This window comes from Spirosoma profusum (genome assembly GCF_014699005.1).
GTDB lineage: Bacteria > Bacteroidota > Bacteroidia > Cytophagales > Spirosomataceae > Spirosoma > Spirosoma profusum.
Genome location: NZ_JACWZY010000023.1, coordinates 1 through 115,343, shown reverse-complemented (window position 1 = coordinate 115,343; position 115,343 = coordinate 1). Strand labels below are relative to the sequence as shown.

Here is a 115,343-nt window from a genome sequence, read left to right as displayed (position 1 = left end):
AACCGGCGTCACCGGAAATAACTACCTCTTAACAGGTCTACAGGCTGGAGCAACGTATGAGTGGCGCGTGCGAAGTCAGTGTTCGGATACTGAGTATTCCAATTTCCTGATGGCTCAACCTTATACGTTATATTGCCTTGCGCCTGGCTCTCTTCGTACGGAGAACGCGACAAGAACAGCCATTGATCTTGTTTGGGATTCGCAGGGAGGTGCAACAACGTATGAAGTCCAGTGGCGATCTGTTGGAGCGGCTGGCTGGTTGAGCAGCACGGTTACTACAACCCGTTATAAGTTGACAGAATTGCAACTGGGTACAACTTATGAGTGGCGGGTTCGAAGTGCTTGTTCGAGTACTGCGCTGTCTGATTTTACGTCTTCCCGGACGTTCTCCTTACAATGCGCTAATCCATCCCATCTATACGTTGGTGCTGTAGATATTTCGTCGGCTTTAGTTAGTTGGGATGGGTTTGGAAGTCGCCCTCCTTATGAGCTACAGTATCGTATACAGGGGGCAACTGACTGGACATCGGTAACCAGTTTGACGGCAACAATCTTTTCCCTGACCGGACTGGCGTTTAACACGACGTATGAGTGGCGGGTAGGCTCCGGCTGCTCCATAGACTTCTCGTCTGTACAGATATTTAAAACGCAATGCGCTACGCCAGTAGATCCTGTTGTTTCGACTATCAATTTCAATGCTGTAAGGCTGACGTGGCAAAGCAGCAAAAACAATCTGACTGAGATTCAGTATCGTGAAACAGGCGCTGCTACTTGGATTAGTGTCGTTACAAAAGGTAATGAACCAATTTTTGAAGACGGTAGCTGGTCTTCGAACCAAAGCTATTCGCTTTATAATCTACCAATTGGCAAAACGTATGAATGGCGGATCAGGACGCAGTGTACTACGTCGATTTATTCAGATTTTGTGAATGGACAGCCCTTCAGCTCTGACTGCCCTGCGCCAGTGCCTTTAAACGCTGTTCAGCAATCGACTACATCGCTAAGGATCTTTTGGTATGCGTCTGCCTTACCTACCGAATATGATTTGCAATGGCGTTCTGTCGGAAGCCCCGTCTGGAACGAAGTGAATGGAATTACAGGTAGTAGCTATGACCTGACAAATCTGACTAACGGCCTAAATTATCAATACCGACTTCGGCAGGCGTGTTCAGCGGGTGTAGTTTCCGATTATTCATCGACTTTCACGGCTACGTTAGGTTGTATTGCGCACTACGTACCTGACCAAACTTTATTGCCTAACACAGCTGTACAGTTGAATTTTGACTGGTCGAACAGTGTCTATAATGCTGACCTTGTGAATGAATTGCAATACAGAAATAACACTTCTGGTGCATGGACTACGATTTCTGGAATTACAGGTACTACGTACTCGCTCACCGGTTTAACACCAAACACGACGTATGAGTGGCGGGTAAGAAAACAGTGTTCGCCCACTGTTTTCTCTGATTTCTCGGTTTCGTCGTCGTTTGTCTGGACATGTTCCCCCCCTCAACCAACAGGCTCCTCGGTGAATGCCAATTCTGCTACGTTACGGTGGCGAAATTATTCACCATACATGCCTTCGTACGTAGTACAATGGCGGGTAGTAGGTGCAACGAACTGGTCGAGCGTAACGGTGCCGGGCGATAGGCTTGAAATGGTATACTCTTTAACCGGGCTAGCAAACAATACTGTATACGAGTGGCGGGTGGCCACTGACTGTGGCAATGGTAATTTGTCTGATTTTTCAGCCCCGGTATCGTTTCAAACCGCCTGTCCAGCGGTCACATATATAGGTTATTCTTATCCGGGGTACAACACTGCGCAGCTTAACTGGCCGACTGTGAACCTGTCAGTAGGCCAAACCTATACCGTTCAATACCGGATTGCTGGCCGTGTAATCTGGTCGGAGCTGACGGGTATTACGTCGGGAAATGCCCTGATAACCGGTTTAGCTGGTAACACAAATTATGAATGGCGTATAAAAACCTATTGTGGAGAAAGTGGAGCCGCGCTGTTTTCACAAACTGGTACGTTTACAACGCAATGCCAAAATCCGGCGAATGTCAACGTCTCCGATCTTACGTCCCGCTCATTCTTAATAAGCTGGACGAATAGAGCTGATAATACGGCCGTAAATTTATTAGTGCGCTCTCTGGCAGAAAATGGCTCCTGGGTTAACACCATTTCTGTCAATGGACTCACTAGTTCTGCGTATTTAGTGACAAACCTCACCCCTGGTGCTACCTACGATTTCCAGGTTCGGGGCGTTTGTGATGTCAACACATTGGCTGATAATTCGGGGTATTCAAATCCTATAACTACTCCTGGTAGTCAATCTGCTCTCAATATAGGAGTGGATAGTATGTCCTATCAGACAGCCCGACTTAACTGGTCGGATGGGCCTGAATCTACTAACTACGTCCTGCAATGGCGTACACGTAACGGAAGCTGGAACACAACCGGCTCCCTGTCGACGAAGCGATACTTACTGATGGGTTTAACGCCAAACACGACCTATGACGTTCGAGTTAGCTATGTTGATAACGCAGGTGTAGCGCATGAAGCAAGTACCAGTTTTGTTACTACGTGTTTGTACCCGTCCAATCTATCAACCACTCAAATTCGGTCGAACTCGGCTCAGTTAAGCTGGGTTACCCTCGGTTGGCCAGTTACGATACAATGGCGGGTGGCTGGCGTTTCTAACTGGCAATCAGTAACAGGTATAACTAGTAATACCTATTCATTAACTGGTCTGACCAATTATACCATCTATGAATGGCGGGTAGTAACCAGGTGCTCAGACAACGTAATGAGTCCTTCGTCAACGGCCCTATTCAGAACAATTTGCCAGATGCCAACTTCCACCGAAACACGTAACGAGGCCACCCAGTCTGCCCAACTTAGCTGGATTGGTTCGGGCTCAATCTACTCGATTCGGTATCGGGTTATCGGCGAAACTACCTGGACAACGCTTTCCGGAATAACGAGTACTACGTATTCACTCACCGGCTTAATGAACAATACAGATTATGAATGGGCTGTCACGACTGTTTGTGAGCCTACTACATCATCACTATACACCAGTCCAACACGCTTCAAAACACAATGTAAACCCCCGACTAATTTGCGCAGTGCCGGTGGAAAACCCAATCGGACTTATTTGAAATGGGACGGGGGCGAATCAACGTATCAGATCGATTGGAGACCGGTGGGTAGTAGTTCCTGGACGACGATACCGGATGCTACGTCCCCTTACTTATTGACAGGGCTTACGAACGATACGTCTTATGAGTGGCGGGTGCGTGGGGTCTGCGCAGGTAGCCTTAGCGCTCCTGCTGAGTTTCTGGTACATTGCTATTATGATGGTTATGAATATAAATATCAGCCAGACGTAACAGCTAATTCGGCTCAACTCAATTGGAGTTCCGATAATTACCCTCTCTATGACCTGCGCTGGCGAAAGCTGGGTGATTCAAACTGGACGAACGTAGCAGGCATTACTACGTTGCCTTATAAGTTGACTAGCTTGGCGAATAATACAGTTTATGAATGGCAGATACGTAGTGATTGCCAGACTGACTTCGGTACGTCAGCATTTTTCCTGACGCGCTGTGGTTCGACCAATCGGTTATGGACAGAGAATCTAAGTACGACATCCATTCTGTTCCGCTGGAATGAGTCGGGTGACGGAGTTGGGTATCAGCTACGATGGCGGGCCGTTGGCAGCTCCGACTGGAACACAATTTCCAATATTAATGAAACTCGTTTTCTGCTCACTAATCTGACGAACAATACGTCGTATGAATGGCAGGTTAGCTCTCAGTGTGGCGATGAAACCAATTTTCAGCTAACGGCTTTCTTTAAAACCCTGAACAACTGCCCTTTCGGTTTACACACGCTACGTGACGGCTCGTGGGATGACCCCACAGTCTGGTCATGTAATCGAGTACCTGATTTCGCGGATTTGGTGGAGGTTAACCACGTGGTTAATGTGCCCGCTAATCAGACGGCTAAAGCCTTAACGATACGTTACGGAGAAGCCGCCCGAATCACTTTTGGTAGCGGTGCTACGTTGCGATTGAAGCCCTGAACTTACGTATGCCATTAATCCAAGTAATGGCATACGTGATACTACTAATTATTGACTATTGATTCAACCGCTACGTTCGTTTGCTTGATAGCTGCCATGCCGCCTTCTACGTTCACTACGTTCTGGAAACCGCGCGCTTTCAGAATAGAGTTGGCTACCATAGACCGATAGCCACCCGCACAGTGAACGTATACGGGTTCGTTACGTTGAATCTCGGTCATGTGGTCGTTTAACGTATCGAGAGGCATGTTTGCGGCCCCTGCTACGTGTTCGTCGGAAAACTCAATGGGTTTCCGTACATCGACTACTGCTACGTTATTATGTGGCTGCCAGCGGGTGGCGAATTCTTCTGCTGAAATGGACTCAATGGTATCCACTTCTTTTCCTGCCTGCTGCCAGCTCGTAAATCCACCATCTAGGAAACCGATGCAGTTATCGTAGCCGACTCGGGCTAAACGTAACACGGTTTCTTCTTCCTGACCTGCGGGCGTAACGAGCGCAATCGGCTGTGTTACGTCGGGAATAAGCGAACCGACCCAGGGCGCAAATTGCCCATTCAGGCCAATGTTGATAGCATTGGGAATAAATCCTTTCGCGAAATCGACGGCGTTACGTACGTCCAATACCAAAGCCCCTGTTTCGTTAACGGCGGCTTCGAACGCATCAGGTGAGAGGGACTGGCTACCGCGTTGCATCACTTGGTCAATGGGTTCGTAGCCTTCTTTGTTCAGGCGGGCGTTTTCGGCAAAATAGGCAGGGGCCGCCGTGAGTCCATCCAGCACTTTTTCGATAAACTCTGACTTCGATTTTGCCTGAAGCGCGTAGTTAAATCGTTTCTGGTTGCCCAACGTATCCGTAGTTTCCTTACTCATGTTTTTGCCACAGGCCGAACCCGCACCATGTGCCGGATACACGATTACATTGTCGGCCAATGGTATGATCTTCTCATGAAGGCTGTCGTAGAGCATGCCCGCCAGATCTCGTTCTGTCAACTCACCTTTAATAGCCAGATCGGGGCGGCCAACGTCGCCGATGAACAACGTATCACCGGTGAAGATGGCGTAATCGTTTCCAGATTCGTCGATGAGCAGGTACGTGGTGGATTCGAGCGTGTGACCGGGCGTGTGAAGAACTTTTATCGTTACGTTACCCAGCGCAAATGTTTCGCCATCCTGAGCCAGATAAACTGAATAGTTTGTGTTGGCATTGGGCCCGTACACAATCGTAGCACCTGTTTTCTGGGCTAAATCCAGGTGTCCTGAAACAAAGTCGGCGTGGAAGTGAGTTTCAAAAACGTATTTAATGGTAGCTCCAGCTTTTTGGGCTTTCCGAGTGTAAGGCGTCGTTTCGCGAAGTGGGTCGATGATGGCCGCTTCGCCGTTGCTTTCGATATAATAAGCTCCCTGCGCCAGGCAACCCGTATACAATTGTTCGATAATCATACGTAACGCGAACCTCTGGTCCGCAGTCAATGTCAGTTTAGTAGTGCGGACCAGAGGCTGGGAAGTCAGTCCGACTGCGTTACAGAATTTCTCTCAGAATCATGTAGGTTGCTACCAGCAGCACAAACCAGCCGAAGCCTTTCTTGAGTTTTTCGGGAGCCACAAAGCGGGCGAAATACATCCCAACGAAAATACCGATGATAGATAAACCCGTAAACGGTAGCAGAAAATTCCAGTTCAGTTCGGTGTGGTGAATATCGCCCAGAAAACCAACGAATGAATTGATAGCGATAATCAACACCGACGTAGCAACCGCCCGCTGAATGGGCAATCCTGCCAGCAAAACCAGCATAGGTACGATAAGAAAGCCGCCACCAGCACCAATAGTACCCGTGAGTACTCCAACGGCTAGACCATCAAGGGCCAGATTTCGATAGCGCGGGCGACCATCGGCGGCTTCACCCTCTTCGGGCCGGTCGCTACGTATCATGGCGCGTGCCGCCAAAATCATTACAATGGCAAAGAAGTAAAGAATAGCATCACTTTTCGATAAGACAAACTTCCCCAACTGAAACATGGGGTCGGGGAGGGCAGGTACCAGAAATCGGCGGCTCAGATAAACCGAAACAAACGAAGGTAGAGCAAACGCCAACGTAACACGCAGATTGACCCGTTTTCCCCAGATGTGATTCAGTGAACCGACGAACGACGTAGTACCGACAACGAACAGTGAATACGTAGTGGCTAGTATAGTCGGGATATGAAAAACGTAAATGAAAATAGGTACCGTCAGAATAGACCCTCCACCCCCCGCCAGACCAATAACCAGTCCGACGACAATTGCTGATGCATATCCAAATAATTCCTGTATACTCATGCAGTGACAAAACTACTGATAACTTTTTGTCATGCTGAGGAACGAAGCATGACAAATCCGCTCATTTAGGTTTCGTTCATAGCCCTACAATGAAAAACCCCTCGACGTAGTACCGAGGGGTTTTTCAGTATGATGATCAGGAAAGAAAATTATTCCTGCGGTTTGTTCAGATTGCTGTGATGACGGCTATAAGCGAAGTAAACAATCAGTCCAAGAATACCCCATACTACGAACGTGATTTTTGTATCGGTACGTAGATTCCACATCAGGTACAGGTTAGCCAGAATACCTAACGTAGCAATGACCGGGAGGGCTGGCGTACGATACGGACGCTCCAGATTGGGTTCGCGGACACGTAGCAGCCAAACCGCGCCACAAATCATGGCAAAAGCAAACAACGTACCCGAACTGGTAAGCTGCGATACCTTATCGATAGGCGTGAGCGCTGCGACAATCGACACAATAGTACCCACGAAAATGGTGCTTTTCCAGGGCGTTTTGAAGGTCGGGTGAATAGACGCAAACAGGTTCTTTGGCAGAAGACCATCTTTCGCCATCCCCAGGAAAACCCGCGTCTGGCCGAGCATCATCACAAGCATTACGGACGTAAGACCGGCAATGGCTGCAATGGTAATCAGGTAAACCGCCCAGGTTAAACCGGCATCGGCAAAAGCCTGTGCCACAGGAGCTTTAAGGTCTAACGTATCGTATTTCACCATACCCGTCAGCACGAGTGAAACCAGGATGTATAGAGCGGTACAGATAAGCAGGGAGGCAATAATAGCAAACGGTACGTCCTTCTTGGGGTTGATGGCTTCGCCAGCCTGTGTCGAAACGGCGTCGAAGCCGATATACGCGAAGAACACAATCCCGGCGGCTGTGACAATTCCCGGCCAGCCATAGTGCGTTTGACCCGTTTCATCAACTACGGCAGGGGGTATAAACGGTGTCCAGTTTGCAGTATCGACGAAAAAATAGCCAGCTATAATGACAAAAATGACGGTTGCCACTTTTACGATCACAATCAGGTTGTTCGTACTGGCGGCTTCTTTAATTCCTTTTACCAGAATATACGTAACAACGATTACGATCAGGAAGGCAGGCAAATTCATGGCAAACGTGAAATCAGGTACGGCGGTCCCGGCGGCACGTAACGCATCAGCCTTTTCATGCGCTGTTACCGGGTCATTCATTAGCCATATGGGCGGTTCTATGTGGAATAGATGGAGAAATTTCTCGAAATACCCCGACCAGCTTACGGCCACCGTCGTAGCACCCATCATGTATTCCAGAATGAGGTTCCAGCCAATCAGCCACGCAAACAATTCCCCAACCGTACCGTACGAATAAGCGTAAGCCGAACCTTCAACTGGCAGAATGGAAGCGAATTCAGCGTAGCACAGGGCCGCAAACGTACAGGCTACCCCCGCGATGATAAAGGCCAGGGCCAGCGCAGGGCCTGCCCACTCACGAGCGGCAATACCAGTCAATACGAAAATACCTCCCCCGATAACGGCACCAATACCTAATGAGGTTAGCCCCCAGCGGGTTAGTACGCGTTTAAGTTCACTTTTTTGAGCATCAGCCGCATAAGCTGAAAGCGGCTTTTTGCGCATAACGCTCGTATTAACTGGTCTTAGTTTAGTTTCCATGCAGAAGGAGTATTCGTTTGGTGATTGTGTCTTTTTGAAAAAGATTGTTGGGTGAAACGTTCGGGAAAGATACAAAAAATAAAGAGTGAAAGAACGAAAGAGTGAAAGTGCGAGAAAAAATTGCCGGATGGCTCTCGCACTTTCACTCTTTCGTTCTTTCACTCTTTAAATTACGATTGTGAAGGACGTATCAGCGGCTTTTTGTCTTTCTTCTCTTTCTTGGCCGTAAACTCTTCGGGCGTAGCTGGAGCAGCCGTGGTGAAGTCGGCTGGTATCGCATCGAAACCGGTTTTCTTCTCCAGTTTGGCTGGTAAAGCATCTTCTTTATCCTGATCGCGGCTCAGCGCGTCAACCACAATCGGCGTAGCAACGAACAGCGACGAATACGTACCAACGATTACACCAATCAGCATGGCGAACGAGAAGCCTCGAATGGTTTCGCCACCGAAAATAAACAGAACCAACAGAACCAGAATGGTCGAGAAACCCGTTACGGCTGTCCGACTTAACGTACTGTTCAGGGCGTTGTTGATAATCGTCGGAATGCTTTCTTTCTTACCCCGGTTTTCGGCCAGGTATTCCCGTACGCGGTCAAAAACGACGACTGTATCGTTCATCGAATAACCCATAATCGTGAGCAACGCGCCGACAAACGCCTGATCGACGTCAAGCGAGAACGGTAGAAGTCCGTTGAAAATCGAGAAGATAGCCAGGATAATCAAGACGTCGTGGAACATGGCCACAACCGCACCATAGCCGAACGCCAGCCGTTTGAAACGAATCAGAATGTAAGCGAATACAACGGCCACAGCCAACAGAATCGACCATAAAGCTGAAGTCAGAATGTCGTAAGCGATGGTTGGACCAACTTTTTGCGAGCTTTCTATTTTGGCCGGGTTGCCTTTTAAGCTGCTCAAACCCTGATAGATAGCCGCTTCGGCCTTTTTGTCAGCTCCCTGCGAATTATCGTCAATCAAATAAGGCGTCGTTACTTTCACCTGATTTGCGCCGATACCAGTTCCACCATAGGTTTTTACTTCTGGCGATGCGCCTAGTACGCCTTCCAATGAGTGCCGAACGTCATCAGTGCTTACCGATTTTTCAAAGCGTACTACGTATGAACGACCACCTTTGAAATCGACACCCAGGCCAAACCCTTTGATAAGCACCGAAATGATACCAGCCGCAATAATGACTGACGATACGGTGTAGTACAGTTTCCGGCGTGAAACGAAATCGAAGTTGGAATCGGCAAACAGATTCTTGGCCCACGATGACGTAAACGTGAGCGTTTGTCCGTTACGTATGTAATATTCCAGAATGAGCCGTGTAATAAAGATCGCGGCAAACAACGAGGTCAGAATACCGATGATCAACGTAGTGGCAAAGCCCAGAATCAGACCCGTTCCGAAGATGAACAGGACGATACCAGTCAGGAAGGTCGTTACGTTCGAGTCGATGATCGACGACATGGCGTTCTTAAAACCATCAGCCACCGCAATCTTAAACCCTTTTCCTTCGGCCAGTTCTTCTTTGATACGTTCGAAAATCAGTACGTTGGCGTCAACGGCCATACCAATCGACAATACAATACCGGCAATACCTGGCATGGTCAGTACGGCACCCAGCGACGCCATTACGCCCAACAGGAAGAACAGGTTGACAATCAGTGCTACGTCGGCAATTAGACCGGCGCGGTTGTAATAGAACACCACAAAACCCAGTACCAGCAAAATACCCACCAGCGACGAAAGTACGCCAGCACTAACAGCCTCTGAACCTAACGTAGCACCGACAACGCTTTCTTCCACGATATTCGTTGGAGCAGGCAACTTACCGGCTTTCAGTACGTTGGCCATGTCTTTGGTTTCCTCTACGGTGAAGTTTCCCGAGATGCTCGAACGTCCATTTGGAATTTCGTTCTGTACGTTTGGCGCGGTGTAAACCAAATTATCAAGCAGAATAGCTACCGGACGATTTACGTTAGCAGCTGTCAGATTCCGCCATTTACGGGCACCTTCCGCGTTCATGTTCATCGTTACTTCCGGACGGCCACGGTCGTCGTAGTCATTTGTAGCATCCGTAATAACATCACCTTCAAGCGGAGCACGACCGCCGAGTTTTTTCAGGAAATAAAGCGGCAGAATTTCTTTGCCATCGGTCGCTTTGAACGTCTTACGATCCCACGCAAAAACGGCATCAGCTGGGAACAAGCCCCGTACTTCAGAAGCATTCAAAACAGCGTTGGCACGGGCGGTGTCTTTCAGATAAACGCCCAATTGATCCTGGCCAACTGGCAGGAATAATTGCGTAAGGGCCGTTCCCTGAGCGGCAGCAGCTGCCGTATCGTTTTTCGCTTTACCCGTCGAATCAGTTTTGCTACCCTGCGCGAGCTGAGTTTCCAGGCTTGACGCACCTTTAGCGGCTGTACCTGCGGCTGGCGTAGTGGTTTTCAAAGCGGCTTTCCGGGCAGTTTCTTCACGTAGCAGATACGCGCCAATACCTTCAATGGCTGGAGCCAGTTCATTCAGGCGGTAAACTTCGGTAAATTCAAGTTTAGCAGCGCCCGTCAGCAGGCGACGGATACGCTCAGGATTATCAACACCTGGCAATTCGATCTGAATACGACCTGAACCGGGTAAACGCTGTATGTTTGGGTTAGCTACGCCGAATTTATCGACCCGCGCCTGAATGATCTGGTACGCCCGTGTGATAGCACCATTTACTTCATCATTTAACAGTTTCCGTACTTCGGTGTCCGACGACTGGAAATTGATTTTGCTACGGTTGGCGCTGGTTGCGAAAACACTAGCCAGACGAGTATCAGGAGCCAGTTTTTTGAAATTGTTGGCAAATAAATCTACGAAGTTGGTGTTGCTCGTTTTTTGGTCTTCAAGTGCCTGTTTCAGTGCCTGACTAAATTTGGGGTCACGGTTGTTGCCCGACAGGCTGCGTAGAATGTCAGCAGGAGAAACCTCGAGTACTACGTGCATACCACCCTGAAGGTCAAGACCCAGACCTAACTCGCGTTCGGTAACTTCCTGCAACGTACTACCTAAAAAAACAGGCTCTTTCCAAAGCGAATCGAGATAATGTTGCTTTTTATTGCGATCAACAATACCTTGTTTATTAGTTGCGTAAGCCTCGGCATCAGCTTTGATATTTCGCGAGACGAACGTAAACGACAGGAAGTAGATGCAAATAGCTGCAATAACCCCTGTCAGAATGAGAATTCCGGTTTTGTTTTGCATGATTTATAACAAGCAGATAGCTTGTTAGGAAAAGATAAATTAGTAGAAAATGAGAGAAATAATTTGACTACCAGGCTCAAAACCTGGTGCTACCACTAGGGCGCATTAGTGGCAATGTGGTGGCCGAAGACGTGCCGGAAATAAGAGAAATAAAAATGCGGAAGCGTAAAATGCCGAAGCAGCGGAACGCTTAGCAGCAGCAGGATAATTAACGTAGGAGCCGGCAACAGGAAGGCTGTTTGCCCTGAATCACCCAGTTGAATCGCTGGTGTTACAACCGCTTCAAATTGGGCCGAACTCAGTTGGGCGTCGTTGGTGTGATCAGCAGTTTTACCCGATTTGCTTTGCTCGGCAACCGCTTTTTTCGCTGAAAGAGCTTTTTCGGATGCGGAATGCTGACTCCATACTGCCGTGAAAAGCAGCAGAGTGGCGAGCAGAAGGCTGGAAAGACGTTGTATGACGCGCGGTTGCTTCATAAATTTCCTTAGCGGATGACAAATTTCGTACCATTTTCATTAGAATCCAATAGGCTGACCAACCGATTTTGAAAACCGGTCGAAGCTGGCAGGGTTTATAGGAAATAATGTACCTTGCGCCTATGAATCTGCAGGAATTTATTCAATTAGCCCTGGCCGAAGACATTGGCGACGGCGATCATACTTCCCTTTCTACTATTCCGGCCGACGCCCAGAAACGGGCCCGTTTATTAGTCAAAGAAACGGGTATTCTGGCTGGCGTGTACGTAGCAAAAGCCATTTTTGCCGAAGTCGATCCCAACTTTGTTGTCGACGTACTGATACAAGATGGAGCTTCTATCAAACCCGGCGACATTGTACTGACGGTGAGCGGAAATGCACGTAACATCCTCACCGCCGAGCGCCTGGTGCTCAACTGCATGCAGCGGATGAGCGGCATCGCCACGCACACCCGCGAACTGGTGAATCTGCTGGAAGGTACGCGGGCGAAGCTATTGGACACCCGCAAAACCACGCCTAATTTCCGGATTTGTGAGAAAATGGCCACCAAAATCGGCGGGGCAGTAAATCATCGCTTCGGATTGTATGACATGATCCTGATTAAAGACAACCACGTCGATTATGCGGGAGGTATTGAAGCGGCCATCACCAAATCAGTAGTTTATCTGAAAGAAACGGGTCGTCAGCTACGTATTGAAGTAGAAACCCGCAACCGGGCCGAAGTAGAAGAAGTGCTACGTGTCGGGCAAATCGATATTATTCTCCTTGACAATTTCTCACCCGAAGGCATTCGCGAAATGGTACGTCTTATCGATGGCCGTTTTATCACAGAAGCATCGGGCGGCATCGACGAAACAAACCTACGGGCCTACGCCGAAACGGGCGTCGATTTCATTTCATCGGGAGCACTTACGCATCAGGTTAAAAGCCTGGATTTAAGCTTGAAAGCGTACTGAAAAGGCCCCGACAGCCAGAGCCTGTCGGGGCCTCCTCACTTTGCTGGATTCTCATCAATGCCTAGCCGGGGTAGGGGCGGATTCAATAATCGTGGGATTACTTTGACACGGAAAACTTTCGTGCCTGCTACGTCAAAATCGCAACTGTAGAACTGTCGTTGTTTCACGCCCCGATATACCGCCGTATAATTCACTTTGGGTGGCCAGTTGTTTAGAGCTAACTCAGCCGTTAGTGCATCTACTGCTTTCCGGAGATTTGAAAAGAACGTAACGGTAGGCTCGCGATGACGTAGCGTCGTCAACGAGCCTACATATTGGACCGTAACTTCATAAATCACCCTGCTTCCTAGGCGAAGTCTTGAGTCTTTTTGAGCTGTGTCGACTAAATCTTGCATAATCGAAAATAATACGAAAAACTATGCCACTATTTTTCAGTGTGTAAACTTTTCTGCTAAGTCAGGAGTTTCACTTTCAATTCCCGCAAACTAAACGCCCGACTGTTTCCGCAGCCGGGCGTTTTTGTAAACAACAAGCGTCGACCAATTGGTCGACGCTTGTTGTTTGGTATGTGAATGATTAACGATTAATCATTTTACAATATTCATTTATTTCTTGTACATCACCGTATCAACAGCCTGCAAGGTGCGCTTTACGTTGGGGAGAATCGCTTCAATCAACGTAGGCGCGTAGGGGAGTGGTAAATCCATGCTATTGACACGTACCACCGGCGCATCCAGATAATCGAACGCATTACGTTGGATATTGTAGGTCAGTTCCGATGAAATAGCTGCCAGCGGCCAGGCTTCTTCTACAATCACGCAACGATTGGTTTTCTTCACCGAATTGATAATTGTCGCGTAATCAATCGGACGGACCGAACGAAGGTCAATCACTTCGGCCGAAACGCCGTTTTTCGCCAGTTCTTCAGCAGCCGCAAGAGCAACTTTCATAATTTTGCCGAACGAAACAATCGTTACGTCGTTTCCTTCGCGTACTATGTTGGCCTGGCCAATTGGAATTAAATATTCTTCTTCAGGCACCTGGCCTTTGTCGCCGTACATCAATTCCGACTCCATGAAAATAACGGGGTCGTTATCGCGAATGCAGGATTTCAATAAACCTTTGGCGTCATAAGGGTTCGAAGGAACCACTACTTTCAGCCCCGACGTATTGGCAAACCAGTTTTCGAAGTTCTGCGAGTGCTGCGATGACAACATACCGGCATTACCCGTCGGGCCCCGAAATACAATCGGACACGAGTATTGTCCGCCCGACATCGACATTACTTTAGCCGCCGAGTTAATGACCTGATCGATAGCGACCAGCGAGAAATTGAATGTCATAAACTCGATAATGGGCCGCAGTCCGTTTATTGCCGAACCAACGCCAATACCGGCAAAACCTAATTCGGCAATGGGCGTATCGATAACGCGTTCCGGGCCGAATTCGTCGAGCATGCCCTGACTGACTTTATAAGCACCATTGTATTCGGCAACTTCTTCGCCCATCAGGTAAACAAGTGGGTCCCGGCGCATTTCTTCCTGCATGGCCTCGCGTAGGGCTTCGCGGAATTGTATTTCTCTCATAATGAGCTTATTGATTCGTGTTAGTAGCTACCTCAGTACGTCTGCGTTCAGGGTGAGGTGGCCAAACGTCGGTCAAAATTAGGCAAAATGCCCTGATTCATCAAATTAGACGGGTGGTTTGGTAATCATCTCTTTTACGAAATTCTAACCCATAAAAAAGAAGAGTAGTAATCTTACTTTATTTGACTGCTCACTAACGTAACGCTGGCAAGTGATAACCACTCAACCGGCCGCTACGTTGGTATGAATAGAATGAATACGCTGCCTCATTGATCTAAGGAGTTAGTTGCAACGGGCGTTCAGATTATAGTGTAATTGCCTGCCAAGGTTCGGATAAACAGGCTGTGGAAACCCGCTGCTCGCTAGTTAGCGGAACTGTAAATTCCAGGAAGGTTGTTGCAGGAGTAATGCTAACCGACGTAGTACTGTTATAGCCAGCAAATGCGCCAATATCGGTTCTGCCCGTGGCTGCTCCCTGAGCAATTGACCCCGGCGCTAAGCGGAAATTGATATCGACCTGCGGATTACCCGATGCAAAAATTGTTCCCCAGTTCGCCCCATTTATGTTACCATTTCCAATAGGAAGGTATGACATACAATTTATGTCGTAACAGAAGGTTGTCGCTACGTTGTCGGTTTTATACGTATTGATTATTGTGTTGGTAACCGTACTATTTGCCAGATTGGCGTTTTGGATGACGTGGTAACAAGACATCTAAGTTTTCTTATTATCAGTACATAGTCAATCAACGCTTAACTAAACCCTTAATTCTCTTTCTGAAATCGGCGGTTTTCTCAATGAACTATAGCAGATGCTACGCTCCATCTGAAACGCTTATGGCTGATACGTAAACATAGCTTATGAATCTGGTGTTGAAATTTCGGTAAGGGGCGAATCAAAGGCCACACTTTTTCGTTGATAACCTTGCGAATTATTCTTCTTGCAAAGCCCGATTTTCGGGGCCAAATTCGCGCCTGTTTTTCAGAATTTCGAACTAAAAGAGGTACACTACGTAGGACTATCCATTTTCATGCGCCGAATCCAGGGATGAAGACATACTATGACCTGATTGATCAGACATTTGAATTCCCGACGCGGGAGTTCAACGTTGAAAACAATGAGCTGATGTTCAATAATGTTCCGTTGATGGACATTATCAAGGAGTACGGTACGCCCTTAAAACTGACGTACTTACCCAAAATTACCGAGCATATTGAACACGCAAAAATCCTGTTCAAAAACGCGATGAAGCGGTACAACTACAAAGGCAGCTATACGTACTGCTATTGTACAAAGTCGTCGCATTTTCGGTTTGTGCTGGAAGAGGCCCTCAAGAATAATATCCATCTCGAAACATCGTCGGCTTACGATATTCCCATTATTCGGGAGTTATATAAGATGGATAAGGTTTCCAAGAGTACATATATTATCTGTAACGGCTACAAACGACCGTTATACACGCAATACATCAGCGAACTGATTAATGAAGGATTCTCGAACTGTATTCCTGTTCTTGATAATCTGAAGGAAATTGAGGCCTATGAAAATTCGATAACGGCTGAAACAGTGAATTTCGGAATACGTATCGCTACCGACGAGGAACCGAATTTTGCGTTTTATACGTCCCGGCTGGGCATTCGCTATAGCGATGTGAATGAATTGTACCGAAACAAGATTCAGCCGAATGAGCGGTTTAAGCTCAAAATGCTGCATTTCTTTATCAACACAGGAATTAAAGACAGCGCTTATTACTGGAGTGAGTTGAGCCGGTTCATGTATAAATATTGCGAACTGCGCAAAATCTGCCCCGACCTCGATTCGATTGATATTGGTGGCGGGATGCCGATTCAGACGTCGTTTCAGTTTACGTACGATTATCAGGCCATGATCGACCAGATTGTGGAAAGTATTCAGTGGATTTGCAATAAAAACAACGTACCAGTACCGCATATTTTCACCGAATTTGGTTCATACACGGTTGGCGAAAGCGGGGCGGTTATTTACCGGGTAATCGATCAGAAGTTGCAGAACGACAAAGAGTTGTGGTACATGATCGACGGCTCTTTTATAACGCAACTACCCGACTCGTGGGGGTTGGGTCAGAAATACATCATGCTATCGGTCAATAACTGGGAAAATCCGTATCAGAAAGTGAACCTGGGCGGCCTGACCTGCGATTCGCACGATTTCTATAATACAGAAGCCCACAGCGCCGACTTATACCTGCCTATTTTCGATCAGGATGCTGAGGAACAGTACGTTGGCTTGTTTCACACAGGTGCTTATCAGGAATCACTCGGTGGTTATGGGGGTATTCAGCATTGTCTGATTCCGGCTCCGCAACACGTTATTGTCGATAAAGACGAGAACGGCAATTTGCGCACACGCCTTTTTGCGCCTGAACAGAACAGCGAAGTAATGCTGAAAATTCTGGGTTATGGAGGAGCCGAACCCGGCATGACCGAACTGGAAGCAACCGAAGCTGCCGAAGAGCGCGAGGAAGAGTTAATCAAGGAAGAAAATTGATACGTTGTTTGTCATGCTGACGCAGCCGTTTTGAATTTATTCGCAACTGTTAAGGGAAGAAGCGACCGTTGGTACAAAATAATGACGATCTGTACAATTTTTGGCATTATATTCGTTTCAAAATCTGAAGATTAAGCGTAAATAAGGACGATTATATTCATGAAAAAATTACTGATTTTGGGGGCTGTGCTGGCGACATTGTCGCTTGGGTCGTGTGCACGGAAAGCAAACTGCCCGGCTTATGGCAGTGTACAGAAGCCTGCTTCAGCGCAGGTTCGGGTTTAACGAAACGATTTTGAGCGAAAAAGCCACCCTTTTTTACGGAAAAGGGTGGCTTTTTCGTTATTAATTATAGTCTTGAAGGGCTGTATAAGTACGTAGTATTCGCACAAGGCTTTCTATCAAAAAGTTTAGAGGTTGTTGCTTAGTTGCTGAAAGGCAACCCGGTAGCTCACAATTTTCTACTATAGTAGCATTCTGCTGACGTATTGCCATAGGTGTATTTACCCTTTTTTCATGTCAATTGTTAGTAAAATACATCTTACCTGAAACCTAAAGTGACTTTCTAATGAAGTTATAGTCTGATAGAGAATAGATACTTGAAATAATATGAAGGTAGTTAATATGGAGAAAGATGAAAAAGTAAGACGGAACCGGGTAAAGACCACCCAACGTATCGTTGAAGCCCTGGAAGAAGTTATCGCTGAACGAGGGCTGGAAGGTGTTGGGGTAAACCGGGTAGCCGAAAAAGCCAATGTAAGTAAAGTGTTGATTTACCGGTACTTCGGCGGCATGGAAGGCCTGCTGGAGTATTATGTAAAAATGGGTAAATTATTTCCAGTATTCACAACCACCGTGCTTGATCAGATTCGCCCACTGCACGAATCGGACGTAGCACGCATCTGGTATCGCCAGGTGATTCAAACGTATCGATACTTCCGTACGTTTAAAGCAGCCCGCGAAATCATCAAGGCCAGTGTTATTGAAAATGATTCGATTGCTGAAACAACCGCCCGCGCTCAGGACGAAGAAATGACTCGTCTTGTCAGTCAGCTATCTTTTGTGAAAGGTGCCGATATCCAGGCCATTTCAGCAGTTGTCATTGGTGCAATGAATTATCTCACCATCATGGCACAAAATGACCGGACCATGATCAGCATCGACCTGCGAAGTGAGGAAGGTTGGCAACGAATTGAGAGTGCTGTTAAAACTATCTACATCGCACTGAATAAACTGGCAATCAGCTCAAAAGAAGTTGAATTAGAGCTTCAGTCTGCGCACCTGCCAATTGCTCAGTGGTAGATTGCTACAGTTATTTCGAGATTCACTTAGTGGTCAACATATTGTACATTCTTTGCTGAATAACAGGCATATAGAATGCTTGTCGGCTTAGCTGTCGCCAGCGTGAATCACTATCATTAATTTTTTTTGTTTCGATATTCCTCTTTCACCATATACTATAAGAGCTAAACAAGTCATTGTTTAGCTCTTTTTTATTAACTGTAACTTTATACACAGAAAAATCTATCGAACAGCAACGTCCGATTTTCGGGCCTTGATTTTTTCAATTACCCATTTGCCGACTTTTTCGCCTTCTGCCTGCCCATTCACCAGGGCCGAACGGTAGTGAATACCACCATACATCCGACTAATGGAAGCTTCATCCGCTGCATGTCGGAAAGACGTGAATGAGCGCACACCATGACCGTATTTAAACTCTGTTGAGTCTGTAAAATTAATGTTATTGCCTATAAGCTGAGTGAGCACCGTAGCCGCTGCCGTCGAAATCACGCTGTGTCCGCTGGGGTATTCGGGGAATGGGGGCGTTTGTAGAAAGGGCGTCCACTTGGCGTCGATATATTTATTAATAACTGTTTCAGGGCGAACGGTTTTGGTTCTGTATTTCTCGTCCCAGCATGAAATAAATCCGTCGCTCAGCGCAAACGAAGTCAGCGCGTAGGCTTCAACAGTACGTATCATATTCATTTTTTTCAGACGGGTTACCGTTTGGGCAATGGCAAGCCAGTGACCACCTGGTGTCATTTTTTTGCTGGCATATGTTACGTGCCCTGCTACGTTCATAACAAAGGCGTTGTCGTCCCAGAAATAGGCAATATCTTGTTTTTGTTTATCAAGATTTTTCCCGGTCTGATACACCTCATCCAGCTCTTTTTCGTAGGGGCTGCCTTTTGTCAAACTGTAGGCCGATGGGCGAGGTGGCATGAACTGATTGCACGTATCCATTGCCCAACAGCGAATTTTATTCCATTGAGGCTCAGCCGCATCCATATAGGCTGGTGGCGTGGGTACCCAGGTTCCTTCTTCGTTCGTAACGGTATGTTTAAAGCCGCGTGTTTGTTTGTAGTTGTCTTTGGCCGCATAATCTAGAATATGCTTAGCAACTGCCTCTCCGTAAGCCATCGAGCGTTCATACACCTCATCTGGTACGCCGTCTTTCTTATACTGCTCATAGAATGATTTCTCGAACTCATCGTAAAAAGGGACTGAAAACGTCAGTGCCCGTGCCACTGTAAGAAAAGCTCTTGTACTGGCCAATGGAAAACAGTATTCTTTGCCAGGCTCTGGTTTCGGACCCGATTGAAACCGCTTCAACTTGCCACCTAACGATTCATATTGCGCATCGAAAGGCACGAGCGCTTCATAGCCTGCCAGATTGGCGTATGAATAAATCCGACTGGCTACTGGCGGAGAGAAAATATCGTGAATAATAACGTCTGTCAGCTTGTTCAGGGCTGCGTTATAATATTCAGGATTGGCGGCTTTGGCGTTATATTCGGCTGGAGTTGACTTTTTGCAACCGACAAACCCGACTAGGAAAAGTATAAACAGACAACTAAATCGAACGAAAGCTTTCATAAGGGTTAATACAAGTTAAAACCTGAACAGGCCAGACTGCGGGCTGTTCCAGTTTCACAAAATTAACGGAAATTATTGGACAAGTCGTGGGCAGGCTTTAGTTTGCCGAAGCTGCCATAGGTTTAAAAATTTGAATACCAGCGTTATTTCTGGCTACCATAATCAACAGACCCTGGCTGGTTATAATAGGACGAATATCACGAATTTCCCCATTCAACAGGAAGCCACTGTCAATCGGTGACAGAGCCGTGAAATTTTCTTTGCCGTCGTTACGTAGCACCAGGCCATAACTAGCGTCGTAGCGGCCCTGATACGTACTGACACCGTAGAAGTTGCCTCCGCCTACTACGTCCAGATCGCCATCTTGGTCGATGTCGATGGCCTGCAAGGCAAACAGTTTCGACACCTGCGCCATCATGGGTAGTTCGTGTAATACAAACTTACCCCCCTGATTTTCCAGATAGATTGATGCAAACTGGTTAACGCTACGTTCTTCAGCCTCTTTTAGTTCATCGTCTTTTAGCACATCGTCCAGTGTTTTTCCAGCAAATGATACGTAGTCGGTGAAGCGTTTGTTGATGATGCCGGGCAATTGTTTTCCCAGCTCGTCTTTAAACGCCAGCGGATACCAGTTTTTTCCCCGATTGTAGGCAATAATTTGCTCGATACTCTGGTTGTTATCGACATCCTTCACCCACATACGTAGCTGTGAATCAGGTGTTTTCCGGAATTTGGTATTGGTGCCCAAATTCCCAGCCATCAGGTCAATATCACCATCTTTATCAAAATCAGCCGCGATGATACGTTGGTAGAAGCCATTCAACGGCGTTTCATCGGTAGTGATTGAGCGGATTTCTTCAAAAGCCCCTTTGTTATTCGCGAAAATACGGATGGGCATCCAATCGCCTGCCAGAACCAAATCGGTGTCTTTATCTCCGTCGTAGTCAGCCCAGACGGCATCCGTTATCATGCCCGCTTTCCGTAAATCCTTGGCCAATTTATCAGTCTGGTCGGTAAATTTCCCTTTACCGTCGTTGATCAGCAGGTACGAATTGGGTAATTTTCCATAGCCAAAACCGACAACGCGACCACCTATAAACAAATCCAGATCACCATCTTGATCGATATCAAAGGGACGTACGCAACTTTTGTTGTCATACATGGGTGGCAGCGCGTTGGTTTCTCGACTGAAATTTCCTTTTCCGTCATTCAGGTACAATCGATCAAATTGTTCAGGCATTTGGCCGTAAAACTCATTGCCGCCCGACACTACGTATAAATCCAGATCCTTATCGCCGTCAGCGTCGAAAAAAGCGGCATCGACATCTTCATAAGTTGAATCACGAACAAAGGCTGGCTGAGAACTAGGCGCGAACGTACCGTTACGTTGCTGAAGCAATAAACTACCCGGAACCCATTTGGCGCCACCCGCATACATATCGGCCAATCCATCGCCGTTGACGTCACCAACGGCCAGATGCGGGCCTTCGGTCGATACCTGAAAAGGCATAAGTGGTTCCCGCACATAATCGAAATAATTCAGGTTTTCCCGATGACGATACGGAATCGAATCCGTAGTCGTCAAATCAGCAAAGAGAGGCTTAGCTTTTGGTGCTGTAAATTGATACGTAGTGGCGTCTCGGTGGGCATCGGTTTGTTTCAAAACCAGCGTTTGATTTGTCGTAACGTTCGTCCGTATTTCCATCCGCTGATTGGGCCAAATCACAATTAACGTATCAACAGTTGCCCGTTTCCCGACGCCAAAAAGTAATTCCGGAGCTACAGACGACTCAAACCCCCGTGTAGGAATGAGTTGCTGCACTTGAATCGTATCGGCATACTTCAGAATAACTTTAGCCCCGACACCGAATGCGTTTGGTGAATCGCCTTTTAGTCTGAAAGTCAGGTGCTTGTTGTCGGGGAAAATTTCGTTGGCATCGTTCCGGTAAATGCTTGCCGGATCGTCGATGTTGTTGGTAACCAGGTCCAGATCGCCGTCGTTGTCGAGGTCGGCATACGTAGCGCCGTTGGCATAGTTGGGCGTCTCGAACCCCCAGGCCTTCGACTTATCATCGAACCGCAACGGCGTAGTACCCCGAAATAAATAGTTGTGCGCTTTTCCATCGGGCATGAGTTTAACGGCCCGCACATCGAGCGACTTTGACGTTTCCATCGCATAACGTAGCGAATCATCGGCCGCAAATTTTACATAATCGAGGTTGTTGGGCCGGTGAACGATACCGTTGGAAATGAACAGGTCTTTTATACCATCGTTATCATAATCCGCCAGTAATGGCGACCAGCTCCAGTCGGTTGCAGCTATACCCGCCATTGCGCCAATTTCCGCGAATTTCTTTCCCGACATGTTGAGTTGAAGGCAGTTGCGGCTGTACTGATTCATGTAGCCGTACGACATCTTGTAGAGATAAATATCGAGCGGGTCTTCGCCCAGCGAGGATTTTTCTACGGTTTCATCTTCGGGATACATATCGAGCGTCACTACGTCGGCAAAACCATCGTTATTGACGTCTGCTACGTCGTTTCCCATCGAAAAACGGCTCACGTGCTGAAACGCTTTTTTTACGCTTTCAGTGAACGTACCGTTTCGGTTATTGATGTAATAGTAATCGTCTTCGTGGAAATCGTTGGAAATGTACAGGTCTTCCCAACCGTCGTTGTTCATATCGGCCACCGAAATGCCTAGCCCGTAGCCCATCGCGGCACCAAAAATCCCGGCCTCCTCGCTCACGTTTACGAAACGGGTAACTTTTTCAGCGGGTGCTTTACCGGCTTTCGTGATGAGTTGATTTTCGTACAGATAATCGCCGGATTCGTTGTGGCGAAAATTACGGGCACTTACGCGGTCGTAACTACGCGACGTATGTACGGCATGGTTGAGCAGATAGCAGTCTAAATCGCCATCATGATCGTAATCAAAGAATGCAGCCTGCGTCGAAAAACCAGTGAAATCCAGCCCGTAATCGGCGGCTTTCTCGGTGAACGTACCATCACCGTTATTAATGTACAATTCATTGGAACCTTCCAGCCCCCGAAAATTCCCGACAGCACACACGTAAATATCCAGAAAACCATCGCCGTTAATATCGACCATAGTGGAACCCGTTTGCCAGTCTGAAAAGCCTTCCACGCCCGCCTTCGCTGTTAAGTCCTCGAACTTGAGATTGCCTTTATTCAGGTATAATTTGTTTTTGCCCTGATTAGAAACGAAATACAAGTCGATTAAGCCGTCATTATTGATGTCTCCCGACGAAACCCCGGCGCCATTGTAGAAATACAGGTAATCGAGAATATTAATTTTGTCGTTCGGAACCAGCTTATTGACAAAGCCAATTCCTGTTTGCGTCGAATCGAGCGTTTGAAAAAGCTGTTTTTCAGAATTGAACGAACCACACCCCGACAGGGTGAGCCCGACAACTGCCAGAAAGAAACCAATACGTATCATAGGTAAAAAAAAGCGCAGGCAGTGCTACGTAGCGAGATTGGTTCGTCTGCCACTTCTCACTACGTAACACTACTTCATTAAAAAAATTTGTGCACGGTCGTTGTTTTTAGCGAGAATAAGCTGGCCCTGCGCCAACCGCGCCATCCGGCGAACCTGCCCACGAACGAAAAAGCCCGACTGAGCCGGATTAATGGACGCATACGTAACGGTGCCGTTAGCCGCCTTCCCCATGTTACGTAGCACAACGCCGTAACTGGCATCGTAACGACCAATTTCGGGTAATACGTCCAGAAAATTCCCCGTCAGAATGAGGTCAGTACGTCCGTCGTGATCATAATCCGAGAAAACAGCTCCACAAACGGGTGAGTATTGAGCTTCGGCGGGTAGCACCTGTGCGGTCATTTTGCCTTTTCCGTCGTTAAGCAAAAGCCAGGTTTCAGCAGTATAAGCCTGACGAACGACAGCTTGTTTTAGCTGCGTTTCGTCCAGTATGTCGGTCATCTTTTTACCGGCGTAATCACTGAATTTCACGTACTTCTTTTTGATGCTGGGCATTTCTTTCTGCAAATCGTTTTTCAGCACCATTGGGTATAATTCACCCGTTTCATCGGCGCAGTTGATAATTTGCTCGATAGTACCGCTCTGGTCAAAATCGCCAATGTAGAGTTCCGCAGGTTTTGTCTGCGTAGCGCGAATCCGTGAATTAAGCCCCAGATTGCCTACTACTAAATCCAGATCACCGTCGCCATCGGCATCACCTGCTTTGATGCAGTTCCACCAGCCGTTTGTTTTTAAAACCTCGCCCGTTGGCGACGTAATAGTCATCGCTGGATTCTGAGCCAGACGGCCGCGTTTATTCTCGAAAACGGTTATCGGCATCCAGTCACCCGCCACAATCAGTTCGGGATATTGGTCGCCGTTGAGATCGGCCCACGTAGCGCTCGTGACCATACCTAACTGGTCGGCTTCGGGGAGAAAGCGTTTGGTGTAATTCTTGAAATTCCCGGTGCCGTCGTTGCTGAGCAGAAAACTTGGCGGACTGTAGCCGTACTGACTCGGAATCAGCCGCGAACCCACAAATAAATCGATGTCGCCGTCGCGGTCAAAATCGGCAGCTGCCACACAGGAACCACTGGCTTTCAGGGCAGGCAAACCACTTCCCGAGCGTGAAAAATTACCTTTCCCATCGTTTATGTAAAATCGGTCGAGCAATTCGTCAGCTTCTGCTGTGAACTCATTACTCCCTGACACTACGTATAAATCGAGATCTTTATCATTGTCAGCGTCGAACAGAACCGCATCGACGGCTTCATACGTAGTGTCCTGACGCATAGCAGCGGGCGTTCGGTCGATGAATTTTCCGTTTGTCTGCTGCACAAATAAGCGATGCGGCTGCCCGCTCGCTCCCCCTAAAAATACGTCCTCCAGACCGTCACCGTTGACGTCGCCTGTAGCTAAAGCTGGTCCCTGCGTAGAAAGCTGTTGTTTCAGCAGTGCATCGCGGTTGTAATCCACAAAATTGCTTTCTGTGTGAACGTAGTTTAAGCTCGAATTGGACGTATTATCCACGAAAAGCGGTTTGGCCTGATTTGCTGACGGTTTCCACGTCTGATTAGCATCCTGCCAACGTAGCGTCAGGAGTTGGTTGGCCTTCGGCTGACGTAGCGTCTGCATGCGGTCGTCGGGCCAGACAACCACTACGGAGTCAATTGCCGGTTTATCACCTAACCCGAAAAGTAAATTCAGGTCTACGGATGACTCGAAGCCTCGATTTGGCATTTGCTCCAAAACCTGCGTTTGAGTCGGTTGGTGGAGGAAAACACGAGCACCGATGGCGTTTCGATTGAGGTTTTTTCCTTCCAGTTTTATTTTAAAATAATTGGTTTTGTCTTTATTAACAGACTGATTCTGGTAGACAGCTACCGGAGCATTCATGTTATTTATCACCAAATCTAAATCGCCGTCGTTGTCGAGGTCGCCATAAGCGGCCCCGTTCGAAAAATCGGGTTCAGATAAGCCCCATTCAACGGCTTTATTAGAAAACTGAAGGTTGCCATCGTTGTGAAAAGCGTAGTTTGGAATTGCTTCGGAAGGGGCCTTATCCAGAAACTCCTTAAAGTTGAATTTCCGCTGACGGGCAATTTGTGCCATATTTTCGCGGTCGGCCAGAAAATTCACAAAATCCTGATCCGTTACGTCCTTAGCGATACCATTCGCCACGAAGATGTCTTTGCGGCCATCGTTATCCATATCGAAAATCAACGCGCCCCAACTCCAATCCGTAGCCTGAACACCTGCAAAACGGGCAATTTCGCTGAAAACGGGTAGGCCGCCATTGCCCGACTGACTTCCCTGATTCAGGTGCAGCATATTCTGCATATGCTGATAATGAAAATCGCGATCATGCTTGATCACTTCGAGGTCGTGCCCTTCATACGTAGAGTTTTTTTTCAGCCGTACGTCATTGCCGGGCAGCATATCCGTAATGAAAATATCCAGTCGACCGTCGTTGTTGACATCGGCAATATCGGCCCCCATCGATGAAAGGCTGGTGTGGGGCATGGCTTCTTTTATCGACTCTCTAAACGTGCCATCGTGGTTGTTGATGTATAAATAATCGCGTTCATAGAAGTCGTTGGAGATGTAGATATCGGGCCAGTTATCGTCGTTAACATCACCAATGGTAATGCCCAGACCAAAGCCAATCAGACTGCCGTAAATCCCCGCCTTTTCTGATACGTCGACAAATTGGGTCGAAGGTTTCTCCTTAGGTGCCCCCATCTTACTAAGTTCGACGGCCATATTCTGAAACAACTTATGGCCACCCAGCGAATCCCGTTGCGCACGAAGATTCGCATACGCCAACCGACCTACCGGCAGGAAGCTATTATTCAGCAGATACATATCGAGGTCGCCGTCGCGGTCGTAATCGAAAAAAGCTGCGTGGGTTGAGAAGCCACGATCATTCAGGCCATATTCAGCCGCTCGTTCGGTAAACGTAGGGACTCCGTTGGCGTCGTTTCCGTTATTGATAAACAGTTCGTTAGCCCGGTCGTCGCCATCGCGAATGCCCGCGTTGCAGATGTAGATATCCAGTCGGCCATCACCATCGACGTCGGCGAACGTAGCACCAGTACTCCAGGCTCGTTTACCGCCCACCCCGGCTTTGGTCGTTACGTCCTCAAACTGCATGGGAGCACTCCCTTTTTTGCCTTTGTTGAGGTAAAGTTTGTTATCGCCCATGTTGGCAATGAGCAATACGTCCGAAAAACCATCGTTGTTGATGTCGCCAATGGCTACGCCACCGCCGTTGTAGAAATTGCGATAATTGAAAATGTTAAAGTCTTTATCGTCAGTTACTACGTTGGCGAAATTAATATTTGTTACGTCGGCTGGTAGTTTCTGAAAGAGTGGGTCAGTCGGCGTCTGTTGACCCGAACGGCAACCAACTAACAAGCCAATTACCAGAATAAACAAACTAATGCGCATTAGCACAGATTAAGAATAAATCGAATGTCAGAAGAGCGTTGAGGTAAAGAGTATAACTAGTTTAAGAAAAAGGATTGTAAAAATAATAAATGACGTGGAGTATTCCCCCTTTTTACCGGGAGAGTCTAAGTAAGAATGCCCATATAAATGGTAATTTAATGAGTTTACATTGCCCGTCTTAAAGAGAAAAGGGATACCCGCATAACAGGTATCCCTTTTTGTATTTATAAACCGATTTAGTTGTTACTACTTGGTTCCTTTTTCTTTTGCTACTACGTCATCAGCGATGCTCTGTGGCACAACCTCGTAGTGCGAGAACGTCAGGTTAGCCGTTGCACGACCGGAAGACATCGTCCGAAGGTCCGTTACGTAACCGAACAGTTCCGATAGTGGTACGTCAGCTTTGATAACCTGCGAACCAGCTTTCGAGTCCATCCCTTTCATCACACCCCGACGACGGTTCAGGTCACCTGTGATCGGACCGGTGTATTCTTCGGGTGTCAGTACTTCAACCGCCATGATTGGTTCGAGCAGTTTTGGGCCTGCCTGACGGGCAGCCTCACGGAAGCCCAGACGAGCTGCCATCTCAAACGATAGCGAATCGGAGTCAACGTCGTGATATGAACCGTGGAACAGCCGAACTTTCATACTTTCCAGCGGGAAGCCTGCCAATGGACCATTCTTCAGCGATTCATCAAAACCCTTCTGAACAGGCTGGATAAATTCTTTTGGAATAACCCCACCAACGATACCGTTCACAAACTGTAAGCCAGCCGGCGTAACACCGTTTTCGTCGGCGTCACGTGGTCCGAGTTCGAACACGATGTCAGCAAACTTACCACGACCACCCGTTTGTTTTTTGTATACTTCACGGTGTTCAACGTTTTTGGTAAGCTTCTCTTTGTAAGCAACCTGCGGAGCACCCTGATTCACTTCTACTTTGAACTCCCGACGCATCCGGTCGATGATGATTTCAAGGTGAAGCTCACCCATACCACGGATAATGGTCTGGCCAGTCTCATCATTCGACTCAACTTTCAGCGTTGGATCTTCTTCGATCAGCTTACCAATCGCTTTCGAGAAATTGTCCTGATCGGCGGTTTTCTTCGGTTCGATAGCGTAACCAATAACCGGGTCGGGGAATACCATCGACTCCAGAACGATTGGGTGTTTCTCGTCTGACAACGTATCGCCGGTTTTGATATCTTTAAAACCTACTACGGCACCGATGTCACCCGCTTCCAGACGCTCGATCTGGTTCTGCTTGTTGGCGTGCATCTGGAAAATCCGCGAAATCCGCTCTTTGTTGCCCGACCGGTTGTTCAGAATGTATGAACCCGACTCAAGTACACCCGAATACGAACGTACGAAACACAGACGACCAACGTAAGGGTCAGTAGCAATCTTAAACGCCAGCGCCGAGAAAGGCTCGCTTACCGATGGCTTCCGCGCAATTTCTTCGCCCGTGTCAGGGTTCGTTCCTTTAATGCTTTCCTTGTCCATCGGCGATGGCAACAGGGCCATTACGTAGTCGAGCATGGTTTGCACGCCTTTGTTTTTGAACGACGAGCCGCAAAGCATAGGCACAATCTTCATGGCAATCGTTGCCTTGCGAAGAGCGGACAGCATTTCGTCTTCCGTAATCGACTCAGGATCTTCGAAATACTTCTCCATGAGATGATCGTCGAATTCGGCTACGGCTTCGAGCAATTTCTCGCGCCATTCAGTAGCTTCTTCGAGCATATCGTCAGGGATGGGAACCACCTCGAACGTCATGCCTTTATCGGTTTCATTCCAGACGATACCCCGGAAGTTAACCAGATCAACCACGCCTTTGAAGTTATCTTCTTCGCCAATCGGCAACTGAAGAGGCACGGCGTAGCTACCCAGCATTTCTTTTACCTGTTTGCACACATTCAGGAAGTCAGCTCCCGAACGGTCCATTTTGTTCACGAAGCCCAGACGTGCTACGTTGTAGTTATTCGCCAAACGCCAGTTGGTTTCTGACTGAGGCTCAACGCCATCAACGGCGCTGAACAGGAACACCAGCCCGTCGAGTACACGTAGCGAACGGTTAACTTCAACCGTAAAGTCAACGTGGCCAGGGGTATCGATGATGTTGATGTGGTATTTTTTGTCGCGGTAGGTCCAGTCAACAGTGGTAGCGGCCGAAGTAATCGTAATACCGCGCTCCTGTTCCTGCTCCATCCAGTCCATGGTGGCAGCACCGTCGTGCACTTCACCAATTTTGTGACTTACCCCGGCGTAATAGAGAATCCGCTCGGTGGTGGTCGTCTTACCCGCATCGATGTGGGCAGCGATACCGATGTTTCTCGTAAATGCTAAATCGCGAGCCATTAGCTTGTTATACTGATAGTTATGTTTTTCTAAATTGAATAAGAAGAGGGTTGCTGTTTGTAACAGAGGCTTTTCTTCAAAATTAGGTCGCAAAATTACTGAAATTCAATCAGAAAAGCAACTGATACGTAAAGAATATAAGGGAAACTATTCTTCTTTTTTGTCCATTTAAAGAGTGATTAGGTCTCAAAAAATGGGACTATCCTTAGAATCATGCAAAATCCGTACATTGCCTTACTTCGCACGGCCTGGACATATGCCCGCCACGAAAAACGGAAATATGTGCTGGTTTACGTGCTGTTTATTCTGGCCAACGTAGTAGCGGCACTACGGCCGTTACTCTTTGGTTGGTTTGTGGGACAATTCCAGCAACCCAATGTAGAGATCCTGCGATTGGCATGGCTTTACGCTGGCGGTTATTTGGGACTGGAAATGCTTGAATGGGTATTTCACGGACCAGCCCGGATTATGGAACGGCGACTGGCATTTAACCTGAGCCGCAATTTTCTGGACGAATTATTTCACCAGACGCTGCATCTGCCCGTTGGCTGGCACAAAAACCATCACAGTGGCGTAACTATTAACCGTATCCGAAAAGCTTACGACGCGCTGAAATCCTTTTTTCAGGATGGCTTCATCTATCTTCAGGCACTGGCGAAGTTCGTCTTTTCGTTCGGGGCCATGCTGTATTTTTCACCCCTGTTCGGACTGATTGGCGTAGCGCTAGGTGTAGTGACCATCTGGGTAATACTACGTTTCGACCGACCGTTCATAAAGGCCCTTGACGAAACCAACGAGCGGGAACACATAGTTTCTGCTACGTTGTTCGATAGTTTGTCTAATATCATTACGGTCATTACGCTACGTCTGGAAGCACGCATTCAGGCAAGTTTGGGATTGAAAATCGTAGATGTTTTTCCACCGTTTATGCGGCAGGTAAAGATAAACGAGTGGAAATGGTTTGCCGCCAGTCTGCTCGTCGGCCTAATCTACGTAGTAATGGCTGCAGGTTATGTGTATCAGAACTACACGCCGGGGCAGGTGTTTCTGGTGGGCGGGCTCGTTACGTTGCTAGGCTACGTGAACCAGTTTACCAGCGTGTTTCATGACGTAGCCTGGCAGTACACGGAAATCGTGAAATACAACACCGATGTGCAGACGGCACGTAGCATCAGCGAAGCTTACGCAAGTTATGAACATCCTGAGTCAGAGCAGTTACCTGATAATTGGCGCACGATTGACATTGCACAACTCAACTTCTCGCACGGACGTAACGTAACAGGTGAATCACGCAAAATCGCGAATTTGAGTAATGTGCGATTAAGCATCAGCCGAGGGAAACGTGTAGCATTTATTGGCGAAAGTGGCTCTGGGAAAAGTACGTTACTGACATTGCTACGTGGTTTATACCAGCCTGAATCGGGTGTATCAGTTTCGGTAAGTGGCAAACTATTTTCTGACCTGAACGCTGTGGCCAATACCGTTACGTTGTTTCCGCAGGAACCCGAAATTTTTGAGAACACAATTGCTTACAACATTACGTTAGGGTTGCCTTTCGGCGAGGATGAGATACGTGAAGTATGCCGGATAGCGCGTTTCGAGGACGTAGTGAAGCAACTACCAAACGGCCTCGAAACGAACATTCAGGAAAAAGGTGTGAATCTGTCGGGTGGACAACGGCAACGACTGGCATTGGCCCGTGGCGTATTAGCAGCCCGCACCAGCGACATCGTTTTACTGGATGAGCCCACGAGCAGCGTCGACCCAAAAACCGAGCTGGAAATTTACCGGGCACTACTACGTGAATTTGCAGATAAAGCCGTCGCTTCTACGCTCCACCGGCTTCATCTACTGCCTCTGTTCGACTACATTTATATTATGCAGGATGGACGTATCGTAGATGAAGGCACTTTCTCGACCCTTCGCCAACGTAGCGCCATTTTTCAGGATATGTGGGCGCACCAGAAAGACGTACTGGAGCAGGCGGAATTGGTCAGGTAGTCAGTAGTCGATAGTTTAATAATTCCTGACAACTATCGACTATTGACTGACGACTTTTGACTTAAAGTCTCTATTCTACCGGCGCTTCTACGATGGAGACGATTTTCCAGATGCCGCGAATGTCCTTGAGAGAAACCGTTACGTTGCCGCCGTTTGGATTGTCGGAGTGAAGCGTGAGGTATTTGCGGGTTAAAAGCTCGTTGTCAATGATACGTTTCACGACAAAATAATCGCGATACATCACCGCATACACGCCACCTGACTGATATTCCCAGTTAGTTTCGCTAACGGGTACGGCCAGCACTTTGGCACCGTGGGCCAGTTGTGGGCTCATGCTATTCCCCGAAATCTCCAGCACAACCGCCTGTTTATGCCCTTTCATAACCGCCTTACGTACCCGGAACATCTCGGTATCAGCGCCATAAGACCCATCAGCATAGCTCTCTACGAAACTGGCGTAGAACTTAACCGGAACAAAGGGAACTTCCAGGGAATCTTCGTCAGCAGAAACCATGCGGGCGTTTGCTTCCGGCGAGTTTAAGATCGGTAGTTTACCCCGAATCAGATAATCGGAACTGATTTGCGGATAGCAGGCCAGCAAACTCATGATGGTGTCATACGATGGTTTTGCCCGACCGTTCAAAATATTGTAGAATTTTGAAGGGTTCTCGCCTAACTCCTTCGCAATCTGATAGATAGTTATGCCTAGAGCGTCAAAGACGTGCTTTAATCGGTCCTGGATAGTCACAGCACTAGTGGTTTTTGGGAAACTTTACGGGTACTCCTGCCTGAGAAGTTGGCAACTTCAAGAATAATAAAGTGTACTACACTTGTATTACAGCAAATATACTGCAAATATAAATATGTGGCCTTCGTAGATGGGTCTTTCTTACATAAACGTTGAATAAATTTACCTATAGGTAGAATTATGTGCCTATCAATGTCAAATTGCTGGGCAGATAACTAAAAAGCGACCAATCAGCGCAGAGGCCAATTGGTCGCTTTTATAATTGATTTAAAAACTACAGGCTCTGTGTCTTATTGCCTGGGCCATACAGCTTTTTACGAATCTCTTCAGCTTTTGCATCCAGAGCCGGGTTTGCCGTGTATTTGTATCGCGACTGTACGGCTACGGAATCTTTTCCGAGACCATACACTTCTGGATCGCCAGCCCGATACGTCGGACTGAAATCCCGTGCCCGGTAATCATTTTGACGTATTGAATTGTATTTCTGGTAGTCGCAGGAAGCTAATGACAATACTACTGCTGCCAGCAAACTTATATGGAATACGCGCTTCATAGCTCTTTGGTTACGAATTGATTCGGCAAAAATAAGAAAGAGTCGTTAGTCGACAGTCGTTCGTCAATAGTTTTTTTCGCTACGTCGGTTTTGTCATGCTTCCGCTCAGGCGGCCCGGCTGCGTCAGCATGACAAAAATCGCTGGCAAAATTCTACCGACTCAGCTTCTGAATTTCTTCCCACACAAACTGCATCAGTTCCTGAATATGGTCGCGGGAAAAATCGAACGGTACGTTGGCGGCTGCGTAAATTTCACGTATCGGCGCTTTGTAGCCCAGACGTAGTGCGTTTTTGTAGCCCTCCAATCCGGCTTTCGGATCTTTCCGATAATTACGCCAGACACCAATGGCACCCAATTGCGCAATGCCGTATTCGATGTAATAAAATGGCACCTCATACAGGTGTAACTGCCGCTGCCAGATGTATTCTTTGTAATACGCAAACCCGTCCCAGTTAGTCACTGAATCCGTAAACTGTTCATAGATTCTCAGCCAATTCTCCCGTCGCTCTACGTCGGTATGGGTTGGGTTTTCGTAAATCCAGTGCTGAAACTTGTCGATGGTAGCCACCCAGGGCAAGGTTTCGATGATGGATTCCAGATGCTGAAGTTTCGCCCGGCGCAGTTCTTCCGGATTATCGAAAAACACATCCCAGTGATCCATCGAGAGCAGTTCCATACTCATCGAAGCCAGTTCGGCGACTTCCATCGGCGGATTTCGGAACGCTTTTAAGGGTAAATCGCGGGTTAGGAACGAGTGAACGGCGTGACCACCTTCGTGTACCATCGTCACCAGATCGCGCAGACTCGACGTAGCATTCATAAAAATAAACGGTACGCCGATTTCTTCCAGCGGGTAATTGTAGCCGCCGGGAGCTTTGCCTTTCCGCGATTCCAGGTCGAGGTGGCCCATTGCCCGCATGATACGCAGGTCGTCGCCTAGCTCTTTGTCCAGCCGGTCGAAACACGTAATGGCTTTTTCGAGCAATTCGTTTCCGGTGGCAAACGGTTTCAACGGGGCCCGTCCTTCCACATCGACTTTGGCATCCCACGGACGTAGCGTATTTACCGCCAGCTTGTTCTTACGTTCCTGGGCCAGTTCGTTCAATAAAGGCACTACGGCTTCAGCTACCGATTCATGGAAATTGAAGCAATCCTGCGAGGTGTAATCAAACCGGCCCAGTGCGGCAAACATGTAATCGCGGAAGTTTTCGAAACCGGCGTTCACGGCAATCTGGTGACGTAGCGTGCGCAACCGGTCGAACAACTGGTCGAGGGTTTCGTGGTCGGCGTAGCGACGCTCCCAGATTTTGCGCCATGCTTCTTCACGTACCGCCCGGTCAGTCGACTGAAGTAGGTCGCTGGCTGCGGGCAGGGTTATTTCGCGCCCATCAATCGTAACCGTCATGGATCCAACAATGGCCCCGTATTTACGTTCTTCGGTCTGAAGCTCAGTCTGGAGCGGAATGTTTTCGTCCCGGAAAATTTCAATGGCCTTCTTCATGCTACGTACCATGATGTCGTAGCCTTCGTCGGTCAACTGACTCAGGTAGGGGCTATCAAGGGCTTTCAGGTCGAGGTCGTTACCGAAAGCGGTCATCGGCGGCTGAATTTCTGAGATGAAAAAATTCAATTGATTCACCAGGTCTTCATTGGCCGTATCGCATGTCATTTTGATGTAACGCCAGGCGAAATCTTCGGAAAGATAAGACTCCAGTTCACTCCGATCAACCAGCCATTGGCGCAGGTCGTCAGCGGTTTGAATGGTACGTTGGCGGAGGTTTTCGTATAAAGGCTTTACGTCGTCCCAGCTTTTCAAGGCTAAATCTTCGCCAATAAACGGGCGTTTCGGACGGGTTGGAATACGTAGCGATTCGTTTGCGGTCATTAGTAACTGAGTTGAAAATCGTTGGGCTGCAAAAATAATATAATCGTCTAACTAGGCTTGGTTGTGCTGTCTGGAATATATGGGCCTCCTGTTTCTCCCCAACCCCATTTCGGCATTGGCTCAGTTTCAGCGATTGGTAGCTCAGGCAACTGCGAATTAATAACAGCTAATCGTGTTCCCCATTCAATATAGCCGACAAAAGCAGACCGAAATTCTGGATCACTTTTCAGTCCAACTTCATCGGCGGTCTGTAACAAAAGCTGTACCCAGCGCTGCCGTTTTTCTTCGGTCAACATCTTGCCGATATGCTTTCCGATCATTTGCGCATGGCTGCCATTATCCTGAGTTGTATATAACTTTTCTCCACCAAAAACTTCGGCCACAAAATGAGCTACGTGGGCTCTATGGTCGGGAGACATATTTTTGAATACATCGACTAGCAATTCGTCCTTCAGGACTTTGTCGTAAAACCTATCAAACAACGTTTCAAAGGTTTTCATGTCACCAGCCCATTCGTATAGCGTTGGTATTGGATTCGTCATTTTGATAGCATTTAGAACTTGATATGAAGCCATTTTAACAGAATATACGGCTAGTACGTTCGCTAGGTTATGTATTCCTATCTGGCTAAATAAAGGATTTTAACAATTTTTTTGTTTAGAAATTTGCATCTACGAAATTGTTCGTATATGTTTGGTACGAAATTATTCGTAGCTAAATAATGAAACCAACCGACAGCGAACTGGAAATCCTGCACGTGCTCTGGGCGAATGGCCCCAGCACCGTACGACAGGTACACGAAACGTTGAGTCAAAGCCGCGATATTGGCTATACAACCGCGCTGAAACTCATGCAGATCATGTATGAAAAAGGCTTGCTGACCCGCGAAGAAGATGCTCGTTCGCATACCTACACAGCGGCTGTGAGCGAGGAAGATACACAACGAAATCTGGTCGACCGATTTGTAGAAACGGCGTTTCGTGGATCGGCGTCCAAGCTAGTGATGCAGGTGCTGGGTCAGCATAAAGCATCGCGCGAGGAGCTGGATGAGATTAAGAAGTTACTGAATAATCTGAACCAGGACGCCGGCCGCCGGGATTGAGCTGATTTTTGGATTGGCTGAATTTTATTAGTCGCCTTTACATTGAAAAACTGATTTTTCCTGAAAACAACATATTCCTTTAACTCATGAACGCTTTCAATTTTTTACCGAGTTCGGTTGTGGATGCGCTGGGCTGGACGTTGCTGCATGCTGTCTGGCAGGGGTTTGCGCTGGTACTGCCTGTGGCTGTTTTACTTCATCTGCTACGTAATCAATCAAGTAATCTGCGGTATCAGATCAGCGTATTTACCCTGCTGGCGCAACTGCTGGCTTCGACTGCTACGTTCTTCTGGTATTATAAACCGGACATAGCAACAACACCGCTTCTGTCGGGGCAATTATCGCAGCAACTTTTAGTGATGCGCCTGCAAGTGGCTTCGCAGAACGTATCGTGGACGTATCAATTTCAGCAGTTTCTTCAGGCTCATCTGAGCGAATTTGTATTGATCTACCTGGTTGGTGTGGCGCTGTTTGGGCTGCGACTCGCTGGTGGCTGGGTTTATCTGCAACGACTGACTAAAACGGCTACGGCTCCTACTTCTGTTGCCTGTAAGCAATTGGTGAGTCAGCTACGTTCTTCGTTAGCAATTCGGTCGGTAGTGCGGGTGCTGGAATCCGCCCATATTGCCGTACCGATGGTGGTTGGCATGTTGAAACCTGTCGTGCTGATGCCTATCGGGCTGGCCACTCAGCTGACACCCCGCGAAGTAGAAGCTGTTTTGGCGCATGAATTGGCACATATCAAACGGCACGATTACGCCGTCAATCTCCTGCAATCGGTAGTTGAAGTGCTTTATTTCTTTCACCCGGCGTTGTGGTGGCTTTCAGCGCGTGTTCGCGAAGAACGTGAACACTGCTGCGACGATCTGGCTGTAGCCGTTTGCGGGGGCGATGGACACGTGCTGGCGCAGGCACTGGCTCATGTGGAAGAGCTACGCCTGATGCAACTGGAACAAACGCCTATCCTTGGTATGGCTCTGGCATCGAACCGGCAACATTTGCTGTATCGGGTCCGGCGGATGCTGGGCGTCGCAAATCGCCCGTTTGTGTCGAATAGTAGTCTGGCTGGACTTACGCTCGCTACGTTGCTGCTCATGAGCGTATCGGTGTATGCGGTGCAGAAACAGGACAAACCAGTACGTAAAACCACTCAGCCAAAACCTACTCGCAAACACAAAATCGACCGCAATTCAGAGTACGGTATGGCCAACGGCGATAAGGTTAGCTACATTATCTGGAAGGGACAAAAGCTGTCGTCGGCCCGCGTTGCTACGTTGCAGCGAGAGATGGACGATGTGATGGGCGGAAAATTATCGCTCGATAACGTACCGAAATCCGACCGCGATATCCTGTTGACGATCATCGAAAAAAACGCGGCATTCGATGGCGGCATGGCGGCCCTGGCGGAGGGGATATCGCACATCGACTACGACAACATTGTTGCATCTGCCACTAACAACGTATCGGTTCAAACGGACGTAGCGCTTGAGAAACTGACGGAGCTTAAAGAGTTGGCAAACGTGAATTACAATGCTATTGTGAACGATGCTTTGAGTTCATTGGCCACCCTGCAACCGTCCAACGATTCGCTCAATCGATTGCGCGCTGTTCAGCAACGCCGGGTGGATAGTCTCAGCCAAATTATGGCAGAACGGTCGAAGCAGATGGAAACGCTACATTCCCAAATGGAAAGATTACGCTTCCCAATTGAAGCTTCGGAACGGAGTCAGCAGGTTCTTGAGTGGAAAAAACAAAAGCTGGAACAACAGCGTCAGGCTCTTATTGAGAAGCACCAACAGTTGCTGTATAATGAGGGAAAGCAAAAACTGAGTCAGGTAGAAATTGAAAAACAATTATCTGCCATTGAACCTGATATTAAAACACAGGAAACGGGTATTGAAGAGTTGAATAAACAACTCGATGCGGCTCGGCAGAAAATAGAAGAAGCTCGTTTGCCCATAGAAAAACTCGAACGGGAGTCCATGCAGCTACAGGAACAGTTGGGCCGATTATCTGACCAGCTGGATCGCCAGCATCGCTATAGGGATCAGGAATGGCAACGGGCGATAGAACTGAATTCGGATTTAAACATGAATTTGAACTCTGATTTAAATATGGATTTGAATGTAGATACGCACCTGAACCGAACTCGGTGGAAACGTATTGAGCGTGATAAATCCGTTCCACGTTCTGCTCGTACGCCCCGGCCAGTAATAGCGCCCCGGGTAAGAGTTTTTCCAGGTTCACCCACGCCTGCTTTAGCGCCAGTACCACCAGCCGCAGCAGATGCACCTGATGCTGCTCCCATTCCAAACGTACGAATTGTAACTCCTCCTGCAAAAGTTGCTAGACCTCGCTATAAACCGAAGCCAGCAGCGGCACCCAAGCCTGAGTAAAGACCTATATAAATATTGTGGTAATTACTTTTTGTCATCCTGACGCAGGAAGGATCTTAAAGTTTCCTCATCAAACTACTTGGAAACCTTAAGATCCTTCCTGCGTCAGGATGACAAAAAGTAGTTACCCATATCCGCGTTACTCAATCTCAATTACTACGTTCGGGCCGACGGGGTGGGCTACGCAGGTCAGTACGTATCCCGCTTTGAGTTCTGATTCGGAAAGACCATCTTCTTCATCAAGCTTCACTTTGCCTGATGTGCAACGGCCCATGCAGGCCGTACACATCCCCGCCTGACAGGAATAAGGGAGGTCAATATCCAAATCCAAGGCAGCTTCCAGAATGGTCTGATGGGGTGCTACGGCGAATTTATACTCGCTACCTTCATACAGCACCGTAACTTCGGGTGTACCCGAATCAGCCGCCGTCATAGGTTCTTCAACCACATCGCCAGCCGGTACGGGTGCGTGGGCAAAACTTTCTTTATGAACCCGTTCGGTTAAAACACCCACCAGCGACAGAGCTGACCGAGCTTCGGCCATCATCCCATCTGGGCCACAGAGATAAAAACTGGCGTTCTGGCGTTCGGAGACTGGAAGTTGTTCTAGTATTTTAATCAGCGAATGTTGATTCAAACGACCTTCGGTACCTGACCAGCCAAACGAAGGCTGGCTCAATACGTGCGTCACCTGAAACCTTGAACGACCATACGCTTGTTCCATCGCGTCCAGATGGGCTTTGTAGATAATGGAGTTTTGATTCCGGTTCCCGTAAATAAGCCACACGCGACTGTTCGGCTCTACGTGCAGAGCCGATTTCGCCATCGAAAATAAAGGCGTGATACCACTACCAGCTCCAATAAGTACCAGTAATCGCCGGTTTTGCGGGTCAAGTTTGGGAACGAACGTACCCATCGGTTCCAGAGTCTCCAGAATATCGCCGGGGCGGATACGGTCGCAGAGGTAATTCGACGCAATACCCCCTGGAACCCTTTTCACCGAAACCGATAGTGATACATCGACGTGTGGAGACGATGCCATTGAGTAAGACCGGCGAATTTTCTGACCGTTCACATTAAGTAAAAACGTCAAAAACTGACCGGGCTGGTAACGTACTTCTTCGTTTATGGGATGCCAGAAACTGATGGTGACGGCGTCGGCTGTTTCCCGAACGACCTCTTTCACCTTCAAAAAATATCGATTTGCCATTATTATTCAGGTTGTAAACAGAGTAAGTTGTAAGGTTGTATGGTTATAAAGTTTTACGATCCAACTGCATCAGCAGTCCGGTGAACCTACAATCCTTCAACTTTACAGCTCTATAACTCTATAACACAACTTTTCAACTACCAATCACAAAGTTACGTCTGAACCGTTGGAACTTACCCATTTTTATGAAATTCGACCAAGCGGGTTGCGGGAGCTTTCAGGATTTGTCCCATGATTAACCCCGTTTTTGTGACGGCCTGTTCCAGCAACGTAGCAAAATAATAGGCAATGGACCCCACGAAATGAACCGTCCACTGGCTGGCTTCCGGAAACCGCCGAACATACGTAGTGAGGAATAAAACAAACGTATCAGTAACCAGATCGTTGATGTACGGATGCGCCAGATGCTCCGATAAAAAAGGCGTAAACGACGCGAAATAACGGTTTGGGTATGGTTTTTGGTAGGCGTTTTCAAGTAGCGTCGGGCGGTCGAGCGCGTATCGGGACTGGAAAGCGCTACGTAATTCGTCAGGGAGTCGTTCCTGAAAAAAGTCACGTACCAGCGTTTTCCCCAGATAACCACCGCTTCCTTCATCACCCAGCCAGAATCCCAGCGACTGAATTCCGCGAATAATCTGCTTGCCGTCGTAGCAGCAGGCATTTGAGCCGGTACCCAGAATACAGACGATACCCGGTACGTGTCCGGCCGCACCACGAGCCGCCCCCAGCATATCGCTATTGACCGAAACAGTCGTTACGTTGGGTAACACGGCATGTAACGCGTTGGCTACAATGTAGTTGACCGTTTCGCCTGTACAGCCCGTTCCGTAGAAAAAAACGTCAGTAACGGTACCTTTTTTGAGCTGTGGCACTAATTGTGCTTGTAACGTAGCAACCATTTCATCGGTTGTCTGATAATATGGATTGAATCCATCCGTTTGAATAGCAGCAGCCTGACCTTGCGGGCCGACCAGCCGCCAGTCTGTTTTGGTTGAACCGCTATCAGCGATGAGTAGCATAGGGCAGAGGGGTATGGGTTGGATGACGTAGCAATCTAGACTTTGAGCGTTAAATGAGTTTGCCTACGACTGGGAAACGCCCGAAAACGCTGTCGTTGTGAGGAGCATCGGGGAGTTCGTCGGTTAAGTCCTGACCCGCCCAGTGTTCGTAATGATGGCCGTTTCGCCAGAGCCTGGAACTGGATACGTCGTAGATTATTCCGTGGTAGGCGCACCAGATTTCGTCGCGGTCCTGCCCATTGCGAAGGGCGAGTTGTGAACGGGTGAATTCAGCGGAATGGGCAGGCAACATGTTAGCCGTAAAGTCAATTGAACGAATTATTAATAGCTGCGTTTTGCACAGAACAACAAAATTAGCGTAACTTTAGCCACTACAGTTTTACGAATAGATTGATTATGAAAAAGATTCATTTTGTAGCTTTTATCGCGCTGGCAATGTTGGTGAGTGTGTTTACAGGTTGTAAGAGCAAAACTCCTGCGCCCGTTTCGGAACGTATTGCTAAGGTGTGGACGGCCAGTAAAGTGGATGAAAACAGTTCAACGGTATTTACGCGCGGAGCCACCACCAACGTCCGTAACTACGCCAGCTATAAACTCGATTTAAGTGCAGCACCCACCGTTAAATACACCGAGTTTGACGGAAATACATTTACAGGACAGTATACGGTACCATCTGATACGCGGCTTGTGCTTAGTAATCTAAACCCACAGCCTACCGGTACCAACGGCACCATCGAATTCAATATTGAGTTGGTTGATGATAACAATCTGAAACTCACACGTACGACCGCCAGCCAAAAAACCGGCAATACCACAAACGTGTATACACTGACGAATCCGTAAATCTTCGCAAACCAATTTGCCCGAAAAGCCGTTCCGTAAATCAACCGGAACGGCTTTTTTAATGCATAATGGTTAATGAAAAATGCATAGTGGCACTTTTGCCAACTGCTGAATCATTATCAATTATTCATTAACCATTTTCATTTACTATGACAGACCTTAATACGCTGGGCGAAATTGGCCTGATTGACCGCATACGTAACGCAACGCCAGCACCGACTCATTCTGAAACAGTACGTGGTATTGGCGATGATGCTGCTGTGTTTGACTGGGGCGAGGATTATGGCTTGCTGGCTACGGATATGCTGGTAGAAGGTATTCATTTCGACTTAACCTACGTACCACTCAAACACTTAGGTTATAAGGCCGTTACGTTCGGCGTATCGGATATTGCCGCTATGAACGGATTGCCTCTGCAACTAACCGTAAGTATTGGCCTGAGCAGCCGTTTTCCTGTTGAAGCGATTGATGAATTATACGACGGAATCCGGGCCGCCTGCGAAGCGTACAACGTCGATCTGGTCGGGGGCGATACTACGTCCTCGCGCTCGGGACTGATTATATCCGTATCGGTGCTGGGTAAAGTGCCAAAGTCGCAGATAACGTATCGGAACACCGCTCAGCCTGATGACGTAGTGTGCGTAACCGGCGATTTAGGAGCTGCGTATTTAGGGCTCCAACTGCTGGAGCGCGAAAAACAGGTGTTTATGGCCGATCCTAATATGCAGCCCGGCTTATCGGAAGAACGTGCGTATCTGATTCAGCGTCAGCTACGTCCTGATGCCCGCACCGACATTGTTCACGAACTTCGCGATTTGGATATTCGTCCCACAGCGATGATTGATGTTTCGGACGGGCTGGCGTCGGAACTACTTCATTTGTGTCGCCAGTCAGGAAAGGGAGCTGTGATTTTCGACGAAAACATTCCGATTGATGACCAGGCTTATCTGGCCGCTGATGAGTTTAAAATCAGCCCGGTAACAGCCGCATTGAATGGGGGAGAAGATTACGAACTGCTGTTTACGGTACGTCCGCAAGTTTTCGAGAAACTGGCCAATAATGCACGCATCACGGCCATCGGTTATCTAACCAACAATCCGGAACAGATTGTACTAGCCACCAAAGCGGGGCAGCAAACGCCAATTCGCGCACAAGGCTGGACGTAGTAACGACGAATGCCATTATTCCAATTAATGGCATTCGTAATACGTTTCGAATACTATTTTCTCAGCGTACCCGAATGAATTTGGAATAACAGCGCTGTTCGCACTGGGGCTGCAACACCAATGTGTCTTTCCGAAAAGCTAACCCTTGACGAAATGGTACGTTGGCCCGGTTGGTATAAATGAAGAAATCGATTGACAGACTGTCTGGAAACGTTTTGTCGATACGATAATATTTTATGGGATTGTAATACGTCATTTCTGGTCCACTAGCGCTCAATTGCCCACTCGCGTCGAACGTAAGGGTCTGTGGCTGACTCGTCGGGTAACGGCGCGTTGTATAATAGGACGTATCACGCCGGACGTAGAGCGTATCACGCCGGGTGTAGGTTGTAACCCCGTTTGTAACAACTGTATCCCATTTGACTGTCGTACCGCTACCGCCAATCACTTTCACCGTTGTATCCGCCGGAGAGCGGGTTATTGTGTTGATGGTCTGGAACGAATACGTAGAATCTTTGGAAAAACGGCGTTCGATTAGTTGCCAGGTGCCTGTGATACGTGGGTCACTTTCGCCGGGCGAAAATACCGGTGCCGTCTCTTTACACGAAGCAAGCAATGTGACGATAAACAGCGTCAGGCTCAGGTAAAAAACTTTCTTCACAAGTCAATTAACAGTTCGTAAGGCTAACGAACAAATAAAGTATCTCATTGCCTTTTTTTGATACGTTGGCGCTTCCCGAATCCAAAAGACGCAGGAAGCGCTACGTTACCTAAACAAACTCCGTGCCCCGTTCTTTGGCGTCGGCCACAAAGTTTTTTACTTTTTGCTCTTCTTCTTTCCGGCAGATCATCAGTACGTTGTCATATTCCGCCACGATGAAGCCGTCTAATCCATTCACAACTACCAGCCTATCTTTCGGCGTTTTGATGATGCAGTTGCGAGTGTCATAGAGTATGATATGTCCGTCGATTACGTTGAAATCTTCGTTTTTGTCGGATACTTCATACAGCGATTTCCACGTACCCAGGTCCGACCAGCCAAAATCGCTAAGCACAACGTACACATTTTTAGCCTTTTCCATCACGCCATTATCAATGGAAATGCTTCTGGTAAGTGAATACGCTTTGTCGATGAAGGCTTCTTCCTGATCCGTATAGTACGTATCGTTACCTTCGGCAAAAATTTCGGCTACCTCAGGCAGATGTGTTTCGAACGCACGAATAATGGCCTGCGCATTCCAGACAAAAATGCCGGCATTCCAGACGAATTCGCCACTATCGAGAAATTGCTGAGCCAGTTCAAGGTGCGGTTTTTCGGTGAACGTTTTCACTTTTTTGACCTGCTCTCCCGATTCAGAATCCCCATCTGGAATATACTGTATATAGCCATAACCCGTATCCGGTCGGCTGGGCTGAATGCCTAACGTAACGAGAATGTCGTTGTTCTGGGTTGCCTTTAATGCCGTCTGAATGGTCCGCTGAAATTCTTCCTCCTTCAGAATAATATGGTCGGCTGGAGCAACGACGATGTTGGCCTGTGGGTCGCGTTGGGCGATTTTGTAGCAGGCATAGGCGATGCAGGGCGCCGTGTTACGTGCAATTGGCTCACACAATATCTGATCGTCGCTCAACTGCGGAAGCTGCTGCTGACAAAGGTCTTTGTAAAGCGAACTGGTGACGATGAAAATTTGCTCGTGAGGGCATATTCCTTTAAAGCGGTCGGCCGTTTGCTGAAGAAGTGTTCGGCCTGTGCCGAGAACATCGTGAAATTGTTTGGGGTAACTGGTTCGGCTGAACGGCCAGAATCGTGTTCCGACACCTCCCGCCATGATAACCACGTATGTATTGTTCATTTAAACTTCGATAATTTCCACAAAGGTAACGGATTTGCGAAGCATGAGTTTTGAATTACGATTTAATGGATTCGAGTTAACCGAAGGTTAGAAGTAGTTTGGGGTGGTAAACCAGCACAAACATTCTCCAGAAAATTGTCCCGATCAATACTCTCCCCCCACAGCACGTAGCAGCGCCACCGAAAACTGCGCTTCCTGACTACGTAGCTGAACCAATTGCTGCTCGGCGGTAAGTATGGTACGTTGGGCATCAAGTACTTCCAGATACGTAGCAAGTCCCCGGACGTAGAGTTCCCGGTTATACTGTTCGGTACGTCGGGCGAGGGTCAGCGTTTGGCCTTGTAAATCAATTTGTTGACGTAGCAACGTGAGGTTATCCAGTGCCGTTTCGGCTTCACGCTGAGCGAGTTGCATTGCCTGCTGATACGTCTGCTGACTGGTTTGGGCCAATTGTTTCGACAGGGCAATGTTCTGGCGGGCGCGATGACCTTCGTATAAAGGTACCGACGCATTTATGCCGAGCAGATACGTAGCACTAGCGGGTGTAAACCAGTTGCCGATACGTCCCGACAAAATACCTCCCGAGCCAACCAGATTGATACGTGGCTGAGTACTAGCTTGTTGAAGTGTGATCTGCGCCGTTGCAATCTGATTCTGGCGACTAAACTGGAGTAAATCGGGGCGTTGTTGTAGTTGTTCCGCAGGAACACTGGTATATGAGTAGACGGGCATTTGAGTCGGTAAAGCGCCATTTGGAATCGAAAATTGAACAAAATCCTGTGCGCAAAGCTGGGCCAGACTGTTGACCAGTTCGGTACGTGCCCGTTCGAGCCCTTTGAGCGTGACCTGTAAGCCTGCATAATCAGTTTCAGCCCGTTGTACGTCGATCTGGTTGATCAACCCAACCCGGAACCGTTCGCGTAGAATCGACAACGTAGTATCGCGCGACTGAATGTTCCGACGGAAAACGGCCTGCTCGCTGTCGTTACCCCGAATCAGCAGATACGTCCGGGCGATGTCGGCTGCGAGCGTAAGCCGGAACGCCTGATAATCAGCCTGAGTGGCCTGAGCCTGCAAATCGGCTACGACAATATTACTCCGAATCCGTTTGAACAGATCGACTTCGTAACTCGCATCAATAGGTAGAAATTGAAACGTATTAAGTTGAAAACGAGGTAATTCGTCGGGCGCATTCGGAATGGTCAGCGGCCGATGTTCGGATAGGCTCTGGGTCGTAATCAGCGCAGAACTACGTAATGATGGCGACAAAAACGACTGTGCTACTCTAACTCGAATCCGGGCTTCTTCCAACCGACTTAAAGCCGCTTTTATATTCGGACTATTTTCCAGCCCCAACTGAATGAGCGATTCGAGCAAGGGATCGCCAAACCGACGAAAGCCGCTCAAACTTAAGGTCGGGACTAAATTACCAGTCGTAACCGTCGACCCTGGAGACTGTGGCTGAACCGTGGCTTGTGCAGGGTTGGCATTTTGAGGCTGAATACTCCCCGGCGATACGGGTGAACTGGCTCCCGGCTGAACGGTAACTGATCCGGCAGACGGATTAATTGGTGTAGTTTGAGCCTGTGCTACGTATCCAAACCAGCTAAGTCCCAAACTATAAACTAAATATTTCATCATTGACGTGCTACTGTTTTTTCGGCCACGGGTTTCCGCAGCCTTACTTTCTGACCATCGCGTAGGCGATCATTGGGGTTTGTTACTACGTATTCCTGACCCGTCAGTCCGCTCGACGCTTCTAACGTAGTACCATAATCGCGGCCTAACGTAATAGCCACAAATCGAACCCGTTGGTCGTTATCGACAACCACAACACGAGGCCCCTGGGGCGTGATTTGCAATGCATTAGCCGGAATCAGAACAGGCGATTTACTCGCAATCATATCGAATTTCACCTGACTATACAGCCCCGACGGTAGCGCCTGTTTCGGATTCGGAATTACTACTTCGGTTAGAAGTGTTCGCGTTTCGTTACGTAGCGCACCAGAGGTACGTACCACTTTCCCTCTGAATGTCTGGTTTTTTAATTCTGGCACGATGACCGTAGCAGGCAATCCCACTTTAACGTAGCGAAAATACGTCTGCGGTACGTCGACAAATACACGTAGCGTACCTAATTCCGAAATCGTAAACAAAGGCTGACCCGCGCCGGGCGACACCAGCGTACCGTTTTCGACGGTTCGGCTGGTAATTACGCCACTGAACGGTGCCCGAATCTGCTGCAAATCTTTTAGGGCTACCAATCGATTCAGATTGGCCTTTGCCACCGCCACGCCCGATTCGCGGGTATCGACATCCTGTTTGGCAATAGCCCCCGGCAACTGCACACTTTTGAGCCGGTCGAGGTTGGTTTGAGCGAGTTGCTGATCCGCTTTGGCGCGGGCAATATCCTGATCCAGTTCAGGCGCATCGATAGTTGCTAGAAGTTGCCCCTGCTTCACCTGTGCGCCAATATCAACGTACCAACGGCGTAAGAATCCCTGTGTTCTGGCGTACAAAGGCGTCTGTCGATACGGCTGAATTTGTCCTGGCAACACCAAACCGGTAGTGTCGGAAGCGTTTTTCAGCGGAACGGCGTTGACAATCGGCTCCCGATTCTTTTCCAATTCAGCCGACTTTTGTAATTCCTGCTTGTTGCGAAGTCGCGGCATAACGCCGAAAAAGACAAATAAGCCAATCAGCACCAGCAGCGGAATAACAATACGTAATAGTTTCATAAAGGTCTAATTCAAGGCTTCAATCCGAACGATTGCATCTTTATTGAGCGGCCCGTACAAATGGGGAAACAACTCATTGTTGGTAGACGGTTCGTATTTCAGCGGATGCGTTAGTTTAGTCGTGTCTACATGCAGTAACAACAAATTCGGTACGTCCTGATAATATCGACTCAATGTTTGCGCAACCTGCTCCTTCTGCGACAGATGAATAAATCCCTCCGTCTGCAAACTGGCCGCTTCATAATTAGGCTGATCTTCAAAAGCCAACCAGTTAGCACTTAGAACAATATGGTAAATAAGAGACATGCGTCAATAATGAATAATTTAAAATGAGTAATGAAGGCCGACGCGTTTTTGTCATGCTGACGCAGGAAGCATCTTAAGGATTCCTTATTCTCAGGTTTGGACACTTTAAGATGCTTCGTTCCTCAGCATGACAAAAACGAGTATGCACATTACTCAACATTGATTGATTTTTTATCATCCATTTTCCATTATGCATTACTCTTCCGTACCAAATAACTAAACACAACAGGCACAAACAACAACGTAGTGAACGTCGCCATGAGCAACCCGCCAATGACTGCCCGACCCAGCGGAGCATTCTGTTCACCTCCTTCGCCCAATCCCAGCGACATAGGCAACATCCCGATAATCATGGCAATGGCCGTCATCAAAATTGGTCGAAGGCGAGTGCGTCCGGCTTCGAGGGCGGCTTCGTAAGCGTTCCCTTTTACGGCGGGCAAATGGTCTTTGGCGAAACTAACCAGCAGAATACTATTAGCCGTGGCTACGCCCACACTCATGATCGCGCCCATAAGCGAAGGAATGCTGAACGTAGTACCCGTCAGGAAAAGCATCCAGACCATCCCGCACAACGCACCAGGTAACGCCGTTATGATAATGAACGGATACCGAAACGACTGGAAATTGACTACCATCAGCAGATACACGAACAAAGCCGCGAACACAATCCCTAAACCGAGCCGGTTAAACGCGCTTTCCATACTTTCAACCTGCCCCCGAACCGAAACAGTGTTGCCGGGCTTCAGCTGCGTTTTATATTCCGCAGCGAGTTTATTCAGGGCTTCCGCCACCGACCCCAAATCTGTTTTCTCGACGGACGCATAAATATCATAGGTTGGCTGCGTATTGACCCGGTTGATAATAACCGGTGCCGTTGTTCGCCGGACGGTTGTGATGTTGCTTAATAACTGTGGTGTGGCTTGCTGACCGGGGCTAACTGGCGTTCTAAGCAGTTTGTCGTATGTATCTAGCTGATACGGTGGTGTTTGTACGGCAATGATGTACGGAAAACCGGTATTCGGATCGGGCCAGAAGTTGGGGCGCGTTTGACCGGTACCACTCAGCGAAATATTCAGGTTGGTAGCTACACGTTGTTCCGTTAGTCCGAACTGACTAGCCCGTTCGCGGTCAACATCCAGAAAGATTTCGGGCGCATCCAGCACCTGATGAAGACGTACATCGACCAGGCCGGGAATCTGCGTCATTTTGTCCTGCATTTCATGTACCAGCTTCAGGTTATTGACCCGGTCGAAACCAGAAACCTGTATATCGATGGTCGAGGTCAGGCCGAAGTTCAGAATCTGACTGACAATGTCGGCGGGCAGAAAGAAATACGTAACGTCGGGCATTTCTTCGCGAAGTCGTTCACGTAGCGCGCGTACATACGTATCAGTTGCGCCCTCGCGTTCCTCACTGAGCGAGATGAGCAATTCGGCATCGGCCGAACTGGCCGTCGCGTTATCGGAGAAAAAGAAATTATAGCGTTCTGATGTCAGCCCAATGTTGCTAATGACTGAGCCAATTTCTTCTTCGGGAATCACTTCGCGCACAATTTCAGCCGTTTTCGCCGAAATCTGTTCAGTAGCTTCGAGTCGGGTGCCTGCCGGAGCGCGTAGGTGTAAACGTATCTGCCCTGCATCGACCTGTGGGAAAAAATCACGACCTACAAATGGTAGCAGCACGAACGTAAAGGCCACTACGGCCACAAAAATGACCAGTACCGTCCGACGATGATTGAGTACCCATTCCAGCGAACGCATATAGCGGGCCTGAAAACGCTCGAAACGGGCATTAAAGCGTTCATGCAAACCGGCAGGGCGTGTGTGGGGGGGGGCCTGTTTAGCAAAGCGTGGCGCTATAGGAAACGAATGGTTTTCTGTTTCTATTGGTGTTACCGGCTGAGCTTTGCCGTCCGATTTGTGGGCGTGTTCGTTACGTAGCATCAGATCGGCCAGCGCGGGTACCAGCGTTCGCGACAGTACGTAGGACGCCAGCATGGCAAAAACAACTGCTTCAGCCAACGGCCCGAATAAGAACCGAGCGGGACCTTCCAGAAAAAGCACGGAGGTAAATACGATGCAAATTGTCAACGTAGAGACGAGGGTTGGCGTCGCAATTTGCTGGGCACCTTCGAGAATCGCCTGACGTAAGGGCATCCCCAATTCTTCGTTCCGATGGATATTCTCGATAGTTACTGTCGCATCATCGACCAGAATCCCGATTGCCAGCGCGAGACCGCCCAGCGTTTCGATGTTCAGCGTTTCGCCCAGCAAATACAGGATAATCAGCGACGTAAGAATGGACAGCGGAATCGAAATGGCTACGATGAGCGTACTCCGCCAACTGCCCAGAAACAGGAGAATCAGCGCAGCCGTCAATAAGGCTGCAATCAGTCCTTCTACCAAAACACCTTTGATAGACGCTCGCACAAATAACGATTGATCGAACAGCGCTTCTATGCGCAAATTGGCCGGTGCAGCCGCCCGTATGGTCGGCAGAATTTGATTTTTGATCTTATCGACAATTTCAGTGGTCGATGCGTTTCCGGTTTTCACAATACGCATCAGCGCGCCTTTGCTGCCGTCCTGTTTTACGATATTGGTCTGTACGGCGGCTCCATCGTGTACGTTCGCTACGTCGCGCATGTGAACCGTTACGCCATTCACAACTTTAATCGGAATGTCGTTCAACGTAGTGATTACGTCGGGCTTGGAGTTGAGCCGGACGTTGTATTCACGGTCTTCGATACGTAGCGAACCACCGGGAAGTGTCAGATTCTGAGCCGCTACGGCGTTCAGCACTTCTTCGGGCGTTACGTTGTAGGCAATCAATTGTTCTGGCTCCAGATCGACAGCAATTTGTCGACTTTTACCGCCGAATGCCTGCGATAATCGGCTACCCTGCACCGTCGAAATCTGTGGGCGAACCCGTGTCGTTGCGTAGTCCGTAATCTGCGGATCGGTCAGGCTATCCGATGATAGGCCCAACTGAAGCACTGGTACGTCGGTGGCGTTGTATCGGACAATCAGAGGAGGCTGTGTACCGGGTGGCATTCTGACCAGAATTGTTTGTGAAATAGCCGTTACCTGCGCAATGGCTTCTTCAATTTTAACAGTCGGTTGAAAGAAGATTTTCAGGACAGCCGTGCCATTATAAGTCTGTGATTCAACCCGTTGAATGTCGCTTACGTTGTTGATGATCGACGTTTCGGAGAAGTTCGTGATCATCTTCTCCATCTCGTTGGTCGACAGCCCGCTATACCCCCAAATAACCGACACCACCGGGATGTTGATACGTGGAAAAATATCGGTCGGCATTTGCGTAACGGCCAGCCCACCCATAATCATGATGAGAAGGGCCATTACGGCAATCGTATATTTTTTTTCAAGCGCTAAGCGGACAATCCACATGGTAGAGAGCGGAGAAAAATAGAGATAACGGAAACTGCGGAGGTACTACTACTCAGGAAGCCGTGATTGTCTAAGTATAATTGCACAAAAACAAGCGACGAGATACCAACTTTTCTCATTACCTACTTACGGTCAGGCAATTTAGTCCAATTTTTTCGAAAATCTGGTGTGAATAATTGGCTTATTCCAAGAATTTCTTGCTTGTTAAGTTTTAGCCAGTCTTGAGTAATCGAATTGACAGCTTCTGTTACGTACCCATTCCCGGAATTCTGTCGTAAATTTGTCCTTACAACAAAATTAGATTTTGCTATGCCAAAGGCACAAATGAATACCGACAAAGGGACGATGCTAATCGAATTTTTTGAGAAAGATGCACCCAAAGCGGTCAATAATTTTATTACGCTTGCCAAAAAGGGATTCTATGATGGCGTTAAATTCCACCGTGTTATTCCCGATTTTATGATTCAGGGGGGCGACCCAACAGGCACGGGTGCCGGTGGACCCGGCTACACCATCGATTGTGAACTAACCGGCGAAAATCAATACCATGATCGGGGTGTCCTTTCAATGGCGCATCGGGGACGTAACACGGGTGGTTCTCAGTTTTTTATCTGTCACAACCGTCAGAACACCGCCCACCTCGACCGGAATCACACCGTTTTCGGGAAAGTTGTTGAAGGGCTGGACGTAATCGATCAGATTCGTCAGGGCGACAAAATCAACAGCATTACTGTTGTTGAAGAATAGACGTAGTGGTGGCGTGACTGAGTCATTCTACATTCTCGGCCCACTCATTGCAAGGTTTTATGAATATGTTAAAAATGAGCCGTTTTCGTCATGCTGATGCAGGAAGCATCTTAAGATTTCCTTACTCTCAAATTGGGACACTTTAAGATGCTTCCTGCGTCAGCATGACGAAAACGGCTCATTTTTAACTTGTTACCAGATAGTATACTACGTAGTAAATCGACTACTCCATTTCATTCTGAACCAGAATCTTCTGCCCGACCACATCATCTTTCCGCACGAATGGACGAATGATGATCCGAGTGCCGCGCTGATACGTAAATAAGCGATACATCCAGTTACTGAACACAATCAGTTTACTTCGGAAACCGACCAGATACCAGATGTGTACGAACAGCCACGCCATCCAGGCGATGAAACCGCCTAAGTGAACGTTACCCGGCAAATCGGCAACGGCGCGGCTTCGACCAACAATGGCCAACGAACCTTTGTCGAAATATTCAAACGGTTCGGTCGATTCGTTTTTGAGGATGTGGCGCAGGTTTTTGGCTAAATGTTTCCCTTGCTGAATGGCCGGTTGCGCTACGCCTGGATGACCTTTGGGATAATCTTCCAGCTTCATGAACGCAATATCGCCGATAGCAAATACGTCGTTCAGACCCTGCACCCGGTTGATGGGATCGACCAGAATCCGGCCTTTTTCAATTGCTTCTGTCGGAATTCCCGCGATAAGTGCTCCCGTTACACCGGCTCCCCAGACCAGCGTCTGCGTCCTGATTTTTTCGCCCCCTTTGAACGTAACAGTCTCACCATCATACGCTTCAACCAACGTATTAAGCTTAATGATCACACCCAAATCTTCCAGGTATTTTTGTGATTTTTTGCCCGCTTCATCCGACATTGGTGGTAAGACTTTACCTAACCCTTCCACTACGTAGATTTTCATCTGACTGAAATCCAGGCCCGGATAATCGTTGGGTAATACGTGTTTCCGCATTTCGGCCAGCGAGCCCGCCATTTCAACACCCGTTGGCCCTGCACCTGCAATCACGAACGTAAGCAGACTCTCACGCTCGGCGGGATCGGTCGTGACGCTGGCCTGTTCGAAACACTGCAAAAACTGACTGCGTACGTTGAGCGCTTCGGGAATGGTTTTCAGCGGAAAGGCATACTTTTGAATATCAGCGTTCCCAAAGAAATTTGACTTAGAGCCAGCGGCAATCACCAGATAATCATAGTGTAACTCGCCAATGAGCGTAGTGACGGTTTTAGCTGACGTATCAATCTTGTTGACCCGCACCATGCGGTAGTGAAAATCTTCATAGCCATCGAACATCTTCCGGAACGGTTCAGCAATGGCATCCGGCTCCAGACCGGCGGTGGCTACCTGATACAGCAGCGGCCAGAATCCGTTGTAATTCTGTTTGTCGAACAGAACGATCTGCACATCCGTATTGCGCAGACTTTTGGCCAGGTTCATACCCCCAAAACCGCCCCCGATAATGACGACGCGTGGCTTGGCTGTATCTGGTATATTGAGCGAGAGTTTATCGAATTGAAGCATAATCAGTCTTTGGTTTCCGTAGACAGGAACTTCCTGCTGTAAGTACTTTACAATACTCTCTTTTGTTTGAAAAACAGCCTTTTGCCCATCTGTCGTTCCCGTTTATATACGATTTTACTAGCTGATCGTTTTTAGTTTGTCATGCTGACGAAGGAAGCATCTTAAAATATCCTTACTAGCTTATTTGGATACTTTAAGATGCTTCCTTCGTCAGCATGACAAAATACGTAACCACCGGTAACTTCTTACGTTTCTTCATGCCATTACGTTTCCTGTATCCAGTACTTTTATTGTTCTTTCCTTATCTGCTACGTGCCCAGACAGGTTCCCGCTTCACGGTGAGTGGGTACGTTCGTGAAACGGGCAGTCAGGAGGCTTTGATTGGTGTAAACGTTTATCTCCCCGGTACCACGACTGGCACTACTACTAATACGTACGGCTTTTACTCGCTTACGTTACCCGCTCAGGACAGCGTTCGATTGGCGTATTCGTTCGTGGGCTATGAGAGCATTACACGTACCATTTCACTACGTAACAACCGTACGCAGAACGTATTGCTCACACCCGGTCAGGCACTGGCTGAAGTGTCCGTGACGGCGGGAACACTCGTTGAAAAGGTGAGCGAAACGCCCCAGATGAGCGCGATTGACGTACCGATAGCGCAAATCAAGAAAATACCGGCGTTTCTGGGCGAAAAGGACGTATTGAAGGTGTTGCAACTGATGCCTGGCGTACAGAAAGGCTCTGAGGGACAAACAGGTATCTACGTCAGGGGTGGTGGCCCCGACCAGAATCTGATCATTCTGGACGATGCAGTGGTCTATAATGCCAACCACTTATTCGGCTTCTTTTCGGTTTTCAACGGCGATGCCATCAAAAGTGTCGAACTCATCAAAGGTGGTTTTCCAGCTCGCTACGGTGGTCGTCTTTCTTCGGTTATCGACCTGAATATGAAAGATGGTAATCGCGATAAACTGCACGGCGAAGGTGGTATTGGTTTGATTGCCAGTCGACTGATGCTCGAAGGCCCGTTGACGAAGAACCATAAAGGTTCGTTTCTGATATCGGCTCGCCGGACGTATCTGGATATCGTAGCCGCTCCGATCATCAAAGCTCAGACGCAGGGACAGACCGAAGCTGGTTATTATTTCTACGACCTCAACGCCAAAGCAAATTACGATTTCAGTCCGAAAGACAAACTGTATTTGAGCGCCTACTTTGGCCGTGACCGTTTCTACGCCACCGACAAGACCAGTAATACTGATACTGGCTTAAATTGGGGCAATACCACCGCCACGTTACGTTGGAATCACCTGTTCAATCAGAAGCTTTTTTCGAATCTTTCCCTGATTTTCAGTGATTACAAGTTCCAGATTTCGGCCGTCGAACGTAGTGCTCAGGATACCGAAGTGTATTCGCTTTACTATAATTCCGGGATTCGGGATTTTGGTCTGAAATATGACTTTGATTTTTATCCGGCTCCTCAACATTCAATTCGGATGGGTCTTCAGAGCACGTATCACCGCTTCACGCCCAGTGCGGTGGTGTTGCAGAATGCGGGCATCAACCAATCCATCGACAATATCAATACTATCGACGTACTGGAATCCGGCCTTTACGTCGAAGATACGTGGCGGCCTTCCAGCAAGTTGCGCGTGAACGGTGGCTTCCGGCTCAGTTATTTTCAGGGGACGGGTGTTGGCTACGTCCGGCCCGAACCCCGGATTTCGGCGGCACTTACCATCAAGCCCGATTTGTCGGTGAAAGCGTCGTACGCACTCATGAATCAATACGTTCACCTGCTTTCTAACACTGGCATCGGCCTGCCCACTGACCTTTGGGTCCCCACCACCGACCGGGTGAAACCCCAACAGTCGCAGCAGGTAGCGGTTGGCATCGCTAAAGACTATACCGATAAAGGCCTGGCACTGACTGTCGAAGGGTATTACAAGCAGATGAATAACATCATCAATTATAAAGAAGGAGCCAGTTTTCTGCTTATCAACGATCCGACTGGAGCCAATCGGGTACGTTGGGAAGACAACGTAACGGCGGGTCGGGGCTGGAGTTATGGCGGTGAGTTTTTGCTCCAAAAGAAAATTGGTCGGCTTTCGGGATGGGTTGGCTACACGCTTTCCTGGACGCAGTGGCAATTTGACGAATTGAATGGCGGAAAGCCATTTTTCCCGCGTTACGACCGGCGACATGACGTATCGGTTGTTGGCATTTACGAACTGAACAAACGTATTACGTTGTCTGCTACGTGGGTGTATGGTACGGGTAATGCGCTTACTGTGCCTGTTGGTCGTTACGATACGTATCGCCCTGGCAATGCAGTGGTTACGGGCGGTATGCCAAATTCGGCTGTTGTTCAGGGCCTTTTCCAGAATACACGTACTGTCGACGATTATGGTACGCAGAAAAATACGTTTCGCGCCGAAGCCTATCATCGATTCGACTTCAGTATTCAGTTTCACAAGCAGAAACGAACGCATGAACGTACCTGGGAAATCAGTTTTTACAACCTGTACAACCGGCGCAATCCGTTCTTTTACCGGCTTGAGTCAGTTCCTGCTACGGCTACGACAAACGCCCGCACGGCGCTGTTTCGTTATTCTGTTTTCCCGATTGTTCCGGCGGTTAGTTATAATTTCAAATTCTGATGCAGTTATTCGTTCAAAATCGTCGGGCTATTGCTACGTTGCTGGCTTTTCTGGCCGGTTTTATTGGGTTGAATAGCTGTTCCAGCCTTCGGAATGAAGTGTCGCCGAGTCTGCTGGGTGCTACGTCGACAAAGTTGGTGGTTACCTGCTACCTTTCCCCGCAGGATACGATTTTGGCTGTAAAAGTCACACGGTCGAATACGGTTGTGGGCGATAGTATTAGTTTATTGCAAACCGGTAACAACGTAACAGATGCCACAGTTACGTTATCAGATGGAAGTCGAACCGTTGTTTTAACGTATAATCGAATCGTAGCCGGCGACACAGTAAAAAGTCGCCCTTATTATAGCGCCGACATCCGCTCGTTACCTATTGTTGTGGATGGTACGTATACTCTGCACGTGACTACACCTAACGGTCAAATTGCTACCAGCCGCTGTACCATACCAGCGGCTGTTCCTCTGAAAGAAGTGAAACTCGATTCGATCAACCAGCGCTACTATCTTCAGGCAAACTGGCAGGATCCCGCCAACCAGGTCAATTATTACCAAGTATCAGGCTCATTGCGCTACATCTTAACCAGTTGTGTATCGTGTAAGACAGAAAGTGCCAGCGGTCTTTCGTTTGAGGATGACAATCGGGGCTTGTTCAGCGACTCGGGTGTCGATGGAACCGTGATACCTTCTGGGCGGGCTTATCTAAATATCAATCCATCTGTTAAGTTCCACAACCAATTTAGAAAAGCCAGAGTTATTCTTAACCTGCTCAGCGTCGATCAATCTTACTTCCTTTTTCAGGACGCCATTAACCGACAGCGACGATCACGTAACAATCCCTTTGCCGAACCTGTCTTGATTCCCAGTAATATAGACGGAGGATTAGGCTGTTTTGCCGGATACAACACCACCAGTAAGACCTTGACTATCAAATAGGCTAATCAGTCTGAATTTCAGAAGCTTTTTTTGTCATGCTGAGGAACGAAGCATCTTAACGTATCCTTACTCACTTGTTTGGATGGTTCAAGATGCTTCGTTTCTCAGCATGACAAAAAAACGGCTTTTTGAAAAAGTTTAAACAGATTCTATATTTGACGGTCATCCCGCGCTACGTAGCTTATTGTCACGAGTCTATCGGTTTTATCGCTACCTTTGTGCTGTTTTTCTGACCTACTTCTATGAATGCAACCTACGTTCCGGCCGATTACCTTCCGGTGCTTATCCAACTTGGTTTAGCTTTGGGCTTCATCGTGACAACGATGATTGTTACCCACAATATTGGCCCCAAAAGGAACAGCCAGAAGAAAGACGACCCATTCGAGTGCGGTATCCCCGTACAAGGAGACGCTCGAACCCCAATTTCTATCAAGTATTTTCTGATTGCCATCCTGTTCGTCCTGTTCGACGTAGAGGTTATCTTTTTGTATCCCTGGGCAGTAAATTTTAAAGGCTTGGGAATGACGGGCTTTATCGAGATGATCCTGTTTATGGGACTGCTTCTGGCGGGATTTTACTACATCATCCGCAAGGGGGTTTTGAAGTGGGAATAAGTCCTGATAAATGAATTTTTGAGCATACTTATTCGTTGTTTTAGTAGGTAACTACAACGTATTCATGGCAACTGATATTAAGCTGGCTGAAGCCCCCGCGAGTTATGACGGTCCCGGTTTTTCAGCTACATCTTTCGATAAAATAATAGGGCTGGCCCGGGCAAACTCGCTCTGGCCATTGCCATTTGCTACGTCCTGCTGCGGAATTGAGTTCATGTCGACAATGGCCTCGACGTTTGACCTGGCCCGGTTTGGGTCCGAACGCCCCAGTTTCTCGCCCCGTCAGGCCGATATGCTGCTGGTAGCGGGTACCATTGCAAAAAAAATGGGGCCTGTTGTGAAGCAGGTTTACCTGCAAATGGCTGAACCTCGGTGGGTTATTGCTATCGGTGCCTGCGCGTCGAGCGGTGGTATTTTCGATACGTATAGCGTACTGCAGGGCATCGACCGCATTATTCCGGTTGATGTTTACGTACCGGGTTGCCCACCTCGTCCAGAGCAAATTCTGGACGGTGTGATGCAGGTGCAGGAATTAGCCAAAAACGAATCGCTACGTCGACGTAACACTGAAGAGTATCAGAAGCTTCTGAATTCGTATAATATTCAATAAAAGAATGCGTGATTGTTTTTTTAGCGCGAAATGCCCTGTTAAGTCATTCGCTCAATCACGCATTCACTCATTCACTCATTGACAATGCTGACCAACGAAGAAGTTGCGCAGACCATAATCAATCAGTTTGGCGAGGCCGTCACCGACTTCGATGACCCATATAATTTGCTCACGTTCTCGACCAGCCGTGAACAGATTATTCCACTCGTAGCTTTCCTGCAAAATCATCCGACATTACAGGTTGGTTTCCTGACCGATATAACGGCCGTACATTACCCGGATTCGAAGGGGAAAGAATTCTGTGTTGTCTATCACCTGCACAGCCTGACCAATAATTTTCGATTGCGCATCAAGGTCTATCTGACCGCCGATGATGTACACATACCAACGATGACACCTTTGTTTGCCAGTGCCAATTGGATGGAACGCGAAACATTCGACCTGTTTGGTATTATCTTCGATGGTCATCCCGATTTGCGCCGGATTCTGAACATGGAAGAAATGGATTATTACCCGATGCGTAAGGAATATCCGCTTGAGGACGGTACGCGAGAAGACAAAATTGACGCATTGTTTGGACGGTAACTAATTGTGAATGAGCGAATGAGTGAATTAGCGAATACGTTCTGTAGCTGGTTTATTCACTCATTCACTCATTCACTCATTCACTCATTGAATTATGCTTGACGAACTTGATATAGCCAAAAAAAACCTGCCTGCCGAACAGGGGCCGGTTCAGTACGTTAACGAACTGACCACGCTTAACCTGGGACCAACGCACCCGGCCACGCACGGCATTTTTCAGAACATCCTGCAAATGGATGGCGAGAAAATCGTGTCGGGCGAGCAGACCATCGGCTATATCCACCGGGCTTTTGAAAAAATTGCCGAACGTCGGCCTTTTTACCAAATCACAACCCTCACTGACCGGATGAATTACTGTTCGTCGCCCATCAACAACATGGGCTGGTGGATGACGGTCGAGAAGTTGCTAGGCGTCGAAGTTCCCAAGCGGGCGCAGTATATACGGGTGATTATGATGGAGTTGGCTCGTCTGGCCGACCACCTCATCTGTAACGGAATTCTGGGTGTAGACACGGGTGCATTTACGGGCTTCCTGTACATCTATCAGGAGCGCGAACAGATATACGAAATCTACGAGGAAATTTGCGGAGCCCGTCTGACGACCAACATGGGACGTATCGGCGGCATGGAGCGCGACCTTTCGCCCACGGCGATACGTAAGATTAAAGAGCTGTTGGTACGTTTCCCGAAAGTGCTGACTGAGTTTGAAAATCTCTTCAACCGCAACCGCATTTTCATGGACCGCGTGATTGGTGTGGGAGGGATTTCGGCAGAGCGGGCGTTAAGTTACGGCTTCACAGGGCCAAATCTTCGCGCTGCGGGTGTAGATTATGACGTGCGCGTCATGAATCCGTATTCCTCCTATGAGGACTTCGAGTTCGACATCCCGGTTGGACAAAGTGGTGATACGTATGACCGCTTTATGGTACGTAACGAGGAAATGCGGCAGAGCCTACGGATTATTCAGCAGGCTATGGACAACCTACCTGAAGGCCCTTACTACGCTGATGCTCCGCAATATTACCTGCCGCCCAAACAGGAAGTTTACAAAAACATGGAAGCCCTCATTTATCATTTCAAAATTGTGATGGGCGAAATCGACGCTCCTGTTGGCGAGGTGTATCACGCTGTTGAGGGCGGAAATGGTGAGCTAGGTTTCTATCTGATTAGCGACGGCGGTCGCGCACCGTATCGACTTCATTTCCGGCGTCCCTGTTTCATATATTATCAGGCTTACCCGGAAATGTGCAAAGGTTTGACCCTGTCCGACGCCATTGTGATTATGAGTAGCATGAACGTAATTGCTGGTGAGTTGGACGCGTAAACGCTTCCGTTATGAAAAACTGGCCTGAATTAGTATTTAACTCGCATTACTTAACTGCCATTGAAGTGAAGAAATCGCTTGAAGCCGGAGAAGTCATGGACGCTGAGGAAGGTATAGAGCAGTTAATTGAAGCAATGGTACGAGCGGACCGACGAGCTGTTAAAAGTCAGCTTGTTCGATTGATGAAGCATATTCTTAAGTGGAAAATACAACCGAGTAGGCGTTCAACAAGTTGGATTCGGTCGATTCACAATGCGCGGATTGAGATACGGGATACGCAGGAAGAAACGCCCTCGATTACCAACGATGTAATTGCAACACTGTGGGACCGAGCTTTTGAAATGGCACTTGGAGAAGCAGAAGATGAAATTGGTCAGCCACTCGGTTCTGTGCCCCCACTCACCTGGGATGAAGTTTTTGAGGATGAATACCTGCTGTAAACGATGACGACAGAGACGAATAATTCCGCTGTAGAATTTACGCCGGAACGATTGACAAAGGCTAAGGAAATTATTGCACGCTACCCCGAAGGTCGGCAAAAATCGGCGTTGTTACCGCTTCTGCATTTGTTGCAGGAGCAGGAGGGTTGGACCAGTCCCGAAGGTATGGACTACGTAGCACGCATGCTTGATATCCAGCCGATTGAAGTGTACGAAGTTGCTACGTTCTACACGATGTATCACCTCGATCCGGTTGGCAAACACGTCATCGAATATTGCCGTACGGGTCCCTGCTGCCTGATGGGGGGCGAAGAAGTCTACGCGCACCTGAAAAACCGGTTGGGTATTGATGCCGGACAAACTACGGTAGACGGGCGATTTACGCTGAAGGAAGTGGAGTGTCTGGCGGCCTGCGGCATGGGGCCAGTTTTCCAGATTCGGGAAAAATACTACATGCACCTGACCAACGATCGAGTAGACGAAATCATTGACGAGTTATCGAAATAGTATATGTCAACGATAACGGAAATAGAATCAGCGGTGTCGCAACTTTCAGCGAAAGAACTAACCGAATTTCGGAACTGGTTCAATGAATTTGACGCGCTAGCTTGGGATAAGAAATTTGAAGAGGATGTGAAAGGCGGTAAACTTGACACATTAGCCAGTAAAGCAATAAGTGATTTTAAAGCGGGTCGATTCCGGGAATTGTGAGACATTTTACAGCGCCTGATTTCTGGAGCCGTTATGACTAATTACCAACAGCGATTCAGAAATTAGCGGATAAAAATTATGCCTTGCTGAAACAGAATCCTAAACACCCTTCTCTACATTTTAAACAGGTCAATCAGTACTGGTCTGTTCGAGTTGGCGAACAGTTCCGAGCAGTCGGCATTGAAATTGAAGAAGGGTTATTATGGTTTTGGATTGGTACGCATACCGAGTATGATAAATTGATTGGTTAACGCGCAGATGGGTATTAAGATATTAACCGAACATATTGACGTTCCTGGCATCGAGACATTCGATGTTTATCGGAAACAAGGTGGCTACACGGCTGTCGAGAAAGCGCTCAAAACGATGACGCCCGACGCTATTGTAGAAGAAGTAAAAAAAGCAGGCGTTCGTGGACGGGGTGGAGCCGGTTTCCCGATGGGTATGAAGTGGAGCTTTCTGGCTAAACCCGAGGGCGTTCCCCGTTACTTGGTTTGTAATGCTGATGAGTCGGAACCAGGTACGTTCAAAGATCATTATCTGATGAAAATGATCCCTCACTTACTCATTGAGGGTATGATTATTTCATCGTTCGCGCTAGGAGCCAATAAGTCGTTTATCTATGTGCGGGGCGAGCTGATGTACGTAATACACATCCTCGAAAAAGCCATCGCCGAAGCTACAGCCAAAGGATTCCTTGGTAAAAATATCCTCGGTAGTGGCTACGACCTTGAACTAGTCGTGCAACCCGGTGGTGGTGCTTACATCTGTGGTGAAGAAACCGCCCTGCTCGAATCGCTGGAAGGCAAGCGGGGCAATCCACGTAACAAACCGCCATTTCCGGCTGTAAAAGGGCTTTATCAGTGCCCTACGGTAGTTAATAATGTAGAGTCGATTGCTACAACGGCCTGGATTGTCAATAATGGTGGTGATGCATATGCTGCAATTGGCATCGGACGTAGCACAGGAACGAAATTGATTTCAGCTTCGGGGCATATCAATAAACCGGGCGTTTATGAAATTGAACTGGGGGTTCCGGTCGAAGATTTTATTTACGCTGACGAGTGGTGCGGTGGTATTCGTCCGGGTCATAAATTCAAGGCACTAGTCGCTGGTGGCTCGTCAGTTCCCATTCTGCCTGCCAATTTAGCCCTTACATTAGCCAATGGAGAAAAGCGGCTAATGTCGTATGAATCGCTATCGGATGGAGGCTTCGCAACGGGTACGATGTTAGGTTCGGGTGGATTTATAGTATTCGACGAAACATCCTGTATTGTACGTAACACCTGGAACTTCTGCCGCTTTTACCATCACGAATCCTGTGGCCAATGCAGCCCTTGCCGCGAAGGAACAGGTTGGATGGAGAAAGTTCTTCACCGCATTGAGTACGGACACGGTCATCAGCAGGACATTGACTTGCTGGTCGACGTAGCGAAAAAAATAGAAGGAAACACCATTTGCCCGCTTGGCGATGCAGCCGCCTGGCCCGTAGCCAGCGCGATCCGCCATTTCCGGGATGAGTTCCAATGGCACATTGATAACCCGTCGGAAGCTACCCAACCGGGAGCTGTTTATCGGGGGGAAATGGCATTGGTGTAAGTAACGCGGCTGGAAAGCCGCTTAATAAGCTAACTGAGTCGCGGCTCCCCAGCCGCGTTACGATATATGGAAGACGTAAAGCCGCAATTATTGAAAGTCACTATTGACGGAATTGAAGTCGAAGTTGAGCCGGGCACAACTATTTTGCAGGCTGCCCGCAAAATTGGTCCGTCGGTAGCTCCGCCGGCCATGTGTTATTACCAGCCGTTGAAAGGCAGTGGTGGTAAATGCCGGGCCTGTCTGGTTCGGGTAGCGGCTGGTTCGGCCAAAGACCCACGACCTATGCCTAAACTGGTGGCTTCTTGTTTGACCGCCGTGCAGGACGGCATGATTGTCGAGAACGAAACCAGTCCACAGGTTATCGATGCCCGTAATGGTGTAGTTGAGTTTCTTCTCTTAAACCACCCACTCGATTGCCCGGTTTGCGATCAGGCGGGCGAGTGTGATCTTCAAAATTTCGCCTTCGACCACGGCAAAGCGACAACCCGTTACGAAGAAGAGCGTCGGACGTTCGAGAAAAAAGATATTGGTCCGTACGTACAATTGCACATGACCCGCTGCATTCTCTGCTACCGTTGCGTATATACCGCCGACCAAATCACCAACAAACGTGTACACGGCGTATTAGGCCGGGGTGACGCATCCGAAATCAGTACGTATATTGAGAAAGCTATCGACAACGATTTTTCGGGGAATGTCATCGACGTTTGTCCTGTTGGGGCTTTAACGGATAAGACGTATCGCTTCAAAAATCGGGTGTGGTTTACCAAACCGGTCGATGCCCATCGCGACTGTCCCACCTGTTCAGGCAACGTAACACTTTGGTATCGGGGCGATGAAGTGATACGTGTTACGGCCCGGAAGAACGAGTGGAGCGAAGTAACGGAGTTTATCTGCAATACGTGCCGCTTCGAAACCAAGAAAACCAGCGACTGGACCATTGAAGGACCGACGAAAATTTCGCGTAGCTCGGTGATTTCGGCCAACAAATATCGAGCCGATACCATCAAACCAAGTTTTGGTCAGCGACTGGCGGCTGCAGAATATAAAGCCATTCACGATGAGCGTGATACGTCGCAACTGGCGATTCAGCAGTTGCCACCCGAACGCTTTGCCAAAACACTGCCATCAGCCATAGAACCAGAACCTTAAAAAGTTGTAAGGTTGTAGAGTTATATAGTTGTAAAGTTTGCCGCTACGTAACACTACAACCCTACAACCTTAGAACTTTATAACTCATTAAAATGGACGTAACCGTATTAATCGTTAAAGGAATTATTATCCTGGTCATTTTTGGGATAACACTTCTGATTGCGACCTACTCTACCTACGCCGAGCGGAAAGTAGCAGCATTTCTACAGGATCGCATCGGCCCGAACCGGGCGGGTCCCTGGGGATTGCTTCAGCCGATTGCCGATGCCGGTAAAATGTTCTTTAAAGAAGATTTCATCCCGTCGCAAGCCAGCAAATGGCTGTTTATTCTTGGCCCTTGCCTGGCCATGTTAACTGCGCTGATGTCGAGTGCTGTTATCCCGTTCGGCGATAGTATTCGATTCGCGTGGAATAAAGTAAATTACGACGTAGCGGTACAGGGTATTGAGATCAATATCGGTGTACTGTACATCTTTGGCGTTGTTTCGCTGGGTGTTTATGGCGTTATGGTTGGTGGCTGGGCTTCGAACAACAAGTTTTCGCTGCTGGGCGCAATTCGGGCGGCTTCGCAAAATATCAGTTATGAAATTGCCCTGGGTCTGTCGCTGATTGCCATCCTGATGATGACGGGCTCACTTTCAGTACGTTCCATTGTGAATGAACAGGCCAGCTTTTTCGAATGGAACATTTTCACGCAGCCACTTGGCTTTATCATCTTTCTGACCTGCTCCTTTGCCGAATGCAATCGTACCCCCTTCGACCTGCCCGAGTGCGAAACTGAGCTCGTTGGTGGTTACCATACCGAATATAGTTCGATGAAACTCGGCTTTTATCTTTTCGCCGAATACATCAATATGTTTGTTTCTTCAGCCTTCATTTCAGCCCTTTATTTTGGCGGTTTTCATTATCCGTTCATGAACGAGGTAAGTGGTTTGCTCGAAAAATCGCTGGGAGTTGTGGCTGGTCATAACGTAGCAACGGCACTTACTGTTGTCGTTTTCTTCGCGAAGATTTTCTTCTTCATTTTCTTTTTTATGTGGGTTCGGTGGACGCTTCCGCGCTTCCGCTACGACCAACTGATGAATCTGGGCTGGAAAACGTTTATCCCGTTAGCCATTCTGAACGTAGTAGTTACCGGAGCTGGATTGCTCTATAACTTTAAATATTCAAGCTGGCTGATTGCTATTGTGATGATCGTGCTGGCCGTTACGTCGATAGCTCGTACGCCAAAACGGGAGCCGATCCCACAAAAAATATAAAGAGTCATTAGTCGTCAGTCAATAGTCTTATGTGTTTTACGGATGACTATCAACTGACGACTAGGGACTGACGACTGGAACCTATGCAACTAACAAATCGCTCCAAACAGGTCAGCAATAAGGAAATGACGCTGGCGGAAAAGATGTACCTGCCTGCCGTAATAAGTGGGTTAGCGATTACGATACGTCACTTTTTTCGCAAAAAACCGACGATTCAGTACCCAGAGGTGAAAAAATATCTCGGCCCCATTTATCGCGGTCACCACGTATTAAAGCGTGATGAACAAGGACGTGAACGATGTACGGCTTGTGGTCTATGCGCTGTTGCCTGCCCCGCCGAAGCGATCTCGATGATTGCTGCCGAACGGAAAAAAGGCGAGGAAAATCTATATCGCGAAGAGAAGTATGCGGCTGTGTATGAGATTAATATGCTACGTTGCATTTTCTGCGGCCTTTGCGAAGAAGCCTGCCCCAAACAGGCCGTTTACCTCCGCCACGACCGAATGGTGCCCGTTTTCCAGGAGCGCGATGAGGTGGTTTACGGTAAAGACAAGCTCGTTGAAAAACTGGACGACCGCTACGTTCGCGTAAACAACTCTGAAGTAAAAACAACACCTACCGAACCCAGCTTAACGCGGGCGGCAACGTAGTAAATCGTCAATCTGAACGGCGAATCTTTATTAATCTATGACTGAGACACTTAATTTTTTTAAAACTTTAACTGGCACCGGCTACCTGTTTCTAGGACTGACCACTGTTACGTTATTCTGCGCCATTGGTGTGGTGACAGCGCGCAACCCGATTTACAGCGTTCTGGCACTGATTGCTACGTTCTTTTGCTTATCAGGCCACTACATTTTGCTGAATGCCCAGTTTCTGGCAGCTGTAAATATCATCGTGTATGCAGGTGCCATCATGGTTCTTTTTCTCTTCACTATCATGTTTCTGAATTTGCGGAAGGAGGATGAAGAGTCAAAGACGAACCTGACTAAAATGGCTTCTGTAGTCGTTGGGGGTTTGCTGATGGTGATGCTGATCACTATTTTCCGGGCTAAGAGTGCACAGGTACCAACGGTGAGTCCTAACTCTCCTTTCGATTCCAGAACGGGTCTGGTTGAACAATTAGGCAATCTGCTCTATAGCGATTATATTCTGCCGTTTGAGCTGGCATCAGTGCTATTTCTGGTAGCTATGGTTGGCGCTGTGATGCTTGGTAAGCGCGAAGCAGGCGACCGGCATTTCTAAGATTTTACCCGTATCACCAACGTAACTTGGGGGCCGCTTTAACGAGCGGCTTTTTCTTTCATCAATCCGTCCGAACTTTGTCGTTCAAATGGAGTGTTATCCACAAACGATAATTGACTAATTACCTGTTTTGAAAACCAAAGGATTACGTACAAATAAAATCAATATTGTTACGCTCGGCTGCTCGAAGAATCTGGTCGATTCGGAGGTGCTGTTTACGCAGCTTAAGGGCAACGGCATGGACGTAACGCACGAATCGAAGAAAGACGATGCCAATATTGTTGTCATCAATACGTGCGGCTTTATCGATAATGCAAAGGAAGAATCCGTTAACACTATTCTGCGCTACGTTGATGCGAAGGAAGCTGGCATAGTTGATAAAGTATACGTAACGGGCTGCCTTTCGCATCGGTACAAGGACGAACTGGAAGTAGAAATTCCGACCGTCGATGCGTGGTTTGGAACTAACGAAATGCCCCGTCTGCTGAAAACGCTACGTGCCGATTATAAACACGAACTCGTTGGTGAACGACTCCTGACAACGCCCGCCCATTTTGCCTATCTTAAGATTGCCGAAGGATGCGACCGGCCCTGTTCGTTCTGCGCTATCCCGCTTATGCGCGGAGTGCACGTATCACGATCTATAAATGAATTGGTTACAGAGGCTAAATCTCTAGCCAGGCGCGGTACAAAAGAGTTAATTCTGATTGCACAAGACCTGACGTACTACGGTCTCGATTTATATAAAAAACGTAACCTGGCTGATCTTATCGACCAACTGGCCGACGTAGAAGGCATCGACTGGATACGTTTGCAATACGCTTACCCGTCTGGTTTCCCACTCGACGTATTGGACGTAATGCGGAATCGGCCGAACGTTTGTCATTATCTGGATATGCCCCTGCAAACTGGCTCGACTGAATTGCTGAAACTTATGCGCCGGGGGATTACGCGTGAGAAAACGGAAACGCTGATTCATACCATTCGGGATAAAGTTCCGGATATTACACTACGTACTACGTTGATTGTGGGGCACCCCGGCGAAACGGATGCGATGTTTCAGGAAACGTATGATTTCGTAGAACGGATGCGTTTCGACCGCATGGGCGTGTTTACGTACTCACACGAGGAAAACACGCACTCATTCTCCATGCCCGACGATATTGACGCCGACGTAAAGCAGGAACGGGCCGATGAACTGATGGAATTGCAGCAGGGAATCTCGCAGGAGTTGAATCAGCAGAAAGTTGGCCAAACCTACAAAGCACTATTCGATCGGAAAGAAGGCGGTTATTTTATCGGCCGCACCGAAGCCGATTCGCCCGAAGTCGATAATGAAGTGCTAGTTCCTGCGAGTCAATACGTTCGATTGGGCGATTTTGCCAACGTTCGTATTGACCGCGCCGAAGAGTTTGATTTATACGGAACCGTGGTATAAATAGAAGGTTCGTAATGTCTGTTACTTTTAACCTGACTTTGTGATGGATCTCAAAACCGAACCACAGGCCCGTTCGTTTTTGAGATCCATCACAAAGTCAGGTTAAAGAACTATACTGGCGTCCCGGCTTACTCCACGTTCAATCGTTACCATCCTCCAGCGAACCTTGCGGGTTTTTCTGTTGTTGAGCCGAATAAATACCTATCGTAGCCCATCGAATGGACTGTCAGTACCTGCCCCTTACGTCTACCGGCCAGTTTTCGCCACTATTTCTCGATTACATCAACCAAAACGATAACGTAAAACCTTTCTATAACCGATTTCCCCAGGTGTCGGCGTTTGGCGAGCAGTTAAACGAAAAAAAGTTTGAGGACTCAAAACGGCAGGTTCTGGTGCAGGCGTTGGAGCGGCAGTATCAGTCTATTGCAAAGAAGCCCGATTTTTCGGTGCTCTTAGAACCCAATACGTTCACGGTGACTACGGGGCACCAGCTCAATATTTTTACAGGGCCGGTTTATATTCTGTATAAACTCATTACCACCATCAAACTGGCCCGAAAACTCAAGGAGACGTATCCTGACTACAATTTCGTGCCCATCTACTGGATGGCGACCGAAGATCATGACTTTGCCGAGATCAATCATTTCTCCATGTTTGGGAGAAATTATGCGTGGCAATCCGACCAACGTGGCGCGGTTGGGCGGATGAATCCACAGGAATTAAAAAGTCTGTTTGGACAGATTCCCGAAAAACTGACCTTATTTGAAGAGGCTTATCTGAAAAACAATACGTTAGCCGATGCTGTACGGTACTACGTTAACGAGTTGTTCGGAGCGGAAGGAATAATTTGCCTGGACGCCGACGATGCAGCTTTAAAACGCGTCTTCATGCCTGTAATGGAAGACGAATTACTACGTCAGGAATCGGGCGAACTAGTTCAGAAACAGACCGAATTGCTGGAAAATTTAGGCTACAAAACGGTGATTACGCCCCGCGATATCAACCTGTTTTATCTGGATGACCAACTTCGTGAACGCATCGAGCGCAAAGAAGATGGTACGTATCGGGTAATTCACACAAAGCTTAAGTTTACAGAAAGTGAATTGCTGAATCTCCTTCACGAGCACCCTGAGAAGTTTAGCCCCAATGTAGTGCTTCGGCCTTTGTATCAGGAAACCATTCTGCCGAATCTGGCTTACATTGGCGGACCGTCGGAGGTTCCTTACTGGTTGCAGCTGAAGTCGGTTTTCGAGCGTTTCCAGACAACCTTCCCGATCCTGATGCCCCGTAATTTTGCGATGTACGTGCCATCAGTTAGTGCGAAACGTATCAATAAACTGGGTCTGACTCCTGAAGAGCTTTTCCAGGATACACTGACACTAAAACGCGAATTCGTAGAGCATCATACGCGCCACTCGCTTAAATTCGATAACGAGAATAAAACCGTTAATAAGGCGCTGGACGCGATTCTGCATAAAGCCCAGATGGTTGATCCTACATTGGAAAAAGCGGTGCTGGCCGAAACCAAACGATTTGCCAATGCCGTTGCCCGACTCGAAAAAAAGATGCGCCGTGCCGAAGAACGTAACCAGGAAGTCGGTGTACGTCAGCTACTGGCAGTTAAAAATGAACTGTTTCCGAACGGTAGTTTGCAGGAACGTAGTGAAAATTTCCTGACGTTCTATCTAAACGACCGGCAGTTTCTCCAGAAAATTCTGGCCGCTTTCGATCCGTTTGACTTCCGTATGCAGTTGTGTATGGAATAGAACTATCCTGTCGTAGCCTGGACGTTCACGTCTGGGTGAGTCGGATTTTACATCCGGACGTGGACGTCCAGGCTACATTGTATGCACAAAGCTGACTTACGAAAAATCTTCCTGGCTAAACGAAAATCTTTGTCGGCTGATGAAATTCAGCAACGTAGCGAGCAGCTTGCCCGACTTTTTTTTGATTTTTTGGATAAAAGTCGCTTGTCAGACAGATCGCTTCTACTACATATATTTCTCCCAATCGAACGACAAAATGAGCTTGATACGTGGTTGATTATAAACAAGGTATGGCATAATTATCCACTTGTTAACGTAGCAGTTTCGATAACGGATACCACAACAAATCTGTTAACGCATTATCCATTGAAGGCTGATACGCCTTTACAGGAAAACCGGTGGGGAATCCCAGAGCCAGTTCAATCAATCGAACCTACCATTCCCAGTAGCCAATTCGACGTAGTGCTTGTACCATTACTTTGTTTCGATAAACGTGGCCATCGCGTCGGCTACGGAAAAGGCTTTTACGATCGCTATCTAGCCGATTGCCGCCCCGACTGCTTAAAAATCGGACTTTCACTTTTCGACCCGGTAGACCCAATAGACGATATTCTGCAGACAGACGTAGCGTTGGACGTAGTGATCTCAAGCAATGAGATTTTTATATTTTGACGTAGTATGTTGTCATGCTTCCTCCGTCAGTATAACAACATACTACGTTGTTATCCAGTCCAGAATCCTGGACGATCGGGCTCCCGTTTCGCCAGTGCTTGGGCTTTTTCCCTCACCTCGTAAATCGCTCACGATCAGCTCAATTAGTGGTTGTTGTACGTGTTCTGGAAATGGAATAGAATAATCCACAGGGCCCGATTCCGTTTCGACGAGCAGGCGGAAATTCTCGAAAAATGAGAAAGTGATTTTGCCTTTGGAGCCGACGAGTTGCGTTTGCTCCATTCGTTGCTCCGGATTGACGGTAAAACACCAGTTGCCCGTGCCCACTGCGCCCGACTCAAAAGCGAACGTAGCAACCACCATGTCATCAGCTTTGTACAATCCCGCCTGATTCTGGCTGATACCACTGGCATTTTTGATGGGGCCGAGGAGATACTCCAGAAAATCGAACTGGTGCGAGGCCAGATCATGAAAGCGTCCACCACCGGAAATTTCCGGAAAAACACGCCAGCCCGGTTGCGGATTTTCGCCTGTTTCGCCCGGAAGAGGTTGCCAATAAAGCTGAACGTTTACACAGCGAATTTCGCCAATAGTCTGCTGATCAACTAGTTCTTTTACTTTGAGAAAATAAGGCAATGCCCGGCGATAGTAGGCCACAAAAAGCGGTATGCCCGTCTCCCGGCTCGCCTGATTCATGGCTTCACACTCGGCGGCATTCAGCGCCATCGGCTTTTCTACATAAACCGGTTTACCAGCCTGCATAGCCCGGATGGCGTAATCAGCGTGGCTATCGGGCGGGGTTGCTACGTAGATGGCGTTTACTTCAGGGTCATTAATTAGCTCATCAGCATCGCTGTACCATTTTGGTACGTTGTGTCGACGGGCGTAATCAGCCGCTTTTTCGGCATCACGGCGCATCACGGCAACCAGTTTCGAATGAGGTGCTTTGTTGAAAGCCTGCCCACTTTTTACTTCTGTTACGTCGCCACAGCCAATAATTCCCCACTTTATTTCATCCATTAGGTTTAGGGTTTGGAAAATGAATAATGCATTATCGATTGATTATAAGGCATATACAAATTATTCATTGTGCATTATTCAGTTAATTATACATCAATTCGGAACAAATGCATTGGTAGCGAATAGGGGTCTAATTCTACGTAGTTGTATTCGCCCTGCCAAATATAATACGCGCCAGTGAGCAAGTCGTAAACCGTGTATGACTGCTCCTGACCAATACCCAATTGCCATATAGGCACACGTATTACGCCCGCCCGACGGTTATATGCATCAGTGTTGACCACGATAAGCAGCCGATTACTGCCCGACGTTTTCAGATACGCCATAATAGCGTCGTCGCTGACCGAACAGAACGTAATGTTATTGGTCGTTTGTAGGGCTACGTTCTCGTGGCGAATCCGGTTGACAAGCGTAATCAGGTACGTTAGTTTATTGGTTTTATCCCAGTCCCAACGTCGTATTTCATACTTTTCCGAGTTCAGATATTCTTCTTTGTTTGGAAACGGTACGTGTTCCATCAACTCAAAAGACGGGCCGTAGATGCCGTAGTTGCTCGATAACGTAGCGGCCAGGCAATAGCGGATCAGGAACTGGGGCTCGTGGCCACCATGTAAGCTAGGCGGATTAATATCGTGCGTTGTCGGCCAGAAATTCGGGCGATAGTAAAATTTCATGTCCGATTGTGTCAGTTCGGTCATGTACTGCTCCAGTTCCTGTTTTGAGTTTCGCCATGTGTAGTACGTATATGATTGCGCGAAACCTCGTTTCCCCAGTTCCTGCATCACTTTTGGCTTCGTGAAGGCTTCGGCCAGGAAAAGCATATCCGGAAATTCTTTTTTCACTTCGGCAATAACCCATTCCCAGAAAGCGAACGGTTTGGTATGCGGATTATCGACCCGAACGATACGTACTCCCCACGACGCCCATACAAGTAATACGCGCTTAAGTTCCTGCCAGAGATTCTGCCAGTCGTCGGTTTCGAAATAAACTGGGTAAATATCCTGGTATTTTTTGGGTGGGTTTTCGGCGTATTGGATAGTGCCGTCGGGTCGTTTTTTGAACCACTCAGGATGCTCTTGCGCCCACGGGTGATCGGGGGAGCATTGAATCGCCAAATCCATAGCCACTTCCATCCCGTAATTGGCGGCAATGGCAATCAGGTGCTTAAAGTCCTCAATCGTACCGAGTTCAGAGTGGATTGCATCATGGCCGCCTTCGTCCGACCCAATACCGTAAGGTACACCTGGTTCGCCTGGTTGGCAGATGACCGAGTTATTTTTTCCCTTTCGGTGCGACGTACCAATGGGATGAATAGGCGGCAGATACAGTACGTCGAAACCCATGCCGGAAATCCGGGGAAGTAGTGCCTCTACGTCCCTAAATGTGCCATGTCGGGGCTCTCCAGCTGTTTCTTCACGTGATGCAGAGCGGGGAAACAGGCAATACCACGTACTGAATCCAGCCCGATCTCTATCGACGTCTACGCCCAGTTCGTGTTCGTAACGTGTTACGTTCTTCCGCTCGGGGGACCGATTCGCATAAAAAGTAAACTGATCACTCTCCGCTACAGACACCGCTTCATCATACCGATTTTCGTCGCGGAACAAAGCCGCCATTTCGCGTAATGCTTTTACGTCAGGGCTTTCGTCGGTGGGTGGGGCGGCTTTTTTAAACTTACTGCCTTTTTTGCTTTCCGGCTTTCCACCGGCCCTTTCGAGTATGCCATCAACGTACTGAGCACCAGCCAGTAATTCGCTTGTGATACGTTGCCCGTCGGCCACTTTCAGGTGAATTTCATGTTGCCAGGAGGCTGGATGATCTATCCAGGCTTCGATAGTATAGTAATATTGTCCCTGTTTTTCGACGATAAACGCAGCCCCCCACCGGTCGTTGACAATCAGCGACATGGCCGTTTCCGTCCAGGACGTATCATCAATATGTCTGTAGAGCAGATAAGCTGCCAGATAATCATGACCATCGGCGAATATATCGGCCTCGACCGCTATTACGTTCCCAGGAATGGCTTTGATAGGGAACCGGCCGTTGTCGAGTTCGGGCGATACGCGCGCAATAGCCACGCGAGACTGGCCAGGCCCGTCAAGGCCGGAACGATGGGCAGAAATGTTCATGCACGTAATGGTTAACTTCAGGCTGGTTTGTAAACAGGCGATGACTTGGGATCATGCTACCCGATTAAACGTCAATTTGATAAGCCTGAATGATGCGACAATGTTACAAAAAAAGCCGCGTTCGTCATGACCCTTCCAGACAAGCAAGATGCGGCCCAGATTCTGATTCATCAGGATGCTATGTCGTAAAGCCCAGCAAATGAGCAACCTATCTACTAATAAAGAGCTTTATAAGCTCCTCTGCATGGCAAGAACTCCTCATGTAGCTACGGTATTAGCTATGTAACAGCTATATTTGTTATTGATTTCTTTGTATAGTACCTGTTTAAACGTTTGGAAATCGGTGCCCTAAGAGCGATTTAGAGCTTCTTGTACACCGGATGCCTGTTTCGTCAGAATGACAGAATTCACGCTCGAATCAAAAGTTTAAACAGCCACATATAGAATCTTTATGATTAGTAAAAAAGATATTGCGGGGTCTGTTGTACTTTATAACAGTCCTATTGAAGTGCTGGATAATATTAGTACTTACATTGATCAAATTTCCAAGTTATACGTTGTTGATAATTCAGTTACGCCGAACGCGGAGCTTATTAAAGAATTACAGAAAAATAGCAAAATAAAATATATCTCCTTACAGGGTAATAAAGGTATTGCTACGGCTTTAAATTTTGCTGCTCAGGAAGCGTTAGCTGATAATTATTCGGTATTATTAACTATGGATGATGACACCCAAACGCCATCATCTATGATCGATGAAATGATAACATTCTGGAATCAGTTTCCACATCCTATAGGAATTTTATCGGGTTCTCATCATTCAAAATTAAAGCATGTTCCTTACAGACGTTTGTTATATACGCTTACATCGGGGAATTTGTTAAATCTAGATGCTTATACGAGTGTAGGTAATTTCAAAGATGATTTATTTATTGATCACGTCGATCATGAATACGGTTTACGATTAAACGAAAAAGGGTATCAAGTTATAGAGATACCCAGTATCCGTTTAGTTCACCGGTTAGGGTATATACAGCAAATTAAATTAGGGTCGCGTACTATTGCAGAGTTCGGTAGTCACTCACCTATTCGCTTGTATTATTATACACGAAATGGACTTCATTTATCACGTATATATTTAAAACAAAGCCCTGCTTTTGTTTTAAATTTCGTCGAGAATCTTAGTAAGCTATTTATAAAAGCAATTCTGCTTCAAAAAGACAGAAAGCATCGAATTAAGATGTTGACGAAAGGTTTAATTGACGGATGGAATGGTAATTTAGGTAAAATTAATAGCTAGATTTATCACGCGCTGTTCACAATAATTACTTAAATTGATGAAGGATTATGTGTTTAAAATTCAAAAATTTGAACTGTTATTAGGCGCATATATCCTAATCGCTTTAGTCTTTTTTGCGCTAGTAGGTTATACCGACGTTTATAATGCTACCGAGTACAGTATCTTCGACCTGCGTATAGCTGCGGATCACCATACGTACGTAAATCACTTTAGGGATAACAGGGATAACCTGCTCCTTTATTTGGCTTTATGGCCGAATTTTACTGGGCCTTTTTTTGTAATATGGTTAATTGGCGATAACCTGATTTCTATTTTTATTTTCAATACCTTTTGTTTTTGTTTGTCAGTATATATTATTAGTAAAACTAAATATTTTGACATTAATAAATATTTGATACTATTGGCCATTAATCCAATAACATTTGTAAGCTTATTTGCTGTAAATAAAGAAATGATGGCGTTACTAGCAACTTCTCTGTTTACATCTACATTAATAAAACCTCGCTGGTATTTAATATTATTTAGTCTATTTGTGAGTTTTTTGGCGAGAAAAGAAATGACACTATTATTTATTATTTTATATTGTAATTTTTATTTCTTTCCCAAGTGGAATAAATATAAAGTTCTTCAATATTGCACCTATATATTTCTAATTTCGATTGCCAGTTATTATATAAATGAAAATTTTAGCGCGATAAATAACTATACTATTGAAATAGAAAATACTGTCGAAAATGGAACTGGTGGTGGAACTATATTAATCTTAAATAATCTTCAGAATACATTCGGATATTATTTAGTGGTGCTGCCTAAAACTTTTCTTAATCTTTATGGTAGCGTTTTGACAAGAACTAGTCAAATGATTTTTTTTACAGATGTTTATAATGATATTATTGTGTGGGGGCAGTCTTTTTTGTTCCTTTATGCCGTTCCTGGAGCGTTTTATACTCAGTGGAAAACTAAAGACAAAATTGGAAGTAAGTTCTTTTATGCATTTGTAATTTTGTGTATTATCTTCTCATATATTCCAATAGTACAGACAAGGTATTTTTATTGTGGCTACTTGTTATTAATCGCTGTAATTTCTATAAAAAGAACCTCAATAGCAAAGAATTAAATTTCTGTACTATATTACTTGTAGCAGAAAATTTTCTGTAGGGAGTTGGATTCTTCCGTTTCGTAGTTTAATCGTTGTATACGTATACAGCTCTCATTGATAGCTCCTACTTAGGGGCCTTATCACAAGAAAAGAAAAATTAGGAATTAGATTTCCGTATCATCCTGACTTTTAGAAATAAAAACCTTAACGCTGATTCACAATGAAAGACAATCAGTCAATTAATCGCCGGGACTTTATCGGGAAGGCGTCTGCGGTTGCGGCCGGATTTATGATTGTTCCCCGCTACGTTCTCGGTGGGAAACGTCCCGACGGATTAAAATATCTGGCTCCCAGCGATGTGATTTCGTTGGGATTTATTGGTACGGGTAAACAGGGTAGGGGCTTAACATCTTCATTTTTGGGCACTAACGAAGCGCGAATTGTGGCCATTAGCGAAGTGTATAAAGCCAAGGCCCAGCTCACCCTCGACCGAATAAAAGCCCATTACGAGAAAAACACACAGTTGGGCTCCTATGCCGACATTCCGGTTTATACTGATTTTCGGGAATTGCTGGCCCGCAAAGACGTTGACGCTGTGGTGATTGCTACGCCCGACCATTGGCACGCGGCCGCGGCCGTACGGGCTGCCGAAGCCGGTAAAGATATTTATTGTGAAAAGCCTCTTTCGCTGACCGTTAAAGAAGGACGGGCTATGGTCAATGCCGCCCGAAAACACAATCGTGTTTTTCAGACAGGAAGTATGCAACGGTCATGGCCCGAATTTCGGCAAACGGCCGAATTGATCCGGAATGGCTATATTGGTGAAATTAAACATATTAAAGTGAATGTGGGTCCTCCGCCCACTCCATATAATTTACCCGCTGAAACAATTCCGGATGGGCTTGATTGGGTGACTTGGCTGGGACCTAATGAGCCAGTTCCATTCAATTCAGAATTAGCGCCCCCAACCTCTAAAGACGTATTTCCAAACTGGCGTAACTACAAGGAATTCGGCGGTGGCATGGTGACCGACTGGGGCGCGCACATGTTCGATATTGTACAATGGTCGCTGGATATGGACGATAGCGGCCCGGTTGAGGTGATTGCTCCTGACGGCAAAGAACATCCTTTTCTGACGTATCGTTACGAAAATGGTATTACGATGACCCACGAAAAATGGGATTGGAACAATGCGATTCTTTTCACTGGTTCCGAGGGAGAACTTAGGGTGCAGCGCAAGAAACTGGAAACGACTCCTGCTTCACTGGCCACAAAAGTCATCGGCGAATCTGAAAAACACGTTTACAAGAGCGAAAATCATTATAAAGATTTTCTGGACGCCATGCGGAAACGTAGCAAACCCATTTGTGATGTTGAAATCGGTCATCGAACGGCATCAGTTTGCAACATTGGCAATATTGCGTACCAGTTGAAACGCCCTCTCCAGTGGAATCCTAAAAAAGAGTCATTCAAAAATGATGCGGAAGCGAATGCTTTGCTTGGTCGCCCCATGAAGAACGACTGGGGAATCCGCATATAAAGCCGTCACTACGTTCCCAGATGAACCTTGCTTCAACGTAGCGCTATTACCCGTTAAATGAAGAGCGTTACGTTGAAGTAAGGTCATTACGTTGATAATAAGTGTCTAAGTCTGCAAACTATTGATGAATGGCAGATTGCCATCCCTGGTAAGCAGTTTGGATTGCTACGTTAGTTAGGTCAGGGTGAACAACTGATTTTCCTGCTTCCAACTGCGTCAGATGGTCCAGATTTTTGTAGATACCGGCTTTCAGCCCTGCCAGATAAGCGGCTCCCTGCGCCGAAACATCGGGCATTCCTTTGTTGATCACCGGTTTTTTCAGCAAGTCAGCCAGAAAATGCAATACAAACTGGTTCGCGCTGATGCCTCCATTAACCATTAGCTCGGCCAGTGGAATACCAGTGTCTTGCTCCATCGCCACAATTACGTCTTTTATCTGGTAAGGAATCGATTCCAGAGCCGCCCGTACCAGGTGGTTTTTGGTGGTGCCGAACGTTAGCCCGGCGATAGATGCTTTGCGGGACATTTGCCAATACGGCGCTCCAAGCCCGCTAAAAGCAGGGATAACATAAACGCCCCCATTATCGGTCAGAGCGTTCGCCATCGCTTCGGTTTCCCGACTGTCGGCAAATAAACCCAGGTTGTTTTTCAGCCACTCGATAGTAGCCCCGCAGGTCACGATAACACCTTCCAGCGCATAATCGACACGTTCTTCGGTACTCCAGCAAATCGTAGAAACCATGCCTTGCTGCGATTCGGTGAGTGTTTGGCCGGTGTTCATGATAATGGAACAGCCGGTGCCCAACGTAGCTTTTGCCGTACCGGGTACAAAACAGCCTTCGCCAAAAGCGGCCGCGTGCGAATCGCCAATCATGGCGGTCAGTTGAAGCGAATGATCGAAAAGACCATTAACATTCGACTCCCCAAAAAATGCCGACGATGGTTTAAGTTCCGGCAAATTCAGCCCGGTTAAGCCGAATAAATCCAGTAATTCAGTATCCCAGGTCAGGTTTTGCAGATTAAAAAACAGGGTACGCGACGCATTTGTATAATCCGTGAAATAACACGTACCGTTGGTTAGCCGGTAAAGCAGCCACGTATCGATGGTGCCGAAATACGCATCACCGGACTGAATCGCCAGACGTACCGATTCGACATTCTCCGCTAACCAGATTAGTTTCGTTCCTGAAAAATAGGGATCAATGAACAGGCCCGTTTTAGCACGAACAATGGGTTCAAAGCCCTGCGCCTTCAGCCGGTCGCAAATCGCTATAGATCGCTTACACTGCCAGACAATGGCGTTGTAGAGCGGCTCACCCAACTTGTTCCAGATGACAAACGTTTCCCGCTGATTCGATATGCCCGCAACAGAAATATCATGCGGATTACCACCCGAAGCCGCAAAGGAACCGATACATTTGCCAATTGATGTCAGTACGTTCCGGTAAATTTCTTCGGGCTCCTGCTCTACGTAGCCATCACCGGAATAATGCGTTTTCAGCGGCTCGGAAGCTCGCGCAACAACCTGACCGTTCGCATCAAATATGAGCGATTTTGTACTGCTTGTTCCCTGGTCGATGGCTAAAATGTAGGGCTGCATGGCTTAAAAGGTTGTTACGCATAGATGCACAGAAGAGCATAGAGATACGCAGAGGCCATATAATTTCTCTGTGCATCTATGCGTAATAATTTTCATTCTCGTTTTGAACTCTTCTGGTCAATAATTACGGCGAGCAGAATCACGAAACCTTTGACGACCTGCTGCCAGAAGGGTGATACGTTAAGTAATACCAGTCCGTTGTTCAGAACACCGATGATGATTGCTCCCTGCACTGTACCCAAAATACTTCCCCGCCCACCAGATAGCGACGTACCACCGATCACCACAGCCGCAATGGAATCGAGTTCGTAGCTGATACCCGCATTGGGTTGGGCCGAATCCAGCCGCGACGTAACGAGCAGACCGCCCACACCAGCCAACGTACCAGCCAGTGTATAGACCACCATTTTGATACGTTCGATGTTCACTCCCGACAGCCGGGCAGCCGATTCACTTCCACCGATAGCGTAGATGTAACGACCAAGGCGGGTTTTGTTAGTGATCAACGTAGCAATGGCAACAATTAGCCCCGATATCCAAACGGGAACCGGAATACCAATCAACCAGCCCGTTCCGAGATACGTAAACGAATCGCCCAGACCCGTAATCGGGAAGCCACCGGTCCAGAGCATGGTCAGGCCGCGCGCGATGGTGAGCATCGCCAACGTAGCAACAAAGGGTGGCAAACTGAATCGCGTAATGGCCCAGCCGTTGAACCAGCCCAGGCCCGACCCGGTCAGTATACCCGCCAGTATGGACCCGAGCAACGTAAAGCCGATGAATAGATTGGCGCTCGGCATAGGAATGCCGTTACGTAGCAAACCCGCCGTGATTGCCCCCGACAAGGCTAGTACCGACCCGACTGATAAATCGATACCCGCTGTCAGCACGACGAGCGTCATGCCCGTAGAAATACAGACATTGACCGAAATCTGGCGTAATACGTTCCAGAAATTAGCCACCGTCAGAAATTTATCCGACATCAAACTAATGCCCAGACACAGCACGAACAACGCAATCAGCGATTGAAAGCGAGCGAGCGTGGGCTTATGTGATTCTAAGGATAGTTGCATAGAGTGAAAGTGAAAGAGCGAAAGGGTGAATGAGTGAATGTGCAATTTGCCGGATGGAATTCGCACATTCACTCATTCACCCTTTCGCTCATTGTTTTCGGAATAGCTGCTTTTAAAATAGAATCTTCGGATGCGTCCTCTATGGCCATTTCGGCGGTCAGCGTACCTTCGCACATGACTAAAATCCGATCAGAAATCGCCAGAAGCTCTGGTATTTCCGACGACACGACCAGAATACCCATGCCGTCGCTGGCTAGTTGCCCAATAAGCTTATAGATTTCGGCCTTCGCGTTGACGTCAATTCCGCGCGTCGGTTCGTCCATCATCAGCAGTTTGGGATGCGTAGCCAGCCATTTCGATAGCACAATTTTCTGTTGATTTCCTCCGCTCAGGTTTTTGGCCGCCTGTTTTTCCGACGGCGTTTTGATCCGTAAATCCGCGATGTATTTACGGGCCAACGTAGTTTCTTTCGCCTGATTAAGTAGCCCAGCCTGTTCAATGGTTTCCAGCGCCGTCAGGCTGATGTTGGTCTTTACGTCCATGTCGAGGACCAGGCCATCGCGCTTGCGATCTTCGGGAACCAGTGCCAAACCCGCGTTGATAGACCGACCAGGCGTCTTTAGTGGAATCACTTCGCCGTCGAGTTCAACGAGGCCACTGCTACGTTTCGGGTGCAGACCGAAAAGCGTTTCAAGCAGTTCAGTACGTCCCGCGCCCATCAGGCCAAAAAGCCCCACAATTTCTCCCCGACCCACCTGGAACGTAATGTTTTTCAGTTGATTCTCCTGCAAGCGGATCGGATGTTTCAGACGCAGATTCTCTACTAAAAACAACGTATCAAATACGCGCCCAGCACCCTGACGCCGAACGCTGGTAATCTCTCGACCCACCATTTTCCGTATCAACGTATCATGGTCGATGCCGTCCATATCACCCGATTCAATGGATTTTCCGTCGCGAAGCACTACGTAGCGGTCAGCAATCGTGAACAGTTCATCCAGCTTGTGCGAGATGTACACAATTGCTTTGCCTTGCTGCCGCAAATCATTGATGATGCGAAAAAGTACTGCCACTTCGCTTTCGCTGATGGCCGAGGTCGGTTCATCCATGATGATCACTTCCGATTCTTCCAGCAGCGCTTTCGCAATCTCTACTACCTGTTGCTGACCTACTTTCAGCTCGGCTATCAACGTATCAGGGTCAAGATCAAGCTTCAGATCGGCCAGCAGTTCCCGCGTTCGTTCGCGCATATTACGTTTGTCGAGTGTGCCCCAGCGAGTGGTTAGTTCGCGGCCCAGAAAAATATTTTCGGTAATGCTGAGATAAGGTATCAGATTCAGTTCTTGATGAATAATGGCAATACCGCAACCCTGGGCATCGCGTATCGAACTGAACCGAACAGACTCACCCTTGAACCGAATCTGGCCTTCGTAATCTGAATACACCCCTGACAGAATTTTCATCAGGGTCGATTTACCCGCGCCGTTTTCGCCAATCACCGCCGTGACCTTCCCCGCCTGAAATTCAAGACAGACATTGTCAAGCGCTGTTACGCCTGAAAAACGTTTGGTTATGTTTTCTGCGGTTAGCATAGGTCAAAGGGCATAGGATACAGTATTTTATCTTGCCGAAATCGGAATCACTTCTATATCATCCAGATGCAAATGGGCCCGATTTAATTCGATGGCCCCCACAAAAGCTATTTTTTTGCCGGGTTTCGCAGCCGCTTTCAATGGCGGTATTACGTCTTTTCGGATGATGTCGTTAATTGCTGCCGATACGTTGTTCAGGTCGGTCGTGTTGTCAAATTCTGTGATCTTGATCAGCCCTGATGCATCGCGGGCGGCATTCCCAAAAATGTATTCGGTTGCCAGACGTATCGTTTCGCCGGAAGGTAGCGACAACGTAACGTCGTTGTCACTAACGGCGGTTACGGTGCCTTCGCCTTTGACGAGAAAATAGCGGATATTGCCGATGCCCAGTGCCTGCGAATACGTAGTAAATGCCTTGTCTTTATCTGTTTTCAGTAAAGACAGGAGGGTTGACAAGTCCACGGCGCCACCTGCAGCCGAAGGAATTAGTTTGGTGTTCCAGAAGGTTTTGGCATACGTAGCAGCATCAAATTTTCCAGTTCCAGCAGAACCTGCCGCTTTGACCTCATCCAGCTTTTTGATATAGACGGAATTATAAGCCAGAAATAGGAACAGAATAATGGCCACTACGTATGTCCAGGGTCTGTTACGTGTCTTCCGACGAGCGATAGTGGCGTTCATGGCTTGGCTGATGGTTCGTAGTCGGCGATTGATTTCTGCGTAACCAGTTCAACGGCAACTGGAATCCGCTGTGCAAAATCGCGTTTGCCTTTGAAATACGTGTCGGCAAATTGAGCGGCTGTTTTGGCCATCGTTTGCGGAGATTGCAGGCCAGTCGCTTTTATTTTTTTGTCTCGAATGGAATTCATTACGTCGTCCGCGCCATCGAATCCATACACACCTACGTCCTTCGCTTTTCCAGCCGCCACCAGTGCCTGATACGCGCCCATCGCCATAGCATCGTTACCGCAAAACACCGCGTTGATGTCGGGATGCGCTTGCAGGATGGATTCTAATACGTCCATCGCTTTGTTTCGGTCGAAATCGCCACTTTGTTGCGCTACCATTTTCAGCCCAGGATATCGATCTACTACGCTGTGGAAGCCTTTTGAGCGATTCCACGTATTGTTATCGCCCACCATACCGAGAATTTCAACGTAGTTTCCTTTTTTGTTCAGGTCTTTCACGAATTCTTCCCCGATGGCGACGCAGCCGGAATAATTATCAGACAAGATTTGCGAGGTGGCGACCTTTGACGAGTTGACTTCCCGGTCCATACAGAATACCGGAACCGCTGCGTCTTTGGCTTTCTGAACGTTTACGATGGAACCATCTGAGTCAGTCGGATTGAGCAGAATGGCGCTGAATCCTGAGACAATAGCGTTTTCAAAATGATCAGCCTCCAGCGCTGGATTGTTCTGAGAATCAAAGACTTTGGCTTCGTAACCGAGCGATTTGGCTTCGGCGGCTGCTGATTCAGCCAGCACCACAAACCACGGATTATTCAGCGTGGAAACAATCACCGCTACCTTTTTTGGCTGGCCTGAATCAGTTTTGTTTGTGCAACTTCCGGCCAGAAACAGAAGAATGATTATCCAGAAACAGTATTTTTTCATGATGGTCAGCGTTCTATCTGTTACGGCATCACCGTCAATATCACGCGTTGATAGCGCGTCAAAGCTGGAACTCCTTTATCCGTTACGGCCAGAATGAAATGCATCGTTTCGGGTTTTGTGACTTTCGGCGCAGTTAACGTAGCGGTTTTTTGCCCGCTGTTGCTAACCTTAGGCAAGCGACTGGCTGAGTACGTACCGACTTCCGGGTAGTATATCCATTCATACGTCAGTTCGTTTCCATCCGGGTCGGTCGATCCTTCCCCGCTGAGCGTAACGGTTTCCCCACTTTTTGCCCGTAATTCGTTTGCGTGAGCCAGCTTCGCAACGGGCGGATGATTGGCGTCTTTGTAGGGCTTAATAGTCCAGTCGATGCGGGCGGCAAAATCGTTCTGATACGCCTGTCGCCACCGCCAGATGGTCGCTTTATTGCTTGCATACCAACCACCATCGATGCCTTTCACCTGATCTTCCGCGTCGGTCCAGATCGGACGGGTTTCGGGTTCCATGAACCACTTCCGCGTTCGGGGGGTGTAAAGTTCGTATCGTCCGCCCCAGCTACCGTAGTTGGGATGCTCAGGATCGCTTAAGCCATTGTTAATCAGGTTGAAAAAACTGGGTGTGTCTCCTTCCATGATGAATTCTGTATGCGGATGTTCAGCGCCCAGCGGACCATGGTTTTTACGGATGTTGGCATCCAGCCAGGCATTGTTCACAATGTTGGAGTCAGGCCCTGCGAAACCGGGTGCATAAGGAAATACGTCCCCACTGATGCCCCTCCACGTGGAAGGTTCATAGCCGCCGAGGGCATGGAATCCGGGACTGACGATGTAGAACAGATTCGGAAATATCTTGCGAAGCCACGGTCCTGAGTCATCCTGATCGGAAATTGTATACACCCGAAGTTTAGCCACGAACTTGTCAACTTCTTCGGATGTGCGCGTCTGCCGTACTTTCCAGAGTGCCTGCGCCAGACAGTTGGCTCCCCCCCAAACCGGAACCCAGACAGGTCGATCATCTTTCTTATCGACTACGGCAATGATATGTTCTGACCCCTCCGAGTCGTTACCTGGCCCAACGGCGTCCATGCCGTATTTTGGAATGGCAGGCTTGATAACACTCAGCAGATAAGCCATTTCAGGGTAACCTTTTTCGTGCAGGAGCAGGTTGCTACGTACCTTACCATACGCTTCGACAATCCGCCGAATCCGCTCAGCAGCTACCCTGTTACGTTGGTGAACGGACGTAGTGGCAATCAAACCTTCTACGTCCCATTGATTCACATAGGTCAGGAAACGTACCAGTGACTGCGCATCGTCGGGTTCGTTCTCAATATCTGTTAAAACCAGCACACGTAGCTTTTGAGGATTTTGCTGAGCGTAGCTACGTATCGCTGCGAGCGATAGGAGGAACGTAGTGATTAAGGTGAGTAGGCGTTTCATATGGGGTTTTAGGTTTTATTGTAGAGACAGGGCATGCCCTGTCTCATGACCGGATGGTTTGTTGCTGACGCCAATGAGACAAGGCATGCCTTGTCTCTACAAAATCGTCAATACTTCATTGGCAATCCCGTTTTCCGATAAACCGTAGTGATTCATAATCTCCACCTGCGATCCGGTTACGGTATATTCATCGGGTATGCCCATGATTTTGAAGCGATTCCGGAAGCCGTTCTGCAACAAAAAGGATGCACAGGCTTCCCCCAGACCACCAAAAACGCTATGCTCTTCAACAGTCAAAATCGGGCAACCTTTAGACGCTACGTTCGCCAGCAACTCATAATCTAAAGGCTTAATGGTGTGCATACTGATCACCATCGCGTGAATACCATGCACCGTTTCCAGTTGCCGGGAAGCCTGGAGCGCGGGATAAACGGTTTCACCTGTTGCGATCAGTACTACGTCGTCGCCTTCCTGAATGATACGTCCTTTGCCGAACGTAAAGTCGCGATTTTCGTCGGATAGAAGCGGCATCGGTTTTTTGCCAAACCGCAGATAGACAGGTGTTGCTGATTGAGCCGCCTGCCGGATGGCTTGTTCCGTTTCGAAATTGTCGGCGGGAACGACGATTGTCAGGTTATTGACGGCACGTAGTGCGGCAAAATCATGCAGGCTGTGATGCGTCGAACCCAGCGCTCCGTAACTGACACCCGCACTGATACCGACCAGCCGAACCGGATTATTTGAATATGCTACGTCTGTTTTGATTTGTTCAAACGAACGAGCGGTCAGGAAACAGGCGGGCGACACGGCAAACACATTCTTGCCTGTCGAGGCCAGACCGGCGGCTACGCCTACGAGATTCTGTTCGGCAATCCCAATTTCGACAAGTTGCTTGGGGAATTTCTGCGCGAAAGGCACCAACTTACCCGAACCTCTTGAATCACTTGTGACGACCAACAGATTCCGGTCGGTTTCGGCTAAAGTCTGCAGCGTAGACGAAAAGACGTCTAAATTAGCCTGGGCGGTTGAATTCGATAAAACGGCGGTTACTTCTCCCATCGATTGATACGTTAGGGGTTCATTAATTCTAGCTTGGCGAAAAAATCGGCAAACATCAGGTTTGTATCCAGATAGGTATAGACCCGGATTGGCCTTCCCTTGTGGTTATGGGCATACGTACCGGCCTGATTGATACGGGGCGACTGCCGAACTACGTACTGACTCGACGAGGGGTCGGCTTCAAACGACGATTGTAAAGCAGTGAGCAATACTAACGGACTATCGCCCAGAATATACGTCTCGCCGATGTTGATGAACCGCTGAATACGTGTCATCAGCGTTTCCAACGTATTACTCAGATAGGCTCCTGTTTTTCCGCGTGGCTTCACTTTAGTTAATAGTTGAGCATACGACAGCAGGCATTGGCGATATACATTTCGTGGAACCTGCCACAGCGGTAACGAAGACCGATTGAAGACTGCCCGAGCTGCTGCCTGATCGATGTTCAGATTGTATTCGACTTCCGAATATCCCGGTGGGGGCAAGGCCAGTTCACTGTATTCGGGTCCACCGATCCAGATAACCGTCAATTTGTCGGCGATCAGCGGGTTGGTCAGCGCGGCAGATGCAATTTCGGTGAGTCCGGCTCCGCACACTACGTAGAGGGGTTGTTTGGTATCGGTACGTAACGCTTCCTGAATGATAAAATTGACGGCTTCGTTTTTTACGGGCGTACTGTCATTTACCATTCCCGTGTTCGATCCCGCAAAGACAGGAATGTTCTTTGTTACGTTCATTACCTGAAGTATTTCCCGCGCTTTTTGGGCAGCATTGTCAGCTTGTGTGGTTGACCGATCAAAGCCATCACCCACGCGCAGATGCGACCCGATAATCGCGCGAATCTCCACCGAGGGAGACATCAGCAAATGCGCCAACTGGAACAGGCCGTCAGGGTCACCGCTCAAATCATTGTCAACGATCACGCGCATTCTTGGTTGAACACTGGCTAGCCCCTGCGACTGCCCGAACGTGTGGAATGAAACCACCAGGCAAACCAGTAATCCTGGCCAATAACCTGACTGACGTAGTAATACGTTTCGTATCATAGTGAGTCTGCTAATTCGGGAGTTAATTCGGCCAATGCCTGTTGATACTGCTCAGCATTAGGTACGCCGTGGTGCCATTTAACCTGGTTTTCCATAAAACTGACGCCTTTACCTTTTACTGTATGTGCGATAATCAGGCTTGGTTTACCCGGCTCAAACGGAAGGGCATCAAAGGCTTCGGTTAATGCCTGAAAATCATGACCATCTACGTGACGTACTGCCCATCCGAAAGCTTCAAACTTCTGATCGAGAGGGTCGGTGTTGCACACTTCAGCAGTTGGACCGGCGATTTGCAGCCCGTTTTTATCGACAATGGCGCAGAGGTTATCCAGTTTGTAGTGCGACGCGAGCAGGGCAGCCTCCCAGTTTGAGCCTTCGGGAAGTTCACCGTCGCCGAGCAACGTAAAGACGCGATACGTCAGATCGTCTAGTTTGGCTGATAGGGCAGTACCGACGCTGAGTGACAGGCCGTGCCCCAGCGAACCCGTATTCTGTTCGACACCAGCTACTTTGCGGGTTGGGTGCCCGATGTAGTGCGACTTGTATTGGCACAACGTTTCCAGATCAGATTCGGGGAAAAAGCCCTTATCCGCCAATACTACGTAGAGCGCTTCGACGGTGTGACCTTTGCTCTGAACGTAGCGGTCGCGATTGGGCGAACCGAAGGTTTCCGGGCTGACATTCAATACGTTGTTGTACAATACGTTCAGAATATCGATGCAGGACAAACTCCCGCCCGTATGTCCGGCCTTGGCTTTAACAATGTATTTGAGAATATTCCGGCGATACTGCACCGATTTCTGTGCTAATTCATTGACGTTCATAACTGGTATGCTTGAATACTCTTTTGATGAAGGCCCATCGAGCTTTATTGATTAAATAGCCCGGTTCAACATCATTTATTTCGTATGGTAATAATTAGCCGCTGATACGTAGTGAGCGCTGGTGTTCCATTGTCTGTCGCTTCCAGAATGAGATGAATGGTTTGGCCACCCACGGCATCCTGGGGAATCAGTACTTCAGCCTGCGCCGACGTCGGATTTGAGATAGTCACTTTGTTGGGATAGCTGCCTACCTGGAACTGCCACCAGTTGATGGAAACTGCATTTTTATCTGGGTCGGAAATGGCTCCGTTTAGTCGGACTTTATTCCCGGCAGAAGCCATTATCGTTAACGGCCCTTCAATTCTTACTACCGGTTCATGATTGGCGTCGGCATACTTAGGCGTTACTGACCATTTCAGACGAGCCGCAAAATCTCGTTGCGCTTGCGGGAAGAAATTAGGATAATCCGATTCCCTGCTTCTGCTGTTTGCGGTGCTGAGCGAGGTTGCCATAGCACTGGCACTTGTATCCTGCGATGCTCCGAACGAGAATCCCACCGACTCCCTGCCGCCGATCCCACGCCCGCCCCATCCACCATAACTGCTTGATTCGTAAGCACGTAAGCCATTGCCCAGCATGTTCATAAACGTATGGTTATCGCCTTCGCCCAGCCACGAGCCTTTCGCCTGCACCGGCATCCATACTACATAACCCATTTTCTTTAGTTCTTCACTGGTGTGGCCGGCCACGCCAAAATAATCCATAATGTCGCCTTTTGCCATCTGTTTGCCATCGCCCCAAACCCGATACAACGAACCAAAGGGGCCGCGATCCGATACATTTTCCTTCATCCAGGATGCAGTTACAAAAGGTGCATTCTCAGGTTTAGCGTTCAACTGCGCGCCATACCCATAATTGGGGCCAGCTCTAAATTGACGGTATTCAATGTCCGGCCAATTCGGTTTGATGTAGGTTGCATACGTATCATCCTGATCACCAGAAGGCAGCAGCACTACCTTCCGCGCTATTTTCTTCTTAATGACTTCCCATTGCGTGGTGAACTCATATTGATCCTGAATGGATTTGAGCGCTCGGGCAATCGTACTATGGCCTCCCCAGGCGGTTATAAAGAGTTGACCGGGCTTGTCATCCAGTATCAGTGATTTTATCAAATCGGAACCCGGCGAATCTTTAGAAATATCACCATCAAATTCAATATTGCCGTAGCGAATTTTTGACTTGAGTTCTGCCGGAAGCGGGTAATTGGAGTTATGCACTTTCAGGTTTGAATACACTTTTGTATACGCGTCAACGGCATCATGGATGAAGTGTTCATCTTTAGCCCAACGCCATGACTCACAAGGACACAGGTTTAAGCCAAACCGATTGTATTCTCTTCCGGGAACAAACCACTTTGTGCCTTTACCATCGCCGGTCCAGTGAAATTGACTACTGGCATAGATGAGCCCTTCGATGTCCAGGTCGCTGCTGTACAGCAGAAAACGAATCAGTGAATTATTGTCATCGAGTTCCGGGTCAGCCGTAATCACGATACGTGGTCGTGCCTGCTTTCCGGAAGGATGCTGCGCCCACGAAAAAGTGGCCATCACTAAGTAAAGCAGGCAACCCAAACAGACGAGCGTTACGTTGTGCTTCATTTTATGGCCGATTTATTGTTTGGGTTTCATAAATCCCTGAAGCGTAAGCCATTCTCCAAATCGCTCAATCCAGGTGTCGGTTGGTACGTTATGCTTTTCCATACCAAAACCGTGGCCGCCTTTGGCATACATGTGTAGCTCCACAGGTTGTTTGGCCGCTAACCACTTACTGTACAAATCCACACTATGCGGGGCCAGATTCAACTGATCGTCAGACGCACAGACAATGAACATAGGTGGTGCATCGGCTGCAACCGTGCCTTGCAACGTAGCAGGCATGTAGGCGTAAATGGGTGCTACAAATGCTGGTTTGTTGTCGGGCGTGTAGTTGAAAGCTGAAGAAGCTGTTACTGTACCACCTGCTGAAAAACCCAGGATACCAATTCTGTCGGGGGCAACGCCGTATTCGGTTGCGTGCTTGCGGACGTACGCGAGGGCTGCCCTGCCATCAGCAATCGATAACGGAATAGTGGCTTTATTTTCAGCGTCCCATTCCGCCTTACGTGGACCATTTATGCCCGCCATCATATCGGCAAATGGATCGTCGGTGTTGATATGGGCCGTGCGATATTTAAGAACGAACGCAGTGATGCCTTTTTTTGCCAACCATTTTGCAGCATCGTTCCCCTCGTTATCAATCGATAAGAAGTGAAAACCACCGCCCGGACAGATAATGACAGACGTACCGTTGGCAACGGCTGGATCTGCTGGAAACACCGTCAACGTCGGGTTTACTACGTTGAAAACCGTCACCAGTTTGATGGCATTTTTATTGTTCTTTTTTTCTTCCCAGTTCCATTTCTCGGAACCCGGTGCCGGACCATCGTAAATACGTACCTCTTTTTGCTGAGCCTGAGCTAGCCCTGACAGCAGGAGACAGAAAATAAAGAATGCTCTCATCTGTGATTTTGTTTATGACTGATGCGTGTAAACCTCCCAGCCCATGTAGTTTTCCATTGCTTCTTTCAAAATCCCCGCTGTTCTGGACGCATTCATCACTACGTGGTGTTCGAATCCGTTCCGGCATACGTACTGCATTAGCCCCTGGAGGTTATTAATCTGAGCCACAGCGCGATTACCGAACGTGTTGAGTGGATCGTCGGTCAGCATACCTTCCCCGATGTACGCTTTCATAATGCCTTTAGGGTCGTCGGTACTGATACGTCCGTATGTCAATGGATTGGCGGGTGTACGTCCGGCCAGCGCACCGTATGTATTTTCTTCGCCAACGGTCGTCCCCAAAATAGGGGCCGTACTGATCTCAATATCAGGCAGAAATGATTTAGCCCAGTTGCCGCAGTGGAAGAGGACACATTTATTTTCGTCGTCGGCGTAATTGTTGTTCCAGTCAACCAGTGCACTCGGTGAACCGGACGCCAGTTGCATGGCGTACATACTCAGCGTACCTGTTACGTCGACCTCGCAGGCGCTCGGGAGCATGTTTTCGCTCATGATGCTCATACTCGTGCAGACGTTACAGCCGTAATTTTGCTGAAGCGAGGTCCAGCACTGAATGGCCGTTGCATCGAGCGCGTGTTCCTGCATGAAATCATTGAGTACTACGTCCAGTTTGGCAATCTGAACGAGTTTATCGTCGGGGGTGCGGCCGGTGGGCGTATATGCTTTGATCGCTTCCAGCCGATCTTTTACGGATTGGTCGTCCTTTGTTAGTTTGTTCGCAAAACCCAAAATATGCGACAAGTCTATAGTGACAACCGAAATACCGTTACGTTGCAGAATCTTCTCACTATAACGTACCGTGTTGAATGCACCCGGACGCGCGCCGACGGCTCCAATCCTGACGTTACGTAGTCCCTTAACGACCCGGCAAACGGCCATAAAATTAGCTAGATCCGTAAGAAAGCTGGGGTCGGAGGGATGTACTACGTGTTTGGTTGTCAGTGAGTATTTAATGCCGAACTGATACAGGTTATTACAAACCGAAATTTTCCCGCACCACGCATCCCGTCGACGTGCTACGTCCAACCGATTCAGATCATCGGGATAGGCCTGAATGAGCACTGGTACGTCTAACCGAGCCAGTTTTAAGGTTTCTGCAATCCCTTTTTCGTCACCGAAATTGGGCAAAACGACCAACACGCCCATAATTTCATCGGCATGCCGACGGAACAGTTCAGCGCATTTCTGGGCTTCCTGAAAGGTTTCGACTCCGCCGAGCTTCGTGGCCGATTCGGGGAGCATGATCGGATTAATACCAGCTTTCTGAAAGGCATCCAGCAGATCCGTTCGGCATTCTCCAACTAGTTTATCGGGGAAAAAATCGCGGTTTCCAATGATAACGCCAAGTGTAACAGGGCCTTTCGGTTTCGGGGTCATAGGGTATTAGTTAGCTATAATGAGTTCAATCTCGTTATCGTGAAAAACCTGCTTGTGCTTCTCTTCGATGCCAGGGTCTGTAATGATATAATTGATTAGCGACAAAGCCCCTAGACTGGCCAACGCACTCTTGCCCATTTTGGTCGAATCGGCTACCAGGTACGTTATATCAGCTGCATCGATCATCGCTTTTTTTACGACCAGATCACTGATGCTTGGGTACGTTAGCCCCGATTTAAGCGAAATGCCCGCCGTTGCCAGAAACAGCTTCTGCACATTGAGTCCTTTGAAGAAATCAGCGGCTTTCTGGCCCGTCAGCGATAGGGTAGGAGGCTTAAATTCGCCACCCGTCATGATGACTTCAATGCCCGGTTCGGCACCCAAGATAAACGCAATGTTTAATGCATTGGTAATGACCGTCAGGTTTTTATAACCTAGTAATTTTTTTGCGATCTCGGTGGTCGTTGAGCCGGAATCGAGAATAATTGTGTCACCAAACTCAATGAATTCCAGGCACTTTCTGGCGATCAGCTCCTTCTGAACCATATTCTCCTGATTGGCCAGGGAGAAGGTACGTACTTGGTCTTCTATATTCTTCAAATAGGCACCGCCGTGTTCCTTGACGACCAGTCCATCTTTTTCGAGTTTATCCAGGTCCTGACGAATCGTGACCTCAGTTACTTTAAATAGCTTCGCCAGTTCGGTAACTTTCGCTGAGCCATCTTCCTTTAGCAATTCGAGAATTTTATCCCGTCGTTGATTCGCCAGCATACCTTATTGTATTTCGATTGGTTTCTATTTTTTGCAAAAGCTAATCGAAGCAAAGACTATTTAACGACCGTATGCGATTAAATGGTAATTACAGACTACTGAATTAGGACAGATTTAAGGAGTAATACCTTAAATCGAAAACAAAAGAAAGTAAAAAAGATAAATAAACAAAAAAATAGAAAAAATAATCGCTTCGACTAATCGTCATTACTAGGGTACGCAACACTAGTGTAGATGTTGGTGAGTCAGTAAGTTGAGGTAGAGAGATTACTTCATCGGCTTTTAACGCAGAAATAAACTAAAGTGCCGGTGAGGGAATTATATTTTTTTCTCTCCGTAGCGGAATGACCTTCCTCATATGGAATCAGCCGACAACCGCAAAATCATTCACATCGACATGGATGCCTTTTACGCATCGGTCGAACAGCGCGATAATCCGGCCTTGCGGGGTAAGCCCCTGGCTGTGGGCGGTTCTACGCAACGAGGTGTTGTAGCTGCTGCCAGTTACGAAGCCCGACAGTTTGGTGTCCGTTCGGCGATGGCCTCCACGCTGGCGCTACGTAAATGCCCCACTCTGATTTTTGTCAAGCCGCGCTTTGAGGTCTATAAAGCTGTTTCTTCTCAGATACGCGCAATCTTCGCCCGATTCACTCCGCTCATAGAACCGCTCTCCCTGGATGAAGCCTATTTAGATGTGACGGATACCGTAGCCGCTCAGGGAACGGCTACACAACTCGCTCAAACGATTAAAGACCTCATTAAAGAGGAAACAGGTCTGACTGCTTCAGCGGGTGTATCCTACAATAAGTTTCTGGCAAAGCTGGCCTCAGACTATCGTAAACCCGACGGCTTGTTTGTCATTAAACCGCATCAGGGTCTTGCGTTTGTCGAAGGCTTGCTGGTTGGGCAGTTTCACGGAATTGGGCATGTAACGGCTGCCCGCATGAATCAGTTAGGTATCTTCACCGGATTGGATTTGCGGGCGCAAAGCGAAACCTTTCTGGTAAACCACTTTGGTAAAGTTGGCCATCATTATTACCACATTGCCAGAGCCATCGATACCCGGCTGGTTACTCCCGACCGGGAGCGTAAATCAGTAGGTTCCGAAACCACTTTTGAACAGGACTTAGCCGATCAGGCTGATTTTGAAAGTGTCCTGCAACCGTTGGTAGCAGATGTATGGCAGTATTGCGAGCGGGCAGGAGTGCTGGGACGAACCGTTACGTTGAAGGTGAAATACAACGATTTCCAGCAAATCACCCGCAGCCGAACTATGGTAGGCGCACTAGCTGAAGAATCGGCCTTGCTGCAAGTGAGTATGGACTTGTTAAGCTCTCTTCGACCCATATCAAAAGGGATTCGGCTTTTGGGTGTCTCCCTTTCCAATCTCCAGACTAGAGAGATTAGACCGGGCGGTCAACTGGTATTATCCCTTTAGGTAAAGGCCGAATTTTACATAAAAAATACCTCCATTTTGTGCGGAAAGTTGCCAAAAATTTGTTATCTAAGTAGAACAGAAACAACAAATTAGGCAAGAAAATGGAGTCAATTAATCTGCCCTCGTTAAGCCCCGCTCACTCTTCAACTCGTGCCATTCGAGCTTCTCGCCGACGAGTCGATGGAGCCGCTACGGCATCGCTGCTAATTCAAATGGCCAGTGAGATTCTGGCCGCATCACCTACGCTACGTAAGCGGGTGAATGTAAGTCTGGCGGATCTGGCTGCCGCCGAAAAGGTGCGTCGGGAGTTAGCCCGAAAGTCGTCAGTGATTCAGTAAGTATTTCTATAATGATAGTACATACGAAGCCACTACGTCAATACACTACGAACAAAAAATCCCTGTCAGCTATGTCAGGGATTTTTGTTATCAACGTAACGAAAGCTATTTCTTTTCCAGAAGCTGTTTGACGAGGGTTTTCAATTTATCAATCTCTTTCTGATGCTGCTTTACTTTCTTGTTTTTTGAATGCTGTATAGGGTGATTTCTTCAATTTTTCCAGTTGTTTGGCGTCCATCTTCGCTACGTCGATAGGGGATGCGTGCTACGTTGGTTCCATAAAGTTTTACTACCTGCGAAACCAACTCTATACCATCTCCGTGGCAGCTTGAACTAGTTATTTCAACAGAAAATCCCGCACCAATTCCTGTTGGTCGGTACTGATAAAATCGACACCAGCCTCCCGCAGTTTCGCCCAGACAACCGGGTCTTCCGGGCTGGCCCAGAGACGTAGTTTTTTCCCTTCCTGATGCACCCGTTCAACCAGTTGGCGGAGCTTCTGTAATTCAGTAGCAGGCATTTCGCCCTTACCCCGCCAGCTTAGCTGATTCTGATACGCATCGCTGATAATCGGCATGACCGCTAATGAATACTTCTTCCCTAAATCTGCTGGTCGACCGTCGAGAGTTATCAACTTGTCTTTGGCCTTCGCAACTGTAGTTACAGGCCGGTTTCCAGAGAGTACGACCGTAACAGGCCCCGAATTTTTCGATGAACTTCCGATCTGTAATTGGGTGCGATAACGTAGCAACAATTTGGTCAATGCCTGATACGTACTATCGGCCTGCGTTTTAGCATCGATCATCAAATAGAATGGGCCATTGTATCCCGCCAATACGTTCCCGTTTTGCTGGCGAATGCGTTCGGCCAGTGGTTTCAGGTATAGATTTTCGAGGGTTTGGGCCGATGTCCGGATAGTTGGTCGCTCGTGAGCGACGTACAACGTATCATTCAGCAGATAAACGTCGGCCTCAATGCTGGTGAAACCGTTGTCCAGCGCGTCCCAAAGGGGGCGTGATTGTTCGTAGTCGTTGTGCGCGTGGGCGTTTGGGAGGGGTACTACGTTCGCTAACGGTTGCGGTACTACGTTCTGCGCTATAGGCTGCGTCCAGGCGGTTTCTACGTCGCCCGGCATAAACGGATTGTATTTGGTCTTGCTCGAAACGATACGTGCACGGGCCAGCAATACGTCGTCGGCAAGCGCGAACGTAGCGTTTGTATCAGCCACCTCGCGTAATAGTTCACTCTGCTCTTTGCCTTTCCGTACGCCAAAAAACTGAATCCGATACGTAACGGTTGGCTCGGGTTTAACCCGTACCACCAACGTATTACCAACCTGTGGTAACTGCTTTAACGTAACGCCCGAACTGGCGTAGAAACGCCCGGCTTCCATTGACTCAATAAGAGCACGGGGCGTTAGTTCGGGTGCATCGACCATCACCCAGGCCCGTCCGGAATTACTGAACGTTGGTCCAAAAAAGTAATAATGATGGCTATCGTCGGTGCCCAAACCGTACATAAGTGGCCGTCCCTGACGAAGAAAATGCCCATTTATTTTGTCCCACATCGACTCGGTGCCTTCGCGGGCGCTGTCGCCGTAGTTATTTACCAGTGGATGTCCGTTGAACACTTCGAAAAAGCGTTCGTAACGTAACTGCATCAAATCCTGCGCCTTGATGGACCAGTAAAAATTGGGGTGATTGATGTGCGGAAACATCGGCTGGCGCGTCTGCCGTCGCTGCGCCACTACCAGGTCGATGTTATTCTGCATCACCTCCGCTACGCTGTTGCCAAACTGCGGGCGAATGAGGTTCTGTACGTTTGTTACGTTGAGATGGATGGGCTTGCCCTGGTAGCTCGTTGATACCTCTTCGCTTTTGATAATCAGAAATTTACCCGATTCTTCAAAGTAACTCCTGTACTCGCTCAGCTGCTTGAGCCGCACTTTGAGCGAGTCGTTTGGGCCTTTCTGATACTTGACCCAATCCGGCCCGAAGGTGCGCAGGTATCGGTCGAATGTTCGTCGGCGATCTTGTTGGCGTGGTACGTTCACCCATTTTTCGACTTCCTGTATTACGTTGTGGTCCGACAACCCAACGAACTGATAGCCATTGGCTTTATACCAGTCCATAATCATTTCGGGATAATCGTCGCCATCGCTCCAGAGCGAGTGGGTGTGCAGATTGCCTTTGAACCAGTGTTGCGCCGATACTACGTTGGCGAGAAAAAGAAACGTAACGAAAAGCAGACTGAGACAGACGAACTTGTTCATCGGGTTATAGAGCCATTGAGAGAAAAGTCAACAATAGCCAAAACTACCAGATAACCGCTACTTTTTCATATCCTGCTGTATTAGATACGTCATCAGGCGAGTTGCGGATAGGATAATAGGACCTGCCATAGCGTCGTTTTGGAACGTACTGAATGGCCCTAGCCCAAAATAAAGCCCATCAGAAACCAGAAACGACAGTTTTACCATGCCTTCTTCCGGAAAAGGCGTACGCTCCTGATCCCAGGGGCCAATTCGATTGACTACTTCTACGCTATCGACAAATAGTTGATGGACCAGTTGAGCCGATGTGTCCGTTGCTGTATCCCAAATCAGTAGTTTTTCTCCATGGCTAATAAAACGGCACGTACCATCACTGAAAGCGGCTAACGTATCAAGTCCACCCTCCAGACCCACTTCGATAATAACACCCAAAAGCACTTTATTTGTCGGCGGGACGCCCATTGCCCTCAGCCGGTTATAGGCCAGTAATTTCTGGCGCGTTTCCAGCGATGCATCCGCTGAAATGGTAGCTAAAGTTTCTGGATTTGGAGACTCAGATAGTAACGTATCCCAGGGATAGCCAACTGATGGATTAACGACGTTGTATGCGTCGATACGGTCGCAGAAAAGCTGGTGATAAATTATATTAAATCCGTCGTTCTGGTAAGGTTTAATCGATTGCTGGAACTGTGAATCAGTGGCATACATAGCAGAGTTCAGTTTAGTATTTGTTTTTGTAAGGAATTGAATACTACAAAAGTATACGGGTCTTTCTTGGCTATTTGGCAGAGTTAATAACTGGTGGAAATAGATTGGTAATTGCCGGAAATTGCCTTGCCGAAGGTCTTACTTTAACTTTTCATCAGCAGCTATTTTTGTCATTCTGACCGGGCCGCCGGAGCGGGCACGGAGAATCGTAATGTATCATGATTATCAGGTTTGGAAACGTTACGATTCTCCGTGCCCGCTCCGGCGGCCCGGTCAGAATGACAAAACCGCCCATTTTTAACTTATCCTCAAAATTTAGTTCTAAATTTCCCGGATACTATTCTTCCGATAGTAGTCGATTTGATTACGTATCGGACTTTGTATTTCTGTGGTAGATAATCCGCTTCAACTTCGAACCGTCAACGTAGTACGTTACGTAACGCCACTTCGCGAAGGAGGCTCACTGCCTGCCATTGTGGAGGCCGATGACGATTTTCTGTATGTACTGAAATTTCGGGGCGCAGGTCAGGGTACCAAAGCGCTCATTGCCGAACTGATTGCGGGCGAAATCGCACGTGCGCTCGGAGTGCGGGTACCCGAACTCGTGTTTGTCAAGCTCGATGAAGCGTTCGGACGTACTGAGCCCGACGAAGAAATTCAGGATTTGCTACGTGCCAGCGAAGGGCTGAATCTTGGTCTGCATTACCTATCGGGAGCCATTACGTTCGACCCGATTCTCAACGACCTCACTCCCCGGCTGGCCTCGCAAATCGTCTGGCTCGATGCGTTTGTGATGAACGTAGACCGGACGGCACGTAACACGAATATGCTCATGTGGCACAAGGAATTGTGGCTCATCGACCACGGAGCTGCGCTTTACGTTCATCACACCGGCCCGAACTGGCCCGAGCAGCCCCGACGACCCTTTGCCCAGATCAAAGACCACGTATTACTTCCGCAAGCGACCGAACTCGATGCCGTAGATGCTGAATTCCGCCAGGGTCTTACGTCGGAACGTATTCAGGAAATTGTGTCGTTGGTACCCGACAATTGGCTTCTGAATAATGGAGCTACGGAATCAGCAACGGACCAGCGAGCGGTGTATGCTCAGTTTTTAACAGAGCGACTGGCCTCATCAGAAATTTTTGTCAACGAAGCGAAGCATGCCAGAGAAGCACTTGTTTGAGTACGCCGTTATCCGGGTCGTGCCCTGCGTCGAACGGCAGGAATTTATGAATGTGGGCGTGATTTTGTACTGCCGGTCACAGGGATTTTTGCAGACAATGTGGTCGCTGAACGAAGATCGGTTGCGGGCATTCTCGGCAGAAATTGACATCGACGAATTGCGGGAACGGCTTGGCGCTTTTGAGCGTATCTGTGCTGGTAAAAAAGAAGGTGGCCCCATTGGGAAACTCTCTATTGCTGAACGGTTCCGCTGGCTTACTTCGACACGTAGCACCGTCGTACAAGCGTCGCCCGTGCATCCCGGCCTATGCTCCGACGCCCGCGAAACGTTAGAGCACTTGTTCGCGCAATTGGTTCAATAAGAACTTGTTTAAGCTTTTGAAAACAGGCCCCAAATGGTTTTTTTGTCATTCTGACCGGGCCGCCGGAGCGGGCACGAAGAATCTTAACGTTTCCAAACACTAAAGTCAGGATGCCTTAAGATTCTTCGTGCCCGCTCCGGCGGCCCGGTCAGAATGACAAAAAACACGCTCTTTGCGATAAAAACAGGTATAAAAATAACCACTTCATCACATGCCGTTCAAATACCTTGCACTACTTTTTTCCGTCAGCACCACCATCTGTCACGCCCAACCCCGAACCGATGCATTTTTAAAACAGCTTTTCGCCAGTAATAAAAATCCTGTTTTTCAGAACGTATTGAAAAACGCAGATGCCCACCGACTGCAAATTATCTACACACGTATCGACCGGGATAAGAACAACAAGCCAACGTTCACGAACTATTATTTTCGGGTCGACAGCACCGAGTATTTCAATCCTGCTTCAACCGTCAAACTGCCGTTAGCACTACTGTCGCTCGACAAATTAAACCGTCTGAAAAATCCGAAGCTGACAAAATTTACAACCCTTCAAATTGATAGTGCCTACAGCGCTCAGACGAAAGAGTGGAAAGATCCTACTGCCCAAAGCGGTTATCCATCGTTGGCGCATTTCATTCGAAAAGCGTTTTTAGTGAGTGAAAATGACCCGTACAGCCGGATGTACGAGTTTGTCGGGCAGGGTGAAATTAATCGGTCATTGCACGCAATGGGCTACCTGGATACACGTATCACGCATCGATTCGTGCGCATGACCGCCGATGAAAATCGACACACGAATCCAGTCCGATTTTTAGATGATAACGGACAACTAATTTACGCGCAACCTGCCGCCTATAATCAGGACCCCTTCGATTTTAGTCGCGTGGCCAAACTAGGCAAAGGCTATTACGCGAAAGATAGTCTGGTGAATAAGCCGTTTGATTTCACGGAACGTAACAAACTTCCTCTTGAAGCCCTGCACCAGTTGCTACGTTCGACGATGTTTCCGATGTCGGTACTTGAGAAGCAGCGTTTTAATTTGACGCGGGATGATTATCGGTTTCTGTACCAATACTTATCGCAATATCCTGGTGAGACGAATTATCCGAAATACGATACGAAACAGTATTACGACAGCTACGTCAAGTTTTTCTTCATGGACAGCCTGCACCACCAGATGCCAGCGGGTGTTCGGGTATTCAACAAAGTGGGCTGGGCGTATGGCTTCCTGACAGACGCTTCTTACGTAGTGGATTTCACGAATAAGGTAGAATACATGCTATCTGCTACGTTGTACGTCAACAACGACGGTATTCTGAACGACGATAAATACGAATACGATAGGGTGGGCCACCCGTTTCTATACCAGCTCGGCCAGACAATTTACCAGTACGACTTGAAACGTCCACGAAAGCAAATCCCTGATCTGAGCGCTTTTAAAATTAACTACGAAAAACGGCGTGATGACAATCGCCCTGTTGTGAAGGATGTTGATAATTGAAGACTTACGCCAGCCCGGCTACTTCAACGCCTTCTGAATAGTATCCAGTGATACCCCCAACGTTTTCTGAGCAATAGCATCCAGTTGCGATTTTTCACCTGTGAAGTGGAAAACGGCGTGTTTGTGGGTCAGTTTTTCGGCCGGTTTCAGAAATGCTGCGGGCGATACGCTTTCGATTTCATAAAACGGCCCCATCTGACTACCATCGGCCAGCGGACCATCGTTGTAAGCGTTAACGACGTCACCTTTTAGCGGATCGGGTACGAGTTTCCATTCCTGATTGAGATACGTAGCGTTTTTGTCGACGTCGAACAGGGTTAGCGTCAGTACGTTGTTGTCGGCGTCGTAACTGCCGGCTATGGGTTTGGCCCGTTTTGGCGGGATACCGAGTTTCCCACGACTTTTGCCATCGGCTTTGAAGTAAAGAACTCCGTTTTTGTACGTAACGCGATCAGGTGGAATTTGGCCGAAATAGTCCGTAGTCGCTACGTTGCCCGTTGCCTGTTCTTCATAAGGAATCACGATGGTAACGCCGGGCGATGGAACGAACATATCGAGCATCCACAGGCAGGGAGCGCCCGTTTTCGGCGTCCACGCTGTGGAGCCTGAATTAGTAATGCTGTTGTCGGTCTGATAACCAACCAGTTTCACGTTGTTCGCTAAGGACGTATTGAGCCGACTGGCGGCTTCTTCCCGACTTAGCAACGTAACACTCCGGTCGATTTTAAGCTGCAACGTAGTACCGGCGTAATTCGTCAATATCATATCCTTGTCCATCACCACCGACTGCGCCGTTTTCGACGTAACATGCCACGGCTCAGTATCGAAGGCGGGTGGTGTATGCCACTGCTCAAACTCCATTTTCGCTCCCGGCTTGAAAAACAGGGAATATTGTGCGCCCTCCGGCCCCAGCCACAACCGATTTTCACCTCCGTACGCGTTCATGTGCGCGTCGGGTTGGCCGTCAAATGCCTTATAATGAACCCATCCGAAACTCCTTCCTGACATCCCGTCGGCGGTAGACGTAAAGACTTTGCCCTGATATTTAGCCGAAACAATGACCTGAGACGTACTATCGTCGCTGGAAAGTACTGCTACGTCGTGATCGCGTTTCTGAAGGAAGTCAAGATCGTAGCCGAACGTACCTTTTTCGGGGGTTTCCATGCTGGTGTTCTCGGTTTTAGAACTGGTTGTGCAAGCGCCTATCAGACAAAAAGAGAGGAGCCATAAAGTTGTTCTCATGGACGTTACGTTGGTTTACCGGAATTGCGTTACGTGCGGCAAAGAAACCAATTAATACGCCGAAGGTCAAGCGATGGTATAAACTGGGGTTTCGGCAAAGCGCGACGCCACAATCAATTGCGTGTCAGCCAGATGAGGTTTAAATAAATCCCGTGTCAGATCCGGACAGTTGTTATCCTTCGACATGTGCGACAGGAAAACGTGGCTCATGAACGACGGCTTATGCGTTTGAAATAACGCGAGCGCCTGCTGGTTTGACAGGTGCCCTTTGCCACCCCGAATCCGTTGTTTCAGGAAGTACGGGTAACGACCGCGCTCCAGCATATCTTCGTCGTAATTGGCTTCCAGAAAAGCTGCGTGGCACTGGCTAAAATGTCGTATTACGTGTTCACAGACTTCGCCGATGTCGGTGAATACGCCAATATTTACTCCGCCACCACTGACCACAAAACTATGTGGATCGGCTGCATCGTGGTATTTCGGGAAAGCCGTAATGCGCAGATCGCCCACCTCAATCGGCTCATAGGCACGTAGCGCCCGAAACAGAAATCCTCGTTCTTCCAGGCGTGACTTACGCAGTGTTTGGGGCGTAATAAATACCGGGAGTTTGTATTTCCTGGCAAGTTGCGTGATGCCGCTGATGTGGTCGCTGTGTTCGTGCGAAACAAAAATGGCTTTGACATTCTGGAGCGACAAACCCAGTCGGCGCATCCGGTTTTCGGTTTCCCGGCAAGAGATACCAGCGTCAATTAAAACGGCTTCCTGCTCGTTACCAACGTAGTAACAGTTGCCATTGCTGCCGGAATTTAAAGAGGTAATAAATAAAGACATGATGCTAACAAATTAACGAATTTTCACCCGTAATCTGTCCATATCCAGTTCGCAAATTTGCCTGTTTTCGCCGAAAACTGCTACGTTAAAACGGTATGACTCGTCCGGTGCGGCTACTTTCCAGGGCGAGATCAATGACGCGGGCCAGTTGCTGAATGTCGGCAGGTGTTACGTTGGGAGTGGCTCCGTTTACAATTACGTCGTACAGATTATCGTAGAACGGCATGTAGTTACCCGGCAGGCTTTCGATACGTTCTGGGCCGCCGTTTCGGTAAAGCGTTCCCCAACGGTCTTCGGGTTCGGTGCCCCAATCAGGCAGATTCGGTAATAGGTTCTGCCGTAGTCGCTCTTCCTGAGGATCTAACCCGCCTTTGATGAACGAACCTTCGGTGCCGTGCAAACTATACCGAAGCTGATTCTGATACATCATCAGATTCGATTCGAGCCGAACAATTTTGTCGCTGTAACCTAGTTTGATGTCGAAATAATCATGTACCTGACTACCCGGTCGCATGATACGTACACTCGCCTGAACGGAGTCAGGTCTGCCAAAAAGGTGCAGGGCCTGGTCGAGCAGGTGAGGGCCTAGGTTGTACAGATTCCCTCGCCCAACTGCCGGTTGTTCTTTCCAGCTATGAGCTTGCAGATTTACGGGCGAAAAGCGGTCATACCGGCATTCATAGTCGATTAGCGTTCCGAGCGCACCTTCATCCAGCAAGCGTTTTATGGTCAGGAAATCGGAATCCCAACGGCGATTCTGGTAGGCCGTCGCTAGAAGGTTATTCTGTTGTGCTACGTCAAGAAGTTGGATGGCTTCCTGTTCCGAAAGCGCAAACGGTTTTTCGATCACTACGTTTTTACCGTGTTCCAGCGCTTGCCGGGCATACGCTACGTGGGTTTCGTTGGGCGAACACACAAACACAAGGTCGATTTCCGGGTCGGCAAACAATTCTTCGGGCGTCGCCACCCACCCAATCGACGTATCAAAATCCCGAACGGCTTCGGGGCGACTGCTGGCAATTTTCGCCAATTGAAAACGTGGATTCACCGACAAAAACGGCGTATGAAAATACCGACCCGACAACCCAAATCCAATTATGCCAACCTGAACAACTTTAGCCATAGGAACGTACTGTTTTGTCATTATAAATGGTTCGGCCCCATGAATCTACCGATACGTACGGAACCTGTTTAAACTTTTCTTTATGCGCCATTTTTGTCATGCTGACGAAGCCGGGCCGCCGGAGCGGAAGCATCTTAAGGCTTCTTCGACCTCAGGTTAGGATACTTTAAGGTGCTTCCGCTCCGGCGGCCCGGCTTCGTCAGCATGACAAACTGCTAAATTTCATAGTAGTCGATTGCAGTTCAGGGCTTTTCTAGTAGTCGTCTTACCCTATTCGGTTTAGCCTTATGAACCCTCGTTCCTCCAATCGAAGAGCTTTTCTAAAAACAGCACTAGCTAGTGTGCCGCTCGTGACTTCAGCAGAAACAACGTTGGCCAGAGAAGTTGGGACTAAGCAAACGAGTCATGTTCGATTGAGCTGTAACCTCTATTCATTCAACGAGCCGCTCATGAGTCGTCAGATGAGCCTTGAGGACGTACTGACTTTTTGCGCTGAACTTGGTTTCGACGCTGTTGATCCAACCGGATATTATTTCCCAAATTATCCAACTCCGCCTGACAACGACTACCTCTATCGAATAAAACGAAAAGCGTTTCGGCTGGGACTCGACATTAGTGGTACGGGAGTACGTAACGATTTTACTTTACCCGACGCTGGCAGACGAAAAATGGAGATTGAATTGGTCAGGAAATGGACCGACGTAGCGGCTCGACTGGGCGCACCAGTTATCCGGGTTTTTGCCGGGACGGGTAAGGAATTGCCAGCGGGTTATAACCGCGTCGAGGTGACAAACTGGGTTGTCGATGCGCTACGTGAATGTGCCGATTATGCCGCGAAACAAGGCGTGCTAATTGTGTTGCAGAATCACGCCGATTTTATTCAGACGGCTGACCACGTACTGGAAATTATACAACGTGTCAAATCTGACTGGTTGGCCGTCAATCTGGACATAGGCAGCTTTAAAATTGGTGACCCCTACGCGCAGATCGCCCGTGTGGCACCTCATGCCGCTACGTGGCAGATTAAAGAAAAAATGTTTATGGATGGTCAGGAAGTAACTACGGATTTGACCAAAGTGATACGTATTGTACGCGAATCGCACTATCGGGGCTACTTACCCATCGAAACGCTGGGTAAAGGCGATCCGAAAGAGAAAGTGACGGTTTTTTATGACAAAGTGAAAAAAGCGATGGAAGCGGCCGATTAATTAATTAATCACATTAAATCAGGCTATTGATTAGTAGTGTCTTACTGAGTGATTTTTTGTCATCCTGACGCAGGAAGGATCTTAAGGCCTCTTAGCATTCCAGTAAGGGAGCCTTAAGATCCTTCCTGCGTCAGGATGACAAAAAATCGCTACAAATTATTAACGTTAGCTTTAACGTTTGAGTAATTTCACCGTCTGTTGGCGAGCACCCGTACGCACCTGTACAAACCGTAACCCCGGCGTTGAGCCTACCGGAATCGAAATCCGCTCTACTGACGAGGCAGACGTAACAGCATGCTGGTACAGCCGACGACCCTGCGAGTCTGTCAACTCAAGCTGTAGTGATTGCCCTTCAGCACCCCGCACGTCAAGCTCGGCCGTTTCGCCAACCACCGGATTGCCTAGCACGACTACGTTTAATGGAGAGCTTGGTTCATCCACTCCCTCACGGGCCGATGCACCGGGTTCTGTGCCCCACACCCGAACCCCTCCTACGTACACCACCACCCGATTATTGACCGCCATCGGGTTGGTGCCGTTCAGATACGAGTAGTCGTTGCTCTGGTTGAACTGACTCCAGTCCTGTTTGGCAATCCGGTACTCAATATTGCCCGTACTGGTCAGTGGATACAACTTGGGCAGATTTATTACGCTCAATTCCAGATACGTATCGGCATTGGCTAATGGCGGACTGATCCGAACGATCTGCCCTTTCACATTGGCACTTCCTAACTGAGCGTTGTCCAGGTAGAAATTCAGTGGTTGCATGCCCTCAGAGGTGAAGTAGTAGCGCACCTTAATGTCGGCGTAATTGACCCCTACGTTGCCTTCGTTACGTAGTTGCAGGTACGTATTGATCGTGTTGGTCGAAGGGCCGTTTTTGTTCTCCGTATAGATTTTCAAACTCTGTATCGGGTTTACTACGTTCGGTTCTGTACCCCAGACTAGCGTCCCGTTGCGATAAGCGGTGATGCGGGAATTCGCTACGTAGTTCGCATTGTTGGCATACGAATAATCATCGCTTTCGTTGAAATTGGTCCAGTCCTGCTTCCCGATTCCATTCTGAATAGGCCCTGAATTCTGACCAGCCGCCAGATTACCCGCTGTAGGCAGAAAGCTATACTCGATATAGCCCAGCGCTCCCTGGCGAGGCTGCGACAGTTCGACGTATTTCATCTTCACCTTATCGGTGCCCAACTGCGCCCAATACACGGACAGGTTCGTCATGGGGGAAAACTGCTCTACCGTCAGCCAGTAGCGAATGGTGATTTCGCTATACGGAACGGGTGAAGATCCATCATTCTGTACTTGCAGGTAGGGCTTGATGGTGTTGTTCTGCGTCTGGTTATTGTCGACGTCCTGATGGAAGACTTTCAGATTGGCAATGGGCGCCGGCTGAATGAGGAGCGTTACCGAAGCGGGAGCGCTGGTGCAGGAATTCAGACTACAGGTCGCCGACAGGGTGTAGCTACCGGGCTGCGTAACGGTGTAGATGCTGCCATTGGCCGTACCCGCGCCACCCTGCGCCTGCCAGCTAATGGTGCCTGAGCAGCCACTGGCTGTGACCGAGATGGGCTGGTTGGTGGTGGACGTAGCACTGGCCTGCAACGTGGGGGCCGCCAGCGTGGTGTTCCCACCGACAGTTCGGCTCGCTACGGCCGTACAACCATTACTGCCAGTAAGAGTTACCGAATACGTAGCAGCCGCCGTCACCGAAATCACCGACGTCGTAGCACCCGTGCTCCAGCGATACGTACCGGTTCCAACCGCACTCAGACTGACCATCGGGCTAGCACAACTCAACGTAGCGCTAGCCGGGTTGATGCTGACCGAGGGCGCGTTTTTATCCTGACTAACCGTAACGGTAGCCATCGCCTGACAGCCATTTGTGCCTTTCAGCGCCACGGTATAATCGCCGGTCAAACTCACCGAAATCACGCGGCTGGTCGAGCCGGTACTCCAGAGCACAGTCCCTGTTCCCACCGCCGACAAACTTACCGATGGGCTGGCACAGGTTAACGTAGCGGAGTTGGGCGTAATACTGACCGCCGGTGGATTTTTATCCTGACTAACCACTACTGACGCCGTGCGGGAACAGCCATTAGCACCGGTAAGTGTGACCGAATACGTATCAGCCGCCGTCACCGAGATAGTCGACGTAGTGGCTCCCGTACTCCAGCGATACGTACCGCTGCCCACCGCACTCAGGCTTACGGTGGGCGTTGTGCAAGTCAACGTAGCGCTGGTTGGATTAATGTTCACCGCAGGCACCGTATTGTTCTGGAAAACCTGAGCTGATGCCGTGGCGGTGCAGCCGTTCGCCCCCGTCAACGTAACGGAATACGTAGTTGCTGACGTAACGCTGATGACTTGTGTAGTGGCGCCGGTACTCCATTGATACGTGCCCGTACCGATTGCTGTTAAACTCGCGGTTGGACTGGCGCAGGTCAACGTAGCACTGGATGGGCTGATGCTCACTGTAGGTGGGGCGTTGTCCTGGAAGACTTGAGCGGAAGCGGTAGCGGTACAGCCATTCCCGTCTGTCAACGTAACGGAGTACGTGCCTGTTGAGGTAGCGCTGATGCTTTGGGTAGTAGTTCCGTCCGTCCACTGATACGTTCCACTACCTCCTGCCATCAGGCTCGCCGTTGGACTGGCGCAGGTTAACGTAACGCTGCCAGGACTGATGCTCACCGTGGGCGCTGCGTTGACCGTCAGGCTGACCAGACTGGTGCTCACCGGCGAACCACCCGCTGCGGCAACCGTAACGGTGAGCGTTTGGGGGCCGCTAAGACCTGCGTCGACACTGGCCGAGACCGCGCTGGTAGACGTAGCCGAAAGAGTGATACCCGCCGGGGCAGCCCATGTATAAGAGTAGGGTGCGGTGCCGCCGAATGCAGTGACTATCAGCGCGGTGGAGGTGCCCGCACAAACTGGATTAGGCGTAGCCGAAGTGATTAGGCTCAGCGACGTAACGGTGCAGTTCAACAGGACCGATATATCGTTGCTGTTATTATTCGCGGTAATCAGGTCGACTTTACCATCAGTATTGACGTCGCCCACCGTCACAAACCAGGAGCCAGTTCCCGTAGCATAGTTAGTTGGGGGACCAAAGTTGCCCAGCCCATCGCCCAGTAGTGCCGATGCACTGCTACTGTTCCTATTCGCAGTAACCAGGTCAAGTTTGCCATCGGCATTGATGTCGCTCACCGCTACCGTATAGGGATTAGTCCCCGTAGCAAAGTCGGTTTTGGGGCTAAAGCTCCCGTCGCCATTGCCCAGCAGTATAGACACCGTGTTTGCGTTTCTATTCGCGGTAACCAGGTCAGCTTTTCCGTCACCATTGACATCGCTCACCGCTACCGAAAAGGTGCCGGTTCCAGCAGCAAAGTTGGTTTGGGTGCCAAAGCTCCCTGCCCCGTCGCCAAGTAGGACCGATACGTTATTAGGGAAAAGATTAGCGATGACTAAGTCGACTTTACCATCGGCGTTGACGTCGCTCATCGCTACCGATTGGGGGTTGGTTCCCGTGGCAAAGTTGGTTGGAGGACTAAAGCTCCCTGCACCGTCTCCAAGCAGCACCGATACGTTGTTGGAGCCAGCATTGGCCACAACCAGGTCGACTTTTCCATCGGTATTAACGTCGCCCACTACCACCCAGGTTGGGCTGATTCCCGTGGCAAAGTTGGTTGAGGAAGCAAAGTTGCCTGCTCCATCGCCAAGCAGCACGGATATAGTATTGCTGTTAAGATTTGCTATAACCAGGTCAAGTTTTCCATCGGCGTTGACGTCACCCACCGCCACCGATTGGGGACCAGTTTGCGTGGCGAAGTTGGTTGGGGTGCCAAAGCCTCCCAGACCATCGCCCAGTAGTACCGATACGTTATTGCTGTTAAAATTCGACACAGCCAGATCTACTTTTCCATCGCTATTAAAGTCACCCACTGCCACCGATCTGGGACTAAAGCCTGTAGCATAGTTGGTAGTTGTTTGAAAACATTGCGCCACGGCCCGGCCACTCAGCCCGGTCAGTAAAACAAGTAGCAACCCCCATCGGGCAAGAGTTGGTAAGCTTCGAGGGTCGGTGAATTGATAAGATTCGTGGAAGGATTCTGAAGTAAATTTGTCTCTGGTTTTTGGATAAAAGGAGGAGAGCTGGAGCATAAAAAAAATATTTGGTTAAGCTCCTAAGGTATCTATAAGTCAGGCCTTTGCATGTTAAATTGATATGAACTCGGAGTTAACTAACATGAATGGCTGTTTACGTAGCACAAGTGATTTTATGGGAACTTCTAAGTCACTCAACGACTACATCCGCAACCTCCTCATTCGCTTTCTAAAGCGCTTCGTTGCACTATTGTAAATAGACAGGCTTTACATGGGAACGACAATTTATTGACCGATTCGCTAACCGTCGATTATCAACGGCATCCCACACACGACGGGGCTGCCTCAACAAAGGTGTTCAGCCTTGATACACAGTGATAGCCTGCGTTGATCTTCGGCCCAGTTAGTATCTGGCAACGATGGCGTATGGATGAATCCAGCAATCCCCAGCAGCAGTATTCCTAAGCCGAACAAATATTTCATCGGAGATGGTGTTGCGTTCTGTTTCTCAAAGCAGCCCAATTTTACGAAATACTTTTTCCAGTGCTACGTATCAAATGGTAAATGAAGTCCCCGAAATTACTTTTATAACTTTCAGGTCCTAAGCCAATTGTTTATGCAAACCAATACCGATGTTCTTATTGTTGGGGCTGGTCTGGCCGGTTTGGTAGCTGCTGCTGAACTGGCCGATGCGGGCAAACGTGTCATCGTGGTTGATCAGGAACCAGAGCAAAATCTGGGTGGGCAGGCATTCTGGTCGTTCGGAGGGTTGTTTCTTGTTAATACACCGGAGCAGCGTCGGCTGAAAATCCGTGACTCCTACGACCTCGCTCTGGCCGATTGGATGGGAACAGCCGCCTTCGACCGTCCTGAAGATTACTGGCCTCGAAAATGGGCGGAAGCCTACGTATCATTTGCGGCTGGCGAGAAACGTAGCTGGCTCCATCAGCAGGGCGTTCGTTTCTTTCCAATTGTAGGTTGGGCCGAGCGGGGTGGCTACGGAGCTATTGGACATGGTAATTCGGTTCCGCGCTTTCATGTTACGTGGGGCACCGGGCCGGGCGTGCTGGCTCCGTTTGAGTTTCGTGTTCGGGAAGCCGTTAAGAAAGGATTGATTACGTTGAAATTTCGCCACCGTGTCAATGAATTGATAACAACGAACGGCGTTGTTGAAGGAATTCAGGGCGATATTCTGGAGCCGAGCAACGTAATGCGCGGAGAACGTAGCTCCCGAATTGCTGTCGGAACGTTTATGCTACGTGCTCAGGCCGTTATCGTTACGTCGGGAGGGATTGGTGCCAATCATGAACTGGTACGTCAGAACTGGCCAAGCCGACTGGGAGAGCCGCCCAAACACATGCTGTCGGGTGTTCCCGAACATGTGGATGGGCGCATGCTGGGAATATCCGAAAACGCCGGAGCTAATCTGATCAACCGCGACCGGATGTGGCATTATACCGAAGGTATTCAGAACTGGGCACCCATTTGGCAGCATCACGGCATTCGTATTCTGCCCGGTCCTTCGTCGATGTGGTTCGATGCGCGAGGTAACCGACTACCAGTACCCTTATTTCCGGGTTTCGATACGTTGGGAACGCTTGAACATCTTCGAAAAACGGGTTACGATTATTCCTGGTTTGTTCTGAATCAGAGTATTATTCGTAAAGAATTTGCTCTTTCAGGTTCTGAGCAAAATCCAGATTTGACGGGCAAAAGCTGGCGTCAGGTGATGGGCCGGGCAGTCGGAAAAAATGCACCAGCCCCTGTCGAAGCGTTCAAGCAAAATGGTGCCGATTTTATCATAAAAAATAACCTGGCTAACCTCGTTGCGGGTATGAACGAGCTGGTCGGCGAACCGCTCATCGACCTCGCTACGTTAGAACGTGAAATCGTAGCCCGCGACCGCCAATTACTCAATCCATTCTGCAAAGACGCTCAAATTACGGCCATACGCGGGGCACGCAACTACCTCGGCGACCGACTTATCCGAACGGCCAAACCGCATCCCATTCTCGATCCTAAAGCAGGGCCACTGATTGCTGTCCGGCTGCATATTCTAACCCGCAAAACGCTGGGCGGTCTGCAAACTGACCTTTCGGCTCGCGTTTTGGGAGCTAATGGTGAACCCATTTCCGGCCTATATGCTGCGGGAGAAGTAGCTGGTTTTGGTGGGGGCGGAATGCACGGATATCGAGCACTGGAAGGAACATTTTTAGGAGGCTGCATCTTCTCCGGTCGCGTAGCAGGTCGAGCTGCGGCAGAAGCGGTTTAAAGTTTTCATCCGAACGCGTTTTTGTCATGCTGACGGAGGAAGCATCTTAAGCTTTCCTTATTAGCTCGTTTGGAAAGCTTAAGATGCTTCCTCCGTCAGCATGACAAAAACGCTCACTCATAAGCTATTTCCCGAGGTATAAATGACCTTTATTCCTCCCAACTCCCTATAATACGGCTGCCGTTTTCGGAGGCTTCGGCGCGGATGTACGTATCAACTTCCTGCTGCAACTCCTCCACGTGCGAAATGATACCCACGACTCGGTTTTCGGAACGTAGCGCTTTCAGAGTTTTGAAAACCGTTTGCAGAGAATCTTTATCGAGCGTGCCAAAGCCTTCGTCCAGGAAAAACAGGTTTTGTTTAGCTTTGGTCAGATGCTGAATGTTATCAGATAGAGCTAAAGCCAGCGATAGAGCCGCCTGGAAAGTCTGTCCACCCGACAGTGTTTTTACACTCCGAACCTCGCCACCGTTGAGGTAATCACGTACCAGAAAGTTGTTCTTATCGTCTAATTCAAGTTTTAACTGGTTGTTCGTTAATTTGAAAAAGCGTTCATTCGCCGATTCACAAAGATTTTTCAGATAAACCGCCGATACGTAGTTAACAAAACCCTGCGCCCGAAACAGTTCGTCCATTTTCTTTAAATCCTGCCGACGCAAATCCAGCTCATCGTGTCGTTTCTGATGAGCCTGTTTATCAACATACTGCTGCTCAAGCGTAGCCACGATATTTCCCGCCTTGCCAAGGTCTTTGTTCAGTGCATCTTTTTGGTCGCGGAGTGCTTGTAGTTGCTCCTGTATGGCAGTTAGGGCATCGGCATCAAACACCTGATTGGCTAGTTCGACCTCTAAATCAGCTACCAGTTTTTGAAAACTACGTAGTTTGTCCTCATACTCAGTGATACGTTGCTTTTCCTGTTCAACGTTCAGATTGCTACGTAACAACTGCTCAACCTGCTCACGCGTCAACTCATTATCGTTTAGATGATGCGCAATCGTTTTTTCGATGATGTTTATATCATCTGTGAGGCTAGATGACTGTTTTTCCAGTTGTTGAATCTGCTCTTGTAAAATTGCCTGTTCTTTTTCGGCGTCGCTACGTCCTTTCTCGGCCTCGTCGAAATCGGTTTTGGTCTGGTGAAATAACTGGTCTAACTGTTCGCGGACATCGTCAATCTGACTCAGATTCCAGGATGCTACGTCGGTCAGTTTATAATGTTGTAGCGATGCTACGTGTAATTCGAGTTGCGCCTTCGAACCAGCAATGTCTGTGTTGGCTTTTGTTAACGTATCACTTAACTGTTCCAGTGACGTTTCGGCGTCATCGATTTGCCGATTGCACTCCTGAACCGCGTTACGTGCATCCTGAAGCTGCTTCTGCGATTGACTTTCCTGCTGAATAGCGTCCGTTACGTTCTGTTCCTGATCTACTGAAAATTCTGGCCAAACAAAGAGATCTTCGTGTGTGGTGAGTTGCTGTACTACGTTGCTACGTTCGTTGGTCAACTGTTTACCGTTATCCAATACAGTACGTAGTTCGGCTTCTAAACCTTTGATAGTCAAACGTAACGTAGTGGTTTCGTCGATACGTTGCCGGACGTTCTTCAGCAATTCTTCACTCTTTGCTACGTCAATTTCGTTTGAATTGTTGCTGTGCTTGGCCGGGTGATGTGCTGACCCACAAAGCGGGCAGGGCGTTCCATCGACCAGGTTCTGAGCGTATCGTTGCAGTTCGTGCTTCAACAACGTTTCCTGATGAGTCGACTGCCGTTGTTCCTGAATTGTTTTTAATCGATCAAGTTCCTGTTCGATGTACGGAGGCAACGTCTTCAGCGTCAGCGACGCCCATTCAGGCGGAAATCCTATCAGGGAATCATCTTTACGTTGTTTCAACAGAGCCACTTTCGTATCGTGCTGATCGAGTTGTTCCTTCAAACCATCCGCCTGTTTTTTCAGTGGTTTATACGTACCAAACCAGGTCTGCACTTTATACAATTGTTCCAGTTTCGATTCCTCCTTAGCCAACGTATCAACCACTGACTGGTGATTTTTACGGTCAGCTTTGAGCTGGTCGATCTGGTATTTTTGTTGCAGACTTCTTTGCTCCAGAAGTAGTTGATTTCGGGTTAGTTGTTCCAGCGACCCCTGTACCGTCCTGATGTTTTGAACCGTGTCCAGTTCATCAATCTGCTTCAGAATCAATCCCCGATTTTCATACGCATCTTTGGCCGTATTATACGCTTTCAGCAGCACAGGAAGTTTCTGAGTGATAGTATCAAGCCGATTTTGGGTCTGCTTTGTTGACGCAGCTAATTCACTACGTCGATTTTGCAATTTGTCGAGCGTGGCAAAATCCTGCTGAAAAACCAGTCGGCATTGTTCATATTGATCGATGTCGCGCTGGATTTTGCGAAACGTTGGTTCCTGTTCCAGCCACTGGGTCAATTCTTCACGCGCCCATAGAAGCGAATTATGCTGTTTTTGAAGATGAAGTAATTGCTGCTCAGCAGGTTCGAGTTCAGCGATTTGCCCAGAAGTACTACGTATCTGCTCATGAATCACTTCCAGATTGGCCTTTGCTGCGTCGATGGCTTCCGGCGTTACGTTGGCAAGGGGAGATAGTAAACCACGTAACTCGGCCAGTTGGTCGTCGTTGACTTTGCTCAGTTTGGCCGCGCGGGCTGCTAAATCGTACTGGTCCAGCTTAAAAAGCTGGTTCATCATTCTGGTACGTTCAACGGGACTAAGCTCCAGAAATTCCCGAAATTGATTCTGCGGAATGATAATCGTCCGTTTGAAATTCTCGTAATCCAGCCCCAGAATCTGCTTCGAAAGTATGCCGACATCTTCTTTTTCAGTACCGATGGGATGCCAGTCGTTTTCCTGCCGGATAAACATTCGTCGTTCGCCGGTAGCTATTTCATGGTGTTTCTTGGGATGCCGTTTGGCTTCGTAGATAAACTTATACTGGTCTTGATCGGGACCTGCCTGAAATTCGAAATCGATACGTAAGTGCTTCGATTTCAGGTTCATCATGTTGTATTGACGGTTGTCGCGGCTGTTAAGTCGCTCCGTTTCACCGTACAGAGCAAAGCTAATCGCTTCGAGTAGTGAGGTTTTTCCGCTCCCCACTTTCCCGAAAATGCCAAACACACTTGCACCGATAAGGCGCTGAAAATCAATTTCCTGTAATTCCTGGTACGAATAAAGCCCTTGAATCGACAGTTTAATGGGTATCATTCAGGATCTGTTGCTAAAATCTCTTTAAATAATTGCTGGAGCCGTTCGTTGGGTTGCTGCCCTTTGTTCCGATTTTTGAAGTAGTTCGTAAACAGCGTTTCCATACTTTGGGTGAGGTCGATAGTGGGCGCTGTTTCTTCGACTTCATCTTCCAAATCCCGTACGTCAGGAATGATGGTCACCAACGATTCATGCGCCTGCTGAAGCTGCCGCCGTTCTTCGCTGGTTAAATACGTAGTGGTTTGCATTGTAATTTCGGCGTAGCAGTTCGGATTCTGTTCTAACCAATCTACAGCTTCTTCGACGCGCTTGAACCGAGGACGTAACAACCGTTTCCCTGTTTTTAAAGGAATTGGCGTAACCGTTACGTCCTTTTGGGGCTGAGCATCGATCAGCATTACGTATTTCTGCTGATCGGCCTCCGCAAAGCTATACGCCAGCGGGCTGCTACTATATAGTACAGGACAAGGGCCGCCCGCCATTTCCTGATATCGATGCAGATGCCCCAACGCTACGTACTGAACCTGGGGCGGAATCATATCGGTATAAACGACCGAGGCTCCACCAACCTGCAAAATGCTACGTTCATCGTCCGACTCTTCGGGCTGCTCTCCACCACGTTTCATCACGAACAAATGAGCCATCAGCAGATTAATACCTTCTTTGTCCATATACGTATCGGCCAGCGTTTCCCAATGCCCACGTAAACTTTGCCGAAGTTCATCATCGAGACTCGTTGTGCCGAAATACGAACGCATACGGGTTTCGTTAGCGTAAGGGGTCAGAATGATACGTACCGGTGCAGTGTGTCTGGGTAGTTGTAATTCAATGAAGCCTGGCGCCGAACGTAGTAATTTCGCTTCACAGCTAAGCGCGTGAGATTTGACCTCTGTTTTTGGAAAGCCAGCAAAAATAATTCCGCACTCCCGGCCGAAATGGTCCTGCGCTTCGATGCGATCAGGATTGTCATGATTTCCTGCAATCGCCACAACGGTTCGGCGCCCACCGGCTGTGAGATCTTTAAGCGTACTATATAATAAGTCTTCAGCCAGCGGATCAGGATTGAACGTATCGAATAAATCACCAGCCACCAGCACCAGATCAACATCTTCCTGATTGGCTAATTGAACTATTTCGGCTAATACGTCGCGCTGTTCCTGAAGCCGCCCAAAATCCTGAAGCCGTTTTCCGAGGTGCCAATCAGCGGTATGTAAAATTTTCATCGTCGAATATGTTGCCTCAGAATTGAGACAAAAGAAAGATGCAATATAACTCATTGCCTCTGCATCGCACGAACAATTTGGACTATTATCAGTTGCCCGAAAAAAGTTTAAAAAATTTTCAGTTTGTAAGTGATTGATAGTTGGGGGCTTACCAAATAATATTTGGCAGGTCGCCAACTATTTTCCAGCCACCCCTTGACAAACCTTTTTTAACCCCCTACCTTTGCAGTCCCAATTCACTAAACCAATTCACAAACAAGCACTAACACGCTCAGTGTGAAGAGGTTAGCTGGTTGAAACGGGCAGGTGAACCGAAAAATTATTTTTCACATTTACTTGACAAAGCGGAAATAAAGACGTAGTTTTGCATCCGCTTTGAGAGAAAGACAAACCAAGACCACTTGAGTTGCTCTCTTTTCTCACCTTGCTTGGGCCAACGGGCCTGGCAACTTGTTCTTTGACAAACGGGATATCACTGGAAAGCACACAACCGAGACTGAGTTCGCTCAACCGGTTAAAAACACCGTGTTTAATTTAGGTTAGACACACAATTATTTACGATGGAGAGTTTGATCCTGGCTCAGGATGAACG

88 protein-coding genes (1 of these 88 running past the window's edge) are annotated in these 115,343 nt (G+C 48.2%); 39 read left to right on the top strand and 49 right to left on the bottom strand.

Going from position 1 to position 115,343, the window contains the following annotated elements; genetic code table 11:
• On the top strand, positions 1-4,093 hold the 3' portion of the coding sequence (locus IC229_RS23615) for a fibronectin type III domain-containing protein (RefSeq protein ID WP_190889496.1). The gene continues 1,253 nt to the left of window position 1, outside the view; only the last 4,093 of its 5,346 coding nucleotides appear in the window; the start codon falls outside the window, past its left edge; its stop codon occupies positions 4,091-4,093.
• Between the two features lie 44 nt (positions 4,094-4,137).
• On the opposite strand, the gene IC229_RS23610 is transcribed toward IC229_RS23615, so the two are convergent.
• The 5 genes from IC229_RS23610 to IC229_RS23590 all read right to left on the bottom strand — a co-directional run bounded on the left by IC229_RS23610 (position 4,138) and on the right by IC229_RS23590 (position 11,791).
• Complete coding sequence (locus IC229_RS23610) at positions 4,138-5,535, bottom strand: MBL fold metallo-hydrolase (protein ID WP_190889495.1); 1,398 nt, start codon at positions 5,533-5,535, stop codon at positions 4,138-4,140.
• Positions 5,536-5,614: 79 nt separating this feature from the next.
• Positions 5,615-6,412, bottom strand: a complete 798-nt coding sequence (locus IC229_RS23605) for a sulfite exporter TauE/SafE family protein (RefSeq protein ID WP_190889494.1) — start codon at positions 6,410-6,412, stop codon at positions 5,615-5,617.
• A gap of 149 nt (positions 6,413-6,561) precedes the next feature.
• Positions 6,562-8,064: an APC family permease gene (locus IC229_RS23600; RefSeq protein WP_190889493.1), complete on the bottom strand. Its 1,503-nt coding sequence runs from the start codon at positions 8,062-8,064 to the stop codon at positions 6,562-6,564.
• Positions 8,065-8,234: 170 nt separating this feature from the next.
• Positions 8,235-11,315, bottom strand: coding sequence for a protein translocase subunit SecDF (gene secDF / locus IC229_RS23595; RefSeq protein WP_190889492.1), 3,081 nt, complete (start codon positions 11,313-11,315; stop codon positions 8,235-8,237).
• 95 nt (positions 11,316-11,410) lie between these two features.
• Entirely contained in the window at positions 11,411-11,791 is a 381-nt protein-coding gene (locus tag IC229_RS23590) for a hypothetical protein (protein ID WP_190889491.1), read from the bottom strand.
• Between the two features lie 122 nt (positions 11,792-11,913).
• On the opposite strand from IC229_RS23590, the gene nadC reads away from it, so the two are divergent.
• Entirely contained in the window at positions 11,914-12,747 is an 834-nt protein-coding gene (nadC, locus tag IC229_RS23585) for a carboxylating nicotinate-nucleotide diphosphorylase (protein ID WP_190889490.1), read from the top strand.
• 35 nt (positions 12,748-12,782) lie between these two features.
• Here the strand turns inward: nadC and IC229_RS23580 are convergent, their stop codons facing one another.
• The 3 genes from IC229_RS23580 to IC229_RS23570 form a co-directional block, all read right to left on the bottom strand.
• Entirely contained in the window at positions 12,783-13,142 is a 360-nt protein-coding gene (locus IC229_RS23580) for a hypothetical protein (protein ID WP_190889489.1), read from the bottom strand.
• 210 nt (positions 13,143-13,352) lie between these two features.
• A complete protein-coding gene (locus IC229_RS23575; RefSeq protein ID WP_190889488.1) occupies positions 13,353-14,333 on the bottom strand; it encodes a pyruvate dehydrogenase complex E1 component subunit beta in 981 nt (326 codons plus the stop codon).
• A gap of 304 nt (positions 14,334-14,637) precedes the next feature.
• A complete protein-coding gene (locus IC229_RS23570) occupies positions 14,638-15,048 on the bottom strand; it encodes a hypothetical protein (RefSeq protein ID WP_190889487.1) in 411 nt (136 codons plus the stop codon).
• 333 nt (positions 15,049-15,381) lie between these two features.
• Between IC229_RS23570 and IC229_RS23565 the strand changes: the two genes are divergently transcribed.
• The 3 genes from IC229_RS23565 to IC229_RS23560 all read left to right on the top strand — a co-directional run bounded on the left by IC229_RS23565 (position 15,382) and on the right by IC229_RS23560 (position 18,162).
• Positions 15,382-16,860, top strand: coding sequence for a type III PLP-dependent enzyme domain-containing protein (locus IC229_RS23565; RefSeq protein WP_190889486.1), 1,479 nt, complete (start codon positions 15,382-15,384; stop codon positions 16,858-16,860).
• A gap of 159 nt (positions 16,861-17,019) precedes the next feature.
• Positions 17,020-17,145: a hypothetical protein gene (locus tag IC229_RS35790; protein WP_262893406.1), complete on the top strand. Its 126-nt coding sequence runs from the start codon at positions 17,020-17,022 to the stop codon at positions 17,143-17,145.
• Positions 17,146-17,469: 324 nt separating this feature from the next.
• Positions 17,470-18,162, top strand: coding sequence for a TetR/AcrR family transcriptional regulator (locus IC229_RS23560; RefSeq protein ID WP_190889485.1), 693 nt, complete (start codon positions 17,470-17,472; stop codon positions 18,160-18,162).
• Between the two features lie 222 nt (positions 18,163-18,384).
• On the opposite strand, the gene IC229_RS23555 is transcribed toward IC229_RS23560, so the two are convergent.
• From IC229_RS23555 to fusA, 4 genes are all read right to left on the bottom strand, one after another.
• On the bottom strand, positions 18,385-19,737 hold the full coding sequence (locus tag IC229_RS23555; RefSeq protein WP_190889484.1) for a vanadium-dependent haloperoxidase: 1,353 nt from the start codon (positions 19,735-19,737) through the stop codon (positions 18,385-18,387).
• A gap of 97 nt (positions 19,738-19,834) precedes the next feature.
• The gene (locus IC229_RS23550) at positions 19,835-23,200 is read right to left on the bottom strand and encodes a VCBS repeat-containing protein (protein WP_190889483.1); all 3,366 of its coding nucleotides are present in this window, start codon (positions 23,198-23,200) and stop codon (positions 19,835-19,837) included.
• A gap of 69 nt (positions 23,201-23,269) precedes the next feature.
• Positions 23,270-26,689 (bottom strand): VCBS repeat-containing protein, encoded by a 3,420-nt coding sequence (locus tag IC229_RS23545; RefSeq protein WP_190889482.1) that lies wholly within the window; start codon positions 26,687-26,689, stop codon positions 23,270-23,272.
• A gap of 246 nt (positions 26,690-26,935) precedes the next feature.
• A complete protein-coding gene (fusA, locus tag IC229_RS23540) occupies positions 26,936-29,047 on the bottom strand; it encodes an elongation factor G (protein ID WP_190889481.1) in 2,112 nt (703 codons plus the stop codon).
• 213 nt (positions 29,048-29,260) lie between these two features.
• Here fusA and IC229_RS23535 point away from each other — a divergent pair, with 213 nt between their 5' ends.
• On the top strand, positions 29,261-31,048 hold the full coding sequence (locus IC229_RS23535) for an ABC transporter ATP-binding protein (protein ID WP_190889480.1): 1,788 nt from the start codon (positions 29,261-29,263) through the stop codon (positions 31,046-31,048).
• A gap of 70 nt (positions 31,049-31,118) precedes the next feature.
• Here IC229_RS23535 and IC229_RS23530 read toward each other — a convergent pair whose 3' ends face one another.
• From IC229_RS23530 to IC229_RS23515, 4 genes are all read right to left on the bottom strand, one after another.
• Positions 31,119-31,796 carry a LexA family transcriptional regulator gene (locus tag IC229_RS23530; protein WP_190889479.1) on the bottom strand — a complete coding sequence of 226 codons (678 nt, stop codon included), beginning with the start codon at positions 31,794-31,796 and terminating at the stop codon, positions 31,119-31,121.
• Positions 31,797-32,070: 274 nt separating this feature from the next.
• Positions 32,071-32,349 (bottom strand): hypothetical protein, encoded by a 279-nt coding sequence (locus IC229_RS23525; RefSeq protein ID WP_190889478.1) that lies wholly within the window; start codon positions 32,347-32,349, stop codon positions 32,071-32,073.
• A 152-nt stretch (positions 32,350-32,501) separates the two neighbouring features.
• Positions 32,502-34,235, bottom strand: a complete 1,734-nt coding sequence (locus IC229_RS23520) for a M3 family oligoendopeptidase (protein WP_190889477.1) — start codon at positions 34,233-34,235, stop codon at positions 32,502-32,504.
• Positions 34,236-34,282: 47 nt separating this feature from the next.
• Entirely contained in the window at positions 34,283-34,810 is a 528-nt protein-coding gene (locus tag IC229_RS23515; protein WP_223834161.1) for a group II truncated hemoglobin, read from the bottom strand.
• A 146-nt stretch (positions 34,811-34,956) separates the two neighbouring features.
• Here IC229_RS23515 and IC229_RS23510 point away from each other — a divergent pair, with 146 nt between their 5' ends.
• Together IC229_RS23510 and IC229_RS23505 are read left to right on the top strand one after the other, a co-directional pair.
• Entirely contained in the window at positions 34,957-35,337 is a 381-nt protein-coding gene (locus IC229_RS23510) for a BlaI/MecI/CopY family transcriptional regulator (protein ID WP_190889476.1), read from the top strand.
• An 86-nt stretch (positions 35,338-35,423) separates the two neighbouring features.
• A complete protein-coding gene (locus IC229_RS23505) occupies positions 35,424-37,733 on the top strand; it encodes a M56 family metallopeptidase (RefSeq protein ID WP_190889475.1) in 2,310 nt (769 codons plus the stop codon).
• 139 nt (positions 37,734-37,872) lie between these two features.
• On the opposite strand, the gene IC229_RS23500 is transcribed toward IC229_RS23505, so the two are convergent.
• The 3 genes from IC229_RS23500 to IC229_RS23490 all read right to left on the bottom strand — a co-directional run bounded on the left by IC229_RS23500 (position 37,873) and on the right by IC229_RS23490 (position 40,254).
• Positions 37,873-38,943 (bottom strand): ferredoxin--NADP reductase, encoded by a 1,071-nt coding sequence (locus IC229_RS23500; RefSeq protein WP_190889474.1) that lies wholly within the window; start codon positions 38,941-38,943, stop codon positions 37,873-37,875.
• Positions 38,944-39,116: 173 nt separating this feature from the next.
• On the bottom strand, positions 39,117-39,962 hold the full coding sequence (locus tag IC229_RS23495; protein ID WP_190889473.1) for an N-acetylglucosamine kinase: 846 nt from the start codon (positions 39,960-39,962) through the stop codon (positions 39,117-39,119).
• Positions 39,963-40,011: 49 nt separating this feature from the next.
• Positions 40,012-40,254, bottom strand: a complete 243-nt coding sequence (locus IC229_RS23490) for a cytochrome b5 domain-containing protein (protein WP_190889472.1) — start codon at positions 40,252-40,254, stop codon at positions 40,012-40,014.
• Positions 40,255-40,358: 104 nt separating this feature from the next.
• On the opposite strand from IC229_RS23490, the gene IC229_RS23485 reads away from it, so the two are divergent.
• Together IC229_RS23485 and thiL are read left to right on the top strand one after the other, a co-directional pair.
• Complete coding sequence (locus IC229_RS23485; RefSeq protein WP_190889471.1) at positions 40,359-40,805, top strand: hypothetical protein; 447 nt, start codon at positions 40,359-40,361, stop codon at positions 40,803-40,805.
• Between the two features lie 149 nt (positions 40,806-40,954).
• Entirely contained in the window at positions 40,955-41,971 is a 1,017-nt protein-coding gene (thiL, locus tag IC229_RS23480; RefSeq protein WP_190889470.1) for a thiamine-phosphate kinase, read from the top strand.
• Positions 41,972-42,032: 61 nt separating this feature from the next.
• Here thiL and IC229_RS23475 read toward each other — a convergent pair whose 3' ends face one another.
• The 6 genes from IC229_RS23475 to IC229_RS23450 form a co-directional block, all read right to left on the bottom strand.
• Positions 42,033-42,632 (bottom strand): hypothetical protein, encoded by a 600-nt coding sequence (locus tag IC229_RS23475; protein WP_190889469.1) that lies wholly within the window; start codon positions 42,630-42,632, stop codon positions 42,033-42,035.
• 109 nt (positions 42,633-42,741) lie between these two features.
• On the bottom strand, positions 42,742-43,824 hold the full coding sequence (locus IC229_RS23470; protein ID WP_190889468.1) for a mannose-1-phosphate guanylyltransferase: 1,083 nt from the start codon (positions 43,822-43,824) through the stop codon (positions 42,742-42,744).
• Between the two features lie 144 nt (positions 43,825-43,968).
• Positions 43,969-45,465: an efflux transporter outer membrane subunit gene (locus IC229_RS23465; protein ID WP_190889467.1), complete on the bottom strand. Its 1,497-nt coding sequence runs from the start codon at positions 45,463-45,465 to the stop codon at positions 43,969-43,971.
• Positions 45,462-46,562, bottom strand: a complete 1,101-nt coding sequence (locus IC229_RS23460) for an efflux RND transporter periplasmic adaptor subunit (RefSeq protein WP_190889466.1) — start codon at positions 46,560-46,562, stop codon at positions 45,462-45,464. Before IC229_RS23460 ends, IC229_RS23465 begins: the two co-directional genes overlap by 4 nt.
• A gap of 6 nt (positions 46,563-46,568) precedes the next feature.
• Complete coding sequence (locus tag IC229_RS23455; RefSeq protein WP_190889465.1) at positions 46,569-46,868, bottom strand: DUF952 domain-containing protein; 300 nt, start codon at positions 46,866-46,868, stop codon at positions 46,569-46,571.
• A gap of 188 nt (positions 46,869-47,056) precedes the next feature.
• A complete protein-coding gene (locus IC229_RS23450) occupies positions 47,057-50,278 on the bottom strand; it encodes an efflux RND transporter permease subunit (RefSeq protein WP_190889464.1) in 3,222 nt (1,073 codons plus the stop codon).
• Positions 50,279-50,587: 309 nt separating this feature from the next.
• On the opposite strand from IC229_RS23450, the gene IC229_RS23445 reads away from it, so the two are divergent.
• Positions 50,588-51,025 carry a peptidylprolyl isomerase gene (locus IC229_RS23445; RefSeq protein WP_190889463.1) on the top strand — a complete coding sequence of 146 codons (438 nt, stop codon included), beginning with the start codon at positions 50,588-50,590 and terminating at the stop codon, positions 51,023-51,025.
• A 223-nt stretch (positions 51,026-51,248) separates the two neighbouring features.
• On the opposite strand, the gene IC229_RS23440 is transcribed toward IC229_RS23445, so the two are convergent.
• On the bottom strand, positions 51,249-52,589 hold the full coding sequence (locus IC229_RS23440; protein ID WP_190889462.1) for an NAD(P)/FAD-dependent oxidoreductase: 1,341 nt from the start codon (positions 52,587-52,589) through the stop codon (positions 51,249-51,251).
• Positions 52,590-52,846: 257 nt separating this feature from the next.
• Here IC229_RS23440 and IC229_RS23435 point away from each other — a divergent pair, with 257 nt between their 5' ends.
• The 18 genes from IC229_RS23435 (at position 52,847) to IC229_RS23355 (ending at position 69,599) form a co-directional block, all read left to right on the top strand.
• Complete coding sequence (locus IC229_RS23435) at positions 52,847-55,252, top strand: TonB-dependent receptor (RefSeq protein ID WP_190889521.1); 2,406 nt, start codon at positions 52,847-52,849, stop codon at positions 55,250-55,252.
• Positions 55,252-56,184 carry a DUF4249 domain-containing protein gene (locus tag IC229_RS23430; protein WP_190889461.1) on the top strand — a complete coding sequence of 311 codons (933 nt, stop codon included), beginning with the start codon at positions 55,252-55,254 and terminating at the stop codon, positions 56,182-56,184. Before IC229_RS23435 ends, IC229_RS23430 begins: the two co-directional genes overlap by 1 nt.
• A 242-nt stretch (positions 56,185-56,426) precedes the next feature.
• Positions 56,427-56,798 (top strand): NADH-quinone oxidoreductase subunit A, encoded by a 372-nt coding sequence (locus tag IC229_RS23425; protein ID WP_190889460.1) that lies wholly within the window; start codon positions 56,427-56,429, stop codon positions 56,796-56,798.
• A 64-nt stretch (positions 56,799-56,862) separates the two neighbouring features.
• Positions 56,863-57,408 carry an NADH-quinone oxidoreductase subunit B gene (locus IC229_RS23420; protein WP_190889459.1) on the top strand — a complete coding sequence of 182 codons (546 nt, stop codon included), beginning with the start codon at positions 56,863-56,865 and terminating at the stop codon, positions 57,406-57,408.
• Between the two features lie 84 nt (positions 57,409-57,492).
• Complete coding sequence (locus IC229_RS23415; protein WP_190889458.1) at positions 57,493-57,993, top strand: NADH-quinone oxidoreductase subunit C; 501 nt, start codon at positions 57,493-57,495, stop codon at positions 57,991-57,993.
• Positions 57,994-58,084: 91 nt separating this feature from the next.
• Entirely contained in the window at positions 58,085-59,317 is a 1,233-nt protein-coding gene (locus IC229_RS23410; protein WP_190889520.1) for an NADH dehydrogenase (quinone) subunit D, read from the top strand.
• 11 nt (positions 59,318-59,328) lie between these two features.
• Positions 59,329-59,757, top strand: coding sequence for a DUF29 domain-containing protein (locus IC229_RS23405; protein WP_190889457.1), 429 nt, complete (start codon positions 59,329-59,331; stop codon positions 59,755-59,757).
• Between the two features lie 3 nt (positions 59,758-59,760).
• Positions 59,761-60,264, top strand: coding sequence for an NADH-quinone oxidoreductase subunit NuoE (gene nuoE, locus IC229_RS23400; protein ID WP_190889456.1), 504 nt, complete (start codon positions 59,761-59,763; stop codon positions 60,262-60,264).
• Between the two features lie 3 nt (positions 60,265-60,267).
• Positions 60,268-60,468 (top strand): hypothetical protein, encoded by a 201-nt coding sequence (locus IC229_RS23395; RefSeq protein WP_190889455.1) that lies wholly within the window; start codon positions 60,268-60,270, stop codon positions 60,466-60,468.
• A 53-nt stretch (positions 60,469-60,521) separates the two neighbouring features.
• Complete coding sequence (locus IC229_RS36300) at positions 60,522-60,719, top strand: ParE family toxin-like protein (RefSeq protein WP_449451363.1); 198 nt, start codon at positions 60,522-60,524, stop codon at positions 60,717-60,719.
• Between the two features lie 7 nt (positions 60,720-60,726).
• Positions 60,727-62,067 carry an NADH-quinone oxidoreductase subunit NuoF gene (nuoF, locus tag IC229_RS23390; RefSeq protein WP_190889454.1) on the top strand — a complete coding sequence of 447 codons (1,341 nt, stop codon included), beginning with the start codon at positions 60,727-60,729 and terminating at the stop codon, positions 62,065-62,067.
• Between the two features lie 66 nt (positions 62,068-62,133).
• A complete protein-coding gene (locus tag IC229_RS23385) occupies positions 62,134-63,219 on the top strand; it encodes a 2Fe-2S iron-sulfur cluster-binding protein (RefSeq protein ID WP_190889453.1) in 1,086 nt (361 codons plus the stop codon).
• A gap of 92 nt (positions 63,220-63,311) precedes the next feature.
• The gene (gene nuoH, locus IC229_RS23380) at positions 63,312-64,478 is read left to right on the top strand and encodes an NADH-quinone oxidoreductase subunit NuoH (protein WP_190889452.1); all 1,167 of its coding nucleotides are present in this window, start codon (positions 63,312-63,314) and stop codon (positions 64,476-64,478) included.
• Between the two features lie 83 nt (positions 64,479-64,561).
• Complete coding sequence (locus IC229_RS23375; protein ID WP_190889451.1) at positions 64,562-65,128, top strand: NuoI/complex I 23 kDa subunit family protein; 567 nt, start codon at positions 64,562-64,564, stop codon at positions 65,126-65,128.
• A 37-nt stretch (positions 65,129-65,165) separates the two neighbouring features.
• Positions 65,166-65,723: an NADH-quinone oxidoreductase subunit J family protein gene (locus IC229_RS23370; protein ID WP_190889450.1), complete on the top strand. Its 558-nt coding sequence runs from the start codon at positions 65,166-65,168 to the stop codon at positions 65,721-65,723.
• 130 nt (positions 65,724-65,853) lie between these two features.
• On the top strand, positions 65,854-67,161 hold the full coding sequence (gene rimO, locus IC229_RS23365; RefSeq protein WP_190889449.1) for a 30S ribosomal protein S12 methylthiotransferase RimO: 1,308 nt from the start codon (positions 65,854-65,856) through the stop codon (positions 67,159-67,161).
• Between the two features lie 218 nt (positions 67,162-67,379).
• Positions 67,380-68,927, top strand: coding sequence for a bacillithiol biosynthesis cysteine-adding enzyme BshC (bshC, locus tag IC229_RS23360; protein WP_190889448.1), 1,548 nt, complete (start codon positions 67,380-67,382; stop codon positions 68,925-68,927).
• A gap of 81 nt (positions 68,928-69,008) precedes the next feature.
• The gene (locus IC229_RS23355) at positions 69,009-69,599 is read left to right on the top strand and encodes a 5-formyltetrahydrofolate cyclo-ligase (RefSeq protein WP_190889447.1); all 591 of its coding nucleotides are present in this window, start codon (positions 69,009-69,011) and stop codon (positions 69,597-69,599) included.
• Between the two features lie 42 nt (positions 69,600-69,641).
• Here the strand turns inward: IC229_RS23355 and IC229_RS23350 are convergent, their stop codons facing one another.
• Positions 69,642-70,619, bottom strand: a complete 978-nt coding sequence (locus IC229_RS23350) for a Gfo/Idh/MocA family protein (protein WP_190889446.1) — start codon at positions 70,617-70,619, stop codon at positions 69,642-69,644.
• An 86-nt stretch (positions 70,620-70,705) separates the two neighbouring features.
• Complete coding sequence (locus tag IC229_RS23345; protein ID WP_190889445.1) at positions 70,706-72,748, bottom strand: alpha-1,4-glucan--maltose-1-phosphate maltosyltransferase; 2,043 nt, start codon at positions 72,746-72,748, stop codon at positions 70,706-70,708.
• A 451-nt stretch (positions 72,749-73,199) separates the two neighbouring features.
• Here IC229_RS23345 and IC229_RS23340 point away from each other — a divergent pair, with 451 nt between their 5' ends.
• From IC229_RS23340 to IC229_RS23330, 3 genes are all read left to right on the top strand, one after another.
• Positions 73,200-74,048, top strand: a complete 849-nt coding sequence (locus IC229_RS23340; RefSeq protein WP_190889444.1) for a glycosyltransferase — start codon at positions 73,200-73,202, stop codon at positions 74,046-74,048.
• Between the two features lie 37 nt (positions 74,049-74,085).
• Positions 74,086-75,165 (top strand): hypothetical protein, encoded by a 1,080-nt coding sequence (locus tag IC229_RS23335; protein ID WP_190889443.1) that lies wholly within the window; start codon positions 74,086-74,088, stop codon positions 75,163-75,165.
• Positions 75,166-75,367: 202 nt separating this feature from the next.
• Positions 75,368-76,687, top strand: a complete 1,320-nt coding sequence (locus tag IC229_RS23330) for a Gfo/Idh/MocA family protein (RefSeq protein ID WP_190889442.1) — start codon at positions 75,368-75,370, stop codon at positions 76,685-76,687.
• A gap of 118 nt (positions 76,688-76,805) precedes the next feature.
• On the opposite strand, the gene IC229_RS23325 is transcribed toward IC229_RS23330, so the two are convergent.
• From IC229_RS23325 to IC229_RS23265, 13 genes are all read right to left on the bottom strand, one after another.
• Positions 76,806-78,287 carry an FGGY family carbohydrate kinase gene (locus IC229_RS23325; protein ID WP_190889441.1) on the bottom strand — a complete coding sequence of 494 codons (1,482 nt, stop codon included), beginning with the start codon at positions 78,285-78,287 and terminating at the stop codon, positions 76,806-76,808.
• Between the two features lie 92 nt (positions 78,288-78,379).
• Positions 78,380-79,360, bottom strand: a complete 981-nt coding sequence (locus IC229_RS23320; protein ID WP_190889440.1) for an ABC transporter permease — start codon at positions 79,358-79,360, stop codon at positions 78,380-78,382.
• A gap of 68 nt (positions 79,361-79,428) precedes the next feature.
• Entirely contained in the window at positions 79,429-80,952 is a 1,524-nt protein-coding gene (locus IC229_RS23315) for a sugar ABC transporter ATP-binding protein (RefSeq protein ID WP_190889439.1), read from the bottom strand.
• Between the two features lie 27 nt (positions 80,953-80,979).
• Positions 80,980-81,633, bottom strand: coding sequence for a DUF2291 domain-containing protein (locus tag IC229_RS23310; RefSeq protein ID WP_190889438.1), 654 nt, complete (start codon positions 81,631-81,633; stop codon positions 80,980-80,982).
• Positions 81,630-82,568 carry a D-ribose ABC transporter substrate-binding protein gene (locus IC229_RS23305; RefSeq protein ID WP_190889437.1) on the bottom strand — a complete coding sequence of 313 codons (939 nt, stop codon included), beginning with the start codon at positions 82,566-82,568 and terminating at the stop codon, positions 81,630-81,632. The genes IC229_RS23310 and IC229_RS23305 overlap by 4 nt, the downstream gene beginning before the upstream one ends.
• A gap of 20 nt (positions 82,569-82,588) precedes the next feature.
• Positions 82,589-84,007, bottom strand: a complete 1,419-nt coding sequence (locus IC229_RS23300; protein WP_190889436.1) for a DUF1593 domain-containing protein — start codon at positions 84,005-84,007, stop codon at positions 82,589-82,591.
• Between the two features lie 96 nt (positions 84,008-84,103).
• Positions 84,104-85,066, bottom strand: coding sequence for a transketolase family protein (locus IC229_RS23295; RefSeq protein WP_190889435.1), 963 nt, complete (start codon positions 85,064-85,066; stop codon positions 84,104-84,106).
• A gap of 11 nt (positions 85,067-85,077) precedes the next feature.
• A complete protein-coding gene (locus tag IC229_RS23290) occupies positions 85,078-86,112 on the bottom strand; it encodes a nucleoside hydrolase (protein WP_190889434.1) in 1,035 nt (344 codons plus the stop codon).
• Positions 86,109-86,936, bottom strand: coding sequence for a transketolase (locus IC229_RS23285; protein ID WP_190889433.1), 828 nt, complete (start codon positions 86,934-86,936; stop codon positions 86,109-86,111). The genes IC229_RS23290 and IC229_RS23285 overlap by 4 nt, the downstream gene beginning before the upstream one ends.
• A gap of 71 nt (positions 86,937-87,007) precedes the next feature.
• Positions 87,008-88,594, bottom strand: a complete 1,587-nt coding sequence (locus IC229_RS23280) for a DUF1593 domain-containing protein (protein ID WP_223834159.1) — start codon at positions 88,592-88,594, stop codon at positions 87,008-87,010.
• Positions 88,595-88,606: 12 nt separating this feature from the next.
• The gene (locus IC229_RS23275; RefSeq protein WP_190889432.1) at positions 88,607-89,494 is read right to left on the bottom strand and encodes an alpha/beta hydrolase; all 888 of its coding nucleotides are present in this window, start codon (positions 89,492-89,494) and stop codon (positions 88,607-88,609) included.
• Between the two features lie 12 nt (positions 89,495-89,506).
• Positions 89,507-90,931 carry an L-fucose/L-arabinose isomerase family protein gene (locus IC229_RS23270; protein WP_190889431.1) on the bottom strand — a complete coding sequence of 475 codons (1,425 nt, stop codon included), beginning with the start codon at positions 90,929-90,931 and terminating at the stop codon, positions 89,507-89,509.
• 6 nt (positions 90,932-90,937) lie between these two features.
• Positions 90,938-91,702, bottom strand: coding sequence for a DeoR/GlpR family DNA-binding transcription regulator (locus tag IC229_RS23265; RefSeq protein ID WP_190889430.1), 765 nt, complete (start codon positions 91,700-91,702; stop codon positions 90,938-90,940).
• A gap of 358 nt (positions 91,703-92,060) precedes the next feature.
• Here IC229_RS23265 and dinB point away from each other — a divergent pair, with 358 nt between their 5' ends.
• The gene (gene dinB / locus IC229_RS23260; protein WP_190889429.1) at positions 92,061-93,140 is read left to right on the top strand and encodes a DNA polymerase IV; all 1,080 of its coding nucleotides are present in this window, start codon (positions 92,061-92,063) and stop codon (positions 93,138-93,140) included.
• Between the two features lie 101 nt (positions 93,141-93,241).
• On the top strand, positions 93,242-93,478 hold the full coding sequence (locus tag IC229_RS23255; RefSeq protein ID WP_190889428.1) for a hypothetical protein: 237 nt from the start codon (positions 93,242-93,244) through the stop codon (positions 93,476-93,478).
• A 337-nt stretch (positions 93,479-93,815) separates the two neighbouring features.
• Here IC229_RS23255 and IC229_RS23250 read toward each other — a convergent pair whose 3' ends face one another.
• Both IC229_RS23250 and IC229_RS23245 read right to left on the bottom strand, forming a co-directional pair.
• The gene (locus tag IC229_RS23250; RefSeq protein ID WP_223834158.1) at positions 93,816-95,750 is read right to left on the bottom strand and encodes a histidinol-phosphatase; all 1,935 of its coding nucleotides are present in this window, start codon (positions 95,748-95,750) and stop codon (positions 93,816-93,818) included.
• Between the two features lie 57 nt (positions 95,751-95,807).
• The gene (locus tag IC229_RS23245; RefSeq protein ID WP_190889427.1) at positions 95,808-96,458 is read right to left on the bottom strand and encodes a hypothetical protein; all 651 of its coding nucleotides are present in this window, start codon (positions 96,456-96,458) and stop codon (positions 95,808-95,810) included.
• 388 nt (positions 96,459-96,846) lie between these two features.
• Between IC229_RS23245 and IC229_RS23240 the strand changes: the two genes are divergently transcribed.
• The 3 genes from IC229_RS23240 to IC229_RS23230 all read left to right on the top strand — a co-directional run bounded on the left by IC229_RS23240 (position 96,847) and on the right by IC229_RS23230 (position 99,506).
• On the top strand, positions 96,847-97,644 hold the full coding sequence (locus IC229_RS23240; RefSeq protein ID WP_190889426.1) for a HipA family kinase: 798 nt from the start codon (positions 96,847-96,849) through the stop codon (positions 97,642-97,644).
• The gene (locus tag IC229_RS23235) at positions 97,622-98,005 is read left to right on the top strand and encodes a DUF3037 domain-containing protein (RefSeq protein ID WP_190889425.1); all 384 of its coding nucleotides are present in this window, start codon (positions 97,622-97,624) and stop codon (positions 98,003-98,005) included. The genes IC229_RS23240 and IC229_RS23235 overlap by 23 nt, the downstream gene beginning before the upstream one ends.
• A 211-nt stretch (positions 98,006-98,216) precedes the next feature.
• Positions 98,217-99,506, top strand: a complete 1,290-nt coding sequence (locus IC229_RS23230; RefSeq protein ID WP_190889424.1) for a serine hydrolase — start codon at positions 98,217-98,219, stop codon at positions 99,504-99,506.
• Positions 99,507-99,524: 18 nt separating this feature from the next.
• Here the strand turns inward: IC229_RS23230 and IC229_RS23225 are convergent, their stop codons facing one another.
• The 3 genes from IC229_RS23225 to IC229_RS23215 form a co-directional block, all read right to left on the bottom strand.
• Positions 99,525-100,748 (bottom strand): DUF6786 family protein, encoded by a 1,224-nt coding sequence (locus IC229_RS23225; RefSeq protein ID WP_190889423.1) that lies wholly within the window; start codon positions 100,746-100,748, stop codon positions 99,525-99,527.
• Between the two features lie 66 nt (positions 100,749-100,814).
• On the bottom strand, positions 100,815-101,579 hold the full coding sequence (locus IC229_RS23220) for an MBL fold metallo-hydrolase (protein ID WP_190889422.1): 765 nt from the start codon (positions 101,577-101,579) through the stop codon (positions 100,815-100,817).
• An 85-nt stretch (positions 101,580-101,664) separates the two neighbouring features.
• A complete protein-coding gene (locus IC229_RS23215) occupies positions 101,665-102,702 on the bottom strand; it encodes a Gfo/Idh/MocA family oxidoreductase (RefSeq protein WP_190889421.1) in 1,038 nt (345 codons plus the stop codon).
• Positions 102,703-102,989: 287 nt separating this feature from the next.
• Here IC229_RS23215 and IC229_RS23210 point away from each other — a divergent pair, with 287 nt between their 5' ends.
• The gene (locus IC229_RS23210) at positions 102,990-103,910 is read left to right on the top strand and encodes a sugar phosphate isomerase/epimerase family protein (RefSeq protein WP_190889420.1); all 921 of its coding nucleotides are present in this window, start codon (positions 102,990-102,992) and stop codon (positions 103,908-103,910) included.
• Positions 103,911-104,081: 171 nt separating this feature from the next.
• Here the strand turns inward: IC229_RS23210 and IC229_RS23205 are convergent, their stop codons facing one another.
• Positions 104,082-108,074: an FG-GAP-like repeat-containing protein gene (locus IC229_RS23205; protein ID WP_190889419.1), complete on the bottom strand. Its 3,993-nt coding sequence runs from the start codon at positions 108,072-108,074 to the stop codon at positions 104,082-104,084.
• Positions 108,075-108,633: 559 nt separating this feature from the next.
• Here IC229_RS23205 and IC229_RS23200 point away from each other — a divergent pair.
• On the top strand, positions 108,634-110,289 hold the full coding sequence (locus IC229_RS23200) for an FAD-binding dehydrogenase (protein WP_190889418.1): 1,656 nt from the start codon (positions 108,634-108,636) through the stop codon (positions 110,287-110,289).
• Positions 110,290-110,438: 149 nt separating this feature from the next.
• Here IC229_RS23200 and IC229_RS23195 read toward each other — a convergent pair whose 3' ends face one another.
• Both IC229_RS23195 and IC229_RS23190 read right to left on the bottom strand, forming a co-directional pair.
• Complete coding sequence (locus IC229_RS23195) at positions 110,439-113,528, bottom strand: AAA family ATPase (RefSeq protein WP_190889417.1); 3,090 nt, start codon at positions 113,526-113,528, stop codon at positions 110,439-110,441.
• Positions 113,525-114,751: a metallophosphoesterase family protein gene (locus IC229_RS23190; RefSeq protein WP_190889416.1), complete on the bottom strand. Its 1,227-nt coding sequence runs from the start codon at positions 114,749-114,751 to the stop codon at positions 113,525-113,527. Before IC229_RS23190 ends, IC229_RS23195 begins: the two co-directional genes overlap by 4 nt.
• Positions 114,752-115,343: the final 592 nt, after the last annotated feature.

Coding starts and splice junctions, on each gene's coding strand:
- IC229_RS23610 (WP_190889495.1), bottom strand. CDS start 5,535: ATGATTATCGAACAATTGTATACGGGTTGCCTGGCGCAGGGAGCTTAT.
- IC229_RS23605 (WP_190889494.1), bottom strand. CDS start 6,412: ATGAGTATACAGGAATTATTTGGATATGCATCAGCAATTGTCGTCGGA.
- IC229_RS23600 (WP_190889493.1), bottom strand. CDS start 8,064: ATGGAAACTAAACTAAGACCAGTTAATACGAGCGTTATGCGCAAAAAG.
- secDF (WP_190889492.1), bottom strand. CDS start 11,315: ATGCAAAACAAAACCGGAATTCTCATTCTGACAGGGGTTATTGCAGCT.
- IC229_RS23590 (WP_190889491.1), bottom strand. CDS start 11,791: ATGAAGCAACCGCGCGTCATACAACGTCTTTCCAGCCTTCTGCTCGCC.
- nadC (WP_190889490.1), top strand. CDS start 11,914: ATGAATCTGCAGGAATTTATTCAATTAGCCCTGGCCGAAGACATTGGC.
- IC229_RS23580 (WP_190889489.1), bottom strand. CDS start 13,142: ATGCAAGATTTAGTCGACACAGCTCAAAAAGACTCAAGACTTCGCCTA.
- IC229_RS23575 (WP_190889488.1), bottom strand. CDS start 14,333: ATGAGAGAAATACAATTCCGCGAAGCCCTACGCGAGGCCATGCAGGAA.
- IC229_RS23570 (WP_190889487.1), bottom strand. CDS start 15,048: ATGTCTTGTTACCACGTCATCCAAAACGCCAATCTGGCAAATAGTACG.
- IC229_RS23565 (WP_190889486.1), top strand. CDS start 15,382: ATGAAGACATACTATGACCTGATTGATCAGACATTTGAATTCCCGACG.
- IC229_RS35790 (WP_262893406.1), top strand. CDS start 17,020: ATGAAAAAATTACTGATTTTGGGGGCTGTGCTGGCGACATTGTCGCTT.
- IC229_RS23560 (WP_190889485.1), top strand. CDS start 17,470: ATGAAGGTAGTTAATATGGAGAAAGATGAAAAAGTAAGACGGAACCGG.
- IC229_RS23555 (WP_190889484.1), bottom strand. CDS start 19,737: ATGAAAGCTTTCGTTCGATTTAGTTGTCTGTTTATACTTTTCCTAGTC.
- IC229_RS23550 (WP_190889483.1), bottom strand. CDS start 23,200: ATGATACGTATTGGTTTCTTTCTGGCAGTTGTCGGGCTCACCCTGTCG.
- IC229_RS23545 (WP_190889482.1), bottom strand. CDS start 26,689: ATGCGCATTAGTTTGTTTATTCTGGTAATTGGCTTGTTAGTTGGTTGC.
- fusA (WP_190889481.1), bottom strand. CDS start 29,047: ATGGCTCGCGATTTAGCATTTACGAGAAACATCGGTATCGCTGCCCAC.
- IC229_RS23535 (WP_190889480.1), top strand. CDS start 29,261: ATGCAAAATCCGTACATTGCCTTACTTCGCACGGCCTGGACATATGCC.
- IC229_RS23525 (WP_190889478.1), bottom strand. CDS start 32,349: ATGAAGCGCGTATTCCATATAAGTTTGCTGGCAGCAGTAGTATTGTCA.
- IC229_RS23520 (WP_190889477.1), bottom strand. CDS start 34,235: ATGACCGCAAACGAATCGCTACGTATTCCAACCCGTCCGAAACGCCCG.
- IC229_RS23515 (WP_223834161.1), bottom strand. CDS start 34,810: ATGGCTTCATATCAAGTTCTAAATGCTATCAAAATGACGAATCCAATA.
- IC229_RS23510 (WP_190889476.1), top strand. CDS start 34,957: ATGAAACCAACCGACAGCGAACTGGAAATCCTGCACGTGCTCTGGGCG.
- IC229_RS23505 (WP_190889475.1), top strand. CDS start 35,424: ATGAACGCTTTCAATTTTTTACCGAGTTCGGTTGTGGATGCGCTGGGC.
- IC229_RS23500 (WP_190889474.1), bottom strand. CDS start 38,943: ATGGCAAATCGATATTTTTTGAAGGTGAAAGAGGTCGTTCGGGAAACA.
- IC229_RS23495 (WP_190889473.1), bottom strand. CDS start 39,962: ATGCTACTCATCGCTGATAGCGGTTCAACCAAAACAGACTGGCGGCTG.
- IC229_RS23490 (WP_190889472.1), bottom strand. CDS start 40,254: ATGTTGCCTGCCCATTCCGCTGAATTCACCCGTTCACAACTCGCCCTT.
- IC229_RS23485 (WP_190889471.1), top strand. CDS start 40,359: ATGAAAAAGATTCATTTTGTAGCTTTTATCGCGCTGGCAATGTTGGTG.
- thiL (WP_190889470.1), top strand. CDS start 40,955: ATGACAGACCTTAATACGCTGGGCGAAATTGGCCTGATTGACCGCATA.
- IC229_RS23470 (WP_190889468.1), bottom strand. CDS start 43,824: ATGAACAATACATACGTGGTTATCATGGCGGGAGGTGTCGGAACACGA.
- IC229_RS23465 (WP_190889467.1), bottom strand. CDS start 45,465: ATGATGAAATATTTAGTTTATAGTTTGGGACTTAGCTGGTTTGGATAC.
- IC229_RS23460 (WP_190889466.1), bottom strand. CDS start 46,562: ATGAAACTATTACGTATTGTTATTCCGCTGCTGGTGCTGATTGGCTTA.
- IC229_RS23455 (WP_190889465.1), bottom strand. CDS start 46,868: ATGTCTCTTATTTACCATATTGTTCTAAGTGCTAACTGGTTGGCTTTT.
- IC229_RS23450 (WP_190889464.1), bottom strand. CDS start 50,278: ATGTGGATTGTCCGCTTAGCGCTTGAAAAAAAATATACGATTGCCGTA.
- IC229_RS23445 (WP_190889463.1), top strand. CDS start 50,588: ATGCCAAAGGCACAAATGAATACCGACAAAGGGACGATGCTAATCGAA.
- IC229_RS23440 (WP_190889462.1), bottom strand. CDS start 52,589: ATGCTTCAATTCGATAAACTCTCGCTCAATATACCAGATACAGCCAAG.
- IC229_RS23435 (WP_190889521.1), top strand. CDS start 52,847: ATGCCATTACGTTTCCTGTATCCAGTACTTTTATTGTTCTTTCCTTAT.
- IC229_RS23430 (WP_190889461.1), top strand. CDS start 55,252: ATGCAGTTATTCGTTCAAAATCGTCGGGCTATTGCTACGTTGCTGGCT.
- IC229_RS23425 (WP_190889460.1), top strand. CDS start 56,427: ATGAATGCAACCTACGTTCCGGCCGATTACCTTCCGGTGCTTATCCAA.
- IC229_RS23420 (WP_190889459.1), top strand. CDS start 56,863: ATGGCAACTGATATTAAGCTGGCTGAAGCCCCCGCGAGTTATGACGGT.
- IC229_RS23415 (WP_190889458.1), top strand. CDS start 57,493: ATGCTGACCAACGAAGAAGTTGCGCAGACCATAATCAATCAGTTTGGC.
- IC229_RS23405 (WP_190889457.1), top strand. CDS start 59,329: ATGAAAAACTGGCCTGAATTAGTATTTAACTCGCATTACTTAACTGCC.
- nuoE (WP_190889456.1), top strand. CDS start 59,761: ATGACGACAGAGACGAATAATTCCGCTGTAGAATTTACGCCGGAACGA.
- IC229_RS23395 (WP_190889455.1), top strand. CDS start 60,268: ATGTCAACGATAACGGAAATAGAATCAGCGGTGTCGCAACTTTCAGCG.
- nuoF (WP_190889454.1), top strand. CDS start 60,727: ATGGGTATTAAGATATTAACCGAACATATTGACGTTCCTGGCATCGAG.
- IC229_RS23385 (WP_190889453.1), top strand. CDS start 62,134: ATGGAAGACGTAAAGCCGCAATTATTGAAAGTCACTATTGACGGAATT.
- nuoH (WP_190889452.1), top strand. CDS start 63,312: ATGGACGTAACCGTATTAATCGTTAAAGGAATTATTATCCTGGTCATT.
- IC229_RS23375 (WP_190889451.1), top strand. CDS start 64,562: ATGCAACTAACAAATCGCTCCAAACAGGTCAGCAATAAGGAAATGACG.
- IC229_RS23370 (WP_190889450.1), top strand. CDS start 65,166: ATGACTGAGACACTTAATTTTTTTAAAACTTTAACTGGCACCGGCTAC.
- bshC (WP_190889448.1), top strand. CDS start 67,380: ATGGACTGTCAGTACCTGCCCCTTACGTCTACCGGCCAGTTTTCGCCA.
- IC229_RS23355 (WP_190889447.1), top strand. CDS start 69,009: ATGCACAAAGCTGACTTACGAAAAATCTTCCTGGCTAAACGAAAATCT.
- IC229_RS23350 (WP_190889446.1), bottom strand. CDS start 70,619: ATGGATGAAATAAAGTGGGGAATTATTGGCTGTGGCGACGTAACAGAA.
- IC229_RS23345 (WP_190889445.1), bottom strand. CDS start 72,748: ATGAACATTTCTGCCCATCGTTCCGGCCTTGACGGGCCTGGCCAGTCT.
- IC229_RS23340 (WP_190889444.1), top strand. CDS start 73,200: ATGATTAGTAAAAAAGATATTGCGGGGTCTGTTGTACTTTATAACAGT.
- IC229_RS23335 (WP_190889443.1), top strand. CDS start 74,086: ATGAAGGATTATGTGTTTAAAATTCAAAAATTTGAACTGTTATTAGGC.
- IC229_RS23330 (WP_190889442.1), top strand. CDS start 75,368: ATGAAAGACAATCAGTCAATTAATCGCCGGGACTTTATCGGGAAGGCG.
- IC229_RS23325 (WP_190889441.1), bottom strand. CDS start 78,287: ATGCAGCCCTACATTTTAGCCATCGACCAGGGAACAAGCAGTACAAAA.
- IC229_RS23320 (WP_190889440.1), bottom strand. CDS start 79,360: ATGCAACTATCCTTAGAATCACATAAGCCCACGCTCGCTCGCTTTCAA.
- IC229_RS23315 (WP_190889439.1), bottom strand. CDS start 80,952: ATGCTAACCGCAGAAAACATAACCAAACGTTTTTCAGGCGTAACAGCG.
- IC229_RS23310 (WP_190889438.1), bottom strand. CDS start 81,633: ATGAACGCCACTATCGCTCGTCGGAAGACACGTAACAGACCCTGGACA.
- IC229_RS23305 (WP_190889437.1), bottom strand. CDS start 82,568: ATGAAAAAATACTGTTTCTGGATAATCATTCTTCTGTTTCTGGCCGGA.
- IC229_RS23300 (WP_190889436.1), bottom strand. CDS start 84,007: ATGAAACGCCTACTCACCTTAATCACTACGTTCCTCCTATCGCTCGCA.
- IC229_RS23295 (WP_190889435.1), bottom strand. CDS start 85,066: ATGGGAGAAGTAACCGCCGTTTTATCGAATTCAACCGCCCAGGCTAAT.
- IC229_RS23290 (WP_190889434.1), bottom strand. CDS start 86,112: ATGATACGAAACGTATTACTACGTCAGTCAGGTTATTGGCCAGGATTA.
- IC229_RS23285 (WP_190889433.1), bottom strand. CDS start 86,936: ATGAACGTCAATGAATTAGCACAGAAATCGGTGCAGTATCGCCGGAAT.
- IC229_RS23280 (WP_223834159.1), bottom strand. CDS start 88,594: ATGAAGCACAACGTAACGCTCGTCTGTTTGGGTTGCCTGCTTTACTTA.
- IC229_RS23275 (WP_190889432.1), bottom strand. CDS start 89,494: ATGAGAGCATTCTTTATTTTCTGTCTCCTGCTGTCAGGGCTAGCTCAG.
- IC229_RS23270 (WP_190889431.1), bottom strand. CDS start 90,931: ATGACCCCGAAACCGAAAGGCCCTGTTACACTTGGCGTTATCATTGGA.
- IC229_RS23265 (WP_190889430.1), bottom strand. CDS start 91,702: ATGCTGGCGAATCAACGACGGGATAAAATTCTCGAATTGCTAAAGGAA.
- dinB (WP_190889429.1), top strand. CDS start 92,061: ATGGAATCAGCCGACAACCGCAAAATCATTCACATCGACATGGATGCC.
- IC229_RS23255 (WP_190889428.1), top strand. CDS start 93,242: ATGGAGTCAATTAATCTGCCCTCGTTAAGCCCCGCTCACTCTTCAACT.
- IC229_RS23250 (WP_223834158.1), bottom strand. CDS start 95,750: ATGAACAAGTTCGTCTGTCTCAGTCTGCTTTTCGTTACGTTTCTTTTT.
- IC229_RS23245 (WP_190889427.1), bottom strand. CDS start 96,458: ATGTATGCCACTGATTCACAGTTCCAGCAATCGATTAAACCTTACCAG.
- IC229_RS23235 (WP_190889425.1), top strand. CDS start 97,622: ATGCCAGAGAAGCACTTGTTTGAGTACGCCGTTATCCGGGTCGTGCCC.
- IC229_RS23230 (WP_190889424.1), top strand. CDS start 98,217: ATGCCGTTCAAATACCTTGCACTACTTTTTTCCGTCAGCACCACCATC.
- IC229_RS23225 (WP_190889423.1), bottom strand. CDS start 100,748: ATGAGAACAACTTTATGGCTCCTCTCTTTTTGTCTGATAGGCGCTTGC.
- IC229_RS23220 (WP_190889422.1), bottom strand. CDS start 101,579: ATGTCTTTATTTATTACCTCTTTAAATTCCGGCAGCAATGGCAACTGT.
- IC229_RS23215 (WP_190889421.1), bottom strand. CDS start 102,702: ATGGCTAAAGTTGTTCAGGTTGGCATAATTGGATTTGGGTTGTCGGGT.
- IC229_RS23210 (WP_190889420.1), top strand. CDS start 102,990: ATGAACCCTCGTTCCTCCAATCGAAGAGCTTTTCTAAAAACAGCACTA.
- IC229_RS23205 (WP_190889419.1), bottom strand. CDS start 108,074: ATGCTCCAGCTCTCCTCCTTTTATCCAAAAACCAGAGACAAATTTACT.
- IC229_RS23200 (WP_190889418.1), top strand. CDS start 108,634: ATGCAAACCAATACCGATGTTCTTATTGTTGGGGCTGGTCTGGCCGGT.
- IC229_RS23195 (WP_190889417.1), bottom strand. CDS start 113,528: ATGATACCCATTAAACTGTCGATTCAAGGGCTTTATTCGTACCAGGAA.
- IC229_RS23190 (WP_190889416.1), bottom strand. CDS start 114,751: ATGAAAATTTTACATACCGCTGATTGGCACCTCGGAAAACGGCTTCAG.